Origin of the sequence: Sneathiella sp. (assembly GCF_002694385.1) — a bacterium.
Taxonomy (GTDB): domain Bacteria; phylum Pseudomonadota; class Alphaproteobacteria; order Sneathiellales; family Sneathiellaceae; genus Sneathiella.
The window spans coordinates 1-113,516 of the sequence record NZ_NZMB01000010.1; the positions used below are offsets into that span (position 1 = coordinate 1).

At 57.7% G+C, this 113,516-nt stretch carries 108 protein-coding genes, 1 tRNA gene and 1 riboswitch (1 of these 110 running past the window's edge); of the genes, 54 read left to right on the forward strand and 55 right to left on the reverse strand.

What is annotated here, in order from left to right; genetic code table 11:
* Positions 1–410 precede the first annotated feature (410 nt).
* Positions 411–1,901 carry a M23 family metallopeptidase gene (locus CMN55_RS04655; RefSeq protein ID WP_293948377.1) on the forward strand — a complete coding sequence of 497 codons (1,491 nt, stop codon included), beginning with the start codon at positions 411–413 and terminating at the stop codon, positions 1,899–1,901.
* 75 nt (positions 1,902–1,976) lie between these two features.
* Here the strand turns inward: CMN55_RS04655 and clpB are convergent, their stop codons facing one another.
* From clpB to CMN55_RS04705, 10 genes are all read right to left on the reverse strand, one after another.
* Positions 1,977–4,565, reverse strand: a complete 2,589-nt coding sequence (gene clpB / locus CMN55_RS04660) for an ATP-dependent chaperone ClpB (protein ID WP_293948378.1) — start codon at positions 4,563–4,565, stop codon at positions 1,977–1,979.
* A gap of 273 nt (positions 4,566–4,838) precedes the next feature.
* The gene (locus tag CMN55_RS04665; protein WP_293948379.1) at positions 4,839–5,465 is read right to left on the reverse strand and encodes a DUF4167 domain-containing protein; all 627 of its coding nucleotides are present in this window, start codon (positions 5,463–5,465) and stop codon (positions 4,839–4,841) included.
* 241 nt (positions 5,466–5,706) lie between these two features.
* Positions 5,707–6,576, reverse strand: coding sequence for a peptide chain release factor N(5)-glutamine methyltransferase (gene prmC / locus CMN55_RS04670; protein ID WP_293948380.1), 870 nt, complete (start codon positions 6,574–6,576; stop codon positions 5,707–5,709).
* A complete protein-coding gene (gene prfA, locus CMN55_RS04675) occupies positions 6,566–7,654 on the reverse strand; it encodes a peptide chain release factor 1 (RefSeq protein WP_293948381.1) in 1,089 nt (362 codons plus the stop codon). Before prfA ends, prmC begins: the two co-directional genes overlap by 11 nt.
* Positions 7,655–7,669: 15 nt before the next feature.
* Positions 7,670–8,914 carry a histidine--tRNA ligase gene (hisS, locus tag CMN55_RS04680; RefSeq protein WP_293948382.1) on the reverse strand — a complete coding sequence of 415 codons (1,245 nt, stop codon included), beginning with the start codon at positions 8,912–8,914 and terminating at the stop codon, positions 7,670–7,672.
* 32 nt (positions 8,915–8,946) lie between these two features.
* A complete protein-coding gene (gene ispG / locus CMN55_RS04685; RefSeq protein ID WP_293948383.1) occupies positions 8,947–10,107 on the reverse strand; it encodes a flavodoxin-dependent (E)-4-hydroxy-3-methylbut-2-enyl-diphosphate synthase in 1,161 nt (386 codons plus the stop codon).
* 120 nt (positions 10,108–10,227) lie between these two features.
* The gene (locus CMN55_RS04690; protein WP_293948384.1) at positions 10,228–11,484 is read right to left on the reverse strand and encodes a RodZ domain-containing protein; all 1,257 of its coding nucleotides are present in this window, start codon (positions 11,482–11,484) and stop codon (positions 10,228–10,230) included.
* Positions 11,485–11,671: 187 nt separating this feature from the next.
* A complete protein-coding gene (gene ptsP, locus CMN55_RS04695) occupies positions 11,672–13,936 on the reverse strand; it encodes a phosphoenolpyruvate--protein phosphotransferase (protein ID WP_293948385.1) in 2,265 nt (754 codons plus the stop codon).
* Entirely contained in the window at positions 13,937–14,992 is a 1,056-nt protein-coding gene (locus tag CMN55_RS04700; RefSeq protein WP_293948386.1) for an NAD(P)H-dependent flavin oxidoreductase, read from the reverse strand.
* Positions 14,982–16,202: an aspartate kinase gene (locus CMN55_RS04705; protein WP_293948387.1), complete on the reverse strand. Its 1,221-nt coding sequence runs from the start codon at positions 16,200–16,202 to the stop codon at positions 14,982–14,984. Before CMN55_RS04705 ends, CMN55_RS04700 begins: the two co-directional genes overlap by 11 nt.
* A 180-nt stretch (positions 16,203–16,382) precedes the next feature.
* On the opposite strand from CMN55_RS04705, the gene ubiG reads away from it, so the two are divergent.
* The 3 genes from ubiG to mutT all read left to right on the forward strand — a co-directional run bounded on the left by ubiG (position 16,383) and on the right by mutT (position 18,868).
* A complete protein-coding gene (gene ubiG, locus CMN55_RS04710) occupies positions 16,383–17,144 on the forward strand; it encodes a bifunctional 2-polyprenyl-6-hydroxyphenol methylase/3-demethylubiquinol 3-O-methyltransferase UbiG (protein ID WP_293948388.1) in 762 nt (253 codons plus the stop codon).
* Positions 17,145–17,216: 72 nt separating this feature from the next.
* Positions 17,217–18,449: a bifunctional glutamate N-acetyltransferase/amino-acid acetyltransferase ArgJ gene (gene argJ, locus CMN55_RS04715; protein WP_293948389.1), complete on the forward strand. Its 1,233-nt coding sequence runs from the start codon at positions 17,217–17,219 to the stop codon at positions 18,447–18,449.
* A gap of 2 nt (positions 18,450–18,451) precedes the next feature.
* The gene (gene mutT / locus CMN55_RS04720; RefSeq protein ID WP_293948390.1) at positions 18,452–18,868 is read left to right on the forward strand and encodes an 8-oxo-dGTP diphosphatase MutT; all 417 of its coding nucleotides are present in this window, start codon (positions 18,452–18,454) and stop codon (positions 18,866–18,868) included.
* A gap of 232 nt (positions 18,869–19,100) precedes the next feature.
* On the opposite strand, the gene CMN55_RS04725 is transcribed toward mutT, so the two are convergent.
* Together CMN55_RS04725 and CMN55_RS04730 are read right to left on the reverse strand one after the other, a co-directional pair.
* Positions 19,101–19,517, reverse strand: coding sequence for a helix-turn-helix domain-containing protein (locus CMN55_RS04725; RefSeq protein ID WP_293948391.1), 417 nt, complete (start codon positions 19,515–19,517; stop codon positions 19,101–19,103).
* Positions 19,518–19,644: 127 nt separating this feature from the next.
* On the reverse strand, positions 19,645–20,538 hold the full coding sequence (locus CMN55_RS04730; protein ID WP_293948685.1) for a methyltransferase domain-containing protein: 894 nt from the start codon (positions 20,536–20,538) through the stop codon (positions 19,645–19,647).
* A gap of 85 nt (positions 20,539–20,623) precedes the next feature.
* Between CMN55_RS04730 and CMN55_RS04735 the strand changes: the two genes are divergently transcribed.
* From CMN55_RS04735 to CMN55_RS04745, 3 genes are read left to right on the forward strand one after another with little or no spacing between them, the layout of a single operon-like run.
* Entirely contained in the window at positions 20,624–21,409 is a 786-nt protein-coding gene (locus tag CMN55_RS04735; protein ID WP_293948392.1) for a ComF family protein, read from the forward strand.
* A gap of 35 nt (positions 21,410–21,444) precedes the next feature.
* On the forward strand, positions 21,445–21,705 hold the full coding sequence (gene grxC / locus CMN55_RS04740; protein WP_293948393.1) for a glutaredoxin 3: 261 nt from the start codon (positions 21,445–21,447) through the stop codon (positions 21,703–21,705).
* Between the two features lie 19 nt (positions 21,706–21,724).
* On the forward strand, positions 21,725–22,579 hold the full coding sequence (locus tag CMN55_RS04745; RefSeq protein ID WP_293948394.1) for a carbon-nitrogen hydrolase family protein: 855 nt from the start codon (positions 21,725–21,727) through the stop codon (positions 22,577–22,579).
* A 3-nt stretch (positions 22,580–22,582) separates the two neighbouring features.
* Here CMN55_RS04745 and CMN55_RS04750 read toward each other — a convergent pair whose 3' ends face one another.
* The gene (locus CMN55_RS04750; RefSeq protein WP_293948395.1) at positions 22,583–23,107 is read right to left on the reverse strand and encodes a class I SAM-dependent methyltransferase; all 525 of its coding nucleotides are present in this window, start codon (positions 23,105–23,107) and stop codon (positions 22,583–22,585) included.
* Between the two features lie 93 nt (positions 23,108–23,200).
* Here CMN55_RS04750 and CMN55_RS04755 point away from each other — a divergent pair, with 93 nt between their 5' ends.
* Positions 23,201–23,641, forward strand: a complete 441-nt coding sequence (locus CMN55_RS04755) for a DUF1178 family protein (protein WP_293948396.1) — start codon at positions 23,201–23,203, stop codon at positions 23,639–23,641.
* A gap of 78 nt (positions 23,642–23,719) precedes the next feature.
* On the opposite strand, the gene CMN55_RS04760 is transcribed toward CMN55_RS04755, so the two are convergent.
* The gene (locus CMN55_RS04760) at positions 23,720–24,763 is read right to left on the reverse strand and encodes a peptidylprolyl isomerase (protein ID WP_293948397.1); all 1,044 of its coding nucleotides are present in this window, start codon (positions 24,761–24,763) and stop codon (positions 23,720–23,722) included.
* A gap of 331 nt (positions 24,764–25,094) precedes the next feature.
* Between CMN55_RS04760 and secA the strand changes: the two genes are divergently transcribed.
* The 5 genes from secA to CMN55_RS04785 all read left to right on the forward strand — a co-directional run bounded on the left by secA (position 25,095) and on the right by CMN55_RS04785 (position 30,431).
* On the forward strand, positions 25,095–27,776 hold the full coding sequence (gene secA, locus CMN55_RS04765) for a preprotein translocase subunit SecA (RefSeq protein WP_293948398.1): 2,682 nt from the start codon (positions 25,095–25,097) through the stop codon (positions 27,774–27,776).
* Between the two features lie 30 nt (positions 27,777–27,806).
* Positions 27,807–28,268 (forward strand): tellurite resistance TerB family protein, encoded by a 462-nt coding sequence (locus CMN55_RS04770; RefSeq protein WP_293948399.1) that lies wholly within the window; start codon positions 27,807–27,809, stop codon positions 28,266–28,268.
* Positions 28,269–28,382: 114 nt separating this feature from the next.
* Entirely contained in the window at positions 28,383–28,721 is a 339-nt protein-coding gene (gene fdxA / locus CMN55_RS04775) for a ferredoxin FdxA (protein ID WP_293948400.1), read from the forward strand.
* Between the two features lie 273 nt (positions 28,722–28,994).
* Complete coding sequence (locus CMN55_RS04780) at positions 28,995–29,492, forward strand: CarD family transcriptional regulator (protein ID WP_293948401.1); 498 nt, start codon at positions 28,995–28,997, stop codon at positions 29,490–29,492.
* Between the two features lie 123 nt (positions 29,493–29,615).
* On the forward strand, positions 29,616–30,431 hold the full coding sequence (locus CMN55_RS04785) for a metallophosphoesterase family protein (protein WP_293948402.1): 816 nt from the start codon (positions 29,616–29,618) through the stop codon (positions 30,429–30,431).
* An 11-nt stretch (positions 30,432–30,442) separates the two neighbouring features.
* Here CMN55_RS04785 and CMN55_RS04790 read toward each other — a convergent pair whose 3' ends face one another.
* Together CMN55_RS04790 and CMN55_RS04795 are read right to left on the reverse strand one after the other, a co-directional pair.
* Complete coding sequence (locus tag CMN55_RS04790; protein ID WP_293948403.1) at positions 30,443–31,957, reverse strand: M48 family metalloprotease; 1,515 nt, start codon at positions 31,955–31,957, stop codon at positions 30,443–30,445.
* Complete coding sequence (locus CMN55_RS04795; RefSeq protein WP_293948404.1) at positions 31,947–32,723, reverse strand: thermonuclease family protein; 777 nt, start codon at positions 32,721–32,723, stop codon at positions 31,947–31,949. Before CMN55_RS04795 ends, CMN55_RS04790 begins: the two co-directional genes overlap by 11 nt.
* Before the next feature lie 175 nt (positions 32,724–32,898).
* Here CMN55_RS04795 and CMN55_RS04800 point away from each other — a divergent pair, with 175 nt between their 5' ends.
* From CMN55_RS04800 to CMN55_RS04815, 4 genes are all read left to right on the forward strand, one after another.
* Positions 32,899–33,645, forward strand: coding sequence for a phosphoadenylyl-sulfate reductase (locus CMN55_RS04800; RefSeq protein ID WP_293948405.1), 747 nt, complete (start codon positions 32,899–32,901; stop codon positions 33,643–33,645).
* Positions 33,646–33,781: 136 nt separating this feature from the next.
* On the forward strand, positions 33,782–34,096 hold the full coding sequence (locus CMN55_RS04805) for a DUF2849 domain-containing protein (protein WP_293948406.1): 315 nt from the start codon (positions 33,782–33,784) through the stop codon (positions 34,094–34,096).
* Positions 34,097–34,113: 17 nt separating this feature from the next.
* A complete protein-coding gene (locus tag CMN55_RS04810) occupies positions 34,114–35,766 on the forward strand; it encodes a nitrite/sulfite reductase (RefSeq protein WP_293948407.1) in 1,653 nt (550 codons plus the stop codon).
* Between the two features lie 124 nt (positions 35,767–35,890).
* Positions 35,891–36,253: a DUF934 domain-containing protein gene (locus tag CMN55_RS04815; protein ID WP_459253647.1), complete on the forward strand. Its 363-nt coding sequence runs from the start codon at positions 35,891–35,893 to the stop codon at positions 36,251–36,253.
* 129 nt (positions 36,254–36,382) lie between these two features.
* Here the strand turns inward: CMN55_RS04815 and CMN55_RS04820 are convergent, their stop codons facing one another.
* The 6 genes from CMN55_RS04820 to CMN55_RS04845 form a co-directional block, all read right to left on the reverse strand.
* Entirely contained in the window at positions 36,383–37,054 is a 672-nt protein-coding gene (locus CMN55_RS04820) for a rhomboid family intramembrane serine protease (protein ID WP_293948409.1), read from the reverse strand.
* Between the two features lie 99 nt (positions 37,055–37,153).
* Positions 37,154–38,362, reverse strand: a complete 1,209-nt coding sequence (locus CMN55_RS04825; protein WP_293948410.1) for a CaiB/BaiF CoA transferase family protein — start codon at positions 38,360–38,362, stop codon at positions 37,154–37,156.
* Entirely contained in the window at positions 38,359–40,458 is a 2,100-nt protein-coding gene (locus CMN55_RS04830; protein ID WP_293948411.1) for an acetate--CoA ligase family protein, read from the reverse strand. Before CMN55_RS04830 ends, CMN55_RS04825 begins: the two co-directional genes overlap by 4 nt.
* 39 nt (positions 40,459–40,497) lie before the next feature.
* The gene (locus CMN55_RS04835; RefSeq protein WP_293948412.1) at positions 40,498–42,309 is read right to left on the reverse strand and encodes an acyclic terpene utilization AtuA family protein; all 1,812 of its coding nucleotides are present in this window, start codon (positions 42,307–42,309) and stop codon (positions 40,498–40,500) included.
* 5 nt (positions 42,310–42,314) lie between these two features.
* A complete protein-coding gene (locus CMN55_RS04840) occupies positions 42,315–43,142 on the reverse strand; it encodes an enoyl-CoA hydratase/isomerase family protein (RefSeq protein ID WP_293948413.1) in 828 nt (275 codons plus the stop codon).
* Between the two features lie 35 nt (positions 43,143–43,177).
* On the reverse strand, positions 43,178–43,864 hold the full coding sequence (locus CMN55_RS04845) for a TetR/AcrR family transcriptional regulator (RefSeq protein WP_293948414.1): 687 nt from the start codon (positions 43,862–43,864) through the stop codon (positions 43,178–43,180).
* A gap of 97 nt (positions 43,865–43,961) precedes the next feature.
* Between CMN55_RS04845 and CMN55_RS04850 the strand changes: the two genes are divergently transcribed.
* The 3 genes from CMN55_RS04850 to CMN55_RS04860 are packed head-to-tail and all read left to right on the forward strand — an operon-like array spanning position 43,962 to position 47,430.
* Positions 43,962–45,107, forward strand: a complete 1,146-nt coding sequence (locus CMN55_RS04850) for an acyl-CoA dehydrogenase family protein (protein ID WP_293948415.1) — start codon at positions 43,962–43,964, stop codon at positions 45,105–45,107.
* Positions 45,108–45,117: 10 nt separating this feature from the next.
* Positions 45,118–46,329 (forward strand): acyl-CoA dehydrogenase family protein, encoded by a 1,212-nt coding sequence (locus CMN55_RS04855; protein ID WP_293948416.1) that lies wholly within the window; start codon positions 45,118–45,120, stop codon positions 46,327–46,329.
* Between the two features lie 3 nt (positions 46,330–46,332).
* Positions 46,333–47,430, forward strand: a complete 1,098-nt coding sequence (locus tag CMN55_RS04860; protein WP_293948417.1) for an acyl-CoA dehydrogenase family protein — start codon at positions 46,333–46,335, stop codon at positions 47,428–47,430.
* 6 nt (positions 47,431–47,436) lie between these two features.
* Here CMN55_RS04860 and CMN55_RS04865 read toward each other — a convergent pair whose 3' ends face one another.
* The 4 genes from CMN55_RS04865 to CMN55_RS04880 are packed head-to-tail and all read right to left on the reverse strand — an operon-like array spanning position 47,437 to position 54,008.
* Positions 47,437–49,470, reverse strand: a complete 2,034-nt coding sequence (locus tag CMN55_RS04865) for an NADPH-dependent 2,4-dienoyl-CoA reductase (RefSeq protein ID WP_293948418.1) — start codon at positions 49,468–49,470, stop codon at positions 47,437–47,439.
* Between the two features lie 12 nt (positions 49,471–49,482).
* Positions 49,483–50,292, reverse strand: a complete 810-nt coding sequence (locus CMN55_RS04870) for a TIGR03084 family metal-binding protein (protein WP_293948419.1) — start codon at positions 50,290–50,292, stop codon at positions 49,483–49,485.
* A 43-nt stretch (positions 50,293–50,335) separates the two neighbouring features.
* Complete coding sequence (locus CMN55_RS04875) at positions 50,336–52,330, reverse strand: acetyl/propionyl/methylcrotonyl-CoA carboxylase subunit alpha (protein WP_293948420.1); 1,995 nt, start codon at positions 52,328–52,330, stop codon at positions 50,336–50,338.
* Positions 52,331–52,385: 55 nt separating this feature from the next.
* The gene (locus CMN55_RS04880; protein WP_293948421.1) at positions 52,386–54,008 is read right to left on the reverse strand and encodes an acyl-CoA carboxylase subunit beta; all 1,623 of its coding nucleotides are present in this window, start codon (positions 54,006–54,008) and stop codon (positions 52,386–52,388) included.
* 267 nt (positions 54,009–54,275) lie between these two features.
* Here CMN55_RS04880 and CMN55_RS04885 point away from each other — a divergent pair, with 267 nt between their 5' ends.
* The 3 genes from CMN55_RS04885 (at position 54,276) to CMN55_RS04895 (ending at position 57,863) form a co-directional block, all read left to right on the forward strand.
* On the forward strand, positions 54,276–55,745 hold the full coding sequence (locus tag CMN55_RS04885; RefSeq protein ID WP_293948422.1) for a hydroxymethylglutaryl-CoA synthase family protein: 1,470 nt from the start codon (positions 54,276–54,278) through the stop codon (positions 55,743–55,745).
* A gap of 2 nt (positions 55,746–55,747) precedes the next feature.
* Entirely contained in the window at positions 55,748–56,953 is a 1,206-nt protein-coding gene (locus CMN55_RS04890) for an acetyl-CoA acetyltransferase (protein WP_293948423.1), read from the forward strand.
* 106 nt (positions 56,954–57,059) lie between these two features.
* Complete coding sequence (locus CMN55_RS04895) at positions 57,060–57,863, forward strand: enoyl-CoA hydratase/isomerase family protein (protein ID WP_293948424.1); 804 nt, start codon at positions 57,060–57,062, stop codon at positions 57,861–57,863.
* 4 nt (positions 57,864–57,867) lie between these two features.
* On the opposite strand, the gene CMN55_RS04900 is transcribed toward CMN55_RS04895, so the two are convergent.
* Positions 57,868–59,409 carry an acyl-CoA synthetase gene (locus CMN55_RS04900; protein ID WP_293948425.1) on the reverse strand — a complete coding sequence of 514 codons (1,542 nt, stop codon included), beginning with the start codon at positions 59,407–59,409 and terminating at the stop codon, positions 57,868–57,870.
* A 37-nt stretch (positions 59,410–59,446) separates the two neighbouring features.
* Positions 59,447–60,634: an acyl-CoA dehydrogenase family protein gene (locus tag CMN55_RS04905; RefSeq protein ID WP_293948426.1), complete on the reverse strand. Its 1,188-nt coding sequence runs from the start codon at positions 60,632–60,634 to the stop codon at positions 59,447–59,449.
* 189 nt (positions 60,635–60,823) lie between these two features.
* Here CMN55_RS04905 and CMN55_RS04910 point away from each other — a divergent pair, with 189 nt between their 5' ends.
* Positions 60,824–61,669, forward strand: coding sequence for a crotonase/enoyl-CoA hydratase family protein (locus tag CMN55_RS04910; RefSeq protein WP_293948427.1), 846 nt, complete (start codon positions 60,824–60,826; stop codon positions 61,667–61,669).
* Between the two features lie 148 nt (positions 61,670–61,817).
* Here CMN55_RS04910 and CMN55_RS04915 read toward each other — a convergent pair.
* The 3 genes from CMN55_RS04915 to CMN55_RS04925 all read right to left on the reverse strand — a co-directional run bounded on the left by CMN55_RS04915 (position 61,818) and on the right by CMN55_RS04925 (position 63,124).
* Positions 61,818–61,894: transfer RNA gene (locus CMN55_RS04915), tRNA-Arg, on the reverse strand.
* Between the two features lie 107 nt (positions 61,895–62,001).
* Entirely contained in the window at positions 62,002–62,178 is a 177-nt protein-coding gene (locus CMN55_RS04920) for a DUF3012 domain-containing protein (RefSeq protein WP_293948428.1), read from the reverse strand.
* Positions 62,179–62,251: 73 nt separating this feature from the next.
* Entirely contained in the window at positions 62,252–63,124 is an 873-nt protein-coding gene (locus tag CMN55_RS04925) for an OmpA family protein (RefSeq protein ID WP_293948429.1), read from the reverse strand.
* Positions 63,125–63,644: 520 nt separating this feature from the next.
* Here CMN55_RS04925 and CMN55_RS04930 point away from each other — a divergent pair.
* Positions 63,645–64,661: a cation diffusion facilitator family transporter gene (locus tag CMN55_RS04930; RefSeq protein WP_293948430.1), complete on the forward strand. Its 1,017-nt coding sequence runs from the start codon at positions 63,645–63,647 to the stop codon at positions 64,659–64,661.
* Positions 64,662–64,670: 9 nt separating this feature from the next.
* Here the strand turns inward: CMN55_RS04930 and CMN55_RS04935 are convergent, their stop codons facing one another.
* The 4 genes from CMN55_RS04935 to CMN55_RS04955 all read right to left on the reverse strand — a co-directional run bounded on the left by CMN55_RS04935 (position 64,671) and on the right by CMN55_RS04955 (position 66,788).
* Positions 64,671–65,078: a hypothetical protein gene (locus CMN55_RS04935; protein WP_293948431.1), complete on the reverse strand. Its 408-nt coding sequence runs from the start codon at positions 65,076–65,078 to the stop codon at positions 64,671–64,673.
* A gap of 92 nt (positions 65,079–65,170) precedes the next feature.
* On the reverse strand, positions 65,171–65,389 hold the full coding sequence (locus CMN55_RS04940) for a DUF3126 family protein (RefSeq protein ID WP_293948432.1): 219 nt from the start codon (positions 65,387–65,389) through the stop codon (positions 65,171–65,173).
* 17 nt (positions 65,390–65,406) lie between these two features.
* Positions 65,407–65,889: a cold-shock protein gene (locus CMN55_RS17075; RefSeq protein WP_366931972.1), complete on the reverse strand. Its 483-nt coding sequence runs from the start codon at positions 65,887–65,889 to the stop codon at positions 65,407–65,409.
* 143 nt (positions 65,890–66,032) lie between these two features.
* A complete protein-coding gene (locus CMN55_RS04955) occupies positions 66,033–66,788 on the reverse strand; it encodes a CbiX/SirB N-terminal domain-containing protein (RefSeq protein WP_293948433.1) in 756 nt (251 codons plus the stop codon).
* Positions 66,789–67,029: 241 nt separating this feature from the next.
* Between CMN55_RS04955 and dctP the strand changes: the two genes are divergently transcribed.
* The 6 genes from dctP (at position 67,030) to CMN55_RS04985 (ending at position 74,160) form a co-directional block, all read left to right on the forward strand.
* Positions 67,030–68,076 (forward strand): TRAP transporter substrate-binding protein DctP, encoded by a 1,047-nt coding sequence (gene dctP, locus CMN55_RS04960; protein WP_293948434.1) that lies wholly within the window; start codon positions 67,030–67,032, stop codon positions 68,074–68,076.
* A gap of 55 nt (positions 68,077–68,131) precedes the next feature.
* The gene (locus tag CMN55_RS04965; RefSeq protein ID WP_293948435.1) at positions 68,132–68,800 is read left to right on the forward strand and encodes a TRAP transporter small permease; all 669 of its coding nucleotides are present in this window, start codon (positions 68,132–68,134) and stop codon (positions 68,798–68,800) included.
* The gene (locus CMN55_RS04970; RefSeq protein ID WP_293948436.1) at positions 68,800–70,107 is read left to right on the forward strand and encodes a TRAP transporter large permease; all 1,308 of its coding nucleotides are present in this window, start codon (positions 68,800–68,802) and stop codon (positions 70,105–70,107) included. Before CMN55_RS04965 ends, CMN55_RS04970 begins: the two co-directional genes overlap by 1 nt.
* 61 nt (positions 70,108–70,168) lie before the next feature.
* A complete protein-coding gene (locus tag CMN55_RS04975; protein ID WP_293948437.1) occupies positions 70,169–71,335 on the forward strand; it encodes an acyl-CoA dehydrogenase family protein in 1,167 nt (388 codons plus the stop codon).
* Between the two features lie 29 nt (positions 71,336–71,364).
* A complete protein-coding gene (locus CMN55_RS04980) occupies positions 71,365–72,579 on the forward strand; it encodes a CaiB/BaiF CoA transferase family protein (RefSeq protein WP_293948438.1) in 1,215 nt (404 codons plus the stop codon).
* A 33-nt stretch (positions 72,580–72,612) separates the two neighbouring features.
* The gene (locus CMN55_RS04985; RefSeq protein ID WP_293948439.1) at positions 72,613–74,160 is read left to right on the forward strand and encodes an AMP-binding protein; all 1,548 of its coding nucleotides are present in this window, start codon (positions 72,613–72,615) and stop codon (positions 74,158–74,160) included.
* Here CMN55_RS04985 and CMN55_RS04990 read toward each other — a convergent pair whose 3' ends face one another.
* Entirely contained in the window at positions 74,161–74,673 is a 513-nt protein-coding gene (locus CMN55_RS04990; RefSeq protein ID WP_293948440.1) for a 6,7-dimethyl-8-ribityllumazine synthase, read from the reverse strand.
* Between the two features lie 87 nt (positions 74,674–74,760).
* A riboswitch (FMN riboswitch) is annotated at positions 74,761–74,905 on the reverse strand.
* A 47-nt stretch (positions 74,906–74,952) separates the two neighbouring features.
* On the opposite strand from CMN55_RS04990, the gene CMN55_RS04995 reads away from it, so the two are divergent.
* The 4 genes from CMN55_RS04995 to CMN55_RS05010 all read left to right on the forward strand — a co-directional run bounded on the left by CMN55_RS04995 (position 74,953) and on the right by CMN55_RS05010 (position 79,027).
* Complete coding sequence (locus CMN55_RS04995) at positions 74,953–75,357, forward strand: hypothetical protein (protein ID WP_293948441.1); 405 nt, start codon at positions 74,953–74,955, stop codon at positions 75,355–75,357.
* Positions 75,358–75,451: 94 nt separating this feature from the next.
* A complete protein-coding gene (locus tag CMN55_RS05000) occupies positions 75,452–76,786 on the forward strand; it encodes a deoxyguanosinetriphosphate triphosphohydrolase (protein ID WP_293948442.1) in 1,335 nt (444 codons plus the stop codon).
* Between the two features lie 94 nt (positions 76,787–76,880).
* Positions 76,881–77,993, forward strand: coding sequence for a DUF2336 domain-containing protein (locus CMN55_RS05005; protein WP_293948443.1), 1,113 nt, complete (start codon positions 76,881–76,883; stop codon positions 77,991–77,993).
* A gap of 92 nt (positions 77,994–78,085) precedes the next feature.
* Complete coding sequence (locus tag CMN55_RS05010; RefSeq protein WP_293948444.1) at positions 78,086–79,027, forward strand: alpha/beta hydrolase; 942 nt, start codon at positions 78,086–78,088, stop codon at positions 79,025–79,027.
* Positions 79,028–79,594: 567 nt separating this feature from the next.
* Here the strand turns inward: CMN55_RS05010 and CMN55_RS05015 are convergent.
* A complete protein-coding gene (locus CMN55_RS05015; protein ID WP_293948445.1) occupies positions 79,595–80,617 on the reverse strand; it encodes a Fe(3+) ABC transporter substrate-binding protein in 1,023 nt (340 codons plus the stop codon).
* A gap of 168 nt (positions 80,618–80,785) precedes the next feature.
* On the opposite strand from CMN55_RS05015, the gene CMN55_RS05020 reads away from it, so the two are divergent.
* Positions 80,786–81,208 (forward strand): GFA family protein, encoded by a 423-nt coding sequence (locus tag CMN55_RS05020; protein WP_293948446.1) that lies wholly within the window; start codon positions 80,786–80,788, stop codon positions 81,206–81,208.
* A gap of 42 nt (positions 81,209–81,250) precedes the next feature.
* Here the strand turns inward: CMN55_RS05020 and aptA are convergent, their stop codons facing one another.
* Positions 81,251–82,579, reverse strand: coding sequence for an omega-aminotransferase AptA (aptA, locus tag CMN55_RS05025; RefSeq protein WP_293948447.1), 1,329 nt, complete (start codon positions 82,577–82,579; stop codon positions 81,251–81,253).
* Positions 82,580–82,745: 166 nt separating this feature from the next.
* Here aptA and CMN55_RS05030 point away from each other — a divergent pair, with 166 nt between their 5' ends.
* Positions 82,746–83,294, forward strand: coding sequence for a cupin domain-containing protein (locus CMN55_RS05030; RefSeq protein WP_293948448.1), 549 nt, complete (start codon positions 82,746–82,748; stop codon positions 83,292–83,294).
* Here CMN55_RS05030 and CMN55_RS05035 read toward each other — a convergent pair.
* Together CMN55_RS05035 and CMN55_RS05040 are read right to left on the reverse strand one after the other, a co-directional pair.
* Positions 83,291–84,370 (reverse strand): quinone-dependent dihydroorotate dehydrogenase, encoded by a 1,080-nt coding sequence (locus CMN55_RS05035; protein ID WP_293948449.1) that lies wholly within the window; start codon positions 84,368–84,370, stop codon positions 83,291–83,293. The genes CMN55_RS05030 and CMN55_RS05035 overlap by 4 nt on opposite strands.
* Positions 84,367–84,708 (reverse strand): DUF952 domain-containing protein, encoded by a 342-nt coding sequence (locus CMN55_RS05040; protein ID WP_293948450.1) that lies wholly within the window; start codon positions 84,706–84,708, stop codon positions 84,367–84,369. Before CMN55_RS05040 ends, CMN55_RS05035 begins: the two co-directional genes overlap by 4 nt.
* Positions 84,709–84,871: 163 nt before the next feature.
* Here CMN55_RS05040 and CMN55_RS05045 point away from each other — a divergent pair, with 163 nt between their 5' ends.
* Positions 84,872–85,717, forward strand: coding sequence for a branched-chain amino acid aminotransferase (locus tag CMN55_RS05045; RefSeq protein WP_293948451.1), 846 nt, complete (start codon positions 84,872–84,874; stop codon positions 85,715–85,717).
* Between the two features lie 42 nt (positions 85,718–85,759).
* On the opposite strand, the gene CMN55_RS05050 is transcribed toward CMN55_RS05045, so the two are convergent.
* Positions 85,760–87,349: a lysine--tRNA ligase gene (locus tag CMN55_RS05050; protein ID WP_293948452.1), complete on the reverse strand. Its 1,590-nt coding sequence runs from the start codon at positions 87,347–87,349 to the stop codon at positions 85,760–85,762.
* A gap of 105 nt (positions 87,350–87,454) precedes the next feature.
* Between CMN55_RS05050 and CMN55_RS05055 the strand changes: the two genes are divergently transcribed.
* From CMN55_RS05055 to CMN55_RS05070, 4 genes are all read left to right on the forward strand, one after another.
* Positions 87,455–90,241 carry an ATP-dependent DNA helicase gene (locus tag CMN55_RS05055; RefSeq protein WP_293948453.1) on the forward strand — a complete coding sequence of 929 codons (2,787 nt, stop codon included), beginning with the start codon at positions 87,455–87,457 and terminating at the stop codon, positions 90,239–90,241.
* Between the two features lie 50 nt (positions 90,242–90,291).
* On the forward strand, positions 90,292–90,702 hold the full coding sequence (locus CMN55_RS05060; RefSeq protein ID WP_293948454.1) for a tellurite resistance TerB family protein: 411 nt from the start codon (positions 90,292–90,294) through the stop codon (positions 90,700–90,702).
* An 85-nt stretch (positions 90,703–90,787) separates the two neighbouring features.
* Entirely contained in the window at positions 90,788–91,330 is a 543-nt protein-coding gene (locus tag CMN55_RS05065; protein ID WP_293948455.1) for an NAD(P)-dependent oxidoreductase, read from the forward strand.
* A 139-nt stretch (positions 91,331–91,469) separates the two neighbouring features.
* Positions 91,470–92,273 carry a sterol desaturase family protein gene (locus CMN55_RS05070; protein ID WP_293948456.1) on the forward strand — a complete coding sequence of 268 codons (804 nt, stop codon included), beginning with the start codon at positions 91,470–91,472 and terminating at the stop codon, positions 92,271–92,273.
* A 5-nt stretch (positions 92,274–92,278) separates the two neighbouring features.
* Here CMN55_RS05070 and CMN55_RS05075 read toward each other — a convergent pair whose 3' ends face one another.
* Complete coding sequence (locus CMN55_RS05075) at positions 92,279–93,235, reverse strand: CHAD domain-containing protein (RefSeq protein ID WP_293948457.1); 957 nt, start codon at positions 93,233–93,235, stop codon at positions 92,279–92,281.
* Between the two features lie 89 nt (positions 93,236–93,324).
* Between CMN55_RS05075 and CMN55_RS05080 the strand changes: the two genes are divergently transcribed.
* The gene (locus CMN55_RS05080; RefSeq protein WP_293948458.1) at positions 93,325–94,155 is read left to right on the forward strand and encodes an HTD2 family dehydratase; all 831 of its coding nucleotides are present in this window, start codon (positions 93,325–93,327) and stop codon (positions 94,153–94,155) included.
* A gap of 68 nt (positions 94,156–94,223) precedes the next feature.
* On the opposite strand, the gene CMN55_RS05085 is transcribed toward CMN55_RS05080, so the two are convergent.
* Complete coding sequence (locus CMN55_RS05085; RefSeq protein ID WP_293948459.1) at positions 94,224–94,715, reverse strand: copper chaperone PCu(A)C; 492 nt, start codon at positions 94,713–94,715, stop codon at positions 94,224–94,226.
* Positions 94,716–94,731: 16 nt separating this feature from the next.
* The gene (locus CMN55_RS05090) at positions 94,732–95,346 is read right to left on the reverse strand and encodes an SCO family protein (protein ID WP_293948460.1); all 615 of its coding nucleotides are present in this window, start codon (positions 95,344–95,346) and stop codon (positions 94,732–94,734) included.
* A gap of 228 nt (positions 95,347–95,574) precedes the next feature.
* Here CMN55_RS05090 and CMN55_RS05095 point away from each other — a divergent pair, with 228 nt between their 5' ends.
* From CMN55_RS05095 to CMN55_RS05110, 4 genes are read left to right on the forward strand one after another with little or no spacing between them, the layout of a single operon-like run.
* The gene (locus CMN55_RS05095; protein ID WP_293948461.1) at positions 95,575–96,525 is read left to right on the forward strand and encodes an ABC transporter permease; all 951 of its coding nucleotides are present in this window, start codon (positions 95,575–95,577) and stop codon (positions 96,523–96,525) included.
* Positions 96,522–97,370, forward strand: coding sequence for an ABC transporter permease (locus tag CMN55_RS05100; protein WP_293948462.1), 849 nt, complete (start codon positions 96,522–96,524; stop codon positions 97,368–97,370). Before CMN55_RS05095 ends, CMN55_RS05100 begins: the two co-directional genes overlap by 4 nt.
* Complete coding sequence (locus CMN55_RS05105; RefSeq protein WP_293948463.1) at positions 97,370–98,365, forward strand: ABC transporter ATP-binding protein; 996 nt, start codon at positions 97,370–97,372, stop codon at positions 98,363–98,365. Before CMN55_RS05100 ends, CMN55_RS05105 begins: the two co-directional genes overlap by 1 nt.
* Entirely contained in the window at positions 98,362–99,372 is a 1,011-nt protein-coding gene (locus CMN55_RS05110; RefSeq protein ID WP_293948464.1) for an ABC transporter ATP-binding protein, read from the forward strand. Before CMN55_RS05105 ends, CMN55_RS05110 begins: the two co-directional genes overlap by 4 nt.
* 6 nt (positions 99,373–99,378) lie before the next feature.
* Here the strand turns inward: CMN55_RS05110 and CMN55_RS05115 are convergent, their stop codons facing one another.
* On the reverse strand, positions 99,379–99,864 hold the full coding sequence (locus CMN55_RS05115) for a cupin domain-containing protein (protein WP_293948465.1): 486 nt from the start codon (positions 99,862–99,864) through the stop codon (positions 99,379–99,381).
* Positions 99,865–99,892: 28 nt separating this feature from the next.
* A complete protein-coding gene (msrB, locus tag CMN55_RS05120; protein WP_293948466.1) occupies positions 99,893–100,291 on the reverse strand; it encodes a peptide-methionine (R)-S-oxide reductase MsrB in 399 nt (132 codons plus the stop codon).
* 141 nt (positions 100,292–100,432) lie between these two features.
* Between msrB and CMN55_RS05125 the strand changes: the two genes are divergently transcribed.
* Positions 100,433–100,813, forward strand: coding sequence for a DUF2794 domain-containing protein (locus CMN55_RS05125; RefSeq protein ID WP_293948467.1), 381 nt, complete (start codon positions 100,433–100,435; stop codon positions 100,811–100,813).
* A gap of 2 nt (positions 100,814–100,815) precedes the next feature.
* On the opposite strand, the gene CMN55_RS05130 is transcribed toward CMN55_RS05125, so the two are convergent.
* The 4 genes from CMN55_RS05130 to CMN55_RS05145 form a co-directional block, all read right to left on the reverse strand.
* Positions 100,816–101,322 (reverse strand): Mpo1 family 2-hydroxy fatty acid dioxygenase, encoded by a 507-nt coding sequence (locus CMN55_RS05130; RefSeq protein ID WP_293948468.1) that lies wholly within the window; start codon positions 101,320–101,322, stop codon positions 100,816–100,818.
* Between the two features lie 25 nt (positions 101,323–101,347).
* The gene (locus CMN55_RS05135) at positions 101,348–102,661 is read right to left on the reverse strand and encodes a tetratricopeptide repeat protein (protein WP_293948469.1); all 1,314 of its coding nucleotides are present in this window, start codon (positions 102,659–102,661) and stop codon (positions 101,348–101,350) included.
* 3 nt (positions 102,662–102,664) lie between these two features.
* Positions 102,665–104,143: a M81 family metallopeptidase gene (locus tag CMN55_RS05140; protein WP_293948470.1), complete on the reverse strand. Its 1,479-nt coding sequence runs from the start codon at positions 104,141–104,143 to the stop codon at positions 102,665–102,667.
* Between the two features lie 129 nt (positions 104,144–104,272).
* A complete protein-coding gene (locus CMN55_RS05145) occupies positions 104,273–104,980 on the reverse strand; it encodes a Bax inhibitor-1/YccA family protein (protein ID WP_293948471.1) in 708 nt (235 codons plus the stop codon).
* 363 nt (positions 104,981–105,343) lie between these two features.
* Here CMN55_RS05145 and CMN55_RS05150 point away from each other — a divergent pair, with 363 nt between their 5' ends.
* Positions 105,344–105,571: an EF-hand domain-containing protein gene (locus tag CMN55_RS05150; protein WP_293948472.1), complete on the forward strand. Its 228-nt coding sequence runs from the start codon at positions 105,344–105,346 to the stop codon at positions 105,569–105,571.
* A gap of 84 nt (positions 105,572–105,655) precedes the next feature.
* Here CMN55_RS05150 and CMN55_RS05155 read toward each other — a convergent pair whose 3' ends face one another.
* Both CMN55_RS05155 and CMN55_RS05160 read right to left on the reverse strand, forming a co-directional pair.
* On the reverse strand, positions 105,656–108,196 hold the full coding sequence (locus tag CMN55_RS05155; RefSeq protein WP_293948473.1) for an ABC transporter permease: 2,541 nt from the start codon (positions 108,194–108,196) through the stop codon (positions 105,656–105,658).
* A complete protein-coding gene (locus CMN55_RS05160) occupies positions 108,189–108,899 on the reverse strand; it encodes an ABC transporter ATP-binding protein (protein WP_293948474.1) in 711 nt (236 codons plus the stop codon). The genes CMN55_RS05155 and CMN55_RS05160 overlap by 8 nt, the downstream gene beginning before the upstream one ends.
* Before the next feature lie 53 nt (positions 108,900–108,952).
* Between CMN55_RS05160 and CMN55_RS05165 the strand changes: the two genes are divergently transcribed.
* Both CMN55_RS05165 and thpR read left to right on the forward strand, forming a co-directional pair.
* Positions 108,953–109,570: an arylesterase gene (locus CMN55_RS05165; protein ID WP_293948475.1), complete on the forward strand. Its 618-nt coding sequence runs from the start codon at positions 108,953–108,955 to the stop codon at positions 109,568–109,570.
* 30 nt (positions 109,571–109,600) lie between these two features.
* Positions 109,601–110,149 carry an RNA 2',3'-cyclic phosphodiesterase gene (thpR, locus tag CMN55_RS05170; RefSeq protein WP_293948476.1) on the forward strand — a complete coding sequence of 183 codons (549 nt, stop codon included), beginning with the start codon at positions 109,601–109,603 and terminating at the stop codon, positions 110,147–110,149.
* Here the strand turns inward: thpR and CMN55_RS05175 are convergent.
* Both CMN55_RS05175 and CMN55_RS05180 read right to left on the reverse strand, forming a co-directional pair.
* The gene (locus CMN55_RS05175) at positions 110,115–110,732 is read right to left on the reverse strand and encodes a class I SAM-dependent methyltransferase (protein WP_293948477.1); all 618 of its coding nucleotides are present in this window, start codon (positions 110,730–110,732) and stop codon (positions 110,115–110,117) included. The genes thpR and CMN55_RS05175 overlap by 35 nt on opposite strands.
* Before the next feature lie 13 nt (positions 110,733–110,745).
* Complete coding sequence (locus CMN55_RS05180; protein ID WP_293948478.1) at positions 110,746–111,633, reverse strand: spermine/spermidine synthase domain-containing protein; 888 nt, start codon at positions 111,631–111,633, stop codon at positions 110,746–110,748.
* Between the two features lie 80 nt (positions 111,634–111,713).
* Between CMN55_RS05180 and CMN55_RS05185 the strand changes: the two genes are divergently transcribed.
* A complete protein-coding gene (locus tag CMN55_RS05185; protein ID WP_293948479.1) occupies positions 111,714–112,004 on the forward strand; it encodes a 4a-hydroxytetrahydrobiopterin dehydratase in 291 nt (96 codons plus the stop codon).
* 9 nt (positions 112,005–112,013) lie between these two features.
* On the opposite strand, the gene CMN55_RS05190 is transcribed toward CMN55_RS05185, so the two are convergent.
* Complete coding sequence (locus tag CMN55_RS05190) at positions 112,014–112,775, reverse strand: 3-hydroxyacyl-CoA dehydrogenase (protein ID WP_293948480.1); 762 nt, start codon at positions 112,773–112,775, stop codon at positions 112,014–112,016.
* 147 nt (positions 112,776–112,922) lie between these two features.
* On the opposite strand from CMN55_RS05190, the gene CMN55_RS05195 reads away from it, so the two are divergent.
* Both CMN55_RS05195 and CMN55_RS05200 read left to right on the forward strand, forming a co-directional pair.
* Complete coding sequence (locus CMN55_RS05195) at positions 112,923–113,279, forward strand: YkvA family protein (RefSeq protein ID WP_293948481.1); 357 nt, start codon at positions 112,923–112,925, stop codon at positions 113,277–113,279.
* A 131-nt stretch (positions 113,280–113,410) separates the two neighbouring features.
* A protein-coding gene (locus tag CMN55_RS05200) for a CoA transferase subunit A (protein WP_293948482.1) crosses the window boundary here: on the forward strand, positions 113,411–113,516 show its beginning. Its footprint extends 602 nt past the window's final position; the window shows 106 of its 708 coding nt (coding positions 1–106); it begins with the start codon at positions 113,411–113,413; its stop codon lies off the right edge, out of view.

A 113,516-nucleotide genomic window follows, 5' to 3' on the forward strand; every position in this document is an offset into this window, starting at 1 on the left:
AATAAAAAACCAACCAGACAAACCCGATCAACCCGTCAAATCCAACAAGCCATCAGACCCGCCCCGTCGGCGTGACGCGGGTTATAGGCCCACCATACATCCCAGTCAACACAATAAATTCAATTTTTTTAACCGGCCATGTTAATGCCGCAAACTTCCCTTAGGAAACGGCACTCGCGCGTTGCTGATCGCCTTCCGGCGTCGCGCCGATTCCGTCTAACGGATGACATGAGGACGGCTGTTTTGACAACATCTTGATTCACGGCCCGATATAACCGGGACAAACAGTTGCAAGAACTTAAGGAAAAATTGAGGAATGCTTGACAAAATCGCTATCTCGCCGCATCTTTTGTCGCGCATTTATGGTTAATTTGTCAAAAATCAATACATTCGAACGGGTGGTTTAACGAGTGCTGAAAAATATACGATCAGGCGCCCAGACAGGGTCTGCCGGTAAATCCCTGCTGATACCTGTGATAACAATGATTGCTGGCGGCGCTGTCGGCGCTCTGCTCGCCACCACATTCCTGACTGGCAGCGATGTAAATGTCGAGTCAGGCATCCTCGTGACAGAGCCTCGGGCCGCGACCGCTGATCCGGTCGCAAATACCGCAAGCCGTGTGACAGACACTACTCCCTCCCTCCTCGACATGGTCGACCCTTCCGCCGACAGGACCGCCGAAGATATCGCGCCATCCGATCAGCAGACAGAGGACGCCGTTGCCGATACCGCCCCCGCAACAAATGCCCTTCAGGAAACAACAAAGACTGTTTCCGTCGGCAAAGGGGATACACTCATGGCCCTGCTGACCCGCGAGGGGGTTGATCGCACAGAAAGCCATGAAGCCATCACCGCGCTGAACGAAATTTTCGATCCGCGCAGTCTCAAGGTTGGACAGGACGTCACCCTTTATTTCGGCAATGCCGAGGATGATGCTGAAACCGACAAAAGCGCCCCGAGCCTGATTCGCATCGCTCTCAATGAAGATGTGGACCGCCAGCTTGCCGCCGTTCGCACGCCGGGGGCAGGGTTTACGGCCCAGGAAACAATTATTGATCTCGACAAAAAAATGGCAAGAGCGGGCGGCGTTATCGACAGCTCGCTCTTTTTGTCTGCCGCTCAGGCCGGGATCCCCACCCGGACGATCGTCGATCTGATCCGGATCTTCAGCTATGACGTCGATTTTCAGCGTGAAATCCAGCCCGGAGACAGTTTCGAAGTCTATTTCGAGCGCTTCGCCGATGAAAGTGGCAATATTTTGAAAGAAGGCTCCATTGTCTGGGCATCCATGACATTGAGCGGCAAGACCATCACCCTGTACCGTTTCAAGACCAATGATGACGGCATCACCGATTATTATGATGAAAAAGGGCAAAGCGTCCGCAAATCCCTGATGCGGACACCAATTGACGGCGCACGCCTGACCTCAGGCTTTGGCAAACGCAAACACCCCGTACTCGGCTACACAAAAATGCATCGCGGGGTCGATTTCGGCGCGCGCACCGGAACACCGATCATGGCGGCCGGTAACGGTGTCGTCGAATTTGCCGCCCGTAACGGCGGATATGGAAACTATGTCCGCATCCGCCACAACAACAGCTATAAAACCGCTTACGCCCATATGAGTAAATACGGCAAGGGCATCCGCAAGGGGACGCAGGTAAAGCAGGGGCAGATTATCGGATATGTCGGCACGACCGGACGTTCCACCGGGCCGCATCTGCATTATGAAGTCCATAAAAACGGTACGCAGATCAATCCGCTGTCCGTGAAGCTCCCGGCCGGGCGCAAGCTTGAAGGCAAGATGCTGACGGCGTTCAATGCAACAAAGGAAAATATCCGCAGGGAAGTTGCCGGCGTCGAGTTGGAAACCCAGCTATTGGCCAAGCTGAAAGACTGAACATTCCGTCATAGACGTTGAAAAAAACGGCTGTCATTTCTGACAGCCGTTTCTTTTTATGCACGAGGGGATGTCTCAGTCGACAGCAACCGGAACGCCGTCAATTGCAAGTCCATCATCTCCGGCCGAAATCGAAATCTCGTCCCCGTCGGCGATCCGCCCTTCCAATATCATTGAGGCCAGCGGGTTCTGCAGATAACGCTGGATCACCCGTTTGAGCGGACGGGCGCCATAAACAGGATCATATCCGCGGTTGCCAATCCATTCATAGGCCGCCTCATCCAGATCAAGCTTGATATGCCGGTCGGCCAGCAGTTTCTGAAGATGTCCAATCTGGATATCGACGATGGCGTTCATATTCTCACGGGTGAGGCGATGGAAGATGATCTGCTCATCCAGCCGGTTCAAAAACTCCGGCCGGAAGGAAGCCCGAACAACTTCCATAACCTTATGACGCACCAGTTCATCATCCGCGTCCTCCCCGCTCGCCAGATACTCACTGCCGAGGTTGGAGGTCAGGATGATCAGCGTATTCTTGAAATCCACCGTCCGGCCCTGACCATCCGTCAACCGCCCATCATCCAGCACCTGCAACAGGACATTGAAGACATCCGGATGCGCCTTTTCGACCTCATCGAACAGGATGACCTGATACGGACGGCGACGTACCGCCTCGGTAATCACGCCGCCCTGATCATATCCCACATAACCGGGAGGCGCGCCAATCAGCCGCGCAACGCTGTGCTTTTCCATAAACTCGGACATATCAACGCGCAGCAACGCCTGCTCATCATCGAAGAGAAAGGCCGCAAGCGCCTTCGTCAATTCCGTCTTGCCGACACCCGTGGGTCCGAGAAACAGGAAGGAACCAATGGGCCGGTTCGGATCCTGAAGTCCGGCGCGGGCGCGCCGTACGGCATTTGAAACGGCGACAAGCGCTTCTTCCTGACCGATCACCCGTTTGCGCAGCTGGTTTTCCATTCCAAGCAGCTTTTCCCGCTCGCCGGAGAGCATCTTGTCAACGGGAATACCAGTCCAGCGCGAGACAACACCGGCAATATCCTCCTCCTTCACACTCTCGCGGACAAGTGAGGAACCCTCTGCCGCTTCGGCTTCCTCCAGCTCCTTTTCAAGTGCCGGGATGACGCCATAGGCCAGCTCCCCTGCCCGTTGCAGATTGCCCTGTCTCTGAGCCGTCACCAGCTCATTGCGCGCCGCATCCAGCTTTTCCTTGACGGACTGGGCACGATTGAGCTTTTCCTTCTCCATCTGCCAGCTTTGCGTAAGATCGGCAGACTGCTTCTCCAGATCGACAAGCTCCTTTTGCAGCTTTTCAAGCCGTTCCTTTGACGCCTTGTCGCTTTCCTTTTCAAGGGCTGATGCCTCGATTTTCATCTGCAGGATCTTGCGGTCCAGCTCATCCACCTCTTCGGGCTTGCTGTCCACTTCCATGCGGCGTCGGCTGGCTGCTTCATCCACAAGGTCAATGGCCTTGTCCGGGAGAAACCGGTCCGTGATATAGCGGTTCGACAGCGTTGCCGCCGCGACAAGAGCATTGTCAGAGATTTGCACACCGTGGTGAACCTCATACTTCTCTTTCAGGCCGCGCAGAATGGAAATCGTATCCTCCACCGTCGGCTCGGAGACAAAGACCGACTGGAATCGCCGCGCGAGCGCCGCGTCTTTCTCGATATACTTCCGGTATTCATCCAGCGTGGTTGCGCCGACGCAGTGCAATTCTCCCCGGGCAAGAGCTGGTTTCAACAGGTTAGAGGCATCCATCGAGCCTTCCGCCGCCCCTGCGCCGACAAGCGTGTGCAACTCGTCAATAAAGAGGATGATCTCACCGCCTGCGGCAGAAATTTCAGAGAGAACCGCTTTCAGCCGCTCTTCAAATTCACCGCGATATTTCGCGCCCGCGATCAACTGCCCAAGATCAAGACTCATCAGCCTTTTGTCCTTCAGGCTTTCCGGCACATCACCATTAACGATACGCAACGCCAGCCCTTCGACAATCGCCGTCTTGCCGACGCCAGGCTCCCCGATCAGGACCGGATTGTTCTTGGTCCGACGGGACAGCACCTGAATAGTCCGGCGGATTTCCTCATCCCGGCCGATAACCGGGTCGAGCTTGCCGCTACGCGCGGCCTCCGTCAGATCGCGCGCATATTTGTTGAGCGCGTCATAAGAGGCTTCCGCTCCGGAACTGTCCGCCGTGCGCCCTTTTCTAAGATCATTGATAGCCGCATTGAGATTGTTGGCATTAACCCCGGCCGCATTCAGTATCTTGGCAGTTTCAGAGCCCTTCTCCAGGGTCAATGCGAGCAGGAGCCGCTCCACCGTCACAAAATTATCCCCAGCCTTCTCCGCCAATCCTTCCGCAGAGGCAAAGACGCGGGCAAGGTCCGGCGTCAGATTTAACTGACCCGCGCCGCTCCCCGTCACTTGCGGGATTTTGGCAAGGGCCGCCTCCACCCCTTCACGGGCGCGACGGGCATCGCCTCCGGCCTTGGCGATCAGGCCGCTGGCCATACCTTCCTTGTCATCCAGCAATACTTTCAGGAGATGTTCGGGCGTCAACCGCTGATGATTTTCACGTAACGCCAGAGTTTGGGCCGACTGGATAAATCCCTTCGACCGATCTGTATATTTTTCTATATCCATGCTCGTCCTCGACACATAGGCCGTTGCTTGAATTGCGCGACTTCAGATGATCCCGTCAAGGCAATCATTTTGCAAGTCCGCCAACGGCGTCTTTTCACTGAAATATATGTGGGCGGGCGGAAACTGATTTCAAGACAAACCGACGGCTATTAAGCGGGGCGCCGAGGGGGATTAAAAAAAGGAGACAGCGAGCCGTCTCCCTTTATGGATTATTATGTCGTAAGCATTCTCGGCAATACCGAAATCCGGCAACTAAGAGAGGGAGGCCCGGCCTTACTCGCCGGTTGTTGCGTCTTCGGCCTCTTTATCGGGGGTATTCCGGCTGGATGTTCGACGTCGCAAGGTTCGGGTGCGGCTGACCTTACGCTTGGCCTTTGAAGCAGTCTCATCTTCTGTATCAGCGGTATTGGGCTCGTTTAATTCTGGCGTCATCGACAGATCGACATCAGGCTGCTCTACCTTGCTGAGATCCACGGACGAAGTATCATCTCCGTCATCGCTATCCGCGTCATTATCCTGCGAACGGTCATTTGAGCGACCTGTCCGGGAAATCTGGACATCCTCGTTATCATTATCATCATAGGAGGTGTTCTCAGAATTATCAGCTGTCGGACGATCCCTGGACGGGGTCGTATTCGCCGCGACAATCCGGAAATAATGTTCCGCGTGCTGAAAGTAATTCTCTGCGGCAATGCGATCGCCGGAATTCTGGGCGTCCGTGCCAAGAGCAACATATTTATCGTATACCTGCGTCGCGGTTCCCCGAATTTTACCGTCAGGACCGTTACTGTCATATGTGCGGTTTGACCCACCCGACCGGCGATTATTCCCTGCTCCCGCCCGGTTTCCACCGGAATTCGCTCGCCCGCCGCGGGCGCGCCTATTACTACTTACTCTCATTATCGCAATGATTCCGTCAATCTAGAGTTCTGTTCTCAGTTAGTGCAAGATCACTCAATTCAGGGGCCAGCATATACTCCGCTCCCGGTCCGGGAAGGCATTATCCCGGCGGCTAAGACCTGATTTTGAATTAAGTATCGATCACCGACCAAAGGTGTGGTCTCATTCTTCAAGTATGATCGGTGAAAACCCTACCTGCTGTTTTTATAATAATCCATTGTTTTTTTCAAAAAAAGTGACCTTATTTGCCAGATATAGCAGCAATGCAACGCTCGATCCCTGCCAGATCCCTATAAAACCGGACATTGCACAGGCCGGATTGCCCCATCAACCGCCCCACTTCCGGGGCTTGTCCCGCGCCCACTTCAAACAGGAGCAACCCGTCCGGACGGAGCAAGCGACCGATATCAGCAAGTATGGCACGGTAGCAATCAAGCCCATCATCGCCGCCAACAAGCGCAAGGCGGGGATCATATTCCCTGACTTCCGGCTGCAGTGTGGCAATATGAGAGGCCGGGATATAAGGCGGATTGCTGATCACGAGATCGAAGCTTTCCGTCACCTTCTCTCCCCAGCTACTTTTTATAAAGCGGGCTCGCTCCGCAAGCCCGAGGCGGACGGCATTCTTTTGCGCGAGGAGCAGCGCCGCCTCACTCACATCAACACCAACACCTGTCGCTTCGGGCAACTCATGCAGCAGCGCAAGAAGGAGGCAACCACTGCCTGTGCCCAGATCCAGAATGAGATGCGGTGCATATCCGTTTTTTACATGTTCAAGTGCCGCCTCGATCAAGGTTTCGCTGTCGGCGCGCGGATCCAGCACATCGGCGCTGACAAGAAAATCCAGGCTCCAGAACTCGCGATGTCCGGTGATGTGGGAAATCGGCTCCCGCGCTGCGCGGCGGCGGATCATCGCCTCATAGGCCGCCTGCTGGTTCACCGATAGCTCGCGCTCGCCTTCCCGGTAGACAATTCCGATATCGCTTTCAAGGAGATGCGCCATCAGCAGCATGGCATCCCGCCGGGCGTTTTCAATATCCGCTTCGGCCAGGCGTCGGGAGGCCGAGGCAACAACCGCCGCAAGTCGCGGATTTACCGGTTCAGCTTTCACCTTCAATCTCTGCAAGCTGGGCCGCCTGATCCTCGGCGATCAGCGCTTCGATCACCTCATGCAAGGCTTCCCCCGCCAGCACTTTGTCCAGCTTGTAAAGCGTGAGGTTGATGCGGTGATCCGTAACGCGACCTTGCGGAAAATTATAGGTTCGGATGCGTTCCGACCGGTCACCGGAGCCCACCTGCCCCTTTCGCGCCGCCGAACGTTCCGCCGCCCGGGCCGCGCGTTCCGCCTCATAAATGCGCGATCGCAGCACGCTCATCGCTTTTGCCTTGTTCTTATGCTGGGATTTTTCATCCTGCTGCTGCACCACGATACCGGTCGGCAAATGGGTGATTCGGACAGCGGAATCCGTTGTGTTCACAGACTGCCCACCGGGGCCGGACGCCCGAAAGATGTCAATACGGAGATCACTATCGGCGATCTGCACATCCACTTCCTCCGCTTCCGGCAAGACGGCGACGGTCGCCGCAGAGGTATGAATACGTCCACCCGTCTCGGTTTCCGGAACACGCTGGACACGGTGCACACCGGATTCAAATTTAAGGTTCGCAAACACATTGCGTCCCGTCACCTTGACGATCACTTCCTTGATACCGCCAAGATCGGACTCGGAAAGCGACATGGTCTCGCACTTCCAACCGAGGCTTTCCGCATAGCGCTGATACATGCGATAGAGATCACCGGCGAACAACGCCGCCTCCTCCCCGCCTGTCCCGGCACGAATTTCAAGAATCGCGTTCTTTTCGTCCGCATCATCCTTGGGCAGAAGCTGCAATTTGATGGAATGCTCAAGATCGGGCAGGCGGGCTGTCAGTTCCTCAATCTCCAGCTCCGCCATCTCCCGCATTTCTGCGTCTGTATCGGGACTCTTCAGCATATCCTCCAGATCGGCCAGCTCCTTACGGGCCGACTGGAACTTGCCGATAACCTCGACCAGCGGTTTCAGCTCCGAATATTCACGGCTCATGCGCACGAAATCATCCGGTGCAACCTCGCCCATCGCACCGGACATGGCCGCTTCCAGCTCTTCGGAGCGGGACAGGATCAGCTTCAGCTTGTCTTCAGGGAGCATCGGTTCTTTTGCCTTTTAGCCAAGCGCCGCGAGGGCAGATCCGAGAGAGGCTAGAGCAATTTCCTCCTGCTCCCCCTTATCAAGATCACGGAAGGTGCAGGCATCGCGCGCCAATTCGTCTTCCCCGATCAGGATGGCCGCCCGGGCATTCAGCTTGTTCGCCCGTTTCATGCGTTTGGAGAGATTCCCCTTGAAGGCCATTTCGATGACATGCCCGTCCTGGCGCAAGGAGTAAGCCAGCTTCTGGGCCGCCGTTTCCGCCGCATCCCCAATCGGGATGATGGCTAGGGGGCGAACTTCTTTTATCGCGCCCGTTGCCAGCATGGCGAGACGTTCCACTCCGCCGGCCCAGCCGATGCCCGGCGTCGGTTTGCCACCAAGTGCTTCGATCAGGCCATCATAACGCCCGCCAGCAATCACGGCGCCTTGCGCGCCGAGTTCCGTCGTCACAAATTCAAAAGCCGTATGGGTGTAATAATCAAGCCCGCGGACAAGCCGCCGGTTCAGATGATACCCAATGCCGAGCAGCGACAGCCCATCCAGCACCTCGGCAAAAAAATCTGATGAGAAGCTGTTGAGATAGTCAGTAAAAAGCGGGGCTTTCTCCACCAGTGCCCGATCTCCGGCGTCCTTGCTGTCCAGAATGCGCAGCGGGTTTCGCTCCAGCCGGTCGAGGCTGTCCTTGGAAAGACTGTCCTTATGGTCACCAAAATATTCCACCAGCACGGCCCGATAGGCCTGACGGCTTTCCTGATCACCCAGCGTGTTGATTTCAAGGCTGCATTTGTCAAGAATGCCGAGTGCCTTCAGAATGGCCGCGCCGAGCGAGATCACCTCGATATCCGCCTGCGGTTCCGCCGCGCCGATGCATTCCACGTCAATCTGATGGAACTGCCGCTGTCGCCCCTTCTGCGGGCGCTCATAACGGAACATCGGCCCGGTTGCGAAGACCTTGAACGGCACCTGCTGCTGTAATCCGTTGCTGATGAAAGAGCGGCAGATGCCTGCCGTATATTCGGGTCTGAGCGTCATGCTCTCCCCGCCCCGGCTCTCGAATGAATACATTTCTTTCGAGACAACATCGGAGCTTTCGCCCATGGTCCGGGCAAAGACTTCCGTAAATTCGAAGATCGGCGTTGCCATTTCCGCATAGCCAAAACGTGCCGCCACTTCCCGCGCCGAATTCTGCACATGGGCATGGCGCGCGAAATCCTCTGGCAACAGGTCATGGGTGCCGCGGACTGGCTGTGGTTGGGACACGTGTTATCTCCGTATTAAGTTCTTGATTAATCTCAGGCGATGCGTTTACCGGCCTGATTGAGATGAGGCGCGCCGGAACCTTCTTCATCGGCAGCATTCAGCGCCTCAATCTCGGCGGCCTTGGCTTCAACCAGCTCGACAATATGGTCAACCATATTGCCCGTGTCGATACGGTGATCGGTTACGCCGCTGAGATAGACCATGTGATTGTCCTTCCCGCCGCCGGTCAGCCCGATGTCGGTTTCACGAGCTTCCCCCGGCCCGTTAACCACACAGCCGATGATGGAGAGAGTGAGCGGGGTCTGGATATGGGCAAGACGCTTTTCCAGCGTTTCCACTGTCTTGATGACCGGAAAGGCCTGCCGGGCGCAGGACGGGCAGGAAATAATCGTCACTCCGCGGCGGCGCAACCCCAGACTCTTGAGGATTTCATAGCCGACCTTCACTTCTTCCACCGGATCGGCGGAAAGAGAGACCCGCAATGTATCGCCAATGCCGGACCACAGCAGCATGCCAAGCCCGATGGAGGATTTGACCGTGCCACTAGACAGCCCGCCCGCCTCCGTAATCCCGAGATGCAGCGGGTAATCGCACGCCTCCGCCAACCCCTGATAGGCGGCCACTGACAGGAAGACATCCGACGCCTTCACGCTGATCTTGAAATTGAAAAAGTCGTTATCTTCCAGAATGCGGGCGTGATTGAGGGCGGATTCCACCATCGCATCAGGACAGGGTTCGCCATATTTCTCCAGCAACTCGCGTTCCAGGCTGCCGGCATTGACGCCGATCCGCATGGAACAGTTGTGATCCACCGCCGCCTTCACGACATCGCGCACCCGATCGGCGGAGCCGATATTACCGGGGTTGATGCGCAGACAGGCCGCGCCCGCCTCCGCCGCCTCAATCCCGCGTTTATAGTGGAAATGGATATCGGCGATGATCGGCACATTGGTCTCGCGGACGATTTCCTTCAAGGCCTTGGTGCTGGCATCATCCGGGCAGGAAACCCGCACCATATCCGCTCCGGCTTCTTCCAGCGCAAGGATCTGTTCGATTGTTGCCTTGGGATCGGAAGTCAGTGTGTTGGTCATCGACTGCACCGATATCGGCGCATCCCCGCCCACGGGAACATTGCCGACATAAATCTGCCGTGACTTTCGCCGGATTATCTCTCGATAGGGTCTGATGCTCATGGGATCTACTTCAGCAAATTGCGTCAAAGAGGGCGGTGCCGTCTGTCGCGCCTAAAATGGCGGTTATTTGCTCAAATTACAAGCAATACCATCGGCACGGTGGCGGCAAAATCAATTCCGCTACTGCAAGCCGATATTCTGGATCAGGCTGTCTGCCGCGAGGGAAACCTCCCGGACAATCTTGCCGGTTCCGCCGAGAGAGCGAATTTCCCGGCCATCGACCAGAATTTCCAGTCCGCCCGCATTCCCGGTTGTCATTTTCAATGTCGGATTATTGGGCACCATATAGACATCGCCGGGTTTAAGCAGCCGGGACAATACAGGCCTTTGATCACCGACCTTGACCTCGACCCAGCTTTCCTCTGTCGCGCGCAGAACAACGCGGGAATCCGTATTTTCAACGCCAAAGGTCCGGGACATGGGATTGCCCTGATTTTCATCCGCGAGTTGCCGCTCTGTCTCAGCCCTGTTCAGGGTATCCTGCGGGTAATTGGCGGTGGCTCCCGCTGGAGCTGCCTGATCCGCTGGGGCCGCACTATTGGGGGCGGTCTCCGCCGCCGGATCCGCGGGCGCATTCTCCGCCACATCCGACGATGTCGCCGCCTCATCAGAAGCTGCGGGCGCGGTTGATTGAGATGTTGCCGATGGCGTACTTTCCTCAACTTCCGAGGCAGGCGTCTTATCCGCAATGTCTGAATTGCTTTCCTGACTGTCAGCCACGGCGCTCGGAGCCGAATTGGACGGCTCCGCGCTCGTCCCGCTCTCATCCGCGACAGCCTGACCGGTAGCCGCCTGTCCCGCTGTCGCTTCGGCAGAAGAGGGAGCCGTCGGGGTCGCCGGTGTTATTTCGGCAATATTCTTGGGCGGCGTCGGTTCCGGATTTCCGGCGGTTATCGGCTGATTACCCGCCCCGTTATCATCCGTCGGCAAAATCTTGCTCGCCAGATGTTCCGGCAGTTCCGCAACCCTCTCGAAATCCAGGCTTTCACTTTCCTGATATAAAAACCAGCCCGCCAGCAAAACGAGAGCAAAAACGAATGTCCCAAGAAGAATGCCCGCCCCCGGCATACGGCCGCCTGTTGTTGGTTCGGGGAAGGCAAGTGACGGCGCATGCAGCCCGCCCCCTTCTTCATTTTTGTAAACATCGACAATCGCGACCGCATCAAGGTTCAGCAGATTTGCATAGGAGCGCAGGAAACCGGTGACAAACGTCTGTCCGGGAAGGCTGTCATAATCGCCCTCCTCAAGTGCATAAACCTGACTCGCCTTCAGCCGCAAAACATCTGCAACCTGATGCAGGGAAAGGCCTTTTTCCTCTCGTGCCAGTCGAAGACGAGCGCCGACCGTGAGAGGTTCCTCCCTCTCCGGATCAGTCATATATTCCTCCGTATTTTGAAATGACAGCCTATTTCCCCTGGATGCGTGCCTGCTCAACAGGTTCGGCTCTCTGGCGTCATCACGCCATTTGCTGTCTCTCTCCATAATCAAACGCCAAATTACCGTTGGTTAACTTTCGCAACAGCTTGCCCGCCATTATCGGCGAAAATAAGGAAACTGCAATAATTTATATAATAATCCCGTGATCCTGCGCAAATGCCCGAAGCTGGTCACGCACGGAACGGTCTCGCGAATGGCAAAGCCCGCGAACAAAATTCTCGAGTCTGCCGATATCTGCGCTCAGCGCCATTTCCTTGACCCGGCCGAGTGTTTCCGCCGACATGGAAAAATTCCGATAGCCAAGCCCCAACAACGCCATCGCCTCCAGCGGCCGCCCGGCAATATCGCCGCATATGGAAAACGGCTTGCCGGCCACCTCGCAATGTTCCGCAATCGTCCTTAACAGTAACAGCAAGCTCGGGCTCAGGCTATCATATCTGTCGGTGACTTTCGGATTGCCGCGGTCCACCGCAAAAAAGAATTGCATCAGGTCATTGGAACCGACGGAAATAAAATCCACCTCCCCCAGTAGATGCGGCAATTGCCAGATAATGGACGGCACCTCGATCATGGTGCCGACCTGAATGGATTTCGGCAAGCCATTTGCGCGTTGCCCTGCCCGCTCGATCTCCTTGTTGAGAATGGCCTTCGCCTCCATAAATTCGGAGACCTCGGCAATCATCGGAAACATGATCGAGATATCCCGCCCTGCGCCCGCACGGACCAGCGCCCGGAGCTGACTGCGCAGCAGCGCCGGGCGATCAAGGCCAATCCGGATGGCCCTCCATCCTAGGGCGGGATTCTCCTCCGCCCGCGTCTTGAGATAGGGCAAGAGCTTGTCGCCGCCGATATCGAGGGTACGAAACACCACCGGACTCGCGCCCATTTTTTCGAGCACGCGCGAATAAAGCTCGGTCTGCTGATCCACCTTCGGCATCTGGGAACGGACCATGAATTGCAGCTCCGTCCTGAACAGACCGATCCCGTCGGCGCCCAGATCAGGAAAATGATCAATATCAATCAGCAGCCCGGCATTGACATTCAGGCTGAGCGGCACCCCGTCCAGCGACATATTCGGCTTGTCGCGAAGCGCCGCATATTTCGCCTCCCGCTGCGCCCGCTGTTGCTGGCTGCGGGCAAAGGCCTGCTGCACATCTTCGCCCGGGCGCAGGAAAACCTGCCCATGCTCCCCATCCACCAGCAGCAGATCGCCCTGTTCCACATTCTCCAGGATATCGGCGCATTGTCCGACCACCGGCACGCCAAGCGCCCGGGCGACAATCGCCACATGGCTGGACCGGGTTCCCTCTTCCAGAATCACTGCCTTCAGGCGCCGCCGATCATAATCCAGTAGTTCTGCGGCGCCCATGTTGCGCGCAACCACAACGGTATCCTGCTCCAGATTACGCCGGTCAATCAGCGTCCGCCCGTCAAGGTGCAGATAAAGACGATTGGCCAGATCATCAAGTTCGGACAACCTTTCCCGGAGATAGGGATCGGTGATTTCCTTCATGCGCGCCCGCGTATCGTCCTGAACGCGCTTGATCGCCGCCTCCGCCGTCAGGCCGGTCTTCACCGCCTCCTGCAGCTTTTTCAACCAGCCCTTGTCATAGGCGAACATCTTGTAGGCTTCAAAGATATCCTTTGATTCATCGCTGAACAAAGTATCCGTAGCAACCAGAAGCTTATCGACAGTACTTTGCATCGCGCTGATGGCGGCTTCGAGACGGTGCAGCTCCTTCGCCCTGTCTTCCGCAATGGTCCGGATAACTTCAATGCGTGGCTCATGCAGCAATGCAGCGCCTGCTCCCAATCCTTCTGCCAGGACGCGGCCATTGATATGGTGCGGCAGTGTCGCATTTCCGGCGGCATCGGAAAATTCGATGGCCGCGATCATCTGCTCCGAACTGACCAGTTCCGCCACCACCATGGCGACGGTCTGGAGCGCCTCGACCTCTTCATCTGTATAGGTGCGGCGTGTCCGGTTCTGGACAACCAGAACACCGATGACCCGGCCGCCCCGCAGGATCGGTGTGCCCAGCAGAGAGTGATATTCTTCTTCGCCTGTTTCCGGGCGATAGGCAAACTGCGGATGGGACTGCGCATCGGACAGGTTGAGCGGCCGCGCCCGCGCAGCGATATCACCGACCAGCCCTTCGCCAAACCGCAGCCGCGTCTGGTGCACGGCGCTCGGCTTCAGGCCCTGCGTTGCAAAAAGCTCCAGCACATCACCGGCCCGGCGAAGATAACAGGAGCAAACCTCGGCGATCATATTGTTGGCGATCAGGTGAACGATCTCGCTCAGACGCTGTTCCGCATCGCCATGCCCCGCCATCACCTGATGGAGCTTGCGAAGCAGCAGCCTCGGCGCGCTGATCCCAACACCGCTCATTTACAAACTGTCCCTTTGATCTCCGTGATTTTCGAAGGAACTCTGCGCCTGAGCCACAAGCTCCTCCATGATTTCTGCGATTGATTGCTCCTTTTTGACCATACCGACGCTCTGTCCCGCCATGACGGAGCCGAATTCTACATCGCCTTCAATGACGGCGCGGCGCAAGGCACCGGCCCAGAAATGCTCAATGGCAAGGCGTGCCGCATCAAGATCCATTTCCCCTGCCTTGTATTGGGCAATCACCTGATGCTGGGTTTCGATAAATTTCTGCCCTCCGGCATTGTCAAGTGCCCGTACCGGAATGACCGGGAACATGGGATCCACCTGCACCGTTGTGACCGCATCGCGCGCATTGGCGCGAATGAAAGCCTTCTTGAACGCCGGATGGGCAATGGATTCAAATGAACAGACAAAGCGGGTGCCAAGCTGGCATCCGGCCGCGCCCATCCTGAGATAGGTGGCGATGGCCTCCCCCCGCCCGATGCCCCCGGCGACAAAGACGGGAACATCTTCGATATTCGGCAGGATTTCCTGCGCCAGCACACTTGTGGACACCGGGCCGATATGACCGCCCGCCTCCATCCCTTCGATCACCAGCGCATCGGCCCCGCTGCGGATCAGCTTCTTGCCAAGCGCCAGTGTCGGCGTGAAGCAGACTACCTTGGCGCCGCCATTGCGGATTTTCTCGATTGTTTCCTTGGCCGGGATGCCACCCGCCAGCACCACATGTCCGACATTGAGGGCAAGGCAGACATCCACCAGCTTGTCGAGGTCGGGATGCATGGTGATCAGGTTGACACCGAACGGCTTGCCGGTCAGGGCTTGTGTTCCCCTGATTTCCGCGTCCAGCAGCTCCGGCGTCATGGCCCCGCAGGCAATCACGCCGAAGCCCCCGGCATTCGAGATGGCGGCCACCAGATTCCTTTCCGAGACCCAGGACATCGCGCCGCCCAGAATGGCGTATTTTGTTCCCAGGAAATCGCAGCCCCGTTTCCACGCACTTGCCAGGCAATCAGTGCCGTTTTTCAACTGCCCGCCCATGTTACGCGGCATCCAGCCCGAACGCCGTGTGCAGGGTCCGGACAGCTAGCTCGGTATACTCCTCGGCGAGCAGAACACTCACCTTGATTTCGGAAGTGGAAATCACCTGAATGTTGATCCCTTTTTCTGCCAGTGCGGCAAACATTGTCTTGGCAACGCCAGCGTGACTGCGCATACCCATGCCGACGATGGAGACCTTGACCACGTTGGAATCGGGGACGATCGCCTTGCAGTCAACCTTCTCTTTCAACGTGTCCAGCACCGACAGGGCCTGATCAATCTGCTTGCGGCCGACCGTAAAGGTCAGATCCGTCGCCTTGCCATCCTCCGATACGTTCTGGACGATCATATCCACATTGACATTGGCATCCGCCAGCGCCCCAAAGACAAGCGCCGCAACGCCCGGCCGGTCGGCAACCTGCTGCAACGTTACCTTGGCCTCATCGCGCGTATAGGTAACGCCACTTACAACCTGATGTTCCACAATATCTTCCTCATCTACGACCAGTGTTCCCGGTAAATCTTCAAAGCTGGACAGGACCTGCAGCTTGACGCGATGCTTCATGGCCATCTCAACGGACCGCGTCTGCAGAACCTTCGCGCCGAGAGACGCCAGTTCCAGCATTTCCTCATAAGTAATTTTATCAAGTTTGGCGGCCTTTGTCGCGATCCGCGGATCGGCGGTGTAAATCCCATCCACATCCGTATAGATATCGCAACGATCCGCCTCCAGCGCCGCCGCCAGCGCAACGGCAGACGTATCCGAGCCGCCACGCCCCAGTGTCGTGATGCGATTATCTGTCCCGATCCCCTGGAAACCCGCGCAGACTGCCACCTGCCCTTCGCTGAAACGTTTTATGACTTCTGAACAATCAATATCCTCGATCCGGGCCGCGCTGTGGNCAGCATTGGTTTTTACAGGAATCTGCCAGCCCAGCCACGAACGGGNGGAAATGCCGATATCCTGCAAGGCCAGCGACACCAGCCCGACACTGATCTGTTCGCCGCTGGAAACCACGACATCATATTCCCGCGCATCGTGCAGTTTGGACACATTTGAAACAAGATCGACCAGCCGATTTGTTTCTCCCGACATGGCGGAGACAACAACCGCCACCTCGTGCCCCGCATCCACTTCCCTTTTCACCCGTTGGGCAACATTCCTGATACGCTCGACCGAGCCAACCGACGTTCCCCCAAATTTCATTACCAGCCGTGCCATGGCCGCTTACCTCTTCCCTCGATACTGTCACGAGGGTTCAAAAATTTATGTAAAAGTCACAATTACCTTTGGTACAAAGGAGCGTATACTTATACTTAACGGTGGGTGCGGGGCAAGCACCGCCATCAATTTATTGCAATAATACTGACTTTTTTTGACATGTATAATAACGGAGCCAGCATGAGCGACGCAGCACAGGCAAAATCAGTAGATCCGTCGGAAATTGCCAATTTCGCCGCGATGGCCGATGAATGGTGGGATGAAAACGGAAAATTCAAACCCCTTCATAAGTTTAACCCGATTCGCATCGGCTATATCCGCGATACCGTCATTGCCCATTTCGGATTGCAGTTTGAGAATGCCATCGTCAAGCTGAAACCGTTTACAGGGCTGCGGATCCTTGATATCGGCTGCGGTGGCGGCCTGCTGTCGGAGCCTATGGCCCGTCTGGGCGGTGACGTGGTGGCCGCCGATGCCTCCGAGAAGAATATCAGCATCGCCTCGCTGCACGCGGAAAAATCCGGGCTCGCAATCGACTATCGGCATACGACGGCGGAAGAACTGGCCGACGCCGGAGAACAGTTTGATGTGATCCTCAATATGGAAGTTATCGAACATGTCGCCGATATTAAGGGCTTTGTCAGCGCCTGCAGCAAAATGCTCAAACCCGGCGGGATCATGTTCGTCGCCACGCTGAACCGTACGGCGAAAAGTTTCGCCTTCGCCATTGTCGGAGCGGAATATGTCCTGCGCTGGCTGCCCAAGGGAACCCATAACTGGAAGAAATTTCTCAAACCATCGGAAGTTGCCCATCTGGTCCGGGAGAATGGCCTCATTGTCCATGATATGTCCGGGGCGAGCTATAATCCGATCGAGGATCGCTGGCGCCTCAGCCGCGATTTCAGCGTCAATTACATGCTGGCCGCCACAAAACCCGCATAATCGGGGCAACTTCCGAATTGACCGCCTGCCCTTCCATGCCGTAAGTGGGACAGCCCTAGTTGGAGATACGCCATGCCGCTTAAAAAATCACCGCTGGCCCCGGCCGCCTTTCCGGATTTCCCTGTCATAGACGGCGTGCGTTTTGCCGCCGGGAATTCCGGCATGCGCTACAAGGGCCGCAATGATGTCATGCTGGCAGAACTGGCGCCCGGCACCACGGTCGCCGGCGTCTTCACCAAAAACACCATGCCCGGTGCGCCGGTTGACTGGGGCCGGGAAATTCTGCCCCATGGCAAGGCACGCGGACTCGTCGTCAATGCCGGGATTGCTAATGTCTTCACCGGCGCGGCGGGCCGCCGGACGGTGGAAGAAACAGCGGCAGCGACAGCGGCAATTCTCGGCAGTACGGCGGAGGAAATATATATCGCCTCCACCGGGGTGATCGGCGATCCGGTTCCAACAGAAAAAATAACGTCCCTGCTGCCACGGCTGGCGGAGGATCTTTCCTCCGATGCCGGACGAATTGCCGCCGACTGTATCCTGACGACGGATACCTTCGCCAAGGGCGCTGTGGCAACGGCCATGCTGAACGGGGTTAAAATAACCATCGCTGGCTTCTGCAAGGGCTCCGGCATGATTGCCCCCGACATGGCAACCATGCTCGGCTTTCTGTTTACGGATGCGGCAATTCCCGCATCCGTCCTGCAAAAGCTGCTCAGTGATGCCAACGGCAAAAGCTTCAACTGCGTCACTGTGGATTCTGACAGCTCTACCAGTGACAGCGTCCTGCTGTTCGCTACGGGCAAGGCGGGCAATCCAGCCGTTGAAAGCGCGGATGATCCGGCGCTTGAGGGTTTCAAACAGGCTCTTCTCGATGTGATGAGCGATCTGGCCCAGCAGGTCGCACGCGATGGCGAAGGCGCCAGCAAATTCATCACTGTCCGGGTAACTGGCGCCGAAAATGATGCCGCCGCACGAATAATCGCCCTTGCTATTGCAAACTCCCCCCTCGTCAAAACCGCGATTGCGGGGGAGGATGCCAACTGGGGCCGCGTCATCATGGCGGTCGGCAAATCCGGGGAAAAAGCAGATCGGGACAGGATGAGCCTCAGGATTGGCGGCATTCTGATCGCCGAAAATGGCGCGCGCGCCGCCACCTACCGCGAAGCCGATGTTATGCCGCATATGAAAGGATCGGAGATCGAGATCGATGTGGATGTCGCCGTGGGCAAGGGCAGCGCCTTTGCCTGGACCTGCGACCTCACCCATGGCTATATCGACATCAACGCTGACTATCGCAGCTGAGCATGAGTACCGTTCAATCCAAACCCATCATCCTTGTTGCCGCCGTCGCTCTCGTCGATGATGACAACCGTGTCCTGATCGCACAGCGGCCCGCAGGCAAGAGCATGGCGGGCCTGTGGGAGTTTCCGGGCGGCAAGGTGGAACCGCATGAGACACCGGAAGTCGCTCTCATTCGGGAACTCAAGGAAGAACTCGACATCGATGTCACCGAAGCTTGCCTCGCCCCCTTTACCTTTGCGAGCCATGCTTACGAAAAATTTCATCTGCTGATGCCGCTGTATGTCTGCCGCCGGTGGCGGGGCACCCCCCGCCCGACAGAGGGGCAAACGCTGAAATGGGTCCGCGCGCTGCGGCTTGGCGATTATGATATGCCGCCCGCCGATGTCCCGCTCGTCGCCATGTTGCGCGACCTGCTGTAACCGGACAGTATAATTTCATATTTGTAAAATATCGGGAGAGCTGGCACCGTTTCCAGGTAGGCCGGCTTTTGGACTTTCTCCTCATCCAAAGGCCGGCCCGGGAAACCTGGTCCCTCACAAGACGGGTCAGACTAAAGGGCAGGCACCAGTTGCCCTGTCATCTCTCAGGCTTACATTAGAAATTACAATCAAAAATTTGTTGGAAGGCAACTGTTTTTGTTACCACTAGTGGTTATTTCTCCCGTCGGAGCGATTCAAGCTGCGCCAGAGTTTCATGGATCAACGTACGTGTTTCCTCATACATATCCAGGGAAAGGTCCGTATATCTTTGCGTTGGCTTGATCAGTATGCGGCGCCTGTCCGCCTGGTCCCTGTAAAGTTCGATCAAATCATCATTTTCCATTGATCGCAGGGTTTTCTGCAGGCTGGAGCGGCCAAGCCCCGTCAGGGAAGCCAATGTTTCGATATCAATCTCTTTCTGCTGAACGCGGCGCTGTCCGAGCGCGACGCCGACAAGCTCGCGATTCTTGGTCAGAATGGTATCACCGCGGCGCTGGATTTTGCGGATGCGGGACCAGAACCGGTTGAGGATCATAAACTCATCGACAGTCATGTCCCGGCCATTCAGAATATCGGCAATCGTACGCATCTGATTACTCCACCGTTATCCGGTTCTTTATTATGCTGGATATTAAACAGCAGGAAGTTTTAATTACGATTTGCAAATACTTTAGCACGGAATGTTTGCCGTGCCAAAAATACGCCCAACAGCAATGTCACTCCAGATAATCGCTGAGCCGGGCCTGCCCGCTTCCAGGCGCGAGCGGCTTCTGCTGACTGCTGTGAGGAGACCAGCCGGTCATATAAATGATCTGAAAACTGGCCGGGATGCGCCCCTCATCATCAGCATAGCGTTCCATATAAAGATCGGCCGCGCGCATCATTATCTGCCGCCGCGTGAATGTCTTTTGCCTGAGGACAAGCGCATTACTTTCGCCCATTCCACGCAACTCCTGCATCAGGGCGAAGGGATGATCATATTTCAGCGTAATCATATCAACATCCGTGACAGGAAGCGCAAGCCCGGCGCGTTGCAGCAAGGCACCCGCATCCCGCACTTCGGTGAAGGGGGAAATACGCGGACTGGCCCCGCCAGTCACCTCCGTTTCCGCCTCCATCAGACAGCTTCTGAGTTCATGCAGGCTGTCAATACCGAACAGGGCGCCCAGAAACAGCCCGTCAGGCCTCAGCGCCCGCGCAATCTGGGCCAGCGCGCCGGGCAGATCATTTGTCCAATGCAGCGCCAGTACGCTGCCGACAAGATCAAGGGATCTTTCCTGGAACGGCAGAAACTCCTCATCCACAGCCAAAAATTTTCCATTTTGGCCGCTCTTCATGGCATCGCTGAGGTCGGTTCGGATAACATCCCGCGCTTTGCCCATGGCAAGCAGAGCATCCGCGAAAGCCCCGCCCCGCCCGCCAAGATCGAGCGCCAGATCAAAGGAATGGCTGATATCAAGCAGCCTGTCGGCGAGGCGTGCCGCCACCTCGTCAAACAGGAAGCGATGTCGCGCCCAGTCGAGACCGGCCGCCCGATGACGATGCAGGGCAACAGCCCGGCGATCAAACAGGATATGTCCGGGAGCAATGGCGGAAAGCGGCTTTTTCATTTCCACCTTATGACATTTCCGACATCCGGATACAATGCAGCGGATAACAAATTCTTCCGCGCAATACCCATGGCGATTGCGGCCGTTGTCCGCTATAGTTCACGGCACCATGCCCGCGCCCGCCACGCATCTTTTACGCCAGTTCAGGAAAGCCATCCTTGATGTTGCTTTCCCGCCGGGCTGCATAAAATGCGGCGAGATGATCGACTCTTCCGGACACCTATGTGCTGATTGCTGGTCTGAAATAACCTATATCTCCGCCCCCTTTTGCGACATCTGCGGCTATCCTTTTGAATATGATGTCGGCAAAGGCGCAGTCTGCGGCGCCTGCATCAAAAGACCGCCGCCCTATTCCCATGCCCGGTCTGTTTTCAAATATGATGAGGCCAGCCGCGATATGATCCTCGGCTACAAGCATTCCGATCAGACAGACCGGGCGCCCGCTTTCGCGGGATGGATGATACGCGCAGGTACCTCTCTGATCCGTGAATGCGATATTATCTGCCCTGTGCCCCTGCATCGGCGGCGACTGATCAGTCGGCGTTTCAACCAGTCCGCCCTGCTGGCGCTGGAAATAGCAAAGCGCACCGGCAAAGCTGCCGTTCCCGACCTGGTCCTGCGCCAACGTCCGACGCGATCCCAGGGGGGCCTGAATGCCAGTGCGCGGTTCCGAAATGTGAGGGGCGCCTTCCTGGTAAACCCGTCGCGACAGCAGATGGTAACGGATAGGCGCATTCTTCTTATTGACGATGTGCTGACAACGGGAGCCACGGTCAGCGCCTGCGCCAAAGCATTACTCAAGGCCGGTGCGGCGGATGTTTCCGTGCTCACCATCAGCCGGGTTGTCCGCGCGGGCAACACCGCTATATAATGTGGCGGGCGCCCCTTTATTGAAAAGCATCAAAAATGAAACGCATTGAAATTTATACCACCATGTTCTGCCCCTATTGCGCGCGCGCCAAGAAGCTGCTGAAAGAAAAAGGGGTGGATTATCAGGAAATTGATGTCACGGTGGCGGGTGATCTACGCGAGGAAATGACGAAACGCGCCCACGGCGCCTATACGGTACCGCAAATCTTCATTGACGGGGAACATCTTGGCGACAGCGATTATCTGCACAAGCTGGATGCGGACGGAAAACTTGATCAGATACTCGGAATAGCCTGAGCCGGGAAAGGAGAAGAAAATGTCATCTTTCACAGCCGCCTGTGTCCAGATTACCAGTAAGGGCGATGTACAGGAAAATCTGGCCGCCGCAACAGCCCTGATCCGCAAAGCGGCAGCGGCAGGCGCTGACCTGATCACCACCCCCGAAGTGACCAATATGCTGGAGCCGAACAAGGCAAAGGCCCGGGCCCAGGCGCAACTTCAGGAGGAGGATGTGACCCTTCGGGCCTTTCGCGATCTCGCCAGTGAAACGGGCGTATGGATTCTCGCAGGCTCCCTCGTCATCAAAAAGCCGGATGACGACCGCCTGGCCAACCGCTCAGTCCTGATCCGTCCCGACGGGGAAATCGCCGCCACCTATGACAAGATTCATATGTTTGATGTGGAACTCGACACCGGAGAATCCCACAAGGAAAGCCGTGCCTATGCACCGGGAGATACGGCACGGCTTGCCGAAACGCCCTGGGGCCTGCTTGGCATGACCGTTTGTTATGATGTGCGATTCGCCCATCTGTATCAGCAGCTTGCCCTTGGCGGTGCTGGAATTGTAACCGTTCCGGCAGCCTTTACAGCGACGACGGGGGATGCGCATTGGCATACCCTGCTGCGCGCACGAGCCATCGAAAACGGCTGTTTCGTGATTGCACCGGCGCAATGCGGACAGCATTCAGAGAAACGCTTCACCTATGGCCATTCGCTGATAATCGACCCGTGGGGGAAAGTGCTGGCCGACGGCGGGGAAGACCCCGGTATCATCACCGCCCATATTGATATGGATCAGGTGGCAAGGCGGCGTCAGCAAATTCCCAATCTGAGAAATATCCGCGACTTCCGCCTCGCCGGCCCGGAGGCGGCAACGAAAGCCGCAGAATAGTTTTTAGACAACCTTCGGATATAATGGCTTTCGGGCGGCAATCATCTGACGGCAGGCGGGTTTTGGCAGCTCGACGTCGCCTTCGAAATAATCAAGGGTTTCAAGAGACGTTTCGAATGCTTGCCGCAACTCACCGGGTTTGAGCAGAAAATCAGGGTTACGGGGCCTGCCAAACCGCTCATTTCCGCGCATGAAGGTATCATAGAGCAGCACGCCGCCCGGCTGTAGCGCCTTTGCCAGACCCGGAAAAAGCGGTCGCCATAAATAATTGACCACAATGATCCCCGCAAATGACTGCGGCCTGAATGGCCAGTGCGCCGCCTCAAGATCCGCCGTCAGGATCGTCAAGCCGGGCACATGGCCATGCGCGGCAATGGTGTCGGTATCTTTATCTATGGCGATTACCCGGTGCTCGCGCGCGCATAGCGCCAGGCTGTGCCGCCCCGCGCCGCAGGCAACATCCAGCACGGGCCCCGTGAATGGTATCCGGGAGAGATGTGCTGCAATCCAGGGGGACAAGGCGTTCATCAGTTTGTTATATCAGGGAACAAGCGCTTGTGTTTATCAGGAAATCGACTATTTCTTGAAAAGGTAATTGGTCCGCTTGGTATTTTCTGACAGATGATTAAATACGACCTTAAATGCGAAAATTCCCATGTCTTCGAAGCATGGTTCAAGAACAGCGCCACCTATGATGAGCAGGCGATGGCCGGCGACATTATCTGTGCCGTATGCGGATCAACCAAGACAGTGAAAGCGCCCATGGCGCCCGCAGTTGCACGCAAAGGCAGCCGCAACGAGGTCCGGCGTGAAACTATCGCCCGGCAACAGACGGAGCAGGCTGCCATGGCCGTTACGGCGCTTCGCGAATTACGCAAGCAGATCGAGGATAATTGCAGCTATGTCGGCCCCCGCTTTGCGGAGGAGGCCCGCAAGATCCATTATGGAGAGGTTGAGCAGCACGGCATTTATGGAGAAGCCACGCCCGACGAGCGGCAGGAGTTGCGAGAGGAAGGCGTTGAGATTGCGGAAATTCCCTGGCTACCGACAACAGACGCCTGATCCGGTTCCACAACTGTATATTACCACAGAAAAGGCCCGGAAATTTCCGGGCCTTTTGCATTTTTATAAGAATGAAAGCTATTCGGACTTTTTCGGCTCTTCAGATGTTGTCGCCCCGCTGTCGTCCGTTGCAGCCGGTTCCACTGCCTTCGCAGGCCCGTCGGTAGCACTGCCCTCCTGCGGCGTTTCCTCCGCCGGTTTTTCCTCGGCCGGAGGGGCGACCACAACAATCGTGGCGTCCGCCTTCAGATCCTCAAGCAATTTGTCAACTGCCGTATTGGTTGCTTCAGCGCGCAATTCCTCTTCCATTTCCTCAAATTTTGGCGGTTCAGTATTGCGACGGCCTTCTGTCTTGATGACGTGATATCCGAACTCGGATTTAACCGGTTCCTTGCTGTATTCGCCATCTTTCAGATTAAACGCCGCCTCGGCAAATTCAGGCACCATCCGTTCCTTGGTGAAATATCCAAGATCGCCTCCCGTCGGACCAGAGGGACCGGTTGAATATTCCTTGGCCAGCTCGGCAAAGTCCCCGCCGTCATCGAGCAGCTTGATCATGTCCTTTGCTTCCTCCTCGGTCTTGAGAAGAATGTGGCGGGCATGTACTTCCTCTTCCGGCGTGAAACCGTCAACGATCTTCTTATATTCCGCCTGCAATGTCTCCTCGGTAACCAACTCGTCTATCTTGGCGGCGAGATAGGCTTCCTGCAGGAGCTGGGTGCGGGCGGTATCAAGCTTGCTTTTGAAGCTCTCTGTCTCATAGAGCTTGTCCGCTTCGGCCGCTTGTGAGACGACTTCCATATTCACAAGCTGCTGGACGAGCTGCGGCTTGACCATTTCCATGGGAATCTGACGATATTGCGGAGGCAGGGACTCATAAAGCCCGCGCGCGTCTGCTTCGGTGATGTTCTCACCATTAACCGTCGCCAGCACTTCGCTGCTGTCTTCCTCCGCTTGTGCCCCGGTGTTTCCGGCGGCGTCCGCACTGCTGTCTTGCGCATTCTCTGCAATCTGGCCCGGCTCATTCAGGGCAATCGGGCCGCCCTGTGCGCCAAAGAAGTAACCAATGGCCAGGCACAGCACTGCAATAACTGCCAGTGCGAAATAATGTAATGATTTCATAATAGTTGAATCCCAATCAATCTTTGCGGACTCGCCGCCTCAACATACATCTTCCGTGTATCGGAAGTTGCTGCGAATATAGTAATATTTATATTCATAACAACATATTCATCGACACAAGGGACAATTTCCTTATTTTCGCCATGAAATCGGCAGCTTTTGCCGCTCTCGGTGCCGGATAGATTGACAGATCAACGCAGGCCGCTTATCTGTCACCTTAATCACAAGGAGAATTTTCCGCAAATGCGAGGCTGAACTGTACAGAAAGCAATGCCGCTGTATAAATAATGCCTGCCCGGAAACGCAACCCATGACTGGAGCTTAGTCAAATATGTTCGGTTCTATTGCCAAAAAGTTGTTCGGAACGCCGAACGACAGGGCTCTCAAACTTGTACGAACCAAGGTTGACGAAATCAATGCGCTGGAAGACACGATCAAGCCATTGAGTGACGCCGAATTGCTGGCTAAAACCGACGAATTTCGGGCCCGCCTGGCCGATGGCGCCAAGCTTGACGATCTCTTGGCCGAAGCATTCGCCTGTGTGCGCGAGGCGGCGCGGCGGGCGCTTGGCGAACGGCATCATGATGTCCAGCTTATCGGCGGTATCGTGCTGCATCAGGGCAAGATCACCGAAATGAAAACCGGTGAAGGCAAGACCCTGGTCTCTACCCTGCCTGCCTATCTTAATGCCCTCACCGGCAAGGGCGTTCATGTGGTCACGGTCAATGACTACCTCGCCCGACGCGACTCACAATGGATGGGACAGGTCTATGCCCGCCTCGGGATTTCCGTAAGCTGTATTGTCCATGGCCTTGATGATAATGAGCGCCGCGCCGCCTATGCCGCCGACATCACATATGGCACCAACAACGAATTCGGTTTTGATTACCTCCGCGACAATATGAAATATGAAAAATCCGCCATGGTGCAGCGGGGATTTCATTATGCCATCGTTGACGAGGTGGACAGTATCCTGATTGATGAGGCGCGAACGCCGCTGATCATCTCGGGCCCTGCGGAAGATTCATCGGAGCTTTACAAGGCCATCGACGCACTGATCCCGAACCTTCAGGAAAGCGACTATGAAGTCGATGAAAAAACCAAAACCGTCGGCTTTTCGGAAGCTGGGGCGGAGGGGATTGAGCAGGTTCTCGCCGATGCCGGACTGCTGAAAGGCAGCAATCTCTATGATGTCGAAAATGTGTCCATCGTCCATCATCTCAACCAGGCGCTCAGGGCGCATAAGTTGTTTGAAAAGGATCGGGACTATATCGTCAAGAATGACAAGGTGGTCATCATTGACGAGTTCACCGGCCGCATGATGGAGGGACGCCGCTATTCGGAAGGACTGCATCAGGCGCTGGAAGCCAAGGAAAAGGTAACGATCCAGCCGGAGAACCAGACACTCGCCTCCATCACCTTCCAGAATTATTTCCGGCTCTATGAAAAACTTTCCGGCATGACCGGCACGGCCGCCACAGAGGCAGACGAATTTCTCGAAATCTACGGCCTTGAAGTCGTCGAGGTGCCCACCAATGTTGCGGTTGCCCGTATTGATTCCGACGATGAGGTTTACCGGACAGCGGAAGAGAAATATGCGGCGATCGTGGAAACAATTGAAGATTGCAGCAAACGCGGTCAACCGGTGCTGGTCGGAACGGTCTCCATCGAAAAGTCGGAAATGCTCGCGGCTCTTTTGACGCAGAAAAAAATTCCCCACAAGGTCCTGAATGCCCGCTATCACGAGCAGGAAGCAGAGATCATCAGCCAGGCGGGCCGCATCAGCGCAGTCACCATCGCCACCAACATGGCCGGACGCGGCACCGATATCAAGCTCGGCGGCAATGAAGAAATGGCAATTGCCGCCAGGACCGCCGACCTGACCGACGAAGCCGACATTGCAAAAGTTGCCGCAGAGGTGAAGGCGGAAATTGCCGAGCAACGCCAGAAAGTCCTCGACGCGGGCGGCCTTTTCGTTATCGGAACGGAGCGGCATGAGTCTCGCCGCATCGACAACCAGCTTCGCGGCCGCTCCGGCCGACAGGGCGATCCGGGCATGTCCCGCTTCTTCCTGTCCTTGCAGGATGATCTCATGCGTATTTTCGGATCCGAGCGGATGGATGGCATGCTGCGTAAACTCGGCCTTGAAGACGGGGAGGCGATTGTCCATCCCTGGATCAACAAGGCGCTTGAAAAAGCCCAGCAAAAGGTGGAAGCGCGCAACTACGAAATCCGCAAGAACCTCTTGAAATTCGATGATGTGATGAATGACCAGCGCAAAGTCATCTATGAGCAGCGAATCGAATTGATGGACTCGCAGGATGTGTCGGAAACCGTTACGACAATGCGCGAAGAAGTGATCGAAGATATGGTGACGGAACATATTCCGCCCAAGGCATATCCGGAGCAATGGGATGTTGCGGGCCTGAAGCAATCGGCGGCCCGCATTCTCGGCCTTGATCTTCCAATTGAGGAATGGGCGGCGGAAGAAGGAATTGCCGATGAGGAAATCCGCGACCGCCTGAAAGATGCCGCAGGCCGCAGGATGGCGGAAAAGGCCGTGCGCTACGGGCCGGATATCATGCGCATGGTAGAAAAAAGTATCCTGCTGCAAATTCTTGATCAGGCGTGGAAAGAACATCTGCTGCAGCTCGATCAGCTCCGTCAGGGTGTCTCGCTGCGCGCCTATGCTCAAAAAGATCCGCTCAATGAATATAAAAGCGAAGCCTTCAATATGTTCGAGCATATGCTCAATCAGCTTCGCGAAACGGTAACGACCTATCTGTCCCATGTGCAGCTTAGCAATCCGGCCGAACAATTACGCCGCCCCGAACCGGATGAAGAGGAAATGACCGCCACGCATATCGACCCCGTCACAGGCGAGAATGAGTTTGACGAGGCAGAGGCAAATGCTGCGGGCGATGCCGGAAGTGATTGGGGCAAGGTGCGCCGCAATGCTCCCTGTCCTTGTGGATCGGGCAAGAAATTCAAACAGTGCCACGGACGTATCTGACCCGGCGCCTGGCAAGCGAATGGAGATGGAATGATCGCCTTTTTGAAATCCCTGCTGTCTGATGAGTCCGATAAAGCCGCGGTCTCCCTGCCGAATGAAGAGCGTGTTGCCACTGCCGCGCTGCTGGTCGAGGCGGCGCTTTCGGATAATGATTTTCAGGATGTCGAGCGGGACGCAATCACCGCCGTACTGGTGCGGCATTATGGCATTTCCGACGCCGATGCCCGTGAAGTGGTGCATCAGGCAGAAATCGCCCATGCGGAATCGGAGCAGCTTTTCTACTTCACCCGCACGATCAAAGACAGCTTCCCTTTCGAATCACGCGTTCAGATGATCGAGATGCTGTGGGAAATTGCCTATGCGGATGGGAAGCTTAGCAAGTTCGAAGCCAATCTGGTACGCCGGATTGCCGGGCTGATCTATGTCAGTGACCGGGACCGGGGCGACGCCCGCAAGCGCGTGATGGCCCGCCTCGGTATCAAGGAAGACTGATTTTTATATCAGGTACCGATTTTGGGGTTGTTTTTCATTATTATAAAAGATAATCCCTAGGGACGGACTCCCTGTATTATGTTTTTGCCCTATATCACAGGCTGGAGAAATTAAATGCCCTACGTCGTTACCGAAAATTGCATCCGCTGCAAATTCATGGACTGCGTTGAGGTCTGTCCAGTGGACTGTTTTTATGAAGGTGAGAATATGCTGGTCATTCATCCGGACGAATGCATCGATTGCGGCGTCTGTGAACCCGAATGCCCGGCAGAAGCCATTCTCCCCGATACGGAAGACGGGGCGGACGCGTTTCTGGAGCTCAACCGTGAATATGCCGAGATCTGGCCAAACATCACCCAGAAAGGGGAGCCGCCCGCCGATTCCGAAGAGTGGAACGGCAAATCCGGCAAATACCCCGCCGAATTCAGTGCAAACCCCGGCAGCGGTGACTGAAATTCAGCCACCCCTTGATTTTGACGGGGCCGCTACAATTTAAATAAGAATATTAGATTTTGGCACAAAATTGTGCTATGATCCTATTCATGCACTAGGTTTGGTATCGTAGGGACGACGCGCAAATGGCTTATGGCCCGATTTGCGCTAACACGGCATGACCTGTTTTTTTGATGTATGACGCGAGGAATTTTGCAGCGCTGTAATGGGAGCTGCATTTTTTTACGTCTGGTTGAAAATTGGGAACTCCCACGGTTGATGAGAAGGAAATAAATGACAAAGGAAATGGAATTTGCGCCGCTGGATCATGTGGTTTACCCGACCCATGGCGTAGGGCAGGTTATCAAAATCGAAGAGCAGGAAATTTCCGGGATGTCACTGACGCTTTATGTCGTTGACTTTGCCCATGAGAAAATGACACTGCGTGTTCCTGTAAAACAGGCCAAAAATGTCGGCATGCGCGCTCTGTCTTCCCCCAAGAAGATGAAGTCCGCCCTGGATACGCTAAAAGGACGCGCACGCATCAAACGGACTATGTGGAGCCGCCGCGCCCAGGAGTATGAAGCGAAGATCAACTCCGGCGATCCTATCCAGATTGCCGAGGTGGTGCGCGACCTGCACCGGAGTGAGGACCAGCCGGATCAGTCCTACAGCGAACGGCAGATATATGAAGCCGCCCTCGCCCGCCTGTCCCGCGAACTTGCCGTCGTTGAGCAAATCGAAGCGGAAGCGGCAACCGAAAAGGTTCAGAAGTTCCTTAAAGTCGCCTGATTTTTGCGACCCAGGGACATGTTTTCAAGCCCGGAAGTGATTCCGGGCTTTTTTTATTTAAATTTGTTGATAATTTCCGTCTGGACTTGCCAACCTCGTTTCAAGGTTTCATTGTGAACAACCATGAACTCAAGAAAATACAATGAAAAATTCGGCTGTCTGAGCTGTGCGAAACGGGTCTGGGCCGTCGCTTCAATTCATGGAGAAGCCGACGCGCTGAAAGCACTTCATGACGAAATTGCCCGGCGCTGGATGCATGGCGACCGACTTGTATATCTTGGAAACTATCTGGGTCGCGGGCGCGCGGTCCGCGAGGTTCTCGATGAATTATTGTCCTTTCGGATCAATCGTCTGTGCCTGCCCGGCATGATGCCGGAAGACATTGTTTTTCTGCGCGGCGCGCAGGAAGAAATCTGGCGGGGTCTTCTGCAAATTCAATTGGCCCCACAGCCGGCCAGCCTTCTCGACTGGATGGTCGCCAATGATGTCGGCGCAACGCTCGAGGCCTATGGCGAATCCGTTGAGGATGCCCGCAGATATATCCGCGAAGGCACCCTTGCCATGGCGAAATGGACCAACCGCCTGCGCGACAAAGTTCGCGCCTATCCCGGCCATAACGATATTTTCATCGCCCTGCGCCGGGCCGCCTATACGGAAGGGGGCGAATTGCTTTTCGTCCATGCCGGACTTGATCCGGATTTGCCCGTCATTGAACAGAATGACGATTTCTGGTGGGGCAATCCGCGTTTCGGGACAATCGACAGTTCCTATTACGGCTTTCAGAAAGTCATCCGTGGCTATGAAAGACAGCATGGCGGCGTTACCCTCACCCCCTATACCGCCACCATTGACGGGGGATGCGGGTTTGGCGGCACGCTAGACGCAGCCTGCTTCACCGTTGACGGAGAGGTTGTCGACCAGATCAGCGTCGCATCCTGATATTCAGAAATTCAGGTACCATATTGCACAGTCTTGTAAGGCTGGCCAGCGGCTGGCATGCCCTGTTCGAACGCCGGATTCAACAGCAGGAAAAGCGCCTTTTTGTCTTCTACAATATTGGCCATCCGTCCGACAATCTGCTCAAGGCTGTCGCCCTGCCGAACCGTTTCCATGACAACCGTCGCGGGACGGATTTCCGCCGCCTCCGCCGCACTCATCTTCCGGAAACTGCTAAAGCTTTCTGTAAAGCGGGAACTGAGGCCACTATCGTTTGATACCGCCTGATAAATGAACCTGGCCACGCGGCCGTCACCGAAATCAATGGCGGCGACGGTGAAATAGGCGCGCTTGCCGTTCTGGTTGAGCGCGAAACGGGCAACCGCCGCAGGCGCACCGCCTATTTCAGTCGCTGAGATAGAAGGCACATCAATTTTTGCGAGCCACTCCCGTTTCATATAGTTCGACATCGACTGGCCGGCGCTTTTCTGAGTCCTGATGTCAAACACCATCTGGTTACCGTTGCCATCAACGGCATATACCGCATTTGAAGAATTGATGAGTTGAAACCCTTGCGGCGCATCGAATTTGAAACGCAAGGGCGGGTGCAGAAATTCCCGTCCCCGGATAATCCCCTCTTTCGGATCATCCCCATAAAGCATCCCGTTGATCGCATCGAGATATCGGGCTTTTTCATATGCTCGGTCAAGATTGTCCGACTTCGCACTGGCCGAGGCGGAAGCGCGACCGACCCGGTCGGCCGTCTGTGGGTGGGAGGCAAAAAAATCAAAACTGCCGCCCGCAGAGTTGCCGGTGAGCGCCGCCATATAGCGCGTCTGCGCCTCCATCCGCTTCAGAAAATCCGCCATGGCTTCGCGCGGATAACCGGCAAGACCGAGATATTTCACCCCAAGCTGATCCGCTTCATACTCCTGATCACGGGAATAACCGGCGACATAGAGGCCACCGAGCTGCTGTCCGATCTGGCCGACAGCCTGGCTTCCGGTCAATATCCCCGCCAACGCGCCCAGCAGCCCGATCCCCGTCGCCCGGGACTGCCGCTCCGCGCCATGTCGCGCCGTCACATGGCCGATTTCATGGGCCAGAACCCCGGCGACTTCCGCCTCGTTATTGGCGAGGGCCAGCAGCCCGCGGGTGATGTAAACATAGCCGCCCGGCAAGGCGAAGGCATTGACAACGGGGGAGTTCAGAATGGTGAAACGCCAGGGCAAATCGCGCATTTCAGAGACGAAGGCGAGCCGCAGTCCGACATCCAGAATATAATCATTCAGGCCCGGCTGGATATATTCGCCGCCATATTGCGCCACGACCCGATCGTGCTGCTGCGCCCCGATTTCCCTGTCATTATCGGGCTGGAAGATGGAAAAGACATTATCGAGAATATCCGCCTTTGCCGGGTTTGCGGCAGCCAGGGCGGCAGCGCAAACAAGCGGGAGCATCAGCAACCCGCGCCGCAGCCAACCACGACCGCTGCCCATTGCACTCGCTGAAATTCCGCTATTCGTCATTTGCCGTCCCTTCTATCTCCATCTGCTCGGGAAAATCGAGCTCCAGGTAAGGTCCGTTATAAAACCTTACAAATCCTCTTATCAGTATTGATTTATTGCTCAGCTCTGACAACTTCCAGCCCCCGGATTCAAATTTCCTCCGGACCGAGGACGGAATGGCCGCCGTAAAATCCGTTTTCCAGTCCTCTCCGAAATTCAAATATGTACGCGCCGATGTCTTGTGCACGTCCCGCACCACCCCGCGGGCAATCACGAACTGCCCTTTCCAATATTGCTTCGGCGGATTATTCGAATCCAGAACGGTGCGCATGCGCCACAGCCCCGCCTTTTCGAGAATAGCCATACGTTCCGCCGCGACAAGCCGACGACGCAAATCGTCCGGATAACCGGCCCTGCCGCTCCAGACCGCATATCCCCGCAGGATCAGCTCTTCCTCCAGCCATCTGTTCTCTCCATAAAGAATGACCCCGATCCGGTCGCCATAGCGATTCTTCGTCATGCCGCTCATCTCGAAAGGGGATGCCTCAAACCGGACATCCGCCCCACCGATTACCCCGTCAATAAACTCCTGCATCGCGGCGTGGACGGCGGGCTCCTCGGCCTGTTCGACAAGCCGGACGCCCGCAAGATCGTAGACGTCCCCCATTGCATCATAAAGGCGGCCGTCCTCCATCCGCTGCACGGCAAGCCGTTCCGCCATCGATGCCGACACAGGCAGCAGCAGCAGAACAACCACGCCCATCATATACCGGACAGATCCTGTCATCCTTCTCCCTCATCGCAAGTCTGTCCGAAATGGGAAAATTGATCAATTGCTTTGCGTTAATCGAGTGCATATTAATACATATTATTTATGTTATTTAATTTTTAATACGTTTAGAGTTGATATTTAATGTTATAGTACGTAAATAACGTAGAGGATTATATTTCTGGAAGTTATCATGTCGGCTATTGCAACCCAGTTTTACCCCGAATCAGAAGCGGCGCGGCTGCGTGGTCTGTATGGCCACCTTTCCGGGCATGCTCTTCTCGAAGCCCTGGTGCATAATGAGCTTGGCGGGCAGATCATGCTCTCCTCCTCCTTCGGGGCGGAGTCTGCCGTTCTCCTGGATCTCGTGGCAACGGTCGATCCGACAATCCCTGTGATTTTTCTCGATACGCGTCGGCTCTTCGGTGAAACCCTCAGATATCAGAAAACGCTGACCGACCATCTCGGTCTTGAAGATGTCAGAATTGTGCACCCGGAAGCGGATACGCTACTTCGCCTCGATCCCGACGATATGCTGTTTAATGAAGATCCGGATCAATGCTGCCATATCCGAAAAGTGGCACCGCTTGATAACATCATGAATAAAATGGGAAATCTCGGTTTCAAAGCCTGGATAACCGGCCGCAAGCAGTTTCAGGCGACAACGCGCGACGCCCTTCCGGTGATTGAGGCGGATGTCGATTTCATCAAGATCAACCCGCTGGCAGACTGGACCAGCGAGGATATCAAGCAGGCGTTTCTCGCCCGCAATCTGCCGCCGCATCCGCTGGTCGCTGATGGCTTCAAATCCATCGGATGCATGCCCTGCACGAGCCGCGTTGCCGAAGGCGCGGATCCCCGGTCAGGACGTTGGGCCGGACGGGACAAAACGGAATGCGGGATTCATGTTGCCCGCCGACCCAGCCTGTCTGTTGTGTAATTTACATAATATATGTGTGAATATATTTTAAAATACATTTTTCTTGAGTTATTCTAAATAAATATTTACATATATCCATGAAAGAGAAGACGCACCGGTGTCAGATGATCCCGGAATTCATGAGAAGGAGACCACGATGGCATTGCAAGTCTACACGGCGTCCCTGTTGAGAGAAGGTTTTGTCGCATATCTCTGCCTGGAAAGCGGAGAGGCCTCCTGGAGCACAGATATACGCCAGGCAACGGCACGCGATGGCGACGACCTCGAAGCATTGAAAATCGCCGCCGAGCAGTCAGAACAGGACAACCTCATTGTTGCCCCTTATGCAATTGAGGTGGTTGAAACCAAGGACGGCCTTGTCGCCGCGACCAAGCGCGAGCAGATTCGCGCCTCGGGCCCGACATTCGTCCTGCCCCATGATAATGTGCGCGCGCGCCGCAAGGCCGCCTGACAACATCGGAAAAGACCATGTATCAATATTCAGAGCAGGATCATCAACTCCTGCTGGAGCGGGTTGCACAGTTTCGCAGTCAGGTGGAACGGCGCCTGACCGGTGAGCTGTCGGAAGAGGANTTCAAGCACCAGCGGCTGCGCAACGGGCTGTATCTCCAGCTCAATGCCTATATGCTGCGCGTCGCNATTCCCTATGGNCTGCTNTCTTCGGATCAGATGCGGACCCTNGCCCATATNGCCCGCAANTATGACNNGGGCTACGGNCANTTCAGCACGCGGCAGAATATCCAGTATAACTGGCCAAAGCTGGAAGATGTNCCCGACATTCTGGACGATCTCGCCAAAGCNGAAATGCATGCCATTCAAACCAGNGGAAACTGCATTCGCAATACCACGTCCGANCCGCTTGCCGGTGTCGCCCGNGATGAGCTGGAAGACCCCCGGCCCTATTGCGAGCTGATCCGTCAGTGGTCCACCTTNCATCCGGAATTCAACTTTCTGCCGAGAAAGTTCAAAATCGCCGTCAGNGGCGCCACGCAGGATCGGGCGGCNGTCGCCGTTCATGATATCGGNCTGCGGCTGGTCCNGAATGAGNCNGGGGAAACCGGGCTGGAAGTCTATGTCGGCGGCGGNCTCGGCCGGACGCCNATGATCGGCAAGGTGATCCGCTCCTACCTGCCGAAAGAGCATATGCTCACTTANCTTGAAGCCATNNTGCGTGTTTATAACCAGCTTGGCCGCCGCGANAANATNTACAAGGCGCGGATCAAGATTCTNGTCCATGAAACCGGTGAGGAGAAATTCCGTGAACTGGTTGAGGCGGAATGGGAAAAGATCAAGGCAACCGGGCTTCATCTNCGCGATGAGGATTTCANCTGGATCAACGGCTTTTTCAAAGACCCGGAGTATGAAAACCTGCCGGACCGTGATAATACCTTCGATCATCTGCTNCTGACGAATGCNGATTTNGCCCGCTGGGTGACGAAGAANATCGANCTGCACAAGCAGTCCGGTTATCGCATCGTCTATCTGTCACTNAAAACCGCGCATCAGCCGCCCGGAGANGTGACCGCAGATCAGATGGACGCCATCGCCGATCTGGCNGACAAATACAGCCTGGGGCAGCTTCGTTCGACCCACCGGCAGAATCTTGTGCTCAGCGATGTGCGGCTCAAGGACCTTCCTGCCCTGTGGGAGGATCTGAAGGAACTGGANCTGGCGACGCCGAACTACAACCATCTGACNGACATCATTTCCTGCCCGGGACTGGATTACTGCGCCCTTGCGACGGCGCGCTCCATTCCCATCTCGCAGGCGATCACGCAGCGGTTCGATGATTATGACTTCATCAACGACCTTGGGGATCTGAGCATCAATATCTCCGGATGTATCAACGCCTGCGGTCATCACCATGTCGCCAACATCGGCATTCTGGGCGTCAACAAGAAAGGCGTGGAAGTCTATCAGATGACCCTCGGCGGCAGCGCCCGCGAGGATGCCGCCATCGGGAAGATCATAGGTCCGGCGTTCAATTCGGAAGAAATTATCGATGCGGTCGGCAATGTGCTATCGGTATATCTTGAAAATCGGGAAGATCCGGGTGAAACTTTCCTCATGGCCTACAGGCGGCTCGGCGAAGCCCCGTTCAAGGAGCGGCTTTATGGATAGCTATATCAGAGACCGTAAGATTGAAGTCGATGAGTGGACGCCGTTTACCGGGCTTGAGGATGCCGCGTCCCTTCCTGCCGGGGATATCTATGTACCGCTGGAAGACTGGCTGCATGCGCGGGAAATGTTGCTGACCCGCAATAGCCGCCTTGGTGTCGCGCTGCGCAATACGGATGATCTGGCACTGATCAGGGATGATCTTGAACGGTTGGATCTGATCGTTCTCGAATTTCCGAAGATGGCGGACGGGCGGGCCTTTACCCAGGCGCGNCTGCTNAGGGAGCGTTATGGCTTCAAAGGCGAGATCCGGGCGACGGGTGACGTTCTGTTTGATCAGCTTTTTTACATGCAGCGCTGCGGCATCAATGCTTTCAAGTTNCGCGAAGATCAGGAGCTGCAAAAGTCACTCCGCGCGTTCGATGAAATGACGGTTACCTATCAACCCTCCTCTGACGAAGACCTTCCCATCTGGCGTCGACAGGGATAAAAGAAATTATCGGAATGAGGAGGTGCAGCCGCACCTTCTTGTGAAAGCACCTGGTTCTCGCTCCCCCGCAGCCAGGTGCTTTTTTATGGCGCCNNCCTAAACTCTGTCACCTGCNTCATAACAACAGGATCAATGTCCGGACGTTCTGCCCTGAACAACATACAAGAGGGCCAGTATCATGCCGACCGCGAAGCCCGCCATATGGGCAACCCAGGCAATTTCCGCCTCCCCTCCTGCGAACAAAGCGCCAAGAGGGGTTGCCCCAAGGACCACATTCACCCCGAGCAGAACGCCAATCATGATGAGGATTCCACGCAGGCCAAACCGGGGCAGCAGAACAATCATGGCGGCCCCCATGGTTCCAAAAACCGCCGCTGACGCCCCATAGAGAATGACATCCTCAAACGGAGGGGAAATCAGATATTCGATTGCCGCGCCGCACCACCCCGCCAGAAAATACAGCACCAGAAAGCGGACTATGCCAAACCGCCGTTCGGTCAGGGAGCCGAAGGCCAGCAGCATACCGGCGTTAAGCGCCATATGGGTCCAGTCATGGTGCAAAAACAGGTGGCTGCAAAGCGTCACCGGGATATGCAGAATGCCCGCAAATGTCGGATTTTCAAGAATGGCGGCAATGATCGCCGGACGGAATGAGAAATAGCCGTAAACCCAGCCCAACGTCGCGTCGGTAGTAACACTGAGCAGCAGATGAATGCCAATGATAGCCGCAACCAGATAAAGGGTCGCAGGCGGGACATTGAAGGCCGGCACCCGCTCCCTGTTTTCAAATTCGTCCGTCACGTCTATCCGGCCCGATTGTTTCAACAACTCGCCGGACCTTAAATTCAATAACCGGCGAATTCAAGAAGACATTCTTGAAACGCCCGACAGAACATCCCGTCAACGCTTGTTAAGATCGAGAATGCGGGAAATCTCATTCTCCGGCAATCCCAGTTCACGCAGAACCTCTTCCGTATGCTCTCCGACCTTGCCGGGCGGCAGTGCCCTGTTGATCGGGCTGTCTTCATTGGCCACGAAGGGAACCCCAACCAGCCGCAACGCCTGGTCAAAGCCCTGCACATGTTCGGCCTCAACGATAATGCCCCGGTGCTCAAGCTGCGGGTCGGACGTCGCCTCCTGCAATGTTCGGACGGATTGCGCAGCGATCCCGGCCTTTCCCATAATATCCAGCCACTCATCCAGCGTTTTCGTTTTCATTGCCGCACTGACCAGTTCAAGACCTTCTTTCAAATTCTGCTCGCGCGCCTCCAATGTAGCGAAACGCGGATCTTCGAGAATATGTTCCAGCCCCATCAGTTTGAGAGCGAGAAGGTTATGTTCAGGCGTCAAGGTCGCCATGAGGATTTTCCGCTCGTCTTTTGTATCGAACACACCGGCCGTCGGCTGCCGCGTCGGGGACTGGTTGCCGACAAGGGCAGGCACATTACCGCGCACCATATAGTCGGCCATCTGAGCCGCCGCCAACATGAGGGCGCTGTCATACATCGCCACATCGACATACTGCCCCTCCCCCGTTCTCTCCCGCCGGAACAGGGCGGAGGAGATCGCATATGCCGCATTAATTCCGGTGAACATATCAATCACCATAATGCCGATGCGAGTTGGGCCGGTTTCCGCATGACCATTCAGGTTAAACAGGCCGGCAGCGGCCTGAATGGCGGAATCATAGGCCTTGTCCTTGCTTCTTGGTCCCTGCTGACCATAGCCGCTGATCGAGCAATAGACGATATCGGGCTTACGCTTTTTCAATGTTTCATAGTCAAAACCAAGCCGCTTTGCGACACCGGGGCTGAAATTCTCGACCACGACATCTGCATCTTCCAGAAGCTTATAGGCAATCTCCCGGCCCTGATCCGATTTGAGATCAATGGCGAGGCTCCGCTTGTTGAGATTGACCGTCAGAAACGCCGGGGATAACCGTTTTGTCACCATTTCCGTATCCGAAAGGGTCCCGCGAAGCTGATCTCCTTTCCCGGGCGCTTCAATCTTCACCACATCCGCGCCCAGCAGCGAATACATTTGCGTACTGACAGGGCCCGCCAGAACTTGTGTAAAATCAAGGATTTTTATACCTTCATAGGCTCTCATTTTTTATTTCCTTTCGGCACAATCAGCGCATCAACTGCAACAGCCCCTTCGGGCAGAACTATAAACGGATTGACATCAATCGTTTCAACCCTGTCGGCATTTTCAGCCGCAAAAACTGAAAGCCTGGACAGAGCTTCCGCCAGCGCATTCACATCGGAGGGCGGCGCACCGCGCACCCCGTCCAGCATCGCCCGCCCCTGGATTTCATCAATCATCCGGCGCGCTTCATCCACGCCGAAGGGGGCAAGACGGAAGGTCACATCCTTCAGCACTTCAACAAACACACCGCCGAGACCGAACATCACCGCGGGCCCGAATACCGGATCGCAAACCACCCCCATAACAGTCTCGACACCGTTTGGCACCATCTCGGCCACAATAACGCCGTCAATGCGCGCATCGGGCTTAGCCTGCTTTGCCCGCGCTATCAGAGTTGCGTAGCCATCGGCGACATCCGCCTCGGTATTCAGCTTAAGAAGGACCCCGCCAATTTCCGTCTTGTGCAGAATATCGGGGGAGGCAATTTTCATAACCACCGCGCCGCCAATATCACGCCATGCCTGAACGGCCTCCGCCGCCGAGCGGACAAGTCTTTCCCGCGTCACCGGAATGCCCGCGCTGGCCAGAATTTCTTTCGCCTCATGCTCCGCCACCGGCGCTTCAGGGGCAGGGAGCGCACCCTTCGGCAAGGTTGGCGGCGCATCCGGTCGCCCGCGCGCAAAAACCTCCCCGAAACGGGTCAGCGCCGCCATCGCCCGGACAGTGAGGGACGGATCCTCAAAGCAGGGCAGATTCATCTTCTCATAGATCGCAACAAGTTCCTTCGGCGCAATGATGCTCATCAGCATCACTTCATCCGGAAATTTCTTGCGGATATTTTCAAAGATGCCGATGCAGGCATCCCGCGTGAAAGGTGAAGAGACCACGCTCGCCAGATAGACAATATGGCTGTCAAAATCCGTCTCTTCAATTGTCAGCTCAACATTGGCCTGCATGAGAGCGGGATCATTCAGCGCCTGGGCCGTGAAATCCACCGGGTTGCCAACCCCGGCAAAGGGGATGATTTCTTTCAGCTTCTTCTGTGTCTCCATAGGCAAGGGCGTAACCTCAAGGCCATATTTGACAGAGGCATCCGCCATCTGAACGCCGACGCCACCCGAGATAGTTTGCAGGTTGATCTTGCGTCCCTTGGGATACTTCCCGAACTGGCAGGCATAGGCAATATCGATGAATTCTTCCGTGGTCTCCGCCCGGTAGACCCCATATTGCTTGAACAGCGCATCATAGACGGCATCCGCGCCGGCAAGAGACGCCGTATGCGAGGCCGCCGCCGCGGCCCCGGCAGCCGTTTTCCCAACCTTCATGAAGATAACGGGCTTTTGCGCCTCCCGCGCCATTTCCAGTGCTTCGCAGATACGATCGGCATTTTTCATGCCTTCCGCGTAGGCAAGGATCACCTTCACTTCCGGATTTTGCGCGTAATAGCCGATGACCTCGGCCACATCCACGTCGCATTCATTGCCCGTCGTCACCCAATAGTTGGAGCCGACGCCGCGCTGCTGTGATACCGTGAAGACATGCCCGCCATAAGCGCCGCTCTGGCTGACAATCCCGATGGGCCCAGGAGGAAGCTGAAGCGTGCCGTATGCGTTACTGAAAGTCCCGTACCAGCCCGCGCTGATATTAAACACACCGAGACAATTGGGGCCAATCACCCGCATCCCGCTTTCGCGGGCAAGCCCGGCGATTTCTCGTTGGGCCCGGGCACCCTCCTCGCTCTGCTCCGCAAAACCGGAGGTGAACATGACCGCACTTTTCACCCCCCTGTCGGCGCAGTCATGCATGGCCTGCACCGCCAGCTTCGCCGGGACCGCAATGATCGCGCAATCAATGCCTTTCGGGACATCCTGAATGCTGGCGAAGGCGGGCAGACCCTGGATTTCCTCATAATTCGGATTAACCGGGTAAATTCTGCCTTTATATCCGCCGGACTTCATCGCGTGGATTGGCCTGCCCCCAATCCGTGAGGGCGTATTCGACGCGCCAATGATCGCGACGGATTGCGGCCTCAGCATAGGCTCGAGTGGATGCGTCATATTCTCCCTGTATGGCTCCCTGTTAGAACATTTTTATTATCAACCCAGACTGTCCGCAACCTCCGCCGGCACCCTGATTGGCAGCGCCAGCAATTGCTGGGCATAGGTTTTCGCCAGATTATCGAGATGCAGCGTGGACGTTCCCCCACCGCCAAGGGTATCGGTCAGCAGAAAATTGACCGCCTCCATGCCCGGCAGATCAAAACGATAGACCTCCCCTTTCAGCACATGGCCGAAATATTTCGCCACGGCTTTTTCTGTGGCGCCTTGCTTGATCCAGGGAAGATATTCCGCCTTGCGGGCGATAACACCGATATTGGCATTGTTGCCCTTGTCCCCACTGCGCGCGGCGGCCAGTTTGATCAGGGGAACCTCGACCATCGCTTCCGGGGTTGCCGCTGCCGGTTTTTCCACCGCCGCATGCTTCCAGGCCGGATAGGGCGAATAGCTCGCCGGTTTCGGTAAATTTGCATTAACCGGTTTATTGTTGATATACACATTCGGCTCGATGCGGGACTTGTCGATCTGGAAAGCGAACTGAGCCACAACTGGCGTTACCTTCGGCCGCCCGGTCGCGCCCCCGGAACAGCGCCCCGTGGTCATGGAAAGGCCGACGCCGGTTGTCTCTTTCGAGAACAGTTCCAGCGCCGCTTTCTCATCATGCCGCACATCAATGCGGGTGATGATTTCGCGCGATTGCAGCGCCGCTTCCCGGGCATTCCCTCCCCAGAGGGTTTCCGCCCCGATCAGATGGATGGCGGTTTCCCGATAATCCCCGAGATTACGCTCCATGAACAGACGGCGGGTCCGCTTCAGCAAGGCTTCGGCATAGGCCTGCCCTTTTTCAATAACATCAAATCCGGTGATGACAGTGCTCGCCGTTGCCCGGAACCCATCCTTGTAGGTGCCGGAGACCTTGTAGGTCGACGTTGGCGCCCGCCCCTTGACGTTGGCAATTTCCAGCCAATCTTTCTTTGTTTCAGTCAGCGTCACGCCGGAAAAATCACAGATGACATCCGGCATAATATAGGCGCTGGGATCGCCGATTTCATAAAGGATCTGCTCACCCACCGACAAGCGAGAGACAATGCCCCCCGTCCCGTCCGGCTTGGTAATAGCAAAGGTGCCATCCGCCCGGCAAACGGCAATCGGATAGCCCATGTCATCCCAGCCATCGACCGTATCCCGCCAGTCGGTAAAGTTACCGCCCGTTGCCTGCGCGCCGCATTCCAGAATGTGGCCTGCGAGAGACCCTGCGGCGAGCCGGTCATAATCATCAACTGTCCAGCCGAATTCATGGATAAGCGGACCAAGGGTCACGGCGCTGTCGACACACCGGCCGGTAATGACCACATCGGCGCCGTTATCCAGCGCCGCCGCAATCGGAAAGGCCCCGAGATAGGCATTGGCGCTGATCATGCCGTCCGGCATGGCGACGCCAGAGAACATCTCCGACGTTCCCTCGCTGCGCAATGTTGCAATGTCATCAGAGAGGTTGTCCCCGTCGACGGTCCCGATCTTGAGGTCGACCCCCGCTTCCTCCGCCACCTTGGCCAGGGCGGCCGCACAAGCCTCGACATTGACGCCGCCCGCGTTGGCGACAACCTTGATGCCGCGCGCCTTGATCTCATGGAGGAGCGGTTTCATGGCAAGGTCAATAAAATCGCGGGCATAGCCCAGCTCCGGCGATTTCTGCTTGGCCCGGACAAGGATCGACATCGTGACTTCCGCCAGATAGTCGAAGACCAGATAATCAATATCGCCCTTCATGACGAGTTGGCGCGGCGCTTCCTGCGAATCGCCCCAATAGCCGGAGGCGCCACCGATACGGATTGTCTTTTCATTACTCATCGGATTTATCCTTTCGCTTTCTCGGCCTCGACCTGCCAGGCTGTCTTTCGTTTCTCGGCGAAAGCCGTCTGGCCTTCCTTTCCTTCCGTCCCGCGGTTCAACTCAGAGAATTTACGGGCGGAGAAAGCAACCATTTCCTCCTCGGGCAGGGTGCCAACCGTCAGCATGATTTGCTTTGTTGCCGCATTGGCGAGAGGACCGCAGCGCAGTACTTTGTCGACAACCTCCTCCAGGGTGGCGTCGACATCTTTATCGGCACAGAGATATTGCGCGATGCCATATTCATAGGCCTTTTGACCATCAAAGCGTTCCGCCGTCAATGCAAGCTGGCGGGCACGTGTCAGGCCGATGCGCTTGACCACGAAGGGCGCAATCTGCGCCGGGGCAACGCCAAGCGTCGTTTCCGGCATGCCCATGCGCGCGCCTTCGGCAACAATTGTGATATCCGCCATACAGGCATATCCCATGCCCCCGCCAAAGGCCGAGCCTTCGACAAGCGCGATTGTGGTCTGCGGCAGGCGCTCAAACCTCATGAAGGCGAGCCCGGCCTTGCGGTTGCGCTCCATGATCGGATCATGGTCCGCCGTCACCACCTCTTCGGCCATGCCACGCCGTTCTTTGATGTCACCACCGGCGCAGAAATGACCGCCCGCGCCCCGCAGCACGACAAGACGGATCTCCGGCGTCTTTTCCAGCCACTCCAGCACCGCGGCGAATTCCGCGCTCATCTGGATATTGATTGCATTGCGCTGCTCAGGGCGATTGAACGTCAGATTGAGGCGCGGTCCTTTGACCTCAAGTTTCAGACACTCGCATTGTGGAATAGTATGCATTTTTCTTCTTTCTTCTTTTGCATTTCCAGCCGAAGTTATTCGGTCAGATATTTTTTGAACATAGCTTTGAACTGATCAATTTGCATGGAAACTTTATCGTTCTCATCCGGGATCATATTCGTCAAGGCCAATCCGCGTAATGTTATCAGCAATGTCTTGCGCCAGGATTTGATCTCCTCCCTGTTTCTCTTACTATCGGCAAAAACTGCCTGCCATACAATATCTCTTTCTTCTTCCAGTGGTTTAAGAGAGGATAAAATAGCCTCTTCAAACTCCGGGTCCTGTCGTCCGCGCACGGCAATCTCTATAAATGCCGTGTAGTTGACACCGCGAAAGCCGGCCCAATATTCATCGACGACCCTGTCAATCCGCTCATCCAGCGGCAGTTTGTTCAAAGAGTTTGCATCCAGATGCTGACTCAGCCTGCTCGCGATCTCGTCGATGCTCGCGACCAGAAGCGATTTCGGGCTGTCAAAATGATACTGGATTGCGCCCCGGGTCAAACCCGCTTCGCGCGCCACCTCTTCCATGGTGAGCTGCGCCGCCCCCTTTTCATATAACAGCTTGATGGTCGCATCGACAAGCCGGTGCCGGGTTTCCATTCGCCGTTCTTCCTGACTGCGCCGTTTTTCGCTTCGTTGCGGATGTGCCAATTTATTAATTCTGCAGCAACGCCGCATTCCCGTTTTTGTTGTTCCCGGAGGAATAATGATTTGTAACATTCATTCATGCATGTTAGTGTAGGTATGGAAAAAACACAATCCCCGCAAAAGCGGTCGGCCGAATATAATAAGAAGAACCGGGAGAAGGGCGAAAACAATGATCTTCACACAGGAACATCGCGAGCTTGCCGAAAGCCTGAAGAAATTTATCGAGGCTGAAATCAACCCCTATGTCGATGAATGGGAAGAAGCCGAACAGTTCCCCGCCCATGAGCTGTTCAAGAAAATGGGTGACATGGGCTTTCTCGGCATCAGCAAGCCGGAAGAATATGGCGGTAGCGGCCTGGACTATTCCTATGAAGCCGTCGCCTCGGAAGCGCTTGGTTATATCGCCTGCGGCGGCGTTGCCATGGGTATTGGCGTGCAGACGAATATGTCTACGCCCGCCCTCGCCCGTTTCGGATCGGACGAGTTGCGCCGGGATTATCTGGCGCCCGCCATCGCGGGCGACATGGTCGGGTGCGTCGGCGTTACCGAAGCCGCCGCCGGATCTGATGTGGCCAGCCTCAAGACGACGGCGCGCAAAGATGGCGACGACTATGTCATCAACGGCTCCAAGATGTACATCACCAACGCGTTGCAGGCGGACTGGATTTGCCTGCTCGCCAATACGGGCGACGGCCCCGTGCACAAGAACAAATCGCTGATCATTGTGCCCATGGACAGCCCCGGCATCACCAAGCACAAGCTGCGCAAGATCGGCATGATGTCGTCCGATACCGGGCAGCTTTTCTTCGATGATGTCCGCGTGCCGCAGCGCAACCGCATTGGGGAAGAAGGTCTCGGCTTCATCTATCAGATGAAGCAGTTTCAGGAAGAGCGTCTTTTCGCCGCCTCCCGCGGGCCGCGCGTCATGCAGGAGGCGATCAATGAAACCATCGCCTACACCCGCGAGCGTAAAGCCTTTGGCAAGGCCATTCTTGACAATCAGGTCGTCAATTACCGCCTCGCCGAGTTGCAGACGGAAGTCGAAGCGCTGCGCGCGCTCACCTTTCATGCCGTTGAACGTTATGTCGCCGGGGAGGATGTCAGCCTCCTTGCCTCCATGGCGAAGCTCAAGGTCGGCCGGTTGCAGCGCGAGGTTATGGATAGCTGCCTGCAATATTGGGGCGGACAGGGATATATGTGGGAAAGCTCGATTTCCCGCAAATTCCGCGATTTCCGCCTTACCTCCATTGGCGGCGGCGCCGATGAAGTGATGCTGAAAGTCATCACCAAGATGATGGGCATCTCTCCGGACTGAGGATACCCAAATGGACCTCGCTGACCGGGCAGAACATAAGGCTTTCCGTGCGGAAGTCAGGGAATTCATTGCGGCGCATCGGCACCTTGCGCCGGAGGAAACGGCCGATTCTTATCGGCTGCTTCCTCGCCCTTATTCAGAAAAAGTCCGAAAGTGGCAAAGCCTTCTGGTCGACAAGGGCTATGCCAGCCGGACGGTACCGAAATCCTATGGCGGTTTCGGCGCGGAACCCGACATCCTAAAAACAAAAATAATAACGGATGAATTTTTCCGCGCCGGACTGCCTCCCGCTCTCTACAATCAGGGGGTGTCGATGCTGGTTCCGACCCTGCTGGAACATGGCAGCGAGGAGCAGAAGAAAAAATGGATCGAACCGACCATCCGGGCCGAAGTGTTCTGGTGTCAGGGCTATTCCGAACCGGGCGCCGGTTCCGATCTTGCCAGCCTGCAGACCCGCGCCCATGAGGATGGCGATGATTTCGTCATTAACGGCTCGAAAATCTGGACATCCTCCGCCCATATCGCCGATATGATTTTCTGTCTTGTCCGGACAGAAACGAAGGCCGGGAAATATGACGGGATCAGCTATCTGATTTTCTCCATGGATACCCCCGGCATCGAGGTGCGGCCGCTCCAGACCATGACCGGCCATCCGTCTTTCAACGAAGTGTTCTTTACCGATGTGCGGGTGCCCAAAAGCCAGGTCGTCGGCGGGCGCGGCAAGGGCTGGAAAATCGCCAACAGCACCCTTGCGCATGAGCGGGGCATGCTCGCCAACACCAATCATGCGGCAGGCCGGCTTCAAAAAATTACCGGGATGCTGAAAAGCGAGACGCTGAACGGGCGGCCGCTTTTTGAAAATGCCGTCATGATGGATCGCTTTATCCGCCTGCAGGCCCGCGTGCAGGCATTGCGGCTCCATGAAATGCGACTGGTGACGGAAGCCGCGACGGGCAAACCGCGCAATATCGCCGATATGGTCTGCAAGCTGCTGGGGTGCGAACTCAACCATCAGATTGACGCCTTCGCCATTGATATTCTGGGGGAGATCGGCGTGCTCTATGATGGCGTCCCCTCCGTTCATCACGACAGTATCTGGCAGCAGTTCTTCATGTATGACCTTGGCCTCATCATTGGTGGGGGTACGGCCCAGATCCAGAAGAATATTATTGCCGAGCGCGGTCTCGACATGCCGCGCGAGCCAAAGTCTGCAAAAGGGTAGCCCATGTTTTTCGGCCTTTCAGAAGAGCAGCTTCTTATTCAGGAAAGCTTTCGCGGGCATCTCACGCGATCCATCGATCTTGACCGTATCCGCAAGACGGCAAAGAGCGAAAGTGGAACCGACACTCCCCTCCGGCAGGAGCTCAATGACCTCGGGTTGCCGGGACTGCTGATTTCCGAAGACTTTGGCGGATCCGGCCTGCAATTAATTGACGCCGCGATCGTCGCAATCGAGCTGGGGCGCAGCATGGCGCCTGTTCCTTTCGCCGCCACCTTCATTATGGCACCGCTGGCCCTCACACTCGCGGGCAGCCCGGCCCAGCAGGCGGAATGGCTGCCCCGGCTGGCGAGCGGGGAGACCACCATCGGCGTTGCCCTTGCTAATTACGCCAGTGGCACCCGGCGCAGTGATTCCGTTATAAATCAGAATAACCGGTTAAATGGAAAAATTCCATTTGCGCTTGATGCAGCCACGGCGGACGCCTTTCTCATTGCAGATACGGACGGGCAGCTTCATCTCCTGCGGACAGGCGCGCCGGGCGTAACAGTGGAAGTCCTGCCAAGCATTGATGGGACGCGCCCGCTCTGCACCCTTCACCTTGAGAATGCGGACGCAGAGCCACTGGCGAAAAATTCTCCTGAGGCAATAGAGGCCATTATCCGGGCGGGGCGGATCATCCTCGCCGCGGAAAGCTTCGGCGCGGCAGAAGAAATGCTGGACCGCGCCGTCGCCTATGCCAAGGAACGCAATCAGTTCGGCCGGGCCATCGGTTCCTTTCAGGCGATCAAGCATCTCTGCGCGGAAATGGCAGCGGAATTGCAGCCCTGTCAGTCGCTCGTCTGGTACGCCGCCTACGCGTTCGATCATCTGCCGGAGGACGCGGCCCTTTCCGCCCTCCTCGCAAAATCACATATGGACGAGGTAGGCCGATTCGTCTCCCGCAGCGCGATCGAGGTGCATGGCGGCATGGGCTATACGGATCTGATGGGGCTGCATTTCTGGTTCAAGCGGATCGGCTTCAACCGCGCGCAGCTTGGCGGCCCGGAAAATCTCCGCGCCGCCGCCGCCAGATTGCAGGGGTTTGTCGCCCCCGCCGCGTAAGGCGGGTTACACCGCCGCAGCCAGATAGCTCGCCTGATTGATGGCCCGCTTGGCGTCGAGTTCCGCCGCCTCATAGGCGCCGCCGACGAGTTCCGCATCAACGCCCTTTTCGACAAGCTCGTCATAAAGGCCCCGGAGCGGAAGCTGACCTGCGCAGATGATGACCGTATCCACATCCAGCGTTTCGGGCTGGCCGTTGACGAGGATATGCAAACCGTCATTGTCAATCTTGCGATACTCAACCCCGTTCAGCATTTTCACCCCGCGCCGGGCGAGCGTAATGCGATGGGTCCAGCCGGTCGTCTTGCCAAGGCCCCGGCCAACGCGCGTTGTCTTGCGTTGCAGCAGAATGACATCCCTGTCGGCCTTCGCGACGACGGGTTCCACACCTGTCACCCCGCCACGGGGGTGATTTTTGAAATCAATTCCCCATTCCTGTGCAAAGATATCCACATCAAGAGCGGATGACTTTCCTTCATGGGTGATCTTTTCCGCAACGTCAAAGCCGATACCGCCTGCGCCCATGATGGCGACTTTCCGGCCCACCGGCTTCTTGCCCGTAATAACATCAATATAGCTGACCGCCTTCGGGTGATTGATCCCCTCAATATCGGGCACACGCGGGGTGATGCCGGTCGCAATGACGACCTTGTCATATCCCGCCACAGCGAGCATTTCGGCATCAACGCGGGTATTGAGCTTGAGATCAATTCCCTGCTTTTCAATCATCCGGTTATAATAACGGATGGTCTCATGGAATTCTTCCTTGCCCGGAATGCGTTTTGCCAGGTTGAACTGCCCCCCAATTTCGGGCGCAGCATCATAAAGCGTCACCTGATGCCCGCGTTCACTGGCCACTGTCGCATAGGCGAGGCCCGCCGGACCCGCGCCAACAACGGCGATCTTCTTTGCACGGCCCGTCGGTTCGTAATTCAGGATTGTCTCATGACAGGCGCGCGGGTTGACGAGACAGCTTACTTCCATTCCATTGAATGTATGATCGAGACAGGCCTGGTTGCAGGCGATGCAGGTGTTGATCTCATCCTCCCGCCCCTCAAACGCCTTGTTGACAAGCTCGGCATCGGCCAGCATCGGCCGGGCCATGGAAACGATATCCGCATCGCCCCGCGCCAGCACGGCTTCCGCCACATCCGGCATATTGATCCGGTTGCTGGTGATGAGCGGGATATCCAGCTCCTTCCGCAGGCGCCCGGTCACCTGCGTGAACGCGGCCCGCGGCACCATGGTGGCAATGGTCGGCACCTCGGCCTCATGCCAGGTGAAATGGGTGCTGATGATATTGACGCCGATTTCCTGAAGTTTTTTAGCGAGGGTGACCACCTCTTCCCAGGACATGCCGCCCTGCAGCATATCCATGGCGGCAATACGGAAAATGACAATGAAATCCGGGCCGACGGCCGCCCTGATCCGGCGCATGATCTCCAGCGGAAACTGCATGCGGTTCTCAAACGGTCCGCCCCACTTATCGGTCCGCTGATTCGTTTTTTCGACAAGAAAAGTACTGATGAGATACCCGGCGGAGCCAATCACCTCCACCCCGTCATAACCTGCCTTTTGCGCGCAGACGGCGCAATTCACCATATCGCTGATCTGCTTTTCCACATCATCCGCATCCAGCTCACGCGGGGTGCGGCTCGCGATGCGGGAGCGAATGGCCGACGGAGCCACCGGATCCCCACCGCGCGCCAGCGGCCCCATATGCAGGATTTGCAGACAGATTTTCACATCGGGATCGGCGGCATGCACCGCCTCGGTTATCTGGCGATGCTCGGCAACCTCCGCCTCATTGGAGAGCTTTGCACCCTTGCCGCCTTCCGGGTTCGGCGATATGCCGCCCGTGATGATCAGCCCGACGCCGCCCTTTGCCCGCTCCGCAAAATAGGCGGCCATACGCTCGAAGCCGCCCTCGGCTTCTTCAAGGCCCGTATGCATGGAGCCCATCAGGGCGCGATTTTTCAGCTTGGTGAAGCCGAGATCAAGCGGAGAGAACAGATGCGGATATTTCCCGTGAGCAGCCATCTGATTACCTCCTCAGGCCGGGGTGCGGTTGATATGGCGCGTTCCCGGTGCGGGCGGCGTGCGCGGTATCCCGGCGAAGCATTGCGCCACCGACATCCAGCGGGTGGCGATATCGCCGCTTACCTGCAATTTCGTGTCGGCAATATTGCGCGTTTGCGCCACCACCTGGCAAAACTCGGCTGCGTCGCCTTCAATCCTGTCCGTTTCATTCTCCGCATTCCATTCCCAGATCGCGCCGGAGGGGGCCGTCAGACGGATATGCGGCACCGGGCCCGGAATTGGTTCTTTGCGGTTGATGAATGTCCAGCCGAAGGTGTTGATGCCGATGACAACAATACTTTTGATACGATCCGTATTAACCCGCTCCGCGCCCAACAGGTCGTATACTTCCTGCGCATGCGACCAGGTTTCCATCAGCCGGGCGGAGATACTGGAGCGCGCGCTCATCGTCGGGCCGACCCAGATCAGGCGGCGCTTCGGATCTTCGTTATAAAAATTTTCCGCCATCTCAACATAATAGTCGCGCCATGCGTCCCGAAGGGCAATGCCCTTCAGGCCTTTCAGCATGTGATCGGTGGCGATGACGATGGAATCGGTTTCCGTCCGGACCTTCGAGAGTTCCGCATAGGCGCGCTTGAACTCCTCCTCGTCGGTCCGGGTGAGGTCCGCCGCATAGTTGAAAAAATGCAGATGCTGCAAAACATCATTGATCGTCCAGTCCTTGAACAGGGTGACGCGATCATAATCTGCCTCATTCAAAGGCTCGATCAGCTTGTATAATGCTTCGCTTTCATCGCGGAAATCATATGCTTCCTTCAACATTGACGAACCTCTCCCATTCCTTGTCTACCAGCTTTATTATTGTTTATTCTTCATTTGCCTCAATTTCGAACAGCATGTCATCGACGGAGACCTGCTTGGCGGCAACAGCGAAAACTTCCGTTACCGTCCCTGCAATGTCGGCGAGGATATCATGCTGCATCTTCATGGCTTCGAGAACGGCAAGACGGCTGCCCACCTCAACCGTATCGCCCGGCTTCACAAAGACATCCAGCAACGTGCCATGCATCGGCGCGGCAATACGGCCACTGCCGGCAGTTGCCTCGGCACTCAGCGGGAAGGCCAGGCTGTTGACGAGACGGCATGTCTTGCCATCATGGGTAAGATCAATAACCCCTTCTTCAGAAGCATCGAAATGAACCCGCTTGCGTTTGCCATCGACCGTAAGCTGCGCCCGGTTTTCGCCCCGGTTCATCACCTCAACAATCAGGACAGAATCCCGCACGCCCACCTCATATCCGCCTTCACGGCGCGGTGAAACGGTGGTATCGATCTTCTCTTCCACCGCGTCGAAGATATAGCGGGTAATAAGCGGATGGGTGCTTGACCAGTCGAGCAGTTCATTTTCAACGAAAACCGCCGCATTCCGCGCCCGGTCCCGCTCCGCTTGATACAGCAGCACGGCCGCCATAGCGACTTCCGCCTCATCCGGGGCCTTGGCGGCGAGGCGGCTTTCATCGAACAGATCGCCGATGAAAGCCGTTGTTGCTTCGCCCTTCGCGAATTTTTCCTCCGACAGGGTATCAATCAGGAACCCGCGGTTGGTCGTCAGGCCGAACAGCACCGATTCCTTCAGCCCTTCAATCAGACGATGCCGCGCGGCTTCGCGATTCTCGCCATAGGCAATCACCTTCGCGATCATCGGGTCATAGAAGGGGGAAATCTCCTGCCCCGAATCGATGCCGCTATCGAACCGCACCCCGTCCAGATCCGCGGGGATCCAGCGCGAAATGCGTCCCGTGCAGGGCAGGAAATCCTGCGTCGTGTCTTCCGCATAAAGGCGAACCTCAATGGCATGGCCGGTCAGTTTCACATCTTCCTGCGCAATGCCGAGCACGTCCCCTTGCGCCACCCGGATCTGCAGGGCGACAAGATCAAGCCCGGTCACCAGTTCGGTCACCGGATGCTCCACCTGAAGGCGGGTGTTCATTTCAAGGAAATAGAAGCTGCCCGCCGAATCAAGCAGGAACTCCACCGTTCCCGCGCCGCGATAATTGATGCTGCGCGCGGCATCGACCGCGGCCGCCCCCATTTCTTCGCGAAGTTCCGGCGTCATGACCGGACAGGGCGCTTCCTCGACCACCTTCTGGGGCCGCCGCTGGACAGAGCAGTCCCGTTCGCCGAGGTGAATGACATTCCCATGGGTATCGGCGAAGACCTGAACCTCCACATGGCGGGGTTCGATAATCGCTTTTTCCAGGATAAGCTCGTCCGAACCGAACGCGTTCAGCGCTTCCGACCGGGCGGAGCCCAGCGCCGCAACGAGGTTTTTCTCCTCATGCACCAGCCGCATGCCGCGTCCGCCGCCCCCGGCGGCCGCTTTGACCATGATCGGAAAGCCGATCTTCTTCGCCGCGGCAATCAGCGTTTCGTCGGACTGGTCCGGGTCTTCATAACCGGGGACGCAAGGCACCTCCGCCGCGATCATCCGCCGCTTCGCCGCCGCCTTGTTGCCCATCAGGTCGATGGCTTCCGCCGTTGGGCCTATGAAGACAATACCTTCTGCCTCACATGCCTTGGCAAAATCCGCATTTTCGGACAGGAAACCATATCCGGGGTGAATTGCCTCCGCCCCTGTCTGACGCGCCGCATCGAGGATTTTTGCCTTATCGAGATAGGACTGCTGCACCGGTGCGGCGCCGATTAGCACCGCCTCATCCGCCATGCGCACATGCAGGGCGTTTGCATCCGCCTCGGAATAGACCGCGATGGTCCGATAGCCGAGGCTTTTCGCCGTCCGCATGACCCTGACGGCAATCTCGCCGCGATTGGCAACCAGTATACTATTGAATTTTCTCATGTTCCGGGCCTGTCTTTTCTTTATCTTTTATTGTTATGTCTGTTGATCACCGGAGTTAAAGCCGACCAACGCCAAAGCTGTTCGGCTGAACGTTACGGTTGCGCGCTTCCCAGCAGGTCTGCAACGCAAAACCGATCACCTTGCGGCTGTCGCGCGGATCGATCACCCCCATATCGAGCAACCGTCCGGAGGTATAGAAGGCATCCGCCTGGCTGTCGAAATGGTCAATCAAGCGCTGCTTCTGCGCCGCCAGCGCCTCCTCATCGACGGGAACGCCCTTGCGTTCCGCCCCGCTGCGGGCCACCTGATCCATGGTGAGGGCAGCCTGCTCCCCGCCCATGACACCCGTCTTGGCATTGGGCCAGGCAAACAGGAAATCCGGATCATAGGCGAGGCCCGCCATGCCGTAGTTGCCCGCGCCGAAGCTGGCGCCGATATAAAGGGTGATTTTCGGGACGCGCACATTGGAGACCGCCTGAATCATTTTTGATCCATGCTTGATCATGCCCTTCTGCTCATATTCCTTGCCGACCATGTAGCCGGTAATGTTGTTGAGGAAGATGAGCGGGATATTCGCCTGATCACAAAGCTGGAAGAACTGGCCGCCCTTGGCCGCCCCGTCCGGATCAATCGGCCCGTTATTGCCGACGATGCCGCAGGCATGGCCGAAGATGCTTGCCTGAAGACAGACAAGGGTCGATCCATAGCGGGGTTTGAATTCCTCGAAATCGGAGCCATCGACCAGCCGGGCGACGACTTCGCGGACATCATAGGGTTTGCGATAATCCACCGGGACAACCCCGGCAATTTCATCCGGGTTATAGACCGGTTCCTTATAGCCCCTGATCGCGGGCGCGGGACAGTTATCATTCCAGCCGAGCCGTCCGATGACATCACGGGCGATCATCAGGCCATGCGCATCATCTTCCGCCAGATATTCAACAAGACCGGTGATCGTCGCATGCATTTCCGAACCGGCCAATTCTTCATCATCGGAAATCTCCCCGGTTGCCGCCCGGACCAGCGCCGCCCCGCCGAGCGAGGCGCGGCCGCGGCCCTTGATGCCGATGACGTAATCGCTCATGCCGGGGAAATAGGCGCCGCCTGCCGTGGACGGCCCATGCAGCACCACGAGCGTCGGAATGCCCGCCGCGCTCAATTTGGCAAGGCGCTGAAACCCGCCGCCACCATGGGCCCAGGCTTCCACCTGGTATTTCAGCAGGTTGGCCCCGGCGCTTTCAACCAGATGAACGAAGGGGAGTTTCTTCTCAAGCGCGATATCCTGACACTTCCGCAGCTTTTCGCCTGACTTCTGCACCATGGCGCCGGCATTAATGCCGCTGTCGCTCGCGTAGATCATGCAGCGGACGCCTTTGATAAAGCCGATCCCGGCCAGCGTGCTCGCACCCGGAATGCTCTTTTCCCGATCGGGGGTATCGACCGTGTAATTCGCAAGACCGAACAGCTCCAGAAACGGCATTCCGGGATCCAGCAGGCGCACCAGCCGCTCCCGCGGGGTGAGCTGTCCGCGCTCCTCAAAAAGCTTGCGCCGCTTTTCGGAAAGCTGCTTCGCGCGATCCTTAAGTGCATGCAATTCATCAACAAGCGCCAGCATTTCCTGACGATTGGTTGCGAACCCCTCGGATGAAGTGACAATTTTAGAAGAATAGACGGTCATTCATGACTCCACATTATTTTTATTTTTTCATCTTGATAGCATATGGCCGACAAGCGCGTTAAGAAAAAAATCCCGAAATTTCGGGATTCCCGCACTTAAAATTTTTGCGATCCGCCAATAATGTCTGGCATTGAATGGTTAGTCGCTTTAAACTCAGGGGATGTCAACAATGCCAGCGCGGAAAAATTGAAAAAAAACAGTTTCCAGCAGCATATGTGACGATATATTGAGCGGCATCAAGAAATAATAAAAAAGGAGCCTGTCCAGATGGAAGTAGGAATATTGGCCTACGGGGGATACATCCCGCAAAGCCGATTACAACGCAGTGAAATCGCCAAGGCCCACGCCTGGTTCAATCCCGGCCTGAAAGGGCTCGCCAAGGGCGAGCGCGCGATGGCCAACTGGGATGAAGACAGCGTCACCATGGCGGTGGAAGCGGCCCGGGATTGCCTGGCCGGTCTCGACCGGGATCAGGTTGCCGCCGTTTATATGGCGTCAACGACCTTCCCGTTTGTCGATCGCCAGAATGCCGGCATCGTTGCCGACGCCCTTGATCTGCGGAGCAATTTGCAAACCCTCGACTTCGCCTCCTCCCAGCGGGCCGGCAGCGCCGCGCTTGCCGTGGCGTTGCAGGCGGCAAAGGGCGGCAGCGGACCGATCCTGTTCACCACCGCGGAAAAGCGCAAGACTCTTGCCGCCAGCCCGCTGGAGCTGACCTCCGGTGACGGGGCGGCCTCCTTCCTCGTCGGGCAGGGCAAGGTCATTGCGCGGCTGCTCGGCAGCCATACGGAAGCCGTCGATTTCGTCGATCACTTCCGCGGTGAGAATGAAGACTACGACTATTCCTGGGAAGAGCGCTGGATCCGCGACGAAGGCGTTGTGAAAATCGTTCCGGCAGCGATTGCCGCTGTTCTGGAAGCATCCGGCGTCAAGGCCGGCGATATCACCACCTTCTGCTTCCCGCTTGCCGCCCGCGGTTCGGCTGCTGCGGTTGCCAAGAAAGTCGGTATTCCCGAAGGCGCTATCGCCGACAACCTGCAGGCTAACTGCGGTGAAACCGGCACGGCGCATTCAATGGTCATGCTCGCCCAGGCGCTGGAAGGCGCAAACCCCGGGGACAAGATCCTGGTCGCCAGCTTCGGTCAGGGTAGCGACGCGCTCCTCTTCGAAGTGACGGATGAGATCAAATCGCTTCCCGCACGGCGCGGCGTTTCCGGCTATCTCAACCGCCGCTATGCGGAAAATAACTACAGCAAATTCCTCGCCTTCCACGACCTTGTAAAAATGGAACGGGGTATTCGCGCGGAAACGGACAAGAAAACCGGCCTCACCACACTTTACCGCAACAAGGACATGGCACAGTCCATGATCGGCGGTGAATGTTCGCAGTGCGGGACGGTCCAGTTCCCGAAATCCAGAATGTGCGTCAATGAAAACTGCGGCGCCATCGACACGCAAGAGGATTACTCCTTTGCGGAACGCACGTCCAAGGTCAACTCTTTCACGGCTGACCGGCTGACCTACTCCCCCGACCCGCCCGCCTATTACGGTATGGTGCAGTTCGAAGGCGGTGGGCGGCTGATGAGTGATTTCACGGACGTTTCTCCGGACATGGAAATAGCGGTGGGGACACCCATGCGCATGATGTTCCGTGTCAAGGACTATGACAACAAGCGTAACTTCAGGCGCTATTTCTGGAAAGCGGCTCCGGACGGCGCTGCTAAAAAAGGAGAATAACAATGGCCTCAGGAATTAAGGATAAAGTTGCCATTCTCGGAATGGGCTGCTCGAATTTCGGCGAACGCTGGAATGATAACGCGGAAGATCTCATGATCGAAGCCTATGTCGAAGCCCTCGCCGATGCGGGCATCGAGAAAAGCCAGATTGAAGCGGCATGGCTCGCCACCGCGATCGAGGAAGAGCATGTCGGCAAGTCCGCCGTGCCGCTTTCCATGGCGCTGCGCCTGCCGAATATCCCGGTGACGCGTGTGGAAAACTACTGCGCCAGCGGATCGGAAGCCTTCCGCGGCGCGGTTTACGCCGTTGCCTCGGGCGCCTGTGATATCGCTCTCGCCCTTGGCGTTGAAAAGCTGAAAGACACGGGTTATGGCGGCCTGCCACAGCGTAACCGCGGGTCGGTCAACGATCTGTTCTGGGCGAATGCCTCGGCCCCCGGTTCCTTCGCGCAGCTTGCCTCCGCCTATTCGGCCAAGCATGGCGTCAACAGGGATGACATGAAACGGGCCATGGCGCATATTTCGGTCAAGAGCCATGATAATGGATCACGCAACCCGAAGGCCCATCTTCGCAACAAGATTGATGAAGACAAGGTCATGAATGCCCCGATGATCGCAGAGCCGCTTGGCCTCTTCGATTGCTGCGGCGTGAGTGACGGGTCGGCCTGCGCCATTGTGACGACACCGGAAATTGCCCGTTCGCTCGGCAAGAAAGATCTGATCACGGTCAAGGCTTTGCAGCTTTCCGCCTCCAACGGTCGGGAAGCCCAGCATAACTCCTGGGATGGCAGCCATTTCGTCACCACCCGGGCGGCCGCCAACCGGGCCTATAAGGAAGCCGGCATCACCAAGCCGCGCGACCAGGTCAGCATGTTCGAAGTCCATGACTGCTTCTCCGTGACCGAGCTGGTCACGATGGAAGACCTTTTCATTTCCGATGAAGGAAATGCAGTGAAAGACGTTATGGACGGTTTCTATGATGCGGACGGCAAGATCCCCTGCCAGATTGACGGCGGCCTGAAATGCTTCGGTCACCCGATCGGGGCCTCCGGTCTTCGCATGATCTATGAAATGTATCTGCAGATGCAGGGCCGCGCGGGCGACCGTCAGCGCAAGGAAGAGCCGGTCTTCGGCATGACCCACAATCTGGGCGGCTTCCCGCATCAGAACGTCTGCTCAATTACCATTGTCGGGAAAGAAGGCGCCTGATCCGGCAAGACGGTAGAAATAAATGAAGCAACAACCCAACCGGCCTCAGCCGGTTGGGTTTTTTTACACCTAACTTCTCTATAAAAAATAAAACGGGAGAATAGATATGTCGAATTCAAACATTGCGGAAATGACTGTCGAGGATGGTATCGCGACGATTGTCATGACGCGGCCAGACCGGCGGAATGCCTTCACACAGGAGTTGCAGGACTATCTGTCCGCCAAGGTCAGCGAGATTACCCGCCGTGACGATATTGACGCGGTGATCCTGACAGGCAGCGGCGGGTGCTTCAGTGCGGGCGGTGATATCAAGGGGATGCTGGAAAACCAGCCGAAGGAAGGTCAGCCCGGCGCCGATTACCGCAAACGCATCTATGCCATCAATGACTGGATCGGACGTCTTAGAAATCTTGAAGTGCCGGTCATTGCGGCCGTTGATGGCGCCGCCTATGGTGGCGGTTTCGCCCTTGCGCTCTGTGCGGATTTTGTCCTGTGCAGCCCGACGGCGCGCTTCTGTTCCGTGTTCGGCCGCATCGGCGCGGTGCCCGACTGCGCCATCATGTATGTCCTGCCGCGCATGATCGGCATGCAGCGCGCCAAGGATATCATGTATACGGGCCGCCCGGTTCTGGCCGAAGAAGCCAAGGCAATCGGCATTGCCTTCGATATCCATCCGGCCGATGAATTGCTGGACGCGGCCCTCACCCTTGCCAAGCGGTTGCAACCTTCCAGCCGCAAAGCCTTCGCGCTCACCAAGCGGATCACCAATCAGTCGCTCGATCTCGACCCGCAATCACTGCTTGAGATGGAGGCGGCGGCGCAGGAAATCTGTTTCACGACGGATTACAACAAGGAAGCCGTCGCCCGATTTACCCGCAAGGAGCCGCTGCTCTTCAACTGGGAGGCATAAGCGGCTAAGTCGCGGGCTGCAAATCGCCGATTTCGTCCTTCAGTACCCGCTTCAAAACCTTCCCCGTGGCATTGCGTGGCAATTCCTTCAGGAACACGACATGCTTCGGGATTTTGAAGCGGGCGAGCTTATCCCGGCAATAGCCGGTGACCTCATCCGCCGTCAACGTCTTGCCCGGCGCCAGAACGATCACCGCGCAGCCCACCTCATCCCACCGGTCATCCGGCACGCCAATAATTGCGACATCGGCAATTTCGGGCATTTTGAACAGCAGGCTTTCGATTTCCGCCGGATAGACATTCTCCCCGCCGGAGATATACATATCCTTCCAACGATCGACGACATAAAAATGCCCCTCCTCATCCATGCGGCAGGCGTCCCCGGTATGCAGCCAGCCGTCCGTGATGGCCTCCGCATTGGCTTCGGGCCGGTTCCAGTAGCCGGGCGTGATATTCGGGCCCTTGACCCATAACTCCCCGATTTCGCCCCGCGGCACGTCCTTGCCATTTTCATCGACAATCCGCGCCTCCGCATTCATGGCGAGCTTGCCCGCCGAGCCCGGTTTGGTCAGCGCCATAGTTGCATCCTGCACGGTGACGGTCGGGCTTGTCTCCGTCATGCCGTAGCCCTGTTGCAGGGCGAGACCGCGCGCCTTGTAGACTTCCAGAAGCGGCACCGGCGTCGGCGCCCCGCCCACCCCGGAACAGGCAAGACGGGAGAAATCTGTCGTGGCAAAATCCGGATGCTGGCTCATGAACAGGTAATTCGCCGGAACGCCGAAGAAATGCGTAATCCCCATGTCCGGGTCATTGATCAGCCGCAGGCATTCCCCCGGATCAAAGCTGCGCATGACAAGGCTCGTCCCGCCATAATAGAGCGCGAGGGAGTTGTAGCAGTTGAGCCCGCCCGTATGAAACAGCGGCAGGATCGTCAACGTCCGGGTGGACGGCGTGATATAAGCCGGGCCTCCCAGATTGACGGCGTTATAAAAGGCCATGCCATAGGTATTCATCGCCCCCTTGGGCCGCCCCGTCGTGCCGGAGGTATACATGATGGTCCAGACATCGTCATGGGTCAGCCGGGCAAGGGTTGGCGTCGGGCGGCTGGCGGCAATCGCCGCCTCATACGGCGTCGTGCCGCCTGCGCCGCTGGTCTCCAGCGTATGGGGCACGCCTGTCGTCCTTTTCAGCTCCGTCACTTCCGCGGCAAACTGGCTGTCATGGATCAGCAGTTTCGGCGCCGCATCGCGGATGATGAAGTCCAGCTCGCTCACCGTCAACCGCCAGTTGAGCGGCAGAAAGATCGCGCCGATCTTGGCGCAGGCCGCCTGGATTTCCAGCATATCCGTGGAATTCATGGCCAGCACGCCAACGCGATCCCCCCGATTGACGCCATAGTCATTCTGGAAACATGCCGCGAGGCGCAAGGCCCTGTCATTCGCCTCGGCATAGGTAAAGTGACGATTGGAATGAAGGTCCACCCACACTTCCTTGCCCGGCACCCGCTCCGTATGATGGGCCAGCCAGTCATAATGCGTCACGCTCATCTCTTCCTCCCGCTGATTTTTTTCTTAGCTATCTAAGTTATATATACATTTGCCGCGCCGCAAGATCCCGCATGATTTCTTCTGATCCGCCGCCAATTGCCATCACCCGGACTTCCCGGTAAATCCGCTCAATACGGCAGCCGCGGATATAGCCCGCGCCGCCCATGACCTGCATCGCCTCCCGCGCGCAGAACTCAAGGGTCTGCGACGCCTGCACCTTCAGCAGCGACAGATCGGCAACCGGCTTTTCCCCGGCCATGACACGCATGGCGCATTGCTCCAGATAGGCCTGCGTCACATTGATATGGCGCGCCATTTCCGCGAATTTGTGGCGGATCACCTGATGATCGGCGAGACGTTTGCCGAATGTTTTCCGCTCCCGCGCCCAGGCGATGGCATCCTCGAGGCAGACGCGGGCCGACGCCGTCGCCCCCGCCGCCATGCCGAGCCGTTCGCTGTTGAAATTGCTCATGATGCCAATGAAGCCCTTGTTTTCCTCCCCAATCAGATTGCTGCGGGGCACGCGGACATCATCGAAATAAAGCGCGGCGGTATCGGACACCCACCAGCCCTGTTTTTTGAGCGGCGTGCGCGTAAAGCCCGGACGGTCCCGCTCGATCAGCACGAGGGAAACCCCTTCCCGCCCCGCGCCGCCGGTGCGCACGGCAACGGTATAGTAATCGGCCCGCATGCCGCCGGTGATGAACATTTTCGATCCATTGACGATATAATCATCACCATCGCGCACCGCGCGGGTCTGGATATTGGCGACATCCGACCCGCCGGACGGTTCCGTAATGGCAAGGGCATGGATTTTCTCCCCCGCCAGCACCGCGGGCGCAATCCGTTTCTTCAACTCCTCCGATCCGGTGGCGAGCACCGGCGGCAGGCCGATGGTATGCACCATCAGGCTCGCATGCATCCCGCCCGCGCCGGTGCGGGCCATTTCCTCCGATGAGATCATGCGGAAGAACACATCCACCGGCGTGCCGCCATATTCCTCCGGGAAGCCCATGCCCAGCAGGCCGATATCCCCCGCCTTTTTATAAAGTTCCCGCGGGAATTCCCCGGCTTCATCCCAGTCATTGACGAAGGGCATGATTTCCTGCTCGATAAAGCCGCGCAGCGCCGCCCGCCAGGCATGATGGTCCGCCGTATAAAAAGGTCCCTTATACCGGTGATCAATATCAAAGGGGTTTGCGCCATTCTCAAAGCTGGTGACCATATTCTTCTTCCCTGATTATTATTGTTCTACCCTTACGGGATGGATATTTCCGCATATCATGCCTGTTTCTTCCGCTTTGGGAAAGTGTTTCACTGATGGCCTTGCATGCAAGCCATTTGAATCCGGGTCACACTCGCGTAGAATGGGGAAAAGGCACAACAAGACACAAACGGGAAAGGGAGCCTCGCCGTGAGCCATAGCTGTTTCGACGTTCAAATCGCCAATAACATCGCCCATATTATCCTCAATCGGCCGGAGAAGCGGAACAGCATGATCCCGGCCTTCTGGTCCGAGCTTCCCGCCATCATCCGGGATATTGACGAAAATGCGAAAGCCCGGGTGATTGTCCTCTCTTCAACCGGTCCGCATTTCACCTCCGGCCTCGATGTCACCTCCTTCCAGCAGGCGGAGATCACCGACCCGGCCGCCAAACGCGCCGCCCGGATAACGGCGGGCGCGGATTTTTATGGCACCGTCCGGAAGATGCAGCAGGCCTTTACTGCGCTTGAGGAATGCCGCCTCCCCGTCATTGCCGCCATTCAGGGGGGCTGCATCGGCGGCGGGGTCGATCTGATTACGGCCTGCGACATGCGCTACGCGACGGAGGATGCCTTTATCACCATATTCGAGACCAATATCGGCATGACCGCCGATGTCGGCACTTTCCCCCGCATTTCAAAGCTGATTGCCGATGGCGTGGCGCGCGAGCTTGCCTATACCGGCCGGCGGATGCCCGCGGCGGAAGCGCGGGAAGTCGGCCTCGTCAACAAAGTGTTTGCCGATCAGGATGTGATGATGAAAGCGGTGATGGACATTGCGGCCGAAATCGCCAGCAAGGCGCCGCTCGCCATTATGGGCTGCAAGCGGATGATGAACTATTCCCGCGATCATACGGTGCAGGAGGGGCTGGACTATATCGCCATCTGGAATGCCAGCATGCTGCAGCGGGAGGAAATTTTTGAGGCCATGAAGGCCAATGCGGAAAAGCGGCCGGGCGAATTTGTCGATCTGCCGCCGGTTCGCGGGCATATCTGAAAACCCCTCATCCGTTGGGAAAAGGCGACCGGGGAGGATAGGGAGACGAACGGAAAAACTGAACCGGACCGGACCAAGGGCGTCCGCTTCCGTGCTTTCGCCCGCCCGCCAATGCCCGTGCAAAAGGGGTTTGGCGCGCGTGATAAAATGGCGATCCCGACAGGACTCGAACCTGTTACCTCAAGATTAGGAATCTTGCGCTCTATCCTGATGAGCTACGGGACCGTTTCCCGGATTTAGCAGAGTGCCCCTGCCCTCGCCATAAAAAAATGCGCCGAAGCAATCCGGCGCATTGGCTTTTCTGTCAGGTTTTAACCCCGACGCTCAGAAAATCATTCCGACGTCAGGACACAGTTTTTGGCAAAATCAGCCGCTTCATTGGCCGACCAGTCGCCTTTCGGCTTTTCCTTCATGGCCTGACACCATTCCTTGCTGCCCACCTCGGGATCGCAGGCGGCCAGACCGAGGGCCAGTACAGGAAGAATCGCGAGAAAAATTACTTTCTTCATTTTCGGGTTCCTTCAAAAAAAGGCATAAAAAAAGACGGGGCGTTCACCACCCCGTCTTCTTCAGTCATCTTGATTATTTCTCTTCGACGGTGATCACAACGCGGCGGTTTGCAGCGTTCCGTACCCCGTCGGCCGTCTGGACCTTGAGGTCTTTCTTACCGTAAGAGCGCATGATGATCCGATTCGGCTCCATGCCCATATCCATGCCCATGAAGGCAACGGCTTCGGCGCGGCGCTCACCCAGCTTGTCGTTATACTCGACGGAACCAACCGTATCGGTATAACCGGCAATGGTGATCTGCGGATTTTTCAGCGTCTTCATATAGTCGGAAGCCGCGCGGATTTCCGCATCGGAGCCCGGCAGCGGTGTGGATGAGTCAAAGTCAAAGTTCACTTCGAAAGACTTCGGAGCGATCATTTCCTGCTTTTTCTCAATCACAACAACTTTTTCTTCCACGACCTTCGGAGCCATTGCAGCTTCGATTTCTTCCATGGAAAGGACGAAAGCGTCACGGCAGGCGGCAATATCTTCAGGCTGGAAGTTTTCTTCCTGCTCCTGCACCCAGCAATCGAAGCTTGTCTGGGCTTTTGCAGCCTGCATCGGCCATTCATTGCCCGCACCGGCACCAAGAGCCGCCATCAGGCGTTCCCGGGCGCTGAGCAGGACAGGCTCCCGATCAGCCGGAAGGCGCCATTCGTCGGGGTGATACGGATCAACCTGCTCACCGCGTGTCGCCGCCATTGCTTTCTCGGCAAAGCGATCAGAATCGATATAATCGCCTTCCTGATACTCGGCTTTGGCAAGGTCAATATAGTTCGCATAAAGCGCCTGCTGGAATTCGGAACCGCTGGGGCTCAACTTCTCGGCCTGCTCCAGCTTCATACCGCAGGCAGCCAGTACGAGCGAGGTAGCACCAACAATCGCGAACCTAATCGTATTTTTCATAATCATCCCCTCAACCTTTTGTTAGTGATGCGATGGGATTCGCATCAGGTTCGGTTAATACTAGTACGTAGCAATACTGCAAACAACAGGAATTGGCATCATTGGGCAGAAATAGAGGGTTTCTGCGTGATTTCAACACCTATAGTGCAAATACTTGACGATAACTACGACGCAAAATTGTCCGAAATGCGGCAGTCGGCGTCCAATATTACGTATTTTATATACCTCGCCCGGGCGGGAAGACAAATTTTTCTGCGGCCGCAGAAAAATATAGAAGGAAGAGGGTGGCTATTATCACACAGTCCCGGAAACGCCCCGAAATCACATATATATAAGCGGGGAAAGCCCGGAAATCCGGCCCGTTCCCCGCTGGCAGCCGGGAAGCGCCGGACCTGCCCTCCCCCGTCATCCTGTGACCGGAATTGATCCCTTTCCGGCGCCCCGTGACGGCGGCCGCTGTTGCATGAACGACACCGCGCCTATATGTTTATTTAGCGCCCTCAAAGTAAATCATAATATTATGACAGATTTTCATTCCGACAACTCCCCGCAGGATCATGACGACGCGCCGCGTCATGGCACGAGCCAGACCGGACAGGCGCATGACCACAGCCACAGCCATAGTCACAACCACAGCCATGACCATGCCCCGACCGTGACGGCGGACAGCGAGCGGCGCATCTTTCTCGTCATGTGCCTGACGGGCGGCTATATGCTGCTGCAGATTGCGGGCGGTCTGCTGGCGGGCTCCCTCGCCCTGCTGGCGGATTCCGGCCATATGCTGTCGGACACGGCGGCCCTCGGCCTGGCCTGGTTCGCTTTTCGCCTTGCCTCAAAACCGGCGGACAGCAGGAGGAGCTATGGATACCACCGCTTCCAGATCCTCGCCGCCTTTACAAACGGCCTCACGCTTTTCTTCATTGCCGGCTGGATTGTTGTCGAGGCGATTGCGCGGCTGATCACCCCGTCCGAGGTGATGGGCGGGCTGATGCTCGCGGTGGCCTGCGGCGGCCTGCTGATCAATATCGCGGGGTTTTATCTTCTGCATCGCGGCGACCGGCATAATGTCAATATGCAGGGGGCGCTGTTGCATGTCATGGGCGACCTGCTCGGCTCCATCGCCGCCATTGCGGCGGCCGTCATCATCATGCTGACGGGCTGGACGGCGGCCGATCCGCTGCTGTCAATCCTGGTGGCGCTGATTATCCTGAAAAGCGCCTTCGGGCTGGTGCGCCGCTCCGGGCATATTCTTCTGGAAGGAACGCCGGACCATCTGGATATGGAACTGATCCGCGACAAGCTGGTCGCCTACCTGCCGCAGGTGCGCGGCGTCCATCACATGCACGCCTGGTCCCTGACGGCGGAAAAATCCATTGTCACCATGCATGTGGAGATTGATCCGGCCGCAGATCTGGAGAAAACCCTGCGCGCCATCACGGCCTTTTTGCAGTCCGAATTTGACATTAATCACGTCACCTTGCAGATTGAACACAGCAATTGCGCGACGGACCCACCGGGCATGCCGCAGCCCGCCTGAGGTTCCCCGCTATTGCCAGAGCGGGCGGGCGGCGCTCGCCAGCCCTTGCGCGTCGCCCCACGGGCCGGTGCTGGAAAGGGTCAGCCAGCGAAAGGGCGGGGGGCTCGTCTGCTCAACCTCAATCACGCCGCGGCGCGTCAGCCGGGCGACCAGGCGCCCCATGGAGCCGGCATTCTTTGCAAAACTGCAGCGCGCGGCATCCCCCGGCAGCCAGTATTTGGCGGGCGCTGTCCCGTTGATGCGATAGCGCTTTTCGGGGAGCTTTCCGGTGGTGAGACGGCAATCCCCTGCAAAGCCGACGCCGGGATCGCCGAGAATTTCAAGCTCGATCATCGCCGCATCGCCCGCGCGCGCCGTCGGGCTTTCACTCAGGGAAAGCAGAAAAATCAGGGAGATCAGCAGATATCGTCCGAACATGGGCGATATCATAAGCGGCCGGGGTTAACAAAACACAAACCCGGCCACGCTGGTCAGCTTCCTAAAGTTATTTTGGGAGGGGGTGCCCCGCCTCAGGAGGAAGCGGGCAGATCAATATCCAGAATGGTCATGTGGAAGGCGAAGGAGACTTCCCCCTCATCCTCGTCCCGATAGACAACACCGATAAACTCATCCCCAAGCAACACCTCGGCCGTGCCATCGGACGGGCGCCGTTCCCTGACCTGAAAATTGTCGTTTCCGAATTTTTCACGCAGATACCGTTGCACCCGCAATGTTTCCGTTCTTGTCATAATACCTTCCGCGTGCCTTAGAGAAGTTCAAGTGAATCGGCAATCGGCCCCTTCACCCCCATCCGCACGACACATTTTACCCGGCTGTCCAGCTTCACCGCTGCCGGATCAACATCCGACCGTTCCAGCATATTCACATGGATGAAAACGTCTTCGCCGCCGCCATCAGGCGTGACGAAGCCGTATTTATGCTCAGGAACATAGGTTGTGACAACACCGGTTACTTCAATTTCGCCGTCAACGACGGCGGTCTCGTCTTCCTCGGGTTCATGGATGGCGACAACCTGCTGGCCGCGGTCGCCGTCCGCCAGATCGCAGACGATCTGCATCCCCTCCCGCAATTCGGTATAGGAGGTATTATGCAACACCGAGATATGAACGAAAGCGTCAGGAGATCCATCTGCGGGGGAGACAAAGCCGAATCCCTTGGCTTCATCGAAAAATTTAACCGTCGCCGAGATATTCTTCCGGACGGCCTTTGGCGGCTTACGATCATTCATCCTTTAAGGACCTCATTCCTTCCATATATGCGGTTCAAACCCCGGAGGGAGCCTGAAAATCAATTCATTTTGATCGGTTTTTATCAGATCACGGGCCCGCTGTCTGTAGTGATTTGCGACGGGCGGGTTGTGAAGACCGCATCTCACCCCTCGCGGGCGGCGCATCGGGCAATGCTGCTTTCGATCAAATCCACAATTTCCGGCCGCGGGCCGACCGCTCCCAGATAACGGATAAACCGCGGCGCACCGGTTTCCTTCTGCCATATATGCAAAATCTCGGGCACATCAATAGCGGCATGCGGCCCATCCGCCGAAAACAGGCCGACAATCACAAGCGGCGCGCCTGTATCGGGCTGTTCGCGCAGCCAGCTTTCAAGGAACGGCGGCTCGCTCAGAAACGCCACCGACACATCGGCAAACTCCTGCCGCGCCATCAGGGTCCGCTGCTGCATCCGCGCCGCCTCGCGGGAGGCGGGGGACTTGCCGGAGCCATGCGCCACCAGCAGCAGATGAACCGCCGCCCGGTCATAGCCTGCATCGCGCGCCGCCTCCCCCGCCATGACGGAGACGACATCGGCCAGCGCCGGGTCCGTGCCCAGGGCCTCGCATTGAAACACCTGTCGCTGGGCCTCCTGCCGCTGCCCCTGCTCAAGGCCGAACAGCTCGGGGATCCGCGTTTTGACGAAATATCCGCCGCTCATGAAAAGTGGCACCAGATACACCGCTCCCGGCGGTAGCATGGGCGCCTTGTCCGTCAGCGACAGGAAACAAAGCCCGACATGATCATAGCGGTCGCGGCGGCGCAACTCCGCCGCGTGATCAATAGCAGCATCCTGCGCCGTCTCCGATAGACCGGAACCATGCGAGACAAGTATGACAGAGGGGCGTGAAGAATGCATCGGGCAGATAGGGGCGGATAACCTCGAACAATAATATGAGTTACATCAACTTACCGTCAGAACCGGGGAAATGACAGGAAAATAGCCATGCCAATCTTTGCGCGTATCCTGATATTGCCGGACGGCGCTTTTTTTTGCTGGCCTTCGGGGGGGCAAATGTGGAATATTGGCTCTCATTGGTAGAACAAAAATATTAAAATACCAATTGCAGAATCATATGTTTAACGGGAGGAAAAAAACAATGATCAGGCATAAAGTCATGGCGTTTGTGGCAATGTCCGCGGCGTCAGTCATGGCCTTTAACGTATCCGCCGCCGATGTGGTGGATGGTCCCGAAGTCAACTGGAATGTTTCCACATGGGGCAAACAGAGGGCCTTTACCGCCAGCGTTGAAACCATCCGGGATTATGTCGCCGAAAAGACCGGCGGCAAGTTCCAGATCAAAATCCATTATGGTGAAGCGCTGTCCAAGGCGCGTGAAAATCTCGACGGCATCAAACTCGGTGCCTTCCAGATGGCCATGCTCTGCACGGCTTACCACCCTGCCAAGAACCCGACCATGTCCGGTCTCGACCTGCCCTTCCTGCCCTTTCCGAACCTGAAAGTGCAGACGGCGGTGCATGAGGCCTATTATTACGATCCGGCGGTGCTTGCCGACATGGCCCGCTGGGACGCCATGCCGTTGATGAGCGCCCTGCTGCCGCAGTATGAATTTACCGGGGTCGGCGATCCGCCCCTGACGATTGAAGACTGGAACGGCATGCGGGTGCGGGCGCTGGGCGGCATTGGCGAAGCCATGCGCAAGATTGGCGCCGTGCCGACGACTGTTCCGGCACCAGAGGTCTATACCTCGCTGGAACGCGGCACGGTGGATGCGGCGTCATTCCCCTTTACCTATGCGCATGTCGCCTATCGTCTGACGGACATCGGTAAATGGTATACGGCCAACCTGTCGCCGGGCGCCAACAACTGCCCGGTCGTCATGAATATTCCGGCTTACAAGGCGCTGCCGCCGGAATATCAGAAGCTTCTGGAAGAGGCGAAAGAACCGGCTTATGAGGCGCTTTATGCCGCATATGAAGCGGCCGATGCCAAGAATTTCCCGATGATGAAGGAAAAAGGCATTCAGCCCATTGAGTATTCCGAAGAGGAGCTGGCCAAATTCCGTGAAGTTGGCGGCAAGCCTGTCTGGGATGCCTGGATCGAACAAATGAACGCCGAGGGACATCCCGGCACGCAACTGTTCGAACTGATCATGACCACCGCGAAAGAAGCGAGCGGCAGCTGATCTTGGCCGAGGGTCTGGTCCGCCAGACCCTCTTTTCCAGCTAAAGTGAACCATTATGACAGCAAAAACTCTCCCTGACGGGAATGCCTCGGGCTCGGCATTTGCGGCGGTTGACCGCGTGTATTCGAAGCTCGAAAATTTTCTCAACGGAATTTCCGCCCTGACCATTTTCATGGTCATGATCATCGGCGTGACCCAGGTGTTCGGACGGAAACTCATCAACGCCCCGATCCCGGGCTACATCGACTATATCGAACAGAGCATGATCATTTTCGCCTTCTTCGGCATCGCCTATTGCCAGCGGCTGGGTGGCCATGTGCGCATGGACCTGTTCATGGCCCGGTTCAATGGCCGGCTGCTGTATTTCTTCGAGGCGCTGGCCACGCTTGTCGGGCTGGTGGTGATCACCATCCTGATTGACACAAGCTGGCTGCATTTCATGCGCGCCTATGAATATGGCGATTCCACGATAGATATCTCGCTGCCCATCTGGCCGGCCAAGCTGGTGATTCCGCTCGCTTTCGGTGTTCTGTGGGTCCGCTTCCTGCTGCAATTCATCGGCTTTATCCGGCTGTTCTTTTATCCGAACGCCGAGGTGATCGCCGTGCCGGTGATTGAGGATGTCACGGTTCAGGCCCGCAATGAAATTGAGGACGCCCTCGGCGAGGAAGCCGCGCGCGACGCAAAATTTGACGAAACATACGGAAAGAAGGGGAAGAAGTAATGGGTGCAGATCCTCTTATCGCCGGCGTTGTCGGCATGATCTTTCTGATCATCATGGTTTTTCTGGGCGTGCGCGTCTATATCGCGGCCACCCTGGTCGGCATGGTCGGCATTGTCTCGATCATCGGCTGGGATGCGGGCACCGGCATTGTCGGCACCATTCCGCATTCCAAATCCTCGCTCTATTCGCTGAGCGTGCTGCCGATGTTCATCCTGATCGGTTTTCTCGCCTTTCATGCGGGGATTACCACCTCCGCCTTTGAGGCGGCCAAACGATGGATCGGCTGGGTGCCCGGCGGCCTTGCCGTCGCCACGGTTTTCGCCGCCGCCGGTTTTGCCGCGGTCTCAGGCGCCAGCACGGCGACCGCCGCCGTGTTCAGCCGCGTCGCCATCCCGGAGATGCTGCAGAACGGCTATGATAAGCGGCTGGCCGCCGGTGTCGTGGCCTCGGCGGGCACGCTGGCCTCGCTGATCCCGCCGAGCGCCATCCTCGTGATCTACGCGATCATTGTCGAACAGTCGGTGGGCGCCCTCCTACTGGCCGGATTTATCCCCGGCATTGTCTCGGCCATCATCTATGCGCTGATCATCATGCTGCGGGCCACCATCAATCCGAAACTCGGCCCACCGGTCAAGGGCTACACCTTTGCACAGAAGGTGCGCTCCCTGCCCGGCACCCTGCCGATCGTTGCCGTTATCGCCATCATTTTCAGCGCGATTTACGGCGGCTGGGCGACGCCGACGGAGGCGGGCGCTCTCGGCGCCTTTGTCGTGCTGATCCTGGCCTTCTTCCATGGCATGCGCACCAAGGAGCTGAAAGACGCGCTGTTCGAGACGGCAAAACTCACCGTCATGATCTTCTCGATCATCTGGGGGGTGCTGGTTTTCGTGCGCTTCCTCGGGTTTTCGGGCCTGCCGGAAGCCTTCGCCGACTGGATCCTCGGCCTGCCCTTCCCGCCGACCGTCATCATCATTTTCATCCTCTGCGGCTATGCGATTCTCGGCATGTTCATGGATGCGATCGGCATGTTGCTGCTGACGCTGCCGGTGGTATACCCGGCCGTCATCGCGCTCGGCTATGATCCGATCTGGTTCGGCATCATTGTCGTTAAAATGGTGGAGATTTGCCTGATCACGCCGCCCATCGGGCTTAACTGCTATGTGGTCAACGGGGTCAGACCGGATATTCCACTTATGGATGTCTTCCGCGGCATTGGTCCGTTCTTCATTGCCGACGTGCTGACCATTGCCCTGTTCATTGCTTTTCCGTCTTTGATTGTCTGGTTGCCCCAAACAATGCTAAACTGAGTTTGACGGACCCTGTCCGGCTTCCTGAGAATAGTGAAAAAGAAAAACAAGGACGAAGTAAATGGATTTTACGCTGACGGATGAGCAGCAGGCTATCACCGAAAATGTCGCCGCTCTATGTGCCCGTTTCGATGACAATTACTGGCGTGAAAGGGATCGGACGGGAGAATTCCCGTTCGATTTCCATGCGGCAATGGCGAAGGATGGCTGGCTCGGCATCACCATGCCCGAAGAGTATGGCGGCGCCGGCCTCGGCCTGACCGAAGCGGCGCTGATGATGCATGAGGTGGCCAAATCCCCGGGCGGCATGTCTGCGGCCTCGGCCATTCATATCAATATTTTCGGCCCGCATCCGATTGTCGTTTTCGGCACGGATGAACAGAAGCAGCGCTGGCTCCCCTCCTTCATCAACGGGACGGAAAAAACCTGCTTTGGCGTGACCGAGCCCAATGCCGGTCTGAACACCACCGCCATCGAAACCCGGGCCGAGAAAACCGCGTCGGGCTATGTTGTCAATGGCCGCAAGATCTGGACCACGACCGGGCAGGAAGCGGACAAGATCCTGCTGCTGGCGCGGACGACACCCAAAGACAAATGCAAGAAGGCGACGGACGGCCTCTCCCTCTTCTTCACGAATGTTGACCGCACCAAAATGGATATCCGCGTCATCGAAAAGATGGGCCGCAAGGCGGTCGATTCCAATGAAGTGTTCATCGACAATCTGGAAATCCCGGATGAGGATCTCGTCGGGGAGGAAGGCAAGGGCTTCTACTACCTGCTCCACAGCCTCAACCCGGAACGGGTCCTGATCGGCATGGAAGCCATCGGCATCGGCAAGAATGCCCTGGCGCGGGCCGCGAAATACGCCCGCGAGCGGGAAGTCTTCGGCCGTCCTATTGGCAAGAACCAGGGCATCCAGCATCCGCTGGCGGAAAACTGGATGGAGCTGGAAGCGGCCTATCTGATGGCCATGCGGGGCGCGGCGAATTATGACGCCGGGCTGGACGCCGGGCTGTATGCCAATGCGGCCAAATATCTGGGCGCCGAAGCCGGGTTCAAGGCCTGCACGCAGGCCGTCATGACCCATGGCGGCATGGGCTATGCCAAGGAATTCACGGTGGAGCGGTTGCTGCGGGAAGTGATGATCTGCCGGATTGCGCCGATCAGCCCGCAACTGATCCTTTGTTTCATTGCCGAAAAGGCGCTCGACCTTCCGAAATCCTACTGATTCCGGCTTTCCAACAGGATATTTTAACGATGAGCAAAGCCAAAAATGGTCCGCTTACGGGTATTCGTATTGCGGATCTGACTTCCGTTCTTCTTGGACCTTATGCCGCCCAGATTCTGGGCGACATGGGGGCCGATGTGATCAAGGTCGAAGGACCGGAAGGCGACACCACGCGCGATCTTGGCCCCCGCCGTTCCCCCGGAATGGCGGCGGTCTATCTCAACGCCAACCGCAACAAGCGGGCGCTCGGCATTGACCTTAAATCGAAGGAAGGCCACGCCGCGTTCGTGCGCCTGCTGTCCACGGTGGATGTGTTCCTGCACAACATGCGCCCGTCGGCGGTCAACCGGCTCGGTCTTTCCTATGAGGAAGTGCGCAAGATCAAGCCCGATATCATCTATTGCGGGGCCTATGGCTTCAACCAGAAGGGGCCCTATGCCAACAAACCCGCTTATGATGACATGATCCAGGGGATCAGCGGCCTTGCCGCCGCCCAGTCCACCCTGTTTGGCCGCCCCGCCTATATGCCGACGGTTCTGGCCGACAAGGCAACCGCGCTCACCTCTGTCTATGCCATCGCCATGGCGCTGTTCCATCGGGAACGCACCGGGGAGGGGCAGGAGGTGGATGTGCCGATGTTCGAAACCATGGTGCATTTCCATTTGCTGGAACATCTCTATGGCGGCAATTTCGATCCGCCCATGGGGCCGGTCAGCTATCCGCGCGCCATGTCGCCCAACCGCCGCCCCTACGAGACGAAGGACGGCATGATCGGCGTCCTGCCCTATGTGGACAAGCAGTGGCGCGCCTTCTTTGACATGGCCGGTCGGCCCGAGTTGATGGAGGATCCGCGCTTTTGCAATATCGAGGCGCGGCTTGCCAATATCGACGAGGTGTATGCCACCCTCGGCGAGATTATCAAGACCCGCACCTCCGCCGAATGGCTTGCCGATCTTGACGCCGCCAATATCCCGGCGGTGCCGATCAACGAGCCTGCGGACCTGCTGGAGGATGAGCATCTGAACGCCACCGGTTTCTGGCAGAGCATGGAACACCCGACGGAAGGCAAGCTGAAATTCCCGGGCATTCCCGTGGGATTTTCGGCCTCTCCCGGTGGCACGCGCCTGCATGCGCCCCGGCTGGGGGAGCATAACCGCGAAATCATGGCGGAGGCGGGCCTTACAGAACAGGAAATCGACGCGCTTGTTTCCGCGGGCGCTCTCTGCTCTCAATCCGGCGAATGACGGGCCTCTCTCAAGAATAAGGAAGAACAGGCAATGACCAAGCATATCCGGGATTTCGCCGTATCCCTGCGCGACAAGCCCGTCATCATCATGGCGGGCAGCGGCAAGACGGTCACCTATGGGGAGCTGAACGAGGCGTCGAACCAGGGCGCGCAGTATTTCCGCAAAAAAGGCCTCAAGGTCGGCGATCATATCGCCCTGATGATGGAGAATAACCCGCAGTTTTTCCAGATCTGCTGGGCGGCGCAGCGGGCCGGGCTCTATTACACCGCCATCAGCTCCCGCCTGACGGCGGAGGAGGCCGCCTATATCATCAATGACTGCGGCGCGCGGATGTTCATCACCTCGCATTACAAGGGCGATCTGGCCGCCGAGATCCTGAAGCTGATCCCGAATGTGGAAGAGGCGCTGATGATCGACGGCACGATCCCCGGCTATGCGTCCTATGAAGACGCCATCGGCGGCTGCCCGAAGACACCGCTCGCCGATGAATGCGAGGGCACGGACATGCTCTATTCCTCCGGCACGACCGGGCGGCCGAAGGGGATCAAGCCCGCGGAGATCGGCAATCCCATCGGCACGGAAGACAGTCTCTACAATACCATGGCGGACCGCTACAAGGGGGCGGAGGAGATGATCTATCTCTCCCCCGCCCCGCTCTATCATGCGGCGCCGCTGCGCTATAACATGCGGGTGCACCGCTTCGGCGGCACCAGCATTATCATGGAGCATTTCGATGCGGAGGAATATCTCCGCCTGGTCGAAAAATACCGCGTTACCCATTCCCAGCTTGTGCCGACGATGTTTGTCCGCATGCTGAAGCTGCCCGATGAAGTGCGGCTCAAATATGATGTGAGTTCGCTTCAGATCGCCATTCATGCCGCCGCCCCCTGCCCGGAAAAGGTCAAGCGCCAGATGATGGACTGGTGGGGGCCGATCCTGTTTGAATATTATGCGGGCACCGAGGGCAACGGCTATGTCGCCGTGACGCCGGAGGAATGGCTCACCCATCCGGGAACGGTCGGCCGGGAGCTGATCGGCCAGGTGCATATTCTCGATGAAGAGGGCAACGAGCTGCCGCTTGGCCAGATCGGCGTCATCTATTTCTCGGGCGGGCGGGAATTTGCCTATCACAACGATCCGGCGCGCACGAAGGAAAGCTTCAACGACCGGGGCTGGAGCACGCTCGGCGATGTCGGCTATCTCGATCAGGACCGCTTCCTCTATCTCACCGACCGGCAGACCTATATGATCATCTCCGGCGGGGTGAATATCTACCCGCAGGAGATCGAGGATCTGCTGCTCACCCATCCGAAGGTCTATGACGCCGCCGTCATCGGCGTGCCGAATGAGGATTTCGGCGAAGAGGTGAAGGCCGTCATCCAGCCCATCGACATGGCCCTCGCCGGCAAGGATCTGGAGGCGGAGCTGATCGACTTCTGCCGCGCCAACATCAGCCATATCAAATGCCCGCGCTCCGTCGATTTCGACCCGGAGCTTCCCCGCCATCCGACGGGAAAGCTCTACAAGCGGCTGTTGAAAGACCGCTACTGGGGCGACAAGCAGTCGCGCATCGTCTGATTAGGACGCGAGGCGGAGGTCTTTCAAACTCCGCATATTATCAAGGGTCTGGCGGCAGGCATTGGCCGCCTCCCGCCCCTTGATAACAAAATGATTGCGGAAGAAAGTGCGGTGCGCCTCCGTCTCCTGGAAGTGATGCGGCGTCAGCACGACGGAGAGAACCGGCACGCCGGTATCGAGCTGCACCCGCATCATGGCGTCCAGCACCGTCCGCGCGACAAAATCATGACGGTAAATGCCGCCATCGACGATCAGACCCGTCGCCATGATCAGATCATAGCGCCCCGTTTGCGCCAGCTTCTGCGCCATCAGGGGAATTTCGAGGCTCCCCGGCACATCATGGATATCGAAACAGCTCCTGCTGAAACCCGAGCCCATCAGATCCTCCATAAAGGATTTGCTCGCCTCCGACACGATATCGGAGTGCCAGTTCGCCTGAATGATGGCGATACGGGTCTGGCTGTTGTGGCTGTCGCGGGGGTTATTGTCAGGATGGGAGTTATTATTCTTCATTTATCTCGCCTTGTGTTGCAGTTGACAAAAACCCAAGGCAGATAGAAACGCATCAGGGATCGGCGCGCGCCGTCCCGTCAAATCGCTTCCTGTTCTCTTCCATCCGGACTATGACCGTCGGCTTCGGAATTACACCGAATCTGCTGACCCCGCGTCATGCGGGCGCTCGCGGGCTGGAACATTGCTGCTCATCACCGCCGGTAGGGACTTTCACCCTGCCCTGAGAACATCTCCTCATCCGAGGAAATATCCCCTTCATTTTAGGTATCTTTTCCGCATATGCAAGCCCTCCTGTTTCCGCTACCCTGCCAAAAAGTGACGGAAGAAGGGGGCATTGTGACGGAACAACGCTTTTTGGCATTGCTGCAGGACACCATCCGCTATAATCAGCTTGGGCGCTATTTCGACGGCGGCCCGGGCCGGGTGGAATCCGTTGAAACGCCCTATGATCTGATCCCCGATGTGGCGGCCATCCGCGCCGATCTTGCGGACCCCGGCGGGCTCAAACTCTCCCATGCGCAGCGGCGGATGCTGATGGTGCTGGTCGCCCTGTGGGATGGCGGCGCCGCCGACCGGCTGTTCGAAGAAGGGCTTGGAAGCCTGTCGCGCATTATCATGTCCATGGACAAGACAAACCGGGCGCGGCTCGCCGAAATCATCACACTCTATCCGGGGTGGGGATAGAATTCGCGCGCCAATCCCCTGTTTGCAATTGAATATTTGCAACCGGCACCAAATATTCACGGTATGGTAAACAGTTTTAGCGTAACCTGATCCCATGATGGATTGGACCCGACTACTTTCAACGCGCCGTTTCGGTCAGGATCACAAGGATCCGGTGATCGCCTCGCGCAGCCCCTTTCACAAGGATCAGGACCGTATTGTCTTTTCCTCCGCCTTCCGGCGGTTGCAGGACAAGACGCAGGTGCACACCCTCGCCGAGAGCGACTATGTGCGCACCCGCCTCACCCATTCCATGGAAGTGGCCTCCGTTGGCCGTTCGCTTGGCGCCAATGCCGGGCAGGTCATCATCGACCGGCATCTGAAAGGCAGCGACTACAACCCCGCGGATTTCGGGCATATCGTCTCCGCCGCCTGCCTCGCCCATGACATCGGCAATCCCCCCTTCGGCCATTTCGGGGAGGAGATTATCCGCCACTGGTTCGCCAAGGGCAAAGGCGCGGAAGGCCGGGCCGAGGGCCTGACGCCCGCACAGATGCGCGATTTCGAACTGTTCGAAGGCAATGCGCAAGGTTTCCGCGTCCTCACAAAGCTGCAAAACTGGCGCAATTCCGGGGGGTTGCGCCTGACTTACGCCACCCTTGGCACCTTTATGAAATATCCCCGCGTCTCATCCGTCAGCGCGCCCGCGCCCGGCGACAGCGGGGCTAAGAAATTCGGCGTCATGCAATCGGAGCTCGACGCCTTTCGCGAAATCGCCGCGGAACTCGGCCTCCTCAAACGCGGGACGGAGGATTACTGGTGCCGTCATCCGCTATCCTATCTGGTCGAGGCGGCGGATGATATCTGCTACTCCATCGTCGATATCGAGGATGGCTACAAGCTCGGCCGCCTCGCCTATGACGAGACGGAAGACATCATGATCCGCATTCTCGGCAGCCCGCCGAAGCGCTATCACGAGGTAGACGACCCGACGGAGCGAATCTCCTATCTGCGGGCGAAATGCATCGGCCGGCTGATCGGCGAGGTTTCGGACATTTTCCGCGATAACGAGGCCGCCATTCTCGCCGGGAATTTCAAGGGGGATTTGCTCGATCATTCCCGCCGGGTGAAGATTTTCGCGGAAATCCATGCCCTCTGCCGCCGCGAAATCTATCAGCATCCGGAGCGTATTCGCGCGGAACTGAGCGGTGCGGAGATACTGACGACCCTGCTCGACGCCTTTTATGAGGCCAATCTGGACTGGGAAATCGCCGCGACAGGCGGCTGCCCCATCCCGCCGCGCTCCGCCGTGCTGATGACGCTTTTCCCTGATGGCAAGGCAACCCCGCGCGATAAATATGCCTGGCTGCTCGGCATCACGGATTTTGTCTCCGGCATGACCGATTCCTTCGCCCTGCGTCAGTTCCGGGAAATGCGCGGCATCGTCTGAATTCCGCGTCATTGACCCGAAATGCGCCGTTCGCTTACCGTCTGTTAACCTCTCGCCTCTACAGTTATCTTTATTTCTCTGGCTGATAATGTCGATGCAGGCTCATCCTTCATGCCCAGGCGAGCGGATCGCCGCCCTGTTCGCAACCATGCCGACCCCGACCCGGGTGCAGACCGCCCGCACGGCCGGGCGGGAATTTGCCGCGCAGAGCCTGACCGACGACGATCTGGAACTGACCCGGGCCGTCATTGAACATTGCATCCACGATATTGATGCCGCCGTCCGCCAGGCCATTGCCGAAGCGGTGCAGGAATGCGAATTTCTCTCGCACGATCTTGCCCTGAAGCTGGCGCTGGATGTGGAGGAGGTCGCGCTACCGATTGTGTCCTCGTCCCCCGTTCTGTCGGATGAGGATTTGTTCCGGGTTCTTGAAACGGCGACGAATGGCAAACAGATGGCGATTGCCGCCCGGCCGCATCTGGGCTTGCTGTCCACCGGCTGGCTCGCGGAGCATGGCTGTTACTCCGCCCTCAAGATATGCCTCGGCAATGAAACGGCGATCATCGGCAAGGCGGCCTATCAGCATCTCATGGCGCGGTTCGGGGATGTGGAGCCGATCCAGAAGCTGCTTGTCGAGCGGCCCTATCTGCCGACCGAGGTGGTGTCGCAGCTGTTCGATTTTATTTCCGAGGAATACAAGCAAATCCTGATCGCCCGCAATCCGGTGGCCGAAAACACCTCCGTTTATAAAATCCTGACGGCGCGGGAAAAGCTGCTCGCCAAAACTCTGGATCGGCGCATGACCGATTATGAACAGAAAAAGAAATGCCTCGCGCTTGACCGCGAAGGGCGGCTCACCTCCACCCTGATGCTGCGCCTGCTGATCATGGGCAATCACTCCTTTTTCGCCGCCGCGCTGGGCCATGCCTCGGGCATTTCCAAAAAGCGCGTCGTGTCCCTCACTTCCGGGCGCGGCTATCTCGGCTTGCAACGTCTGTATGAGCGGGCCGCGCTGCCGCCCTATCACTATACCGCCTTTCGCATCACCCTTGAGGAACACCGCAAGGCCCTGCATTATCACCCGCGCGCGGATCAGGAAAATTTCCGCCAGCGCATCCTCGACCGCATCGCCCTGACTTACGGCTGGGACGCGGACATGACGCAGGAAGAGCTGATGGAAAAATTGCTTCCCAAGCGGCTGCATTGACCCGTAAACTACCCAGGCGCGCACGCCGGGCCATCGCGGTCCGGCCATAACTAAAAGCCCGGCAACAAGGGCCTTCAACAGGGAGACGGGGAATGACATTGGATCCACAGGCGAAATATGTACTCGATCTGGCTGAGGAGCGGGGATTGCCGCCCCTCGATCAACTGACGCCGGACGCCGCCAAGGCCGATTATGAGGACCGGGCAACGAAACTGACGTTCCGCGATGTCCCCATCGGCAACAGCCTCGATCTCGACATTCCGGGGCCGCACGGCGCTATTCCGATCCGCATTTACCAGCCGGACGGCATGACGGCGCCGCTGCCGACGCTTATCTATTACCACGGCGGCGGCTGGGTCATCGGCAGCCGCGATACCCATGACAGCCTGTGCCGCCTGATCGCCAATTCCGGGCCGTTCATCGTCGTCTCCGTCGATTACCGCATGGGGCCGGAAGCCCCGTTTCCCGCCGCCGTGGACGATGCCATCACCGCCTTCAACTGGACCCATGAGAACATCGCCGACTATAACGGCAACCCCGAAAAAGTCGCCGTCGGCGGGGATAGCGCGGGCGGCAACCTGTCCGCCGTTGTCGCCCTTCTCGCGCGCGACGCGGGCGGTTTTCAGCCTGCTTTTCAATGGCTGATCTATCCCGCGACCCGCATGGAAATGACATCGCCGTCGCATCAGAAATACGCCGAAGGCTATTTCCTGACCCGCGATCTCATGCGGTATTTCCAGCGCCACTATCTGCAAAATCCGGATGATTACAAGGACTGGCGCGCCTCCCCGCTGCTCGCGGACAGCCTCGCCGGGCTCGCCCCCGCCCTTATCCAGACCGCCGGGTTCGACCCCTTGCAGGATGAAGCCATCGAATATGCCGCGCGCATGAACCGCGAGGGCAGCAAAGCCACGCATACCCACTTCCCCGGCATGATCCACGGCTTCGTCAATCTCGGCGGCGTGATCGACGCGGCCCATGACTGCGTGAAAGAAGGCGTCACCGCCCTGCAAAAGGCGTTTCGCGGATCGTAAAAATTACATGAAATGAGGTATAGATATTCCTTGAGAATAAAATACAAAATGAAATGTAAATAATTTTATGAAAAAAATTATGATAAAGATGAAAAGGGTAGAAATATTCAGGAAAAATATATCAATAAACTAAAATATTTGAAATTGATCGGGCAATCTCTCCTTTCAAAAGAGGTGAAAAATATCGCCTGACTTATCCTTTACATAGTTGTTGAAGAAAATGAATTGGAACGGAAATTCCGGGCCGCCCCCTGCCCCGTCGTTCTGGAAAAATGGCGAATACCAAATAAAGCTCCGGATTATATGACCGGAGAAATGATAAAATAACTGCCGATGATGATTGCCGGAAAAGAGGAGCTGAACCGCTCCGACCCAAGCCCGCCATATCGGCACATCTGACTATTTCATGAAATCGAAGCCTTGCCCCCGCAAGTGCTTCTGCGCGCTATTATAGCAAATTACCCGCCGCCAGTCAACCATTCCGTAAAAATCCCGCCCCGCGCCCGCCAACACCCCACAAAAAAAGGGGCCCGGAGGCCCCTTTTCGGTTCAGTCGCGGAGGTTGGCTTAGCGCCAGCCGGCCCGGTCGAAGATTTTGACGGCTTCGGCCTGCGCATCGGCGACTTTATCGAGGCCGACTTCGTCCATCTTGAATTCGCCCCATCCGGCGACGGTCTTATCGAGCTCGACGCCCGGCTTCACGGGGAATTCATAGTTGGTGGAGGCGTAGAATTCCTGCGCCTTGTCTTCGGACAGATATTCGATCAGCTTGATCGCGGCGTCCTTGTTCTTTGCTGATTTGGTGACGCCCGCGCCGGAGACGTTAAAATGCGCGCCGCGCCCGTCCTGGTTCGGCCAGAAGAGGGCAACTTTCTCCGTCACGGCAACCTGCTCCGGGTCCTTGGAATTCTGCATGCCGCCATAATAATAGGTGTTGGCGATGGCAATATCGCATTCCCCGGCGGCCGCGGCCTTAAGCTGATCCCGATCGCCGCCCTGCGGCTTGCGGGCGAGATTGTCCTTGATGCCATTGGCCCATTTTTCGGCGGCTTCCGCCCCGTCATGCACGATGATGGAGGCCAGCAGCGACTGGTTATAGGCATTGCTGGAGGAGCGGACGCAGATCTTGCCCTTCCATTTCGGGTCGGCGAGATCCTCATAGGTGGAGAGATTGGCCGGATCGACCCGGTCTTTCGCATAGAAAATCACCCGGCTGCGCGCCGACAGGCCAAACCATTCCCCGGCCGGATCCCGGAAATGCGCCGGAATATTCGCCGACAGCACATCCGATTCAATCGGCTGCAACACGCCCGCGGCCTTATGGGCGGCAAGACGGCTGATATCAACGGTCAGGACGGCATCGGCGGGGCTGTTGTCGCCTTCCGCCTTCAGGCGCTCAAGCGTGCCTTCCTTGGCAAAAACGACATTGACCTTGATGCCCGTGTCTTTTTCAAACTCATCGAGGATGGGGCGAATAAGGCTTTCCTGGCGAGAGGAATACAGATTGACTTCCTCGGCGAGGGCGGGCGTCGCCGTCGCGCTCACCGTCAGTGCGGCCACCAGAAGCGGCACGGAAAATTTCAAGCGCATAAATTATCCTTGTATAAATGCAAAATGCTTCATAGAGCTGGGATTCATAAACTGAAGAGAATGCTTATGCAAGTCATTACCAATATTATTTAGGCGTGGGGCTCATTATTTCAGCGAAATGACATATCCATCACCCTCCCCCCATGACAACCGAATGAGTAGGCCATCATGACCGAGACCACATCCGGCTCCTGCCTGTGCGGCGCCGTTACATTCCAGATTTCCGGCGAGTTTCAGAGCTTCTTTCTGTGCCATTGCTCCCGATGCCGGAAGGATACCGGATCGGCGCATGCCGCCAATCTGTTTTCATCGACCGCGACGATTAGCTGGCTGTCGGGAGAAGACAAAATCAGGACTTACCGCCTTCCGGAGACCCGCCATGAGAAAAGTTTCTGCCGCCTGTGCGGCTCTGCCCTGCCGACTATGGCCCTGAAGGGCGCCTTGCTTGTCGTTCCCGCGGGGAGCATTGATACCCCCCTCGACATGCGGCCAACGGCGCATATCTGCCTGTCCAGCCGGGCGGAGTGGGACAGGGATCCGGACGATATTCCGCGCATGGATGGCCTGCCGGGCCCGTCCGCGCCGGAATAAAATCCGGGGCCGCGGGCCGGTCAGGGCCTCCCGCACATCAGATCAGGCGATGTCTTTCAACACATCGGAGAGCAGGCCGAACATCTCGTCGATATGCTGTTTTTCAACGATCAGCGGCGGCGACAGCGCGATGATATCGCCCGTCGTGCGGATCAGCAGGCCCTTTTCAAAGCATTTGACGAGGGCCTCATAGGCGCGCGCCGTCGGTTTTCCGGGGGCAGGCTCCAGCTCGATCGCGCCGATCAGGCCGAGATTGCGGATATCGATCACATGCGGCAGCCCTTTCAGGGAATGCACCGCCTCCTCCCAATAGGGGGCGATGTCAGCGGCGCGCTCGAACAGGCTGTCCTCCTTGTAGCAATCGAGCGTGGCCAGGCCCGCCGCCGCCGCCACCGGATGGCCGGAATAGGTGTAGCCGTGGAACAGCTCGATCATATTCTCCGGACCGGTCATGAAGGCGTCATAGATTTCCTTGGTGCAGACGACGCCGCCCATGGGGATGGTGCCGCTGGTGAGGCCCTTGGCCAGGGTCACCAGATCGGGTTTGACGCCGAAGAAATCCGTCGCGAAGGCCGAGCCGAGCCGCCCGAAGCCCGTGATCACCTCATCAAAAATCAGCAGGATGCCATGCCTGTCGCAAATGGCGCGCAAGCGTTCCAGATAGCCCTTCGGCGGCATGAGGACGCCGGTGGAGCCCGCGACCGGCTCGACAATCACCGCGGCGATGGTGGAGGCGTCATGCAGGGTGACGAGACGTTCCAGCTCATCGGCAAGCTCGGCGCCATGCTCGGGCTGACCACGGGTGAAGCTGTTCTTTTGCGGCAGATGCGTGTGCGGCAGATGATCGACCCCGGTCAGCATGGTGCCGAAGGTCTTGCGGTTGCTGACGATGCCGCCGACGGAAATGCCGCCGAAACCGGTGCCGTGATAGCCCCGCTCTCGCCCGATCAGGCGGGTCCGGGTCCCCTCCCCCCGCGCCCGGTGATAGGCGAGCGCGATCTTGAGCGCCGTATCCACCGATTCCGATCCGGAGTTGGTGAAGAAGATATGATCGAGGCCGGAGGGGAACATGCCCGTCACCCGCGCCGCCAGCTCAAACACCTTCGGATGGCCCATCTGGAAGGAGGGCGCGTAATCCAGCTCCCCGATCTGTTTCGAGACCGCCGCAACGATGCGCGGATCGGAATGACCGGCGTTGCAGCACCAGAGACCGGCCGTCCCGTCGAGGATCGGCTGCCCCTTCGCATCCGTATAATACATGCCCTTGGCGCTGACCAGCATCCGGGGGTTCGCCTTGAACTGGCGGTTTGCCGTAAACGGCATCCAGTAGGCATCGAGGTTATTGGGCGAAGATGCGGCGGTATCTGACATGTCTGACCTCTTGAATCACGATTTTCAGGAAGCCTAACTGGATCGATACTTTACACAAGATCAAAATTAATTGCCGATAATCTGCGGTTTTCTTGCGTGATGCGTGATTTTTATGTTTAAAATACTAAACAATCCGCCGAATCAACGGCAACAGGGAGAGACGCAGATGGAATTCGACCTTGGGGCGCGGCTGCGCAGCCTGCGGGAGCAGCATGGCCTGTCACAACGCGAGCTGGCCAAGCGGGCGGGCGTCACCAACGGCACCATTTCGATGATCGAACAGAACCGCACCAGCCCGGCCGTCGGCTCCCTCAAGAAAGTGCTGGATGGCTTTCCCATTGGTCTGTCGGAATTCTTCGCCAGTGATTTTTCATCGCGGCAGAAGATTTTTTACGATCATGAGGAACTCACCCGAATATCGGACGGGAAAATCGCCTACCGTCAGGTGGGACGCGATCTGACCGGCAAATCGCTGCAGATGCTGCATGAAATCTATGCGCCGGGGTCCGACACGGGCCGCAGCATGCTGTCCCATCAGGGGGAGGAAGCGGGCGTCATCGTCAAGGGCAAGCTGGAGGTGACCGTCGGGACGGAACGGCGCATCCTCAAGGCCGGGGACGCCTATTATTTCGAAAGCCACCGCCCGCACCGCTTCCGCGCCATCGGCAATGAGGAAGTCGTGGTGGTCAGCGCCTGCACCCCGCCGAGTTTTTAAGGGATGGGCGTATCCACCCCGACCGCCTCACGGACCGAGCCAAACCCATCGGCGTGAAGATGCGCCGCCAGCCCTTTGGCGATATCCGCCGCGATATAGGGGCCCTTAAAGATCATCGCGCTGTATAGCTGCAACAGCGAGGCCCCGGCCCGGATGCGGGCATAGGCGTCATCGGCATCCTGAATGCCGCCTGCGCCGACAATGGGAATACGCCCGCCCGTCGCCTGATAAAGATCTTTCAGCGCGGCAAGCGCAATGGGTTTGAGCGGCTGGCCGCTCAAGCCCCCGGCCTCCGCCTTTGTCGCGCTGATCAGGGAGCTTGGCCGGGTGATCGTGGTGTTGCCGATGATCAGCCCGTCAATCTGCATCTCCAGCACCGCGGCGGCGATATCGCTCTTGTCGGCATCGGTCAGGTCCGGCGCGATTTTAAGCAGGATGGGAAAGGACGCCGCCCCGGCGGTGATCATCTCTGCCCGCTTCGCCGTCAGCCGGCCGAGCAGCTCTTCCAGCTCCGCCCTGCCCTGAAGCGCCCTCAGCCCCGGCGTATTGGGGGAAGAAATATTGACGGTGACATAGCTGGCGAGCGGGGCCAACCGTTCCATGCCGAGCACATAATCGGCGATGCGGTCTTCGCTTTCCTTATTGGCGCCGAGATTGGCGCCCACGATCACCCCGGCCGGGCGATTGGCAAAGTTACGCACCGCCACATCCAGCCCCTTGCTGTTGAAGCCGAGGCGATTGATCACGCCCTCATCCTCGACCAGCCGGAAGACCCGCGGCCGGGGATTGCCGGGCTGCGGCTTGGGCGTCACGCTGCCCGCCTCAAGAAAGCCGAAACCGAGCCCCGCCAATCCGGCCAGCACGTCGCCATTTTTGTCATAGCCCGCCGCGATGCCGACCGGGTTCGGGAACTTCAGCCCGAAATATTCCACGGCAAGAATAGGATCCGGCGCGTTCGTCACATGCGGCAGAAAACCGTTTTTGAGCGCCTGAAGGGAGAGGCCATGCGCCTTTTCCGCATCGAAGCAAAAAAGCAGCGGCCGCGCCGCCCGGTAAAGTCTCATCACCAATTTCATTCAAGCTCCGGAAAGAGATGCCGGTTATCGGCACCGAGGGGGAGATCGACGGCACTCTTGACCAGCGCCGGATCCAGCGCCCCGTAAAGATGCGGAAACAGGATACCGCCCCGCGCCGCTTCCCATTTGAGGGAGCTCCCCAGCTTTTCGGCCTCAACCGCAATCAGCAGCAGGTTAGGCGCACCCGCCCGATGCTTTGCGGCGCTTTCAACAACTGTATCCGCCGTCGAAAAATGAATGAAACCATCGGCCCTGTCGTTCGCCGTGCCGTTATAAACACCCGACCTCACCGCCGCGTCCCAGTCCGATTTGTCGGCCATGTGATAGATTACTGCCATTCATCCAACCCGATATAAAGTCGCAAAATACCTACAGGATCGGCTCCGCTTTGAGAAGAAAAATCACGCACATGTTCCGTGGATGGCAGGAAGGCTTGCCGCCGCCGCCAAATTTCTGGTAGAGATCAAACGAAGTAAACCATCGAGACAGGAGTATCCGATCATGGCAGGCGTCTTTTTCTATGACGGCAAATGGTATGATGAAAGCCCGCGCGTCACCGGGCCGATGGATCATGCCTTCTGGATGGCCTCCACCGTCTTTGACGGCGCGCGCGCCTTTCAGGGCATGGTCCCCGATCTTGACAGGCACTGCGCCCGGCTCGGCCGTTCCGCCCGCGCGCTGGGCCTTATCCCGACCCTGGAGGCGGAGGAGGTTACCCGGCTTTGCAAAGAGGCAGTGAAAAAGCTGCCGAAGGAATCGGAGCTTTACATCCGGCCGATGTATTTTGCCCGCGGCGGCTTCATCGATGCGGAACCGGACAGCGCGGAATTTATCCTCGCCGTTTATGACAGCCCGATGCCGGAGGCGGGTGGCTTCTCCGCCCATTTCGCAAAGGAACGTCGCCCCGCCCGCGATATGGCCCCGACGGATGCCAAGGCCTCCTGCCTCTATGCCAATTCCGCGCGCTCCGTCGCCGCCGCCCGCAATGCCGGGTTTGACAATGCCATTCTGATGGATGCCAATAACAATGTGGCGGAATTCGCCACCTCCAACATCTGGATCGTGCGCGATGGCGTCGCCCAGACCCCGGCTGCGAACGGTTGCTTCCTTGCCGGGATCACGCGGGAGAGAGTGAAAATTCTCGCCGATGCGGCGGGCATCAAGGTGGAGGAAATCGCCATGACCCGCGAGGATGTCATGACCGCGGATGAAATTTTCAACAGCGGCAACTACGGCAAGATCATGCCGCTCACCCGCATTGAGGACCGGGAGATGCAACCCGGCCCCGTCGCGGCAAAACTGCGCGATATGTATATGGATTTCGCGCGCAGCAGCCAGATTTTCTAGCGGTGCCCGCGGCCCATATCTAAAGAGCCGATAGGGGGCGGATTATTCCGCCCCGAGATCCTGCCCCGCCAGCACGCGTTCGATCAGGGCAACGGTTTCATTGATCCCGTAAAGGGCGATGAAGGACCCCATGCGCGGCCCCTGTGACTGCCCCAGCAGCGTCTCGTAAAGCGCCTTGAACCAGTCCCGCAGGTTTTCAAAGTCATTGTCATTCCCGACCTTGAAGACGGCATTCTGGATTTCGGTCGCATCGGCCCCTGCCGGCAGGGACGTCAACTCCGTCACCAGGTCCAGAAGGGCCTTGCGTTCCTTCTCCGTCGGCAGGCGATACTGTTTCGTCGGCTTCACGAAATCACGGTAATAGGCGATGGCGTAACCGACCAGCTTGTCCAGCTCCGGATTGCTCGCAGGCGTTGCCCCCTTCGCATAGCGCGAGATGAAGCCCCAGAGAACCGATGGTTCCTCCGCATTCACGACGGCCGCGAGATTGAGCAAAATGCCAAAGGTGATCGGCAGGCCTTCGCTCGGCGGATTGCCGTTGTGGATATGCCAGACCGGGTTGGCATATTGCTGCTTCGCCTCCTGTTCGGGGAATTTCTCAAGGAAAGAGAAATACTCATCCACCGCCTTCGGGATCACATCGAAATGCAGCCGCTTCGCCTTTTTGGGATTCTGGTACATATAGAGCGACAGGCTCTCCGGCGAGGCATAGGTCAGCCAGTCCTCGATGGACAGGCCATTGCCCTTCGACTTGGAAATCTTCTTGCCTTCCTGATCGAGGAACAGCTCGTAATTAAAGCCTTCCGGCGGCTGCTTGCCGAGGATGCGGATAATCTTGCTCGACAGCGTAACACTGTCGATCAAATCCTTGCCCGCCATTTCATAATCCACATCGAGCGCATGCCAGCGCATGGCCCAGTCCACCTTCCATTGCAGCTTGCAATGCCCGCCGGTGACGGGAACGGTCACATCTTCGCCCGTTGACGGATCGCTGTAGGTGACGGTGCCCGCCGCCTCATCGCGGCGGATGATCGGCACCTGAAGCACTTCTCCCGTGCGCGGGCAGATCGGCAGGAAGGGCGAATAGGTGGCCTGCCGCTCCGGCCCCAGGGTGGGCAGGATGACATTGATGATGGCGTCATAATTTTTGAGCACCAGCAGCAGGCTTTCATCAAACATGCCCGACTTGTAACACTCCGTCGCCGAACGGAATTCATAGTCGAACCCGAACTGATCGAGAAACGCCTGAAGCCGCGCATTGTTATGTTCGCCGAAGCTGTTATGGGTGCCGAACGGGTCCGGCACAACGGTCAGCGGCTTATTGAGGTTAGCGGCCAGCAATTCCTGGTTCGGCACATTGTCCGGCACCTTGCGAAGCCCATCCATATCATCGGAAAAGGCGATCAGCCGGGTCGGGATATCCGACAGGATGGAAAAGGCATGGCGCACCATGGTTGTGCGCGCCACCTCGCCGAAAGTGCCGATATGCGGCAGGCCGGACGGGCCATAACCGGTCTCGAACAGCACATAGCCTTTTTCGGGCGCCGCTTTCGCATAGCGATCCACAAGCTTTTTTGCCTCGACAAAAGCCCAGGAGTTGCTCGATAGTGCAATTTCCGCGTCCGGTGACATGGTGACCTCATTGGATGGTGAGTGCGTTCGAAAGCGCGGAATGTAGGCGCACAGAGGGGTTGCGTCAACGACCGCAAAACAAATTTCGCCCTGAATTAAGGAAAAATGGACGATAAACGCGACACAGACGCCACATATGGCGATATCCGGCTGCCCGACGCCCCGGTTCTGGTGCTGGCCGGGCTGAACGGCCACTGGCTGACGCCGGATGGGGAGATGCTCTCAACCTCGCTGGAAGAGACCGCGATCCGCGCCGCGCAAAGCCCGCCGCTGCTGGTGCACCGGCTGAATATGGCAACCCGTCTTGGCGTCAACCCGTTTCCGGCCTATGACCTGCTGGAGCTGTTCGCCTTCGCCTATCCGGCGCGGTCCTGCCTGCCGACTGTCCGCGGCCTTGCCCGCGCGCTTCACCTGCCCATCCCGGACGCCCCCGAAGAACAGCCCCTGCTGCTGTTCGAGGCGACAAATTCCATATTAAATTATTTAACCGGTTTAAAAAACAAAGAGAGAAAAGCGGCCGCGTCCATCGCCGCCACCATGGCGAAAGCCGGGTGGAGCTGGGGCCCCTCCGTCGTGGCCGCGCTGGGGGAGCCGGAGGAAGAGCCCGGCCGCTTTGGCGGGCTGGATCGCTGGCTGGATCTTGCGGAATGGCCCGATTACGCGCCGGAGCCGCCACCCGATGACATCGCGGTCAGCGAGTTTGAAGCGCGCGAGAGGCTGAAGGAAATGCTGGGCGGTGATGCCGAACCCCGGCCGCAGCAGGCCGATTACACCGCCCTCGCCTCCCATGCCTTTGTGCCGCGCAACCAGGCCGATGTGCCCAATCTGGTGCTGGCCGAGGCGGGAACGGGCACCGGCAAGACCCTTGGCTATATCGCCCCCGCCAGCCTCTGGGCCGAGAAGAACGGCGCCGCGGTGTGGATTTCGACCTATACGAAGAATTTGCAGCGGCAGATCGACACCGAGCTGGACCGCCTCTATCCCGACCGGCGGGACAAGGCGGAAAAAGCCGTCGTCCGCAAGGGGCGGGAGAATTATCTCTGCCTGCTCAATTTTGAGGAAGCATTGCAGGGCGGCGTTGCGGCGCGCGGCGATCAACTCCGCCTCGGCCTCATCGCGCGCTGGATCTCGGCGACGCGTGACGGCGATATGGTGGGCGGTGATTTCCCCGGCTGGCTGCCGCAGCTTGAGGCCGGATCGGGCGTTACCCGGCTGGCCGACCGGCGCGGTGAATGCATCTATTCCGCCTGCCCCCATTATCGCAAATGCTTTATCGAAAAATCGGCGCGCAAGGCGCGCAAGGCCGATCTGGTGATCGCCAACCATGCCCTGGTCATGATCAATGGCGCCTCCCGCCCCGATGATCCCTATCTGCCGAAGCGGTTTGTCTTCGATGAGGGACATCATCTGTTCGATGCGGCGGACAGCGCCTTTTCCGCCCAGTTGACCGGGTTTGAGACGGCCGAGCTGCGCCGCTGGATCGCCGGCAGCAGCACGGGCCGCAAAAGCCGGATGCGCGGGCTGGAAAACCGCATCGGCGATCTGATCGGCGCCGATGAAAAGGGCATGGAACTGCTTCAGGAGGCGATGCAGGCGGCCCGCAAACTCCCCGGCGATGGCTGGCGCGAGCGTGTCCGAAACGCCACGCCCGACGGCCCGATGGAGGAATTCCTGATCCATCTGCGCGCCCAGGTGTTGGCGAGGTGTCAGCAGCCGGACAGCCCCTATTCCATTGAATGCGGACCGGAGGAGGCCGTCCCCGGACTTACGGAGGCCGCGAGGAAGCTGGAGAGCGCCCTCGTCCACCTCTCCACCCCCCTCGCGGCGCTGGCAAAAATTCTCATAGCGCGGCTGGATGAAGAGGCAGATGAGCTCGACAGCGCCACGCGCCAGCGCATTGACGCCGCCGTGCAGGGGATCAGCCGCCGCGTTTCCCTCAGCATCGCGCCCTGGCGGGCGATGCTGAAAGAAATTGAAAATCCCACGCCGGACGGGTTTGTCGATTGGTTCGCCATAGAACGGACGGCCGGTCGGGAACTCGACCTCGGATATTATCGCAGCTATATCGATCCGACGCAGCCGTTCGCCGACACCATCCTCAAATCCGCGCATGGGGCCGTGATCACCTCGGCCACCCTTCGGGACAGCTATGACGATACGGAGAACTGGCAGACCGCGGATATGCGCACCGGGGCGCATCACCTTGTCCTGCCGCCGATGCGGGCGCATTTCTCCTCCCCCTTTGATTTTGCCGATCAGACCCGCATCATTGTCGTGACCGATGTCCGCCGCGACCATATGAAGGAGGTCTCCGCCGCCTATCGGGAGCTGTTTCTGGCGTCCGGCGGCGGCGCCCTCGGCCTCTTTACGGCGATCTGGCGCCTGCGCGCCGTGCATGAGAATATTCGGGGGCCCCTCGCCGCCGCCGGATATGATGTCTATGCACAGCATCAGGACGCGCTGGATACCGCCACCCTTGTCGATATCTTCCGGGAGGAGGAGAATTCCATCCTGCTCGGCACCGATGCGGTGCGCGACGGCGTGGATGTGCCGGGGCGGTCGCTGCGGCTCCTCGTCTTTGATCGCACCCCCTGGCCACGGCCCGATATCAAGCACCGGGCCCGCAAGAAGGCCTTCGGCGGCGGTAAATATGACGACAGGCTGACACGCTTCAAGCTGAAGCAGGCCTATGGCCGGTTGCTGCGCCGGGAAAGCGATTTCGGCGTCTTCGTCATGCTAGACAGCATGCTGCCCTCGCGTCTGGCCTCCGCCTTTCCGCCGGAGGTGGAAATCCACCGCCTCGGACTGAAGGACGCCATCGCCCTCACCCGCAACTTCATTGCGGAAAAAGAACAGAATTTGCGAAAAATATCATTGGATAATCGGGACTGAAGCCCATATTCTGGGGCAGTCTTTAAACACCAGACCGGAGAAAATGCCTGATGGCGACGCTTAACCTGCACACGGCCCTTATTTCAACAATGGTTATTGTATCGGCGGCCGACCGCGAAATGACGGACCGCGAGCTTTTCACCATTGGCGAAATCGTCCGCACCCTGCCGGTTTTCAAGGGGTATGATGAAGAACATCTGCCCGCTGATGCCTCGGCCTGCGTCGATATGCTGAACGGCGATCAGCGGCTTGATGAAATCATCGCCAAGATCCGCGCCGTTCTGCCGAAGAAGCTGTATGATACCGCCTACGCGCTCGCCTGTGATGTGGCCGTGTCGGACGGGCAGCTCAGCCAGGAAGAATTGCGCATCCTGGAAATGCTGCGCCATGGCTTCGATGTGGACCGGCTGACCGCCGCCGCCATCGAACGCGGCACAGCCGTGCGCTATGCGCGTATCTGACCCACCTAAATTTGATCAAACTAATATTTGCCAAAAAGACGCTATCCGGTAATATTTCTTCCCAATAACAAACGGGGGGAAATGGATGGCCAGTCTAACAGGGGTTTCTGTCGGGTTTCTTGGGCTCGGCGATGTGGGCCGACCGGTGTTGCGGCGGTTAAAGGCGCGCGGCGCCGAGGTGTATGCGACCAGCCGGTCACCGGCGCTGCGCTATAAAATGGCGCGGGATGCGGTCAATATCTGCAATACCCCCGCAGAGGTGGCCGCGCATATCGGCAACGGCATCATCTTCATGATGCTGTCGCAGGACACCCTGATCAACGCCTTCATGGAAGGGGAGGACGGGCTGCTGGCCAGTCTGTCTCCCGGCACGCTGATTGTCGATCTGGGCCCGACTTCACCCGACATAGCGCGTAAATTCTCGCAGCTGGTGCGCAAGAGCGGCGGACGCTGGCTCGAAGCGCCCGCCCTTGGCAGTGAACAGGCGGCGGCGGAAGGGCGGCTTACCATCCACGCCGGGGGAGAGCGTGAGGATTTTGACCGCGCCCTGCCTCTGCTTCAGGAAATTGCCCGCGATATTGACTATTTGGGCAAGATCGGCGCGGGGCAGCCCGAAAGGGCCGGATAGGCTTGTCCCAATGGGCCAGATGCGGCCCGCGTCGCCGCCTCTGCTTACCTCCCGCATGTTCGCCATGCTAACGGCGAATTGAATGGCTTTTTGAAAACCTGGCTCCTATTCTCCTCACGAGCAGAGGAGAGATTGCCCTATGTTTGAGACAATTATTGAGCATGAGCCCTCTATCCGGCTGGCCTTTTTCTTTGGCACTGCGGGTCTTGTCGGCCTGTGGCAGACCCTGCGCCCGCGGCGGCCGTCCGGCAGTTCGCGGCCCTTCCGCTGGCTAAACAATTTCGGCATTACCTTCCTGAACACCCTGCTGCTGCGCCTTCTCTTTCCTATCCTCGCCGTGGGCCTCGCGGCCATCGCGGCGGAACGGGGCTGGGGGCTGCTCAATATGATCGAGGTGCCGTTCGCGCTCGCCGTCCTTATCGCCGTTGTCCTTCAGGATCTCGTCATCTACGGGCAGCATGTTCTGTTTCATCATGTCGGTTTCCTGTGGCGGTTCCACAAGATGCATCATGCCGATGTGGATTTCGATGTGTCCACCGGCGTCCGGTTTCATCCGGTCGAGATCATTCTGTCGATGCTGATCAAGCTGCTGGTCGTGCTGATCCTCGGTCCCCCTGTGGTTGCCGTGATCCTCTTCGAGGTGATTTTGAGTTCCCTCGCCCTCTTTAACCACGCCAATGCGGGATTGCCGCCGCGCCTTGACGGCATTGTCCGGAAATTCATCGTCACGCCCGATATGCACCGGGTGCATCATTCGGTGATCCGGGCGGAGCATGACAGCAATTTCGGCTTCAACCTTTCCTGCTGGGACTATCTGTTCGGCACCTACCGGGCGGCACCGGCCGCCGGGCATGACGGCATGACAATCGGCCTGACCGACTATCAGGAGAACCGGCGGCAGGGCCTGCTGTGGATGCTGGCCCTGCCCTTCCGCCGCGGATAGCCCCGTCAGCTTTGGGGCCGCAAATCCCCGCGCTCCAGCGTGAAATCCTCATACCGCTGCCAGAGAATCATGAATGCCGCCAGATTTTCCGCGGCATGATGGCTCGCCTTCTCATAGACATGCGCGTTAAATCGCAGGGTATCGGCGAAATGATCGGACCGGATGGCCGCGCTCAACCGGCCGAGGATGATCATCCCCTCCTTCACATCATTGATCAGGCCAAGATAATCCTGCATCTGCACCAGCAGATCGAAGCCTTCGGCGATTTTCTCCTCCCGGAACAGCGCGGAGAAGAAGCGCAGATGATAGCGGGAGCGTTTGACATATTTCCGGAGATCGTGAAGTTCATGGGCCGAGAGATTCCGGACATCCGCCCCACGATTGAGCAGTGCGATATTCCCCTCCTCAATGGCGGCGAGGGCGAAGGGCGGGATCGGACTGGCGAGCAGCTTGCGGCCCGTGCGGCCAAGACGCGTGGCCCAGTTGCTTTCCAGCCATTTATCGAAGGATTTGGCGAGGCGTTCGAAATGCCCGCCCGACACCTCATGGATGATGATGTCATATTCGCGGTTCCGCGTTTCCTCCCCCAGACGCAGCAATTCCCGGGAGACGGTCTGGAAGGCCGCCGTTTCCGTGTCCGGCCGCAGGACGCCGTTCAGGAACACATCCATATTGCGCGCCTCGCCCAGCAGATCCCCGAAATAACGGTATTCCCGGTTAAAGCCGGTGCGAATTTCCTTCGGGATGATGGAGCGGAAAATATGCAGCGCCACCCGCATCCGGCGCACACCGATGCGGATCTGCATCAGCGCCATGGGATCCCCCTCCTCCTTGAACTCGCGGAAGTTGACCTTCAGATGGTGGGCGCATCCGCGAAAGATGGCTTTCGCCGCCGTCTCCACATCCATGGAGCCGTTGAGCTGAATATTGGACAGTTTCTGCGCCTTGGATTTGGATGACATAACCACACTCTGATCGGAAAAATTCCCCACGGGACCGGAACATATGCTAATCAGATCAACAGGGCAAAAGCAACCGGGAGAGTATGCGAATGACAAAAGTTGAAGACTGGATCGGCAAGCAGGAAAGCCGCTCGGAAATTATCCATCAGCAATCTCTGAACGGATTTGCCGCGCTGATGGACGAAGCGGGGGACGCATCGGATGTGGTGCCGCCGGGCGGTCACTGGATGTATTTCCTGCCCACCGATCGCCAATCGCGGATCGGCCCGGACGGGCATGGCCTGAAAGGCGATTTCCTGCCACCGGTCGAGTTGCCGCGCCGCATGTGGGCGGGCGGACGGCTGACCTTTCACGCGCCGCTGAAGGCCGGGGAGACGGCGACAAAAATCTCGACCATCAAAAATGTGACGGCCAAGGATGGGCGCACCGGGGCCCTGGTTTTCGTGACCGTCGAACATCTGGTGAAGAATGACGCGGGCCTCTGTATCACCGAAGAGCATGATATCGTCTACCGGGAAGCGGCCGCGCCGGATGGCGGCCCAAAGAAAGAACCCCAAGCCGCCCCGACCGATGGCGAATGGGATGTCACGGTGACGCCGGATCCGGTGTTGCTGTTCCGCTATTCCGCCCTCACCTTCAACGGCCACCGCATCCATTATGATCGCGACTACTGCCTGAAGGAAGAGGGCTATCCCGGCCTGGTCGTGCATGGCCCGCTGCTCGGCACCTTCCTGATGCGGCTCGCCGTCACAAAAATGGGGGGGCGGCCGCTCAAGCAGTTCCATTTCCGCAACTTCAACCCGATTTTCGATATCGCCTCCTTCACCCTGACGGGGAAGCCGGAAAGTGACGATAGCTGCAGTGTCTGGGTGCGCGGCCCGGCCGGAGAACTGGCCGTTCAGGCAACCGCCAGTTTTTAGTGACGGTTTTAAACAAGAAAAAGGGGCCATCTGGCCCCTTTTCCAATAGCATGAGCAACAGCCGTCAATCAGTGATGCTTATGCTCTTTCATCTCCATCGCACCGGCCTCTTTCACTTCAACCGTTACATTGATTTTTCCGGCCTTGGCGAATTCAAGGGTCAACGGGAATGTGCTGCCTTTGGTGAGCGGCTGCTTCAATCCCATCAGCATGATGTGATAGCTGCCGGGCTTGAACTCGACCGTTTCGCCAGCGGGAATTTCCACCCCCTCGACTTCAAACATTTTCATGACGCCGTCCGTCATGCTGACGTTATGGATTTCGACTTTTTCCGCCGCCGGGCTCGACGCGGCAACAAGAGTGTCTGCTTCGCCGCCCATATTATGCAGCGTGGCGAAGACACCGCCCACTTTGATAACCGCCGGACGTTCCCGCGCCCAGGCGTCGCTGACCATCATCTGCGGTTTATCCGCCGCATGGACAACGGATAGACCCGTCATGCCCGTGACGGTCAGCGCGCCAACCATCAGAACGGCGGATAGGAGTTTCGTAAGTTTCATTTTCTTCCCCTTGCGGTTAAAGATTTTCGCGGATTTTCGCCGTCATCTCTTCCGGGGAAACCCCGAAAGAGAACACCGTAATCAGCTCCCCGTCCCGGTCCATCAGATAGGTATAGGCGCTGTGATCGACGAGATAATATTCACTGTCCTGCTCATCGCGCTTCTGCGCATAAACCCGGTATTTCTTCATCACATCGGCGATTTCATCCTGGCTTCCCGTCAGCCCGACGATTGACGGATCAAAAGCCTCGACAAAATCAGCCATCAGTTCCTGCGTATCACGCTCCGGATCGACGGTAATAAAGACAGGGGTCACCTGATCCGCCGCATCGCCCAGTTCCTGCATCGCGACGGAGATCGTCTGCAACTCCGTCGGGCAGACATCCGGGCAATGGGTGAAGCCGAAGAAAACGAGCATCAGCTTGCCTTTGAAATCCGCCTCCGTTACCCGCTCCCCCTTGTGATTGACCAGCGAAAAGGGCCCGCCAATCTGCGGAACGCCGACGACGAGGCTGGAACTACGCCCCTGATCCTTGCCGACACCCGGCAAGGCGCCCGCCATCCAGAGGCCGACGGCCGTCGCCCCCGCCAACAGGAAAAAAATAATGAGTATCGTAAAAATCTTGTTCATGTCGAAATATCCGTCCACATGCCCGGAGACATCAAATATAAGCTATAGGGATAAACCGCCATCCACCGGGCGACAAGTCATAATCCCCCGATGCGACAATCTGGCACATTCCGGCGCGGCCCCGTTGCATCGGCGATTGACCGCTTATGTTTCTGGCGATACGCTATTTACAGTCTTAAAAATAAAGATCATTCGCCCGCGCCATGACAAGGGTAACTTAAGGACTATATGAGCGTTTTTATAGCCAAACGAGTTTTGACCCTGATTGCGACCCTGATCGGCGCATCGATTGTCATCTTCATTGTTATGGAGATCCTGCCGGGTGATCCGGCGCTCGTCATCCTCGGCGTTGACGCCTCGCCGGAGGCTATCCAGTCACTGACCAAAGAGCTGGGGCTGGATCGTCCGCCGATTGAGCGATACTGGGGCTGGATATCCGGGTTGCTGCAAGGGGAGCTCGGCACCAGCTATGCCTATAAGGTCCCCATATGGGAGCTGATCGAAGGCGCCCTACTGGTTACCCTCCCCCTTGCGATCCTGTCGATTACGCTCAGCATCATTCTGGCTCTGGTCATCGGGCTTTATGCCGCCGCCAATCATAACAAGGCGGGGGATATCACCCTGATGGGGATCAGCCAGCTTGGTATTTCGGTGCCCAATTTCTGGCTCGCCATCCTGCTTATCCTGCTTTTTGCGATTGAGTTGCGCTGGCTTCCCTCCGGCGGCTTTCCCGGCTGGAAGGAAGGGTTCTGGCCGAATATCCGGGCCATGATCCTGCCCTCGCTCGCCCTCGCCACCGTTATCGGGGCTATACTGGCGCGCATTACCCGCTCGTCCGTTCTGGAAGTCTTTCGCGAGGATTATGTGCGCACGGCGCGCGCCAAGGGCCTCAGCCAGCGCGCCACCCTCTGGCGGCACGTCCTGCGCAATGCCATGATCCCGGTGCTGACCGTCACCGGCATCCAGTTCGCCGCGCTGCTGACCGGCACTGTCGTGGTCGAGAATGTCTTTCGCCTGCCCGGCCTTGGCTCGCTTGTCCTGAAAGCCATCAACAACCGCGATACCATCGTTGTCGAGAATGTGGTGCTGCTGCTCGCGGCCATGGTCATCATCGTGAATTTCATTGTCGATCTCCTCTATGCCGTTGTTGATCCGAGATTGAAAGCGCATGACATATGAGTGATTCCCGCTTTCTCGCCTTCCTTCAGCGCAGCCGGAGAAGCCGCAGCCTGGTTGTCGGGGGTCTGCTGACCGCCTTCCTCATGATAAGCGCCCTTGTCTCGCTGCTCTGGACGCCGGGCACGATTGATATCGTCATCGCCAATCGCTTCAAGCCCCCATCGCTGGATCACTGGCTGGGAACCGACCAGTTCGGCCGCGACATCGTCACCATGCTGATGGTCGGGACGCAGAATTCCATTGTTGTTGCCGTGGTCGCCGTCTCTATCGGACTGTTCGCCGGGGTCAGCCTCGGCCTGCTGGCGGCGGCGCGGCGCGGCTGGACGGAAGAGCTGATCATGCGCATGTCGGATTTTTCCTTCGCCTTTCCCGCCATCCTCTCCGCCATCATGCTGACGGCGATTTTCGGCCCCGGCGGGGTCAATTCCATCCTCGCCATCGGGCTTTACAATATCCCCGTATTTGCGCGCCTCACCCGCGGATCGGCCAATGCCATCTGGGCGCGGGAATTTGTCATGGCGGCACGGGCGGCAGGCAAGGGACGGCTGCGCATTACGTTCGAACATATCCTGCCCAATATCCTGTCCATCATCATCGTGCAGGCCACCATCCTGTTCGCCATCGCCATCCTGGCGGAGGCGGCGCTGTCCTATCTCGGGCTCGGCACCCAGCCGCCGGATCCTTCCTGGGGCCGCATGCTGAATGAAGCGCAGAAGCTGATGTTCCTGCAGCCGATGCAGGCCGTCTATCCCGGCCTGGCCATCGCCATTGCCGTGTTCGGTCTCAATCTGCTGGGCGACGGGCTTCGCGATGTTCTTGACCCCAGACTGTCGAGGAAACGCTGATGCCCCTGCTGCATGTCAAGGATCTGAGCATTATCCTGTCAACCAATGACGGCCCGGCCCGCGCCGTGCGTCATCTGGATTTTCACCTGGATGCCGGAGAAACCCTTGGCATCGTCGGGGAGAGTGGCTGCGGCAAATCGATGACCGCCCTCGCCCTGATGGGGCTGCTGCCGGAAATGAGCCGGACGGAAGGGCAAATCCTGCTCGACGGGGAAGATTTGCTGCAAAAGACGGAAGACGAGATGTGCCGCGTGCGCGGCAACCGCCTCGCCATGATCTTTCAGGAGCCCATGACCTCACTCAATCCGGTGCATACCATCGGCCATCAGATCATGGAGCCGCTGCGCCTGCATCTCGGCCTGTCTGAAAGCGACGCGCGCGCCGAAACATTGCGCCTTTTGGACCGCGTCGGCATTCCCAACCCGACGGCCCGCATCGACAACTACCCGCACCAGCTTTCCGGCGGCCAGCGGCAGCGCGTCATGATCGCCATTGCGCTTTCCTGCAAACCGGACATCCTGATCGCCGATGAGCCGACAACCGCCCTTGATGTCACCATCCAGGACCAGATACTGGAGCTCATCCAGACGCTGGTGCAGGAGGAGGGCATGGCGCTTGTCCTCATCTCCCACGACCTTGGGGTCATTTCGGAAAATACCGACAACATCCTCGTCATGTATGGCGGCGCCGCGGTCGAGATCGGCCAGACGGAGCGGATTTTTGACGATCTGGTGCATCCCTATACGCAAGGGCTGTTCGCCGCCATGCCGAAACTCGGCCGGGCCCGCAACGCCCGACTGATTACGATACCCGGCACGGTGCCCGACCTTATCCATATGCCAACGGGCTGTACCTTTACCGATCGCTGCCCGTTGGCGAGCGATATCTGCCGCAACACCCCGCCGCCTGTTGTGGAGGTCAAGGCGGGGCATATGGTCGCCTGTCACCATGTGCAGGAAGCGCGCCACAGAAAGACCGAGGAGCTGTTTTCATGACAGAGGAAAACCGCGAGATCCCCGTTCTCGAAGTCCATGATCTGGTGCGGCATTATCGCCTGCCGCGCGAAAGCCTGTTTCGGGAGCCGGGCTTCGTCTATGCGCTTAACGGGGTTTCCTTCGAAATACAAAAGGGGCGGAGTTTCGGCATTGTCGGCGAAAGCGGTTGCGGCAAATCAACGCTGGCCCGCAATGTCATGGCGCTGGAAGACACCGATTCCGGTTCCGTCCGCATCCTCGGCAAAGAAGTTGTCGGCCTTGGCTTTGATAAGCTGCGGCCGCTGCGCCGCCATTTCCAGATGGTGTTTCAGGACCCTTACGGCTCCCTCGATCCGCATCACAATATCGGCCGCATTGTTGCCGAGCCACTGGCCGCGCTGGGTCCCCTGCCCAAGGAGGAAAAGGAAAAGCGCGTCCGCGACGTGCTTGTGTCCGTCGGGCTGAAACCGCAGGATGTGGAGAAATACCCCCATGAGTTTTCGGGTGGCCAGCGTCAGCGTATCGCCATTGCCCGCGCCCTCATCACCCGTCCCGAGCTGATCGTCGCGGACGAACCGGTCTCCGCCCTCGATGTCTCGGTGCAGGCGCAGGTCCTCAACCTGATGAAGGATTTGCAGGAACAGCTCGGCGTCACCTATATGTTCATCAGCCATGATCTGGCGGTGGTCGAATATCTCTGCGACGAGGTGGCCGTCATGTATCTGGGCGAGATTGTCGAGCGGGGACTGACCGAAGACATGTTTAACCGTCCTGCGCATCCCTATACCCGCATCCTGCTGGATGCCGTCCCCAAACCGGGGCGCGGCAAGAAGCGCGAACGGATCAAGCTGCAAGGCAATGTCACCGGCCAGACAGAGCGGCGCAAGGGCTGCTCCTTCCAGGATCGCTGCCCCATGGCGCAAAGCGTCTGCCGGGAAATCAAGCCGCCGCTCGCCCCGGTGGGCGAGGCGCATCTGGCGGCCTGTCATTTCTCGGACGAGGTGAGGGCGAAAGCCGCGACCGCCTAGCCCGGACTAATAGGATGTGCCGTCCTTGCGGGTGAACAGCCACTGGCCATCCGGCCCCAGAACCGCCTTCAGATCATCGGACGGATAGCTGACTTCATCGCCCGCGCTGCGGTCGCCGACTTCGAGATAAAGCACCTCCCTGTCCGTGCGGTTGACAAGCTGATGAGCGGGGCCGGCGGCGGGAAAGCCTGCGCAATATCCCGGCGCCAGAAGGCGCTCTTCATCCTCCGTTATCAGTGTCGGCGCGCCCTCCAGAATGTAAATAAATTCATCCTGCTGCGTATGGCGATGCAACAGGGCGGATTCCCCGCCCGGCGCCAAGCGGGTCATGTTGACACCGAAATTCCGAAGGCCGAACATATCGCCAAGCTGCCGCTTTTCCCGCCCGCTCATGCGGCTGAAGAAAGGCTCGGGATAATTCGACGGTTTTGTGCGCGGCGCTACCTCCGCCGCTTTGACCGCAATCTGCGGCGGTTTTTTCTCTGTGCTCATCGTCGTCTTGCTTCTATTCTTGCGGTGTTCACTTTTCTTTTTTGAAATCCAGCGCGGCCGAATTGAGGCAATAGCGCAGCCCGGTCGGCGCCGGCCCATCGGGGAAAAGATGCCCCAGATGCGCATCGCATTTGTTGCAGACGACCTCGGTTCGCCGCATGAAATGGCTGTTGTCCTCAACTTCCCCGACTTTCTCCGGAGCCAGCGGTTGCCAGAAGCTGGGCCAGCCGGTGCCGGATTCATATTTGGTTTCCGAGGAGAAAAGCGGCTCCCCGCAGCAGATGCAATGATAGGTGCCTTCTTCCTTGTTGTTGTAATACTGGCCGGTAAAGGCCCGCTCGGTCCCTTTCTGCCGGGCGACATAATATTCCTCCGGCGATAGCTGCGCCTGCCAGTCCGCATCGCTTTTTTTGATTTTATCGGTCATTACTCTGTCCTTTCATGCGCCCGCGGCGCCGCTGTCCGGCGCCTCTTTCGTAAAGATATGCCGGGCGCGCGCTTTTCTCAATACTTGACGAAGCGGACACCTTGGCCGACAATATCCACCACGATTACGCAGGAGGGCAAATTGAGCGAAGTTGTCAGCTTCGACGATCATTACCTGACCCGGTCGGCAGGCAAATCCCGATCGGGGGGTCAACAGCCGAATGTGTTCTTCAACCGGATGGAACTCAGCCAGATATTACAGGTTTACGGCCGCATGGTCGCCAAGGCCGAATGGCGCGATTATGCCATTGGCGAGACGAAAACCGCCTGTATCTTTGCCATCTTCCACCGCACGGCAGACAGGCCGCTGTTCAAAATCTATAAAGAGCCGCGGCTGGCCGCCAAACAGGGAGCCTATTCGGTCCTGGCCCAGAACGGCCGCGTGTTAAAACGCGGGAAAACACTGGCGCAGGTGCTTAAGGTATTTGAGGCCCGGCGCTTTCAGACCGTGGATGAAGACTGACCTTAAATCGGCAGACCCAGCTTGCGGTAAATAAAACCCATCAGCCACGCCGGGCCGATCAGCAGGAACTGCACATCCTTGAAGAAGGACGGCTTCTTCCCTTCAATCTTGTGGCCGATGAACTGGAAAACCCAGGCAATGACAAAAGCCCCCACGGCGAACTGCCAGAGAGGCAGACCAAACGGCGGCGCCGCGAGATAGAGCTGGATCAGCGCGAAACACAGCAGCGTGAACAGCACCATACCAATGGCCAGCGTCCAGGACAGAACGGCATAATAAAGAACGGTGAGGGCGAGCGCGAGGGTCGCCCAGTTAAGATAGGGGATGGCGGCAAATGCTTCCGGCACCGGGATAACCCAAAGCAGCGCGACGATGGTCCAGAATATGACCGGTACCGCAATCCAGTGGATCAGCTTGTTGGTGGCATTCTGATGGCTCATCCCATATTCGGTGAGCAACGCATGGATGCGGCGGTTGCCGCCCTTGCCCGCGATATCCGTTTTTGCCATGGCTCCCTCCCGTTGGTCGCCCGTATCAATGGCGATCCTGCGCCCGCGCCAGTAACCGGGCGTCCATGGGGACATTCTGCCGGAAATTCACCCGCGCTTCAAGAACCGGCTGCGCCGTCTCATACTCGCCCGCCGCCAGCAGGCTGGTGATCCAGGCCAGCTCAAACAGATCGCGCTGCGCATGGCTGCCGCCGATTTCCTGATAGCGCGGCCGGGCAGGCGTCAGATGATGGAGGGCTTCCCGGTGATCGCCCCTGGCAATGGCAATGAAGCCCTTTGTCGCGGGCAGCGCCACCTCCGCCCAGGCTTTGCGGGTGGTCAGCGGCGCCTCCCGGGACAGTTTTTCCATCCCGTCCAGCAGGCGCCGGATCGCCTCTTCCTGACCGGCACGGGCCAGCGCATAGCCATAATGCATATCGTAGAAAGGCTGATCGTTATAAAGCTCCCGCCCCGCCACATGCGTGCCGATATCCTGCCAGCGGTCCCCGACATCGACGCCAAGTTGTTCCAACCGCCAGAGGAGTGAAATGGCATTGACCTGATCGAGGCTGTAACTTTTATCCACGCCCCAGACACGGTTGTCATAAAGCGCAAGCGGTGTCTTGAAATCCTCCATCTCCAGATGGAACAGCGCCTGATGCCACCAGTTATGGGTCAGCATGAAGCTGTTGCGGTCGTCCCATTCACCCGACAGCTCGTGCATCCATTGCATGCCTTCCTCATGCCGACCTTGTGTCAGCATGACATGGGCAACGGCGTGATGGGCCCAGGGCTCCTTGCGCTGCATATCGGTGGCGCGGCGGCCATCTTCCTCCGCAAGCGCCAGCAGGCTCGATTGCTCCCGCCCGAAGGCGCGCATGCCATAGGCGTAGGCGCAGCTTTTGTGATGGCCGATCACCGTATCGGCAACCCACAGCAGGGCCGCATCATCGCCGATATTGAAAAAGGCGTTCTGCGCCAGCTTCGCGGCAAACAGATCGCGCGGAAATTCCTTCACATGGCGGCGCAGCGTCGCCAGAAGACGATCCAGCTTTCCATCATGCAAGTCACGGATGATGGCGATAAACTGCCGCTCCCGCTCTGTCGCCTCTGCGGCGCCGGTCCGCATCCGCGCGTAATATCCGGCGGCAATCCGCCGCCCTTCCGCATTTTCAAAGAAGACGCCTAGCAGGCAGGCATAGGCCGCGGCAAGGGCGCAATCCGGATCCTCATCCGATGCCGCGAAGATAGGGAAAAAATCCGTTCCGAACCCGATAAAGCTGTCCATGAAGCGGTTGATGACCGCCACCGTGTGATCAGACGTTGTACTCACCGGATTACCGAACCTGTCCTCCCGCATCGCTCACTCCCGGTTCAGAAGGTCGAGGGGATAGACAGGACGCCGCACCTTTTCATAGCGCAGCAGGCGATTGTCGGATGTTGTGACCCCCTTGCCATCGAGTGTCAGCGTCGCCTTGCCGATTGGGGCGAAACCGGCGCGATAATGGATCCGGCTTTTCAGGATCAGGTAGCGTTTATATTCGGGCTGGATGCCGACGGAGGTAAAGACGCCCGTATCCCATGGCTCATGATGGTTGGAGACAATGACAATCTCCATATTTCCGGTATCGAGAACGGCGGTGGGCCCCATGAACACCTTGACGCCCGTATACATCGGGCCGCGCACGATCCATTCGCCATTGGTCAGCGTCTTGACAACGCCGGTCACCGTCAACGGCTCCCCCACTTCGCCGATGGAGGGCATGTCCGTCTTGCCGCCCAGCTTCAGCGTGACCTTGTTGCCAACGCCCGCCTTCTGCATCTCCTGCACGGCGGCGGGATCCCAGACGGCGGCCACCGCCACATCCTCCAGCCCCTGACGGAGGACTTCCTCGATCACCGTCATGACATCCTGCGTCGCGCCCGAACCACAGTTATCCGCATGATCGAGCAGCAGGATCGGCCCGTCCGTCATGGTCTTCGCCTTCGCCACCTGTTCCGCGAGCGGCGTATGCTGATAAATAAAATCATCCTTCAGCTCCCATATGCGGGCCAGGATACGGTCGCGGATTTCATCCGCCTTCGCCTTGTCGCCATCGGTGACGATAATCACCGAATTTCCCGCATCGCGCATATCGGCAAGGGCGAAGCCGCCAAAGGCCGTCGCCGCGATGACACCGGTTTCCTGTTCCGCCTCCCGGCAGAGGCGGATAAGGGTCGCCATCGGTTCGTCATCGGTGCCCTGACGCAGCGTCTGGCTGAGCAGCGGCGCATTGCCCCACGACATCACCGGATTGATCTTGCCCGCCATACCATCCAGCAGCGCCTGCCCGATCTGCATGCCCACCTCATACATATCCACATGCGGATAAGTCTTGTAGCCAATCAGAACCGTGCAATTATCCACCATCTTCGCGGTCAGGTTACAATGCAGATCAAGGGTGACGGCAATGGGCAAATCCGGTGCGATCTCACGGATACGCTCAAGCAGCGTCCCCTCCCCGTCATCGGTAACCTCCGACACCATCGCACCGTGCAGATCCAGCATCGCCGCATCGACACCCTTGCGCACTTCATCGAGAATGGCATTCGACATCAGCTCATAAGCTTCCCGCGTGACGGGGCCGGACGGCATTGCTTCGGCGGCCACAGGGGTTACAATCTCCGCGCCCGCATCCCGCGCCAGCTTGACATAGGCCGCAAAGGGCATGCCGGTGCCCTCATAGGCCTTCAGCGCGTCTTCGCCCAGATGTGCGCCCCAGTCCTGAAACCGTTTCCAATCCGCCACAATCGGCGAGAAGGTATTGGTTTCATGTTTCATCATCGCAATAAGAATACGCATGGGACGACGCCTTTCCGGTAGATGCTTGCTGGGGCTGTTTGCTTACAAACAAGTTTAGCAACTTCATTATGGCGCACAACAAAAAACCCGGCACAGGGCCGGGTTTTCCGTTTCATATTTCCGGTCGCTTTATTCGCGATTGCCCAGCAGGCTGAGCAGCATCATGAACAGGTTCAGGAAGTTCAGATACATGGAGACCGCGCCCATAACCGCGCCCTTCTCCAGCACTTCATCGCTGTGACCGTGATAATATTCGGACTTGATCCGCTGCGTATCAAAGGCCGTCAGGCCCGTGAAGATCAGCACGCCAAGGACCGAGATCACGAAATGCATCATGCTGGAGGCGAGGAAGATATTCACCACCGACGCGATGATAATCCCGATCAGCCCCATGAACAGGAAGCTGCCGAACCCGGTCAGATCCCGCTTCGTCACATAGCCATACAGGCTGGCGGAGCCGAATGTGGCCGCCGTGATGAAGAAGACCCGGACAACGCTTTCCGCCGTATAGACCTGGAAGATGTAGGAGATGGACACGCCGAAGGTCGCCACCATAATCCAGTACAGCACCTTTGTCGTGCCGGGGCTTGTCCGCGACATCGCGAACAGCAGCCCGAGCGGGGCGAGCATCACAACCCATTGCAACGGCGTACCAAAAACGGCGTTGTAGATAGCTGGCGTGGACGCTGTCAGCGCGGCGGTGATCCCGCTGAGCGCAAGACCGGAGGCCATGTAGTTATAGACCTTCAGCATATAGCTGCGCAGACCCTCATCGAGGACGGCCTGATCGCGCGCGCCAGTTCTTGTCGTTTGATACTTAGAATAGTCTGTTGCCATATACATTCCCTCTGCGGTGTGACTTTGTCGGTTATATCGTATTCATACGGCTGAATTTCAAGGAAACCCACTGTTAAAATAAAGTATTAGGGCAATTTAGTAAAGCAATCGACAATTTATGCCCGCTTCACAATTTAGTGTTCCCGCGCGAAGCGGGCTGCGAGGCGGCAAATGTGATCCGCCCGTCAGAATTTTTCCATCAACAGGCCCCATTGGGAGCACGTTACCGCCACATTGGATGGACAAATTCAACATCAGAACATCAACGAGCGATCCCTGAAGATCACAGTGGTTGACTGTTCGGCGGACATGCATCGATAAAACGGTGCCGAACCGTCCAACTTAAAGAAACGGAGCCTAATTATGAGAAAACTTATTATTTCAACCGCCACCGTCACGCTTCTTGCTGCGGCACCTGCAATGGCGGCGGCCCCCGAATTCAGCAAAATTGATACTGATGGAAATGGTTCGGTATCCTATGAGGAGCTTATCGTCGTCATGCCGAATGTAACGAAGGAGCAGTTCGCCTCTGTCGATACGGACCAGAATGGCGAACTGTCCCAGGAAGAGTATGAAGCGGCCGTTAAATAATATTACGGTTTAGCGGTCAGGTTACTGACTTCCGAAATGAGACCGCCGGGGAAGCTCCTTTTCCCTGGCGGTCTTGTTTTTTGGTCAATCGGCGCGCAGGCTGGGCGCGACCTTTTCACCAAGCGCCCGCCACGACCCCAACAGCCCGAACAGCAGCGTCACCAGAACGCTCACCACAATCGTCGCCAGTACGGTATAGGGCAGGCTGATCCATTTTGCTTCCAGAATTTGCGTGATCACCATATAGGCCGCGAACCAGCCCGTGGCCGCCGCAATGACCGATGTCACCAGGCCGAGCAGGGCATATTCCAGCAGGAAGGTCGCAAAGATATCCTTGCGGGTCGCGCCCAGCACCTTGAGGACAACGGCGTCATAGACACGTTTGCGATGTCCGGCGGCAAAGGCCCCCGCCAACACCAGAACACCGGTGACCAGGGTTACCGAAGAGATGGCGGAAACCGCGGTTGAAAGCTGCTCCAATATGCGGCTGACCGTCTGCAAGGCCTCCTTCATGCGAATGACGGAGATATTGGCGAATTTATCCGTGATTGCGCGGAACAGGTTGCTTTCCGCCTCCCCGTCCGCGCGGGCCGTCGCCAGATGGGAATGCGGCGCGCCCTGCAGGCTGTTCTGATCGAAAACCAGCACGAAATTGATGGACATCGTGGTCCAGTCGATTTCCCGCAAGTTGGCGATTTCCGCCTCGATTTCGCGCCCCATGACATTGACAGTCAGCGTATCGCCGATCCCGACATTCATGCCTTGCGCGATTTCCCGGTCGATGCTGACCAGCGGCGGACCGCTGTAATCCTCCGGCCACCAGCTTCCCTCCACCACTGTCGCCCCTTCCGGCGGCGTCGCGGAATAGGTAATGCCGCGATCTCCCCTGAGGGCCCAGCGCGCCTCCGGCGCGACCTCCACCTGATCGGCGGGAATGCCCGCAACGGCAATGATCCGGCCGCGCATATTGGGCACATGGTTGATTTCACTGACATCGGCGATTGACTGCGCCGTCGAGACAAAATCCTCGAGCTGGTTATTCTGAATATCAATGAAGAAAAAGGCCGGCGCCCGCTCCGGCAACTGTTCCTGCACCTGCCGTGTCAGATTGCCTTCAATCAGCGCCACCGTGACAAACAGCGTGAGGCCAAGCCCCATGGACAGCACGACACTGATGGTCGCCGCCCCCGGGCGGTACAGATTGGCGATGGCCAGCCGCAATGACGGCACCTTCGGGCGCGGCATGGCCCGCGCGACATACTGCACGCCATAGCCGACCAGGATCAGCACGGCGAAAATGCCAATGATGGACAGGGTGAAAATAAAGGCGAACCACATTTCGCGTGCGGTCAGGATGGCAAGACCGGCCAGCAGCAGAAAACAGATGCCGAGCACGGCAACATAGATCGGCCGGGGCCGCTTATGCGCGGAAACGATATCGCGGAACAGCGCCGCCGCCGGGGTTTCCCGCGCCCGCGCCAGCGGCCATATGGTGAACAGCGTGGCTGTCAGCAGGCCATAGGCTACCGCCATCAGCAACGGGCCGGGCGTCAGGATGATCGACGGCGGCACCGGCAGGCTGCTTGACAAGAACTGCGCCGCGAAAATGGAGCCGCCAACGCCAAGCGCAAGGCCGATCAACGATCCGGCAAGGGCCAGAAACAGGACCTGCAGATAATGCACCCGGAATATGAAGCTGCTGCTGGCGCCCAGGCATTTCAGCGTTGCAATCGATTCAATCTTGCCGTCCAGATAGGCCCGGACCGCATTGCCAACCCCGACCCCGCCGACAACCAGCGCCGTCAGCCCAACCAGCGTCAGGAACAGCGCCACCCGATCGACAAAGCGTTTGATGCCCGGCGCGCCGTTTGACGCATCCTGTATCCGCCAGCCTGCATCGGGAAAGGCGGTCTTCGCATTTTCATGAAATTCAGCCACCGTATTGCCGGGGTTGAGCGCAATGCGATAGTGATAACGGACGAGGCTGCCCGGCTGGATCAGGCCGGTTTCGGCAAGGGCGTCGGTCGAAATGATCGTCCGCGGACCGAGCGCCATGCCCTGCGATGCCTTGTCCGGCTCGGCCTCAATGATCCCGCGCACTTCAAAATCAAGCTCGCCAATACGCAGCTGCCCGCCAACGGGCAGGTCCAGCCGCTCGCCGAGGCTGCCTTCGATCAGGACGCCATAACGCCCGTTTTGCGGCTTCAGCAGCGCCGTAGGCGGCTCTGGCGTCCCCACCAATCGAAGCGTGCCGAATAACGGATAGGCACCATCAATCGCTTTCAGTTCAGAGAGGGTGCGCTGGTCATTTTCCAGATTACGCACCATGGCGCGCAAGGTCTGCACCTCGGCAACCCGGCCCTGTTCCTCGATCCAGGCGCGCTCCGCCGCATCCGCCGGGCGGTGCGTCAGGCGGATATCAATATCACCGCCCAGGATTACCTGTCCGTTGGCGCGCAGGCCCGCGGTTATGGAACTTGCCAGCGTACCCACACCGGCAATGGCCGCCACCCCGAGAATGAGGCAGGCCAGAAAAATGCGGAATCCTTTGAGATTGCCCCGGAGATCCCGGCGCGCAAATTTCATGGCCAGCGCCAGTGATTCAGCCCCCTGATCGTTACTCACCGGCCAGCGCCTCTTGCGGCAGTGTCGTATTGGAAACGACCCGGCCGTCTTCTATCCTCACCTGATGGGTGCATTTGGCGGCCAGCGCATCGTCATGGGTGATCAGGACCATCGTTGTTCCTTCCTCCGCATGAAGGCGGAACATCAGATCAATAATCAATTCTCCGGTCCGGCCATCCAGATTGCCCGTCGGTTCATCGGCGAGCAGGATTTTGGGGTTGGTCGATAAAGCCCGGGCGAGCGCCACGCGCTGCTGCTCTCCGCCGGAAAGCTGAGACGGGTAATGGGTCGCGCGATCCCCAAGGCCCACGGCCTGAAGGCGCGCCGCCGCCGCATCAAAGGCATTTCTGTCCCCCGCCAGTTCCAGCGGAATGGCGACATTCTCCAGCGCCGTCATGGTCGGGATCAGATGAAAGGACTGGAAGACAATGCCCACATTGGCGCGGCGAAACCGGGCCAGCGCATCTTCATCCAATGTCTCCAATGTCTCGCCTGCGATGCGGACAGAACCCTTAGTCGGCACTTCCAGACCGGCCATGATGGACATCAAGGTGGACTTGCCAGAGCCGGAGGGGCCGACAATGCCGATGGTTTCCCCCTCCTGTACAGACAAATCTATACCACGCAGGATATTGACGGGACCGGCATCCGACTTAAGTGTTAGATGGATGTCCTGTAATTCGATAATGGGTTTTCGGGGCAAGGTAGATCCCTTAGTAATCGACGGGCGTAAATTCTGGATATGGCGGGCTTGGAATGAAAATCAACATTGTAGCGCTGATTATTGCGGTTTTTTGTCTTCTGTCCCCCGCTCGGGCGGAGGAGGTGACACGCATCATCGCCATCGGCGACAGCCTGACCGCAGGTTATGGCCTGCCGACGGGTGAGGATTTCGTCACCCGGCTTGAAGCCGCCCTTCAGGAAAACGGGCAGAATGTCCGGATTGAAAATGCCGGTGTTTCCGGCGACACGACCGCAGGCGGCCTGCAACGGCTGGACTGGGCGCTTGGCAATGGCGCCGACATGGTCATTCTGGAGCTTGGCGCCAATGATGCGCTGCGCGGGATTGACCCTTCGGAAACCCGCAATAACCTCAGCCGCATCATTGAAACAATTCAGGCAAAGGATATCCCTGTCTTTCTGGCCGGGATGCGCGCCCCGCCCAGCATGGGATCGGAATATACCCGCGCGTTTGATGCGATCTTTCCGGAGCTGGCGAAACAGTATCAGACCGGCTTTTACCCCTTCTTTCTGGAAGGCGTTGCCGCCGATCCCGCGCTCAACCAGAATGACTATATTCACCCCAATGCGGAAGGCGTTGAGGTAATTGTCGAAAATATATTACCCTATATTACCGATTTTTTGGCAAACTAGCTTCGCACCCCGTCGTTAAAGGACACAGCCATGCGTCTTTTCGTTGCCATTGACCTTCCCGCAGAGATCAAGGCCAATATCGGCGCCCTGCGGGGCGGCATACCGGACGCCCGCTGGATTGCCGCGGAAAACGCCCATGTGACCCTTGCCTTCATTGGCGAAGTGCAGGGCCCGATGATGATGGATATCTCTCTCGCCCTCGGGCGGATCACCTATCCGGCCTTCGATCTCAATATCGAAGGTGTCGGGGTGTTCGGCAGCAACAAACGGCCGCGCCTTCTCTGGGCCGGGGTGAGGCCGACGCCAGAGATATGCCTGTTACATCAGAAAATCGTCACCGCCATTGAAAGCACTGGCGCGCGCGTCGATGACCGCCGTTTTCGCCCTCATGTCACCCTCGCCCGCGTCCATAAATCCCCCTACGAGAAAGTCCGGCACTTCCTGATAGATCACGCCCTGTTCAAGGCTCCCGCACTGTCGGTCGAAAACTTCTCGCTGTTCTCAAGTCATCTCGCCTCATCGGGCGCCATTTACCATGAGGAAGTCAGCTTTGATCTGGCGGCGCCGGTAACATCATAAACACGTCATAGCGGGTGGATTTGCCGACAATCTGATGAGAGGGGGCGCGCAGACCCGGCATCGGCTCCGCCCGCCTTGGCCATTTGAGAACAACCCGCTTTGTCGCCACGGCAAGGGCGATTTTCATCAGGTCCGCGCAGTCGGGATCCGTTCCGACAATGGCGCGAAGCTGACGCATTTCGCTTTTCACCAGCGCCGATTTACCGCGCGGTGGATGCATGGGATCAATCAGCACCGTCTCGGGTGTCAGTTCCGCAAGAATATCCCGCGCATCGCCCTTCAGCAGCGTCATGCGTGATATGATCTCGTGATGGATATCGCTTTCCTGTGCGGCGATCTCCATTGCAGTCCGCAACAGCCCGTGCACTGTCTCGTTCCGCTCGATCAGCGTCACTTTCGCCCCCAATGAGGCGAGCAGAAAAGCATCCCGGCCGAGCCCCGCTGTCGCATCCACCACCGCCGGTGTCACGCCGGGCCGGAAGCCGAGCGCGCGCGGCAGTGGCTGTCCCCGCCCGCCGCCGTGACGCCGCCGGTAATCAACGGCGCCCGTGATAAAATCGACTTTCAGCGGGGTTTCCGTCATCACTCCTCTGCCATCAGAACCCGAGATTTGTCCGCCACCAGGTGGGCAGCGCGAAGGACGCCCGGTGCAACTCCGGGTTATAATGCCGCCCCGTCAGCTCCGCGACCGGCGTTGAATAATCATGCCCATCAAGGCTGTAGAGAAAAAAGCCGAACTCCGCCGCCGGATAAAGCTGCACGATGGAGCGATAGGCCGCGACATGGGGCAGCAACCTTTCCCGCTGCATGATGGAGACGAGATTCTGATCCTTGTCCCCACACAGCTCCTGCAGGAAATAGGCGCGATCCTTGCCGACAAAAATGCTGTCACTGTCGAGGACAACACCGTCCGGCTTGATGCAGGCGGAAAAATCCTCACAAAAGGCGCGCGTAAAAACGCTCGACGAAGGGCCGACCGGCTCGCTGAGATCGAGGATGATCAGATCGAATGTGTCGCCCCGCTGCCGCGCCTGGCGGACATAATCTGCGGCATCGCCGATCACCAGTTCAGCCCGCGGATCATCATAATTGCCGTTAATGCCAAGATATTCTTTCGATACCTCAACCACCCGGCGGTCGATTTCCACCATGACGACACGGGTCACAAACTCATGGCGCAGGGCTTCGCGCAGAATGCCGCCATCGCCGCCGCCAACGATCAGCACTTCCGCATTTTCCCGCTGGCGGCCCAGCAGGGGCACATGCACGGCCATTTCATGATACATGAACTCATCGGAATGAGAGGCCTGCACCAGATCATCGAGGGTAAGAACCCGGCCGAAAACGGGATGTTCGTAAATCTCGATCTTCTGATAGGGGCTCTGCTCCGAATGCAGCAGCGTCATATCCATGGCATGGGTGAAGGCGATGCCTTCGGTTTCCTCATGCCACCAGTTCCGGCTTGCCTCACTTATTTTTGTCATCTGTCTCACTTGATCTGGACTTGCAGGGGATCTGCCAACATTGTTATCAGGGGTCATAATCCAGTTACAGGAGAATATCCATGACGGAAAAGTTAAGTGCGGAAGAAATTGCGGCGGCGCTCGCCACCCTCGACGGATGGGAGCGACTTCCCGACCGGGAGGCCATCCGTAAAAGTTTCAGATTTTCCACCTTCAACGAGGCCTTCGCCTTTATGACCCGGGTGGCGCTGAAGGCCGAAAAAATGGATCATCACCCGGAGTGGTTCAATGTCTATAACCGGGTGGATGTGACCCTTGCCACCCATGACGTGGGCGGTCTGAGCGGCAAGGATGTCACGCTGGCCGCCTTTATGGACAAGGCCGCCGGATAGCCACATTGCTTATTTCGGCGCCATACGGATGGCCCCGTCAAGACGGATGACCTCCCCGTTCAGCATCTGGTTTTCGACAATCTGCCGCGCCAGTTTGGCATATTCCGCGGGCTTGCCAAGACGGCTCGGGAACGGCACCGACGCGCCAAGAGCCGCCTGCACATTTTCCGGCAGGCCCATCAGCAGGGGCGTTTCAAACAGGCCGGGGGCGATTGTCATGATCCGCACCCCGATGGAGGCCAGATCGCGGGCAATCGGCAGGGTCATGCCGACAATCCCGCCCTTGGAGGCGGAATAGGCGGCCTGGCCGATCTGCCCGTCATAGGCGGCGACGGAGGCCGTATTGATGCAGACGCCCCGCTCCCCGCTTTCCATGGGCTCAAGCCCCGCCATATCGGCAGAGGCGCGACGGATGCAGTTGAAGGTGCCGATCAGGTTGATGGCGATCACTTTCTCGAAAGTATCGAGCGGATGCATTCCCTTGCTGGAATAGGTCTTGGCTGCCGGGCCGATCCCGGCGCAGTTGACAAGGATGCGGGCCGGGCCATGCGCCTCCCGTGCTTTTGCGAAGGCCGCGTCAAGGGAGGCGTCATCCGCGACATTGGCAACGCAGGCAATACCACCGATGTCGCCCGCGACCTTTTCCGCCAGTTCGGCATTCATATCGAGAATGGCGACCTTCGCGCCTGCCTCCGCCAGCATCCGCGCCGTTGCCTCACCCAGGCCGGAGGCGCCGCCCGTCACAATCGCTGATTTTCCAGAGATATCCATTTATCTTCTCCAACTTTTTTCAGGGTACAATCCAGATTTCAGCCCTCTCCTTTATACCCTGATACATAAAATGTGAAGTTAGAGCTTCTTGCAATCACATGCGCGTCACCACATATTCGGTACATGTCTGAAAAGCCGGAAGATGATATGTCTGCCTTTGACGAGGCCAAGATGGAAGGCGACAAACGCCTTGTCCTGCGCGAATTCGCCCAGAAACTGCGGCGGACGATCGGCAAGATTCCCTTTGCCGAAGATGCGACAGCCAGCTTTTACTGCGCCGTTGACAGCAAAAGCCCGGCCTTTGTGAAAGCCGTTCTGTTCGGCGCGCTCGCCTATTTCATCATGCCCGCCGATGTCATCCCCGATTTTCTGGCCGGGATCGGCTTTACAGATGATGCGAGTGTCCTGCTCGCCGCCATGGCCACGGTGAAAAAACATATCAATGAAGATCACCGGCAAAAGGCCCGCCAGTTTCTGGAAAAAGAAACGGCGCCGTCCGAATAGACAGCCGGTCCGCCCCAATATCCCGTATTGCAGAATCATCCCCGCCACTTAGGAATTGAGCGGCACGGCATTTGTTTGCTATATAGCATGCAATTCCAATCAAAGAATCTGAACGGTAAGGAACCCCCGGAATGAGTGACAGGAAAATATATCCCAACGCCAAGGCAGCCCTGGACGGCATACTGAAGGACAATATGACATTAATGTCCGGCGGCTTCGGGCTTTGCGGTATTCCGG

Excerpts from the sequence above, each read along its gene's own strand:
- clpB (WP_293948378.1), bottom strand. The coding sequence starts at position 4,565 with ATGGATATAGAAAAATATACAGATCGGTCGAAGGGATTTATCCAGTCG.
- CMN55_RS04665 (WP_293948379.1), bottom strand. The coding sequence starts at position 5,465 with ATGAGAGTAAGTAGTAATAGGCGCGCCCGCGGCGGGCGAGCGAATTCC.
- prfA (WP_293948381.1), bottom strand. The coding sequence starts at position 7,654 with ATGCTCCCTGAAGACAAGCTGAAGCTGATCCTGTCCCGCTCCGAAGAG.
- ispG (WP_293948383.1), bottom strand. The coding sequence starts at position 10,107 with ATGAGCATCAGACCCTATCGAGAGATAATCCGGCGAAAGTCACGGCAG.
- CMN55_RS04690 (WP_293948384.1), bottom strand. The coding sequence starts at position 11,484 with ATGACTGATCCGGAGAGGGAGGAACCTCTCACGGTCGGCGCTCGTCTT.
- ptsP (WP_293948385.1), bottom strand. The coding sequence starts at position 13,936 with ATGAGCGGTGTTGGGATCAGCGCGCCGAGGCTGCTGCTTCGCAAGCTC.
- CMN55_RS04700 (WP_293948386.1), bottom strand. The coding sequence starts at position 14,992 with ATGCCGCGTAACATGGGCGGGCAGTTGAAAAACGGCACTGATTGCCTG.
- ubiG (WP_293948388.1), top strand. The coding sequence starts at position 16,383 with ATGAGCGACGCAGCACAGGCAAAATCAGTAGATCCGTCGGAAATTGCC.
- argJ (WP_293948389.1), top strand. The coding sequence starts at position 17,217 with ATGCCGCTTAAAAAATCACCGCTGGCCCCGGCCGCCTTTCCGGATTTC.
- mutT (WP_293948390.1), top strand. The coding sequence starts at position 18,452 with ATGAGTACCGTTCAATCCAAACCCATCATCCTTGTTGCCGCCGTCGCT.
- CMN55_RS04725 (WP_293948391.1), bottom strand. The coding sequence starts at position 19,517 with ATGCGTACGATTGCCGATATTCTGAATGGCCGGGACATGACTGTCGAT.
- CMN55_RS04730 (WP_293948685.1), bottom strand. The coding sequence starts at position 20,538 with ATGAAAAAGCCGCTTTCCGCCATTGCTCCCGGACATATCCTGTTTGAT.
- grxC (WP_293948393.1), top strand. The coding sequence starts at position 21,445 with ATGAAACGCATTGAAATTTATACCACCATGTTCTGCCCCTATTGCGCG.
- CMN55_RS04745 (WP_293948394.1), top strand. The coding sequence starts at position 21,725 with ATGTCATCTTTCACAGCCGCCTGTGTCCAGATTACCAGTAAGGGCGAT.
- CMN55_RS04750 (WP_293948395.1), bottom strand. The coding sequence starts at position 23,107 with ATGAACGCCTTGTCCCCCTGGATTGCAGCACATCTCTCCCGGATACCA.
- CMN55_RS04755 (WP_293948396.1), top strand. The coding sequence starts at position 23,201 with ATGATTAAATACGACCTTAAATGCGAAAATTCCCATGTCTTCGAAGCA.
- CMN55_RS04760 (WP_293948397.1), bottom strand. The coding sequence starts at position 24,763 with ATGAAATCATTACATTATTTCGCACTGGCAGTTATTGCAGTGCTGTGC.
- secA (WP_293948398.1), top strand. The coding sequence starts at position 25,095 with ATGTTCGGTTCTATTGCCAAAAAGTTGTTCGGAACGCCGAACGACAGG.
- CMN55_RS04770 (WP_293948399.1), top strand. The coding sequence starts at position 27,807 with ATGATCGCCTTTTTGAAATCCCTGCTGTCTGATGAGTCCGATAAAGCC.
- fdxA (WP_293948400.1), top strand. The coding sequence starts at position 28,383 with ATGCCCTACGTCGTTACCGAAAATTGCATCCGCTGCAAATTCATGGAC.
- CMN55_RS04780 (WP_293948401.1), top strand. The coding sequence starts at position 28,995 with ATGACAAAGGAAATGGAATTTGCGCCGCTGGATCATGTGGTTTACCCG.
- CMN55_RS04785 (WP_293948402.1), top strand. The coding sequence starts at position 29,616 with ATGAACTCAAGAAAATACAATGAAAAATTCGGCTGTCTGAGCTGTGCG.
- CMN55_RS04790 (WP_293948403.1), bottom strand. The coding sequence starts at position 31,957 with ATGACGAATAGCGGAATTTCAGCGAGTGCAATGGGCAGCGGTCGTGGT.
- CMN55_RS04795 (WP_293948404.1), bottom strand. The coding sequence starts at position 32,723 with ATGACAGGATCTGTCCGGTATATGATGGGCGTGGTTGTTCTGCTGCTG.
- CMN55_RS04800 (WP_293948405.1), top strand. The coding sequence starts at position 32,899 with ATGTCGGCTATTGCAACCCAGTTTTACCCCGAATCAGAAGCGGCGCGG.
- CMN55_RS04805 (WP_293948406.1), top strand. The coding sequence starts at position 33,782 with ATGGCATTGCAAGTCTACACGGCGTCCCTGTTGAGAGAAGGTTTTGTC.
- CMN55_RS04825 (WP_293948410.1), bottom strand. The coding sequence starts at position 38,362 with ATGAGAGCCTATGAAGGTATAAAAATCCTTGATTTTACACAAGTTCTG.
- CMN55_RS04830 (WP_293948411.1), bottom strand. The coding sequence starts at position 40,458 with ATGACGCATCCACTCGAGCCTATGCTGAGGCCGCAATCCGTCGCGATC.
- CMN55_RS04835 (WP_293948412.1), bottom strand. The coding sequence starts at position 42,309 with ATGAGTAATGAAAAGACAATCCGTATCGGTGGCGCCTCCGGCTATTGG.
- CMN55_RS04840 (WP_293948413.1), bottom strand. The coding sequence starts at position 43,142 with ATGCATACTATTCCACAATGCGAGTGTCTGAAACTTGAGGTCAAAGGA.
- CMN55_RS04845 (WP_293948414.1), bottom strand. The coding sequence starts at position 43,864 with ATGTTACAAATCATTATTCCTCCGGGAACAACAAAAACGGGAATGCGG.
- CMN55_RS04850 (WP_293948415.1), top strand. The coding sequence starts at position 43,962 with ATGATCTTCACACAGGAACATCGCGAGCTTGCCGAAAGCCTGAAGAAA.
- CMN55_RS04855 (WP_293948416.1), top strand. The coding sequence starts at position 45,118 with ATGGACCTCGCTGACCGGGCAGAACATAAGGCTTTCCGTGCGGAAGTC.
- CMN55_RS04860 (WP_293948417.1), top strand. The coding sequence starts at position 46,333 with ATGTTTTTCGGCCTTTCAGAAGAGCAGCTTCTTATTCAGGAAAGCTTT.
- CMN55_RS04865 (WP_293948418.1), bottom strand. The coding sequence starts at position 49,470 with ATGGCTGCTCACGGGAAATATCCGCATCTGTTCTCTCCGCTTGATCTC.
- CMN55_RS04870 (WP_293948419.1), bottom strand. The coding sequence starts at position 50,292 with ATGTTGAAGGAAGCATATGATTTCCGCGATGAAAGCGAAGCATTATAC.
- CMN55_RS04875 (WP_293948420.1), bottom strand. The coding sequence starts at position 52,330 with ATGAGAAAATTCAATAGTATACTGGTTGCCAATCGCGGCGAGATTGCC.
- CMN55_RS04880 (WP_293948421.1), bottom strand. The coding sequence starts at position 54,008 with ATGACCGTCTATTCTTCTAAAATTGTCACTTCATCCGAGGGGTTCGCA.
- CMN55_RS04885 (WP_293948422.1), top strand. The coding sequence starts at position 54,276 with ATGGAAGTAGGAATATTGGCCTACGGGGGATACATCCCGCAAAGCCGA.
- CMN55_RS04890 (WP_293948423.1), top strand. The coding sequence starts at position 55,748 with ATGGCCTCAGGAATTAAGGATAAAGTTGCCATTCTCGGAATGGGCTGC.
- CMN55_RS04895 (WP_293948424.1), top strand. The coding sequence starts at position 57,060 with ATGTCGAATTCAAACATTGCGGAAATGACTGTCGAGGATGGTATCGCG.
- CMN55_RS04900 (WP_293948425.1), bottom strand. The coding sequence starts at position 59,409 with ATGAGCGTGACGCATTATGACTGGCTGGCCCATCATACGGAGCGGGTG.
- CMN55_RS04905 (WP_293948426.1), bottom strand. The coding sequence starts at position 60,634 with ATGGTCACCAGCTTTGAGAATGGCGCAAACCCCTTTGATATTGATCAC.
- CMN55_RS04920 (WP_293948428.1), bottom strand. The coding sequence starts at position 62,178 with ATGAAGAAAGTAATTTTTCTCGCGATTCTTCCTGTACTGGCCCTCGGT.
- CMN55_RS04925 (WP_293948429.1), bottom strand. The coding sequence starts at position 63,124 with ATGAAAAATACGATTAGGTTCGCGATTGTTGGTGCTACCTCGCTCGTA.
- CMN55_RS04930 (WP_293948430.1), top strand. The coding sequence starts at position 63,645 with ATGACAGATTTTCATTCCGACAACTCCCCGCAGGATCATGACGACGCG.
- CMN55_RS04935 (WP_293948431.1), bottom strand. The coding sequence starts at position 65,078 with ATGTTCGGACGATATCTGCTGATCTCCCTGATTTTTCTGCTTTCCCTG.
- CMN55_RS04940 (WP_293948432.1), bottom strand. The coding sequence starts at position 65,389 with ATGACAAGAACGGAAACATTGCGGGTGCAACGGTATCTGCGTGAAAAA.
- CMN55_RS17075 (WP_366931972.1), bottom strand. The coding sequence starts at position 65,889 with ATGAATGATCGTAAGCCGCCAAAGGCCGTCCGGAAGAATATCTCGGCG.
- CMN55_RS04955 (WP_293948433.1), bottom strand. The coding sequence starts at position 66,788 with ATGCATTCTTCACGCCCCTCTGTCATACTTGTCTCGCATGGTTCCGGT.
- dctP (WP_293948434.1), top strand. The coding sequence starts at position 67,030 with ATGATCAGGCATAAAGTCATGGCGTTTGTGGCAATGTCCGCGGCGTCA.
- CMN55_RS04965 (WP_293948435.1), top strand. The coding sequence starts at position 68,132 with ATGACAGCAAAAACTCTCCCTGACGGGAATGCCTCGGGCTCGGCATTT.
- CMN55_RS04970 (WP_293948436.1), top strand. The coding sequence starts at position 68,800 with ATGGGTGCAGATCCTCTTATCGCCGGCGTTGTCGGCATGATCTTTCTG.
- CMN55_RS04975 (WP_293948437.1), top strand. The coding sequence starts at position 70,169 with ATGGATTTTACGCTGACGGATGAGCAGCAGGCTATCACCGAAAATGTC.
- CMN55_RS04980 (WP_293948438.1), top strand. The coding sequence starts at position 71,365 with ATGAGCAAAGCCAAAAATGGTCCGCTTACGGGTATTCGTATTGCGGAT.
- CMN55_RS04985 (WP_293948439.1), top strand. The coding sequence starts at position 72,613 with ATGACCAAGCATATCCGGGATTTCGCCGTATCCCTGCGCGACAAGCCC.
- CMN55_RS04990 (WP_293948440.1), bottom strand. The coding sequence starts at position 74,673 with ATGAAGAATAATAACTCCCATCCTGACAATAACCCCCGCGACAGCCAC.
- CMN55_RS04995 (WP_293948441.1), top strand. The coding sequence starts at position 74,953 with ATGCAAGCCCTCCTGTTTCCGCTACCCTGCCAAAAAGTGACGGAAGAA.
- CMN55_RS05000 (WP_293948442.1), top strand. The coding sequence starts at position 75,452 with ATGATGGATTGGACCCGACTACTTTCAACGCGCCGTTTCGGTCAGGAT.
- CMN55_RS05005 (WP_293948443.1), top strand. The coding sequence starts at position 76,881 with ATGCAGGCTCATCCTTCATGCCCAGGCGAGCGGATCGCCGCCCTGTTC.
- CMN55_RS05010 (WP_293948444.1), top strand. The coding sequence starts at position 78,086 with ATGACATTGGATCCACAGGCGAAATATGTACTCGATCTGGCTGAGGAG.
- CMN55_RS05015 (WP_293948445.1), bottom strand. The coding sequence starts at position 80,617 with ATGCGCTTGAAATTTTCCGTGCCGCTTCTGGTGGCCGCACTGACGGTG.
- CMN55_RS05020 (WP_293948446.1), top strand. The coding sequence starts at position 80,786 with ATGACCGAGACCACATCCGGCTCCTGCCTGTGCGGCGCCGTTACATTC.
- aptA (WP_293948447.1), bottom strand. The coding sequence starts at position 82,579 with ATGTCAGATACCGCCGCATCTTCGCCCAATAACCTCGATGCCTACTGG.
- CMN55_RS05030 (WP_293948448.1), top strand. The coding sequence starts at position 82,746 with ATGGAATTCGACCTTGGGGCGCGGCTGCGCAGCCTGCGGGAGCAGCAT.
- CMN55_RS05035 (WP_293948449.1), bottom strand. The coding sequence starts at position 84,370 with ATGAAATTGGTGATGAGACTTTACCGGGCGGCGCGGCCGCTGCTTTTT.
- CMN55_RS05040 (WP_293948450.1), bottom strand. The coding sequence starts at position 84,708 with ATGGCAGTAATCTATCACATGGCCGACAAATCGGACTGGGACGCGGCG.
- CMN55_RS05045 (WP_293948451.1), top strand. The coding sequence starts at position 84,872 with ATGGCAGGCGTCTTTTTCTATGACGGCAAATGGTATGATGAAAGCCCG.
- CMN55_RS05050 (WP_293948452.1), bottom strand. The coding sequence starts at position 87,349 with ATGTCACCGGACGCGGAAATTGCACTATCGAGCAACTCCTGGGCTTTT.
- CMN55_RS05055 (WP_293948453.1), top strand. The coding sequence starts at position 87,455 with ATGGACGATAAACGCGACACAGACGCCACATATGGCGATATCCGGCTG.
- CMN55_RS05060 (WP_293948454.1), top strand. The coding sequence starts at position 90,292 with ATGGCGACGCTTAACCTGCACACGGCCCTTATTTCAACAATGGTTATT.
- CMN55_RS05065 (WP_293948455.1), top strand. The coding sequence starts at position 90,788 with ATGGCCAGTCTAACAGGGGTTTCTGTCGGGTTTCTTGGGCTCGGCGAT.
- CMN55_RS05070 (WP_293948456.1), top strand. The coding sequence starts at position 91,470 with ATGTTTGAGACAATTATTGAGCATGAGCCCTCTATCCGGCTGGCCTTT.
- CMN55_RS05075 (WP_293948457.1), bottom strand. The coding sequence starts at position 93,235 with ATGTCATCCAAATCCAAGGCGCAGAAACTGTCCAATATTCAGCTCAAC.
- CMN55_RS05080 (WP_293948458.1), top strand. The coding sequence starts at position 93,325 with ATGACAAAAGTTGAAGACTGGATCGGCAAGCAGGAAAGCCGCTCGGAA.
- CMN55_RS05085 (WP_293948459.1), bottom strand. The coding sequence starts at position 94,715 with ATGAAACTTACGAAACTCCTATCCGCCGTTCTGATGGTTGGCGCGCTG.
- CMN55_RS05090 (WP_293948460.1), bottom strand. The coding sequence starts at position 95,346 with ATGAACAAGATTTTTACGATACTCATTATTTTTTTCCTGTTGGCGGGG.
- CMN55_RS05095 (WP_293948461.1), top strand. The coding sequence starts at position 95,575 with ATGAGCGTTTTTATAGCCAAACGAGTTTTGACCCTGATTGCGACCCTG.
- CMN55_RS05100 (WP_293948462.1), top strand. The coding sequence starts at position 96,522 with ATGAGTGATTCCCGCTTTCTCGCCTTCCTTCAGCGCAGCCGGAGAAGC.
- CMN55_RS05105 (WP_293948463.1), top strand. The coding sequence starts at position 97,370 with ATGCCCCTGCTGCATGTCAAGGATCTGAGCATTATCCTGTCAACCAAT.
- CMN55_RS05110 (WP_293948464.1), top strand. The coding sequence starts at position 98,362 with ATGACAGAGGAAAACCGCGAGATCCCCGTTCTCGAAGTCCATGATCTG.
- CMN55_RS05115 (WP_293948465.1), bottom strand. The coding sequence starts at position 99,864 with ATGAGCACAGAGAAAAAACCGCCGCAGATTGCGGTCAAAGCGGCGGAG.
- msrB (WP_293948466.1), bottom strand. The coding sequence starts at position 100,291 with ATGACCGATAAAATCAAAAAAAGCGATGCGGACTGGCAGGCGCAGCTA.
- CMN55_RS05130 (WP_293948468.1), bottom strand. The coding sequence starts at position 101,322 with ATGGCAAAAACGGATATCGCGGGCAAGGGCGGCAACCGCCGCATCCAT.
- CMN55_RS05135 (WP_293948469.1), bottom strand. The coding sequence starts at position 102,661 with ATGCGGGAGGACAGGTTCGGTAATCCGGTGAGTACAACGTCTGATCAC.
- CMN55_RS05140 (WP_293948470.1), bottom strand. The coding sequence starts at position 104,143 with ATGCGTATTCTTATTGCGATGATGAAACATGAAACCAATACCTTCTCG.
- CMN55_RS05145 (WP_293948471.1), bottom strand. The coding sequence starts at position 104,980 with ATGGCAACAGACTATTCTAAGTATCAAACGACAAGAACTGGCGCGCGC.
- CMN55_RS05150 (WP_293948472.1), top strand. The coding sequence starts at position 105,344 with ATGAGAAAACTTATTATTTCAACCGCCACCGTCACGCTTCTTGCTGCG.
- CMN55_RS05165 (WP_293948475.1), top strand. The coding sequence starts at position 108,953 with ATGAAAATCAACATTGTAGCGCTGATTATTGCGGTTTTTTGTCTTCTG.
- thpR (WP_293948476.1), top strand. The coding sequence starts at position 109,601 with ATGCGTCTTTTCGTTGCCATTGACCTTCCCGCAGAGATCAAGGCCAAT.
- CMN55_RS05175 (WP_293948477.1), bottom strand. The coding sequence starts at position 110,732 with ATGACGGAAACCCCGCTGAAAGTCGATTTTATCACGGGCGCCGTTGAT.
- CMN55_RS05180 (WP_293948478.1), bottom strand. The coding sequence starts at position 111,633 with ATGACAAAAATAAGTGAGGCAAGCCGGAACTGGTGGCATGAGGAAACC.
- CMN55_RS05185 (WP_293948479.1), top strand. The coding sequence starts at position 111,714 with ATGACGGAAAAGTTAAGTGCGGAAGAAATTGCGGCGGCGCTCGCCACC.
- CMN55_RS05190 (WP_293948480.1), bottom strand. The coding sequence starts at position 112,775 with ATGGATATCTCTGGAAAATCAGCGATTGTGACGGGCGGCGCCTCCGGC.
- CMN55_RS05195 (WP_293948481.1), top strand. The coding sequence starts at position 112,923 with ATGTCTGCCTTTGACGAGGCCAAGATGGAAGGCGACAAACGCCTTGTC.